The sequence below is a fragment of the Wolbachia endosymbiont (group A) of Acrocera orbiculus genome (assembly GCF_947250015.1).
Taxonomy (GTDB): Bacteria; Pseudomonadota; Alphaproteobacteria; order Rickettsiales; family Anaplasmataceae; genus Wolbachia; species Wolbachia pipientis.
Genome location: NZ_OX366272.1, coordinates 1,038,085 through 1,153,427 on the forward strand (window position 1 = coordinate 1,038,085; position 115,343 = coordinate 1,153,427).

Annotated in this window: 109 protein-coding genes, 2 tRNA genes and 10 pseudogenes (2 of these 121 only partly in view); 34 read left to right on the plus strand and 87 right to left on the minus strand. The window is 35.3% G+C overall.

Annotated features, from left to right (window positions below):
- The 5 genes and pseudogenes from OOL03_RS05130 to tsaD form a co-directional block, all read left to right on the plus strand.
- A protein-coding gene (locus tag OOL03_RS05130) for a hypothetical protein (RefSeq protein WP_264707188.1) crosses the window boundary here: on the plus strand, positions 1 to 1,131 show its 3' portion. 303 nt of this gene lie to the left of the window's left edge; 1,131 of the gene's 1,434 nt are visible here — the last part of the coding sequence; the start codon falls outside the window, past its left edge; its stop codon occupies positions 1,129 to 1,131.
- Between the two features lie 10 nt (positions 1,132 to 1,141).
- Positions 1,142 to 1,702: a hypothetical protein gene (locus tag OOL03_RS05135; RefSeq protein WP_019236467.1), complete on the plus strand. Its 561-nt coding sequence runs from the start codon at positions 1,142 to 1,144 to the stop codon at positions 1,700 to 1,702.
- A pseudogene (locus tag OOL03_RS05140) lies at positions 1,695 to 2,012 on the plus strand (phage tail protein); the annotation flags it as partial. The gene OOL03_RS05135 and the pseudogene OOL03_RS05140, both read left to right, overlap by 8 nt.
- A gap of 62 nt (positions 2,013 to 2,074) precedes the next feature.
- Positions 2,075 to 2,934, plus strand: a protein-coding gene (locus OOL03_RS05145; RefSeq protein WP_264707019.1) for an IS630 family transposase whose coding sequence is annotated in 2 segments (ribosomal slippage) — positions 2,075 to 2,399 and positions 2,399 to 2,934 — 861 coding nt in all. Because the reading frame shifts where the segments join, the coding sequence is not laid out codon by codon here.
- A gap of 378 nt (positions 2,935 to 3,312) precedes the next feature.
- Complete coding sequence (tsaD, locus tag OOL03_RS05150; protein WP_264707189.1) at positions 3,313 to 4,320, plus strand: tRNA (adenosine(37)-N6)-threonylcarbamoyltransferase complex transferase subunit TsaD; 1,008 nt, start codon at positions 3,313 to 3,315, stop codon at positions 4,318 to 4,320.
- A gap of 352 nt (positions 4,321 to 4,672) precedes the next feature.
- Here the strand turns inward: tsaD and OOL03_RS05155 are convergent, their stop codons facing one another.
- The 3 genes from OOL03_RS05155 to OOL03_RS05165 all read right to left on the minus strand — a co-directional run bounded on the left by OOL03_RS05155 (position 4,673) and on the right by OOL03_RS05165 (position 7,585).
- On the minus strand, positions 4,673 to 5,188 hold the full coding sequence (locus tag OOL03_RS05155; protein WP_264707190.1) for a transposase: 516 nt from the start codon (positions 5,186 to 5,188) through the stop codon (positions 4,673 to 4,675).
- Positions 5,178 to 5,441 carry a hypothetical protein gene (locus OOL03_RS05160; RefSeq protein WP_007552904.1) on the minus strand — a complete coding sequence of 88 codons (264 nt, stop codon included), beginning with the start codon at positions 5,439 to 5,441 and terminating at the stop codon, positions 5,178 to 5,180. Before OOL03_RS05160 ends, OOL03_RS05155 begins: the two co-directional genes overlap by 11 nt.
- 509 nt (positions 5,442 to 5,950) lie before the next feature.
- Entirely contained in the window at positions 5,951 to 7,585 is a 1,635-nt protein-coding gene (locus OOL03_RS05165; RefSeq protein ID WP_264707191.1) for a hypothetical protein, read from the minus strand.
- A gap of 94 nt (positions 7,586 to 7,679) precedes the next feature.
- Between OOL03_RS05165 and OOL03_RS05170 the strand changes: the two genes are divergently transcribed.
- Positions 7,680 to 9,068, plus strand: coding sequence for a phosphomannomutase/phosphoglucomutase (locus OOL03_RS05170; RefSeq protein WP_264707193.1), 1,389 nt, complete (start codon positions 7,680 to 7,682; stop codon positions 9,066 to 9,068).
- A 106-nt stretch (positions 9,069 to 9,174) separates the two neighbouring features.
- On the opposite strand, the gene OOL03_RS05175 is transcribed toward OOL03_RS05170, so the two are convergent.
- The 7 genes and pseudogenes from OOL03_RS05175 to OOL03_RS05205 form a co-directional block, all read right to left on the minus strand.
- Positions 9,175 to 9,903 carry an Rpn family recombination-promoting nuclease/putative transposase gene (locus OOL03_RS05175; protein WP_264707196.1) on the minus strand — a complete coding sequence of 243 codons (729 nt, stop codon included), beginning with the start codon at positions 9,901 to 9,903 and terminating at the stop codon, positions 9,175 to 9,177.
- On the minus strand, positions 9,900 to 11,198 hold the full coding sequence (gene ltrA / locus OOL03_RS05180) for a group II intron reverse transcriptase/maturase (RefSeq protein ID WP_319803729.1): 1,299 nt from the start codon (positions 11,196 to 11,198) through the stop codon (positions 9,900 to 9,902). The genes OOL03_RS05175 and ltrA (OOL03_RS05180) overlap by 4 nt, the downstream gene beginning before the upstream one ends.
- A gap of 8 nt (positions 11,199 to 11,206) precedes the next feature.
- The gene (locus tag OOL03_RS05185; RefSeq protein ID WP_319803715.1) at positions 11,207 to 11,401 is read right to left on the minus strand and encodes a reverse transcriptase N-terminal domain-containing protein; all 195 of its coding nucleotides are present in this window, start codon (positions 11,399 to 11,401) and stop codon (positions 11,207 to 11,209) included.
- 84 nt (positions 11,402 to 11,485) lie between these two features.
- On the minus strand, positions 11,486 to 11,629 hold the full coding sequence (locus tag OOL03_RS05190) for a hypothetical protein (RefSeq protein ID WP_173862902.1): 144 nt from the start codon (positions 11,627 to 11,629) through the stop codon (positions 11,486 to 11,488).
- Between the two features lie 454 nt (positions 11,630 to 12,083).
- Positions 12,084 to 12,323: pseudogene (locus tag OOL03_RS06855) on the minus strand (PD-(D/E)XK nuclease family transposase); the annotation flags it as partial.
- A 145-nt stretch (positions 12,324 to 12,468) separates the two neighbouring features.
- On the minus strand, positions 12,469 to 13,944 hold the full coding sequence (gene ltrA / locus OOL03_RS05200) for a group II intron reverse transcriptase/maturase (protein ID WP_264707109.1): 1,476 nt from the start codon (positions 13,942 to 13,944) through the stop codon (positions 12,469 to 12,471).
- A 316-nt stretch (positions 13,945 to 14,260) separates the two neighbouring features.
- The gene (locus OOL03_RS05205) at positions 14,261 to 14,434 is read right to left on the minus strand and encodes a hypothetical protein (protein ID WP_264707108.1); all 174 of its coding nucleotides are present in this window, start codon (positions 14,432 to 14,434) and stop codon (positions 14,261 to 14,263) included.
- 13 nt (positions 14,435 to 14,447) lie between these two features.
- Between OOL03_RS05205 and OOL03_RS05210 the strand changes: the two genes are divergently transcribed.
- Complete coding sequence (locus tag OOL03_RS05210) at positions 14,448 to 15,668, plus strand: peptide MFS transporter (RefSeq protein ID WP_264707202.1); 1,221 nt, start codon at positions 14,448 to 14,450, stop codon at positions 15,666 to 15,668.
- Positions 15,669 to 15,807: 139 nt separating this feature from the next.
- Here the strand turns inward: OOL03_RS05210 and miaB are convergent, their stop codons facing one another.
- The gene (miaB, locus tag OOL03_RS05215) at positions 15,808 to 17,127 is read right to left on the minus strand and encodes a tRNA (N6-isopentenyl adenosine(37)-C2)-methylthiotransferase MiaB (RefSeq protein WP_264705014.1); all 1,320 of its coding nucleotides are present in this window, start codon (positions 17,125 to 17,127) and stop codon (positions 15,808 to 15,810) included.
- A gap of 42 nt (positions 17,128 to 17,169) precedes the next feature.
- Here miaB and OOL03_RS05220 point away from each other — a divergent pair, with 42 nt between their 5' ends.
- From OOL03_RS05220 to ruvX, 3 genes are all read left to right on the plus strand, one after another.
- Positions 17,170 to 17,358: a hypothetical protein gene (locus tag OOL03_RS05220; protein WP_264707204.1), complete on the plus strand. Its 189-nt coding sequence runs from the start codon at positions 17,170 to 17,172 to the stop codon at positions 17,356 to 17,358.
- On the plus strand, positions 17,343 to 18,299 hold the full coding sequence (locus tag OOL03_RS05225) for an IS5 family transposase (RefSeq protein ID WP_253303014.1): 957 nt from the start codon (positions 17,343 to 17,345) through the stop codon (positions 18,297 to 18,299). Before OOL03_RS05220 ends, OOL03_RS05225 begins: the two co-directional genes overlap by 16 nt.
- 692 nt (positions 18,300 to 18,991) lie before the next feature.
- Entirely contained in the window at positions 18,992 to 19,459 is a 468-nt protein-coding gene (gene ruvX / locus OOL03_RS05230) for a Holliday junction resolvase RuvX (protein ID WP_010082183.1), read from the plus strand.
- Between the two features lie 44 nt (positions 19,460 to 19,503).
- Here the strand turns inward: ruvX and ruvC are convergent, their stop codons facing one another.
- Genes ruvC through OOL03_RS05250 form a run of 4 tightly spaced genes read right to left on the minus strand, consistent with a single transcriptional unit; the run spans position 19,504 to position 22,192 of the window.
- Positions 19,504 to 19,992, minus strand: a complete 489-nt coding sequence (ruvC, locus tag OOL03_RS05235) for a crossover junction endodeoxyribonuclease RuvC (RefSeq protein ID WP_264707207.1) — start codon at positions 19,990 to 19,992, stop codon at positions 19,504 to 19,506.
- Positions 19,993 to 20,820, minus strand: a complete 828-nt coding sequence (locus tag OOL03_RS05240) for a cytochrome c oxidase subunit 3 (RefSeq protein WP_264707209.1) — start codon at positions 20,818 to 20,820, stop codon at positions 19,993 to 19,995.
- A gap of 47 nt (positions 20,821 to 20,867) precedes the next feature.
- The gene (locus tag OOL03_RS05245) at positions 20,868 to 21,527 is read right to left on the minus strand and encodes a TenA family protein (RefSeq protein ID WP_264373885.1); all 660 of its coding nucleotides are present in this window, start codon (positions 21,525 to 21,527) and stop codon (positions 20,868 to 20,870) included.
- Positions 21,528 to 21,571: 44 nt separating this feature from the next.
- Positions 21,572 to 22,192: a TenA family protein gene (locus OOL03_RS05250; RefSeq protein WP_406721371.1), complete on the minus strand. Its 621-nt coding sequence runs from the start codon at positions 22,190 to 22,192 to the stop codon at positions 21,572 to 21,574.
- A gap of 21 nt (positions 22,193 to 22,213) precedes the next feature.
- Here OOL03_RS05250 and OOL03_RS05255 point away from each other — a divergent pair.
- Positions 22,214 to 23,073 (plus strand): IS630 family transposase gene (locus OOL03_RS05255; protein ID WP_264707019.1). Its coding sequence is split into 2 segments (ribosomal slippage): positions 22,214 to 22,538 and positions 22,538 to 23,073, totalling 861 coding nucleotides; the frame shifts between segments, so codons are not numbered across the junction.
- 222 nt (positions 23,074 to 23,295) lie between these two features.
- On the opposite strand, the gene OOL03_RS05260 is transcribed toward OOL03_RS05255, so the two are convergent.
- The gene (locus OOL03_RS05260) at positions 23,296 to 26,925 is read right to left on the minus strand and encodes a tetratricopeptide repeat protein (RefSeq protein ID WP_264707211.1); all 3,630 of its coding nucleotides are present in this window, start codon (positions 26,923 to 26,925) and stop codon (positions 23,296 to 23,298) included.
- 316 nt (positions 26,926 to 27,241) lie between these two features.
- Here OOL03_RS05260 and secA point away from each other — a divergent pair, with 316 nt between their 5' ends.
- Positions 27,242 to 29,824: a preprotein translocase subunit SecA gene (gene secA / locus OOL03_RS05265; RefSeq protein WP_264707686.1), complete on the plus strand. Its 2,583-nt coding sequence runs from the start codon at positions 27,242 to 27,244 to the stop codon at positions 29,822 to 29,824.
- A 3-nt stretch (positions 29,825 to 29,827) separates the two neighbouring features.
- On the opposite strand, the gene OOL03_RS05270 is transcribed toward secA, so the two are convergent.
- From OOL03_RS05270 to OOL03_RS05460, 39 genes and pseudogenes are all read right to left on the minus strand, one after another.
- Positions 29,828 to 30,025, minus strand: coding sequence for a hypothetical protein (locus OOL03_RS05270; protein ID WP_264707213.1), 198 nt, complete (start codon positions 30,023 to 30,025; stop codon positions 29,828 to 29,830).
- Positions 30,026 to 30,040: 15 nt separating this feature from the next.
- Positions 30,041 to 30,900, minus strand: a protein-coding gene (locus OOL03_RS05275; protein WP_264707034.1) for an IS630 family transposase whose coding sequence is annotated in 2 segments (ribosomal slippage) — positions 30,041 to 30,576 and positions 30,576 to 30,900 — 861 coding nt in all. Because the reading frame shifts where the segments join, the coding sequence is not laid out codon by codon here.
- Positions 30,901 to 30,961: 61 nt separating this feature from the next.
- Positions 30,962 to 31,942, minus strand: a pseudogene (locus OOL03_RS05280) (M48 family metalloprotease); the annotation flags it as partial.
- Positions 31,943 to 32,013: 71 nt separating this feature from the next.
- On the minus strand, positions 32,014 to 32,667 hold the full coding sequence (ribB, locus tag OOL03_RS05285; protein ID WP_264707214.1) for a 3,4-dihydroxy-2-butanone-4-phosphate synthase: 654 nt from the start codon (positions 32,665 to 32,667) through the stop codon (positions 32,014 to 32,016).
- A 6-nt stretch (positions 32,668 to 32,673) separates the two neighbouring features.
- Positions 32,674 to 33,168, minus strand: coding sequence for a transcription elongation factor GreA (gene greA, locus OOL03_RS05290; RefSeq protein WP_264704997.1), 495 nt, complete (start codon positions 33,166 to 33,168; stop codon positions 32,674 to 32,676).
- Between the two features lie 9 nt (positions 33,169 to 33,177).
- Positions 33,178 to 34,719, minus strand: a complete 1,542-nt coding sequence (gene atpA / locus OOL03_RS05295; RefSeq protein WP_264707215.1) for a F0F1 ATP synthase subunit alpha — start codon at positions 34,717 to 34,719, stop codon at positions 33,178 to 33,180.
- Entirely contained in the window at positions 34,716 to 35,276 is a 561-nt protein-coding gene (atpH, locus tag OOL03_RS05300) for an ATP synthase F1 subunit delta (RefSeq protein WP_264704995.1), read from the minus strand. Before atpH ends, atpA begins: the two co-directional genes overlap by 4 nt.
- A gap of 41 nt (positions 35,277 to 35,317) precedes the next feature.
- The gene (locus tag OOL03_RS05305) at positions 35,318 to 35,668 is read right to left on the minus strand and encodes a YraN family protein (RefSeq protein ID WP_264707216.1); all 351 of its coding nucleotides are present in this window, start codon (positions 35,666 to 35,668) and stop codon (positions 35,318 to 35,320) included.
- Between the two features lie 23 nt (positions 35,669 to 35,691).
- Positions 35,692 to 36,120, minus strand: coding sequence for a 50S ribosomal protein L17 (gene rplQ / locus OOL03_RS05310; protein ID WP_264704994.1), 429 nt, complete (start codon positions 36,118 to 36,120; stop codon positions 35,692 to 35,694).
- A 7-nt stretch (positions 36,121 to 36,127) separates the two neighbouring features.
- On the minus strand, positions 36,128 to 37,195 hold the full coding sequence (locus OOL03_RS05315; RefSeq protein WP_264707217.1) for a DNA-directed RNA polymerase subunit alpha: 1,068 nt from the start codon (positions 37,193 to 37,195) through the stop codon (positions 36,128 to 36,130).
- A gap of 21 nt (positions 37,196 to 37,216) precedes the next feature.
- Entirely contained in the window at positions 37,217 to 37,603 is a 387-nt protein-coding gene (gene rpsK / locus OOL03_RS05320) for a 30S ribosomal protein S11 (protein WP_065094543.1), read from the minus strand.
- Positions 37,604 to 37,627: 24 nt separating this feature from the next.
- Positions 37,628 to 37,996, minus strand: a complete 369-nt coding sequence (gene rpsM, locus OOL03_RS05325; RefSeq protein WP_010962745.1) for a 30S ribosomal protein S13 — start codon at positions 37,994 to 37,996, stop codon at positions 37,628 to 37,630.
- A gap of 59 nt (positions 37,997 to 38,055) precedes the next feature.
- Entirely contained in the window at positions 38,056 to 38,697 is a 642-nt protein-coding gene (locus OOL03_RS05330; RefSeq protein WP_182366930.1) for an adenylate kinase family protein, read from the minus strand.
- Positions 38,694 to 40,022, minus strand: coding sequence for a preprotein translocase subunit SecY (secY, locus tag OOL03_RS05335; protein WP_010962747.1), 1,329 nt, complete (start codon positions 40,020 to 40,022; stop codon positions 38,694 to 38,696). The genes OOL03_RS05330 and secY overlap by 4 nt, the downstream gene beginning before the upstream one ends.
- A 3-nt stretch (positions 40,023 to 40,025) precedes the next feature.
- Entirely contained in the window at positions 40,026 to 40,496 is a 471-nt protein-coding gene (gene rplO, locus OOL03_RS05340; protein ID WP_213862995.1) for a 50S ribosomal protein L15, read from the minus strand.
- Between the two features lie 3 nt (positions 40,497 to 40,499).
- Positions 40,500 to 41,012, minus strand: coding sequence for a 30S ribosomal protein S5 (gene rpsE / locus OOL03_RS05345; RefSeq protein WP_010962748.1), 513 nt, complete (start codon positions 41,010 to 41,012; stop codon positions 40,500 to 40,502).
- A 12-nt stretch (positions 41,013 to 41,024) separates the two neighbouring features.
- On the minus strand, positions 41,025 to 41,396 hold the full coding sequence (gene rplR, locus OOL03_RS05350; RefSeq protein WP_264707219.1) for a 50S ribosomal protein L18: 372 nt from the start codon (positions 41,394 to 41,396) through the stop codon (positions 41,025 to 41,027).
- 5 nt (positions 41,397 to 41,401) lie between these two features.
- Complete coding sequence (gene rplF, locus OOL03_RS05355) at positions 41,402 to 41,947, minus strand: 50S ribosomal protein L6 (protein WP_264707220.1); 546 nt, start codon at positions 41,945 to 41,947, stop codon at positions 41,402 to 41,404.
- A 16-nt stretch (positions 41,948 to 41,963) separates the two neighbouring features.
- Positions 41,964 to 42,359, minus strand: coding sequence for a 30S ribosomal protein S8 (gene rpsH, locus OOL03_RS05360; protein ID WP_007551150.1), 396 nt, complete (start codon positions 42,357 to 42,359; stop codon positions 41,964 to 41,966).
- A 21-nt stretch (positions 42,360 to 42,380) separates the two neighbouring features.
- Positions 42,381 to 42,689 (minus strand): 30S ribosomal protein S14, encoded by a 309-nt coding sequence (gene rpsN, locus OOL03_RS05365; protein ID WP_006279345.1) that lies wholly within the window; start codon positions 42,687 to 42,689, stop codon positions 42,381 to 42,383.
- 16 nt (positions 42,690 to 42,705) lie between these two features.
- The gene (rplE, locus tag OOL03_RS05370) at positions 42,706 to 43,239 is read right to left on the minus strand and encodes a 50S ribosomal protein L5 (RefSeq protein ID WP_010962750.1); all 534 of its coding nucleotides are present in this window, start codon (positions 43,237 to 43,239) and stop codon (positions 42,706 to 42,708) included.
- Between the two features lie 6 nt (positions 43,240 to 43,245).
- Positions 43,246 to 43,563: a 50S ribosomal protein L24 gene (rplX, locus tag OOL03_RS05375; protein ID WP_006279347.1), complete on the minus strand. Its 318-nt coding sequence runs from the start codon at positions 43,561 to 43,563 to the stop codon at positions 43,246 to 43,248.
- Positions 43,563 to 43,922 carry a 50S ribosomal protein L14 gene (gene rplN, locus OOL03_RS05380; protein ID WP_006279348.1) on the minus strand — a complete coding sequence of 120 codons (360 nt, stop codon included), beginning with the start codon at positions 43,920 to 43,922 and terminating at the stop codon, positions 43,563 to 43,565. Before rplN ends, rplX begins: the two co-directional genes overlap by 1 nt.
- Positions 43,923 to 43,935: 13 nt before the next feature.
- On the minus strand, positions 43,936 to 44,172 hold the full coding sequence (gene rpsQ, locus OOL03_RS05385; RefSeq protein WP_007549925.1) for a 30S ribosomal protein S17: 237 nt from the start codon (positions 44,170 to 44,172) through the stop codon (positions 43,936 to 43,938).
- Complete coding sequence (gene rpmC / locus OOL03_RS05390) at positions 44,165 to 44,368, minus strand: 50S ribosomal protein L29 (RefSeq protein ID WP_006279350.1); 204 nt, start codon at positions 44,366 to 44,368, stop codon at positions 44,165 to 44,167. Before rpmC ends, rpsQ begins: the two co-directional genes overlap by 8 nt.
- Positions 44,369 to 44,379: 11 nt before the next feature.
- Complete coding sequence (rplP, locus tag OOL03_RS05395; protein WP_010962752.1) at positions 44,380 to 44,793, minus strand: 50S ribosomal protein L16; 414 nt, start codon at positions 44,791 to 44,793, stop codon at positions 44,380 to 44,382.
- A gap of 14 nt (positions 44,794 to 44,807) precedes the next feature.
- The gene (rpsC, locus tag OOL03_RS05400; protein ID WP_010962753.1) at positions 44,808 to 45,422 is read right to left on the minus strand and encodes a 30S ribosomal protein S3; all 615 of its coding nucleotides are present in this window, start codon (positions 45,420 to 45,422) and stop codon (positions 44,808 to 44,810) included.
- A 39-nt stretch (positions 45,423 to 45,461) separates the two neighbouring features.
- The gene (gene rplV, locus OOL03_RS05405; protein WP_007549821.1) at positions 45,462 to 45,809 is read right to left on the minus strand and encodes a 50S ribosomal protein L22; all 348 of its coding nucleotides are present in this window, start codon (positions 45,807 to 45,809) and stop codon (positions 45,462 to 45,464) included.
- Between the two features lie 5 nt (positions 45,810 to 45,814).
- Positions 45,815 to 46,099: a 30S ribosomal protein S19 gene (rpsS, locus tag OOL03_RS05410; RefSeq protein WP_006279181.1), complete on the minus strand. Its 285-nt coding sequence runs from the start codon at positions 46,097 to 46,099 to the stop codon at positions 45,815 to 45,817.
- A gap of 3 nt (positions 46,100 to 46,102) precedes the next feature.
- Positions 46,103 to 46,927 carry a 50S ribosomal protein L2 gene (gene rplB / locus OOL03_RS05415; RefSeq protein WP_015589143.1) on the minus strand — a complete coding sequence of 275 codons (825 nt, stop codon included), beginning with the start codon at positions 46,925 to 46,927 and terminating at the stop codon, positions 46,103 to 46,105.
- A gap of 1 nt (position 46,928) precedes the next feature.
- Positions 46,929 to 47,216, minus strand: coding sequence for a 50S ribosomal protein L23 (locus OOL03_RS05420; protein WP_015589144.1), 288 nt, complete (start codon positions 47,214 to 47,216; stop codon positions 46,929 to 46,931).
- Positions 47,213 to 47,827: a 50S ribosomal protein L4 gene (gene rplD, locus OOL03_RS05425; protein WP_264707223.1), complete on the minus strand. Its 615-nt coding sequence runs from the start codon at positions 47,825 to 47,827 to the stop codon at positions 47,213 to 47,215. Before rplD ends, OOL03_RS05420 begins: the two co-directional genes overlap by 4 nt.
- 2 nt (positions 47,828 to 47,829) lie before the next feature.
- Positions 47,830 to 48,552, minus strand: coding sequence for a 50S ribosomal protein L3 (gene rplC, locus OOL03_RS05430; RefSeq protein ID WP_264707224.1), 723 nt, complete (start codon positions 48,550 to 48,552; stop codon positions 47,830 to 47,832).
- 9 nt (positions 48,553 to 48,561) lie between these two features.
- A complete protein-coding gene (gene rpsJ / locus OOL03_RS05435) occupies positions 48,562 to 48,882 on the minus strand; it encodes a 30S ribosomal protein S10 (protein ID WP_012673184.1) in 321 nt (106 codons plus the stop codon).
- Between the two features lie 14 nt (positions 48,883 to 48,896).
- Positions 48,897 to 50,069 carry an elongation factor Tu gene (tuf, locus tag OOL03_RS05440; RefSeq protein ID WP_253303378.1) on the minus strand — a complete coding sequence of 391 codons (1,173 nt, stop codon included), beginning with the start codon at positions 50,067 to 50,069 and terminating at the stop codon, positions 48,897 to 48,899.
- 11 nt (positions 50,070 to 50,080) lie between these two features.
- Positions 50,081 to 52,156, minus strand: a complete 2,076-nt coding sequence (gene fusA, locus OOL03_RS05445; protein ID WP_236514502.1) for an elongation factor G — start codon at positions 52,154 to 52,156, stop codon at positions 50,081 to 50,083.
- Between the two features lie 21 nt (positions 52,157 to 52,177).
- The gene (gene rpsG / locus OOL03_RS05450) at positions 52,178 to 52,657 is read right to left on the minus strand and encodes a 30S ribosomal protein S7 (RefSeq protein WP_264707225.1); all 480 of its coding nucleotides are present in this window, start codon (positions 52,655 to 52,657) and stop codon (positions 52,178 to 52,180) included.
- Between the two features lie 5 nt (positions 52,658 to 52,662).
- Positions 52,663 to 53,037, minus strand: a complete 375-nt coding sequence (gene rpsL, locus OOL03_RS05455; protein ID WP_264707226.1) for a 30S ribosomal protein S12 — start codon at positions 53,035 to 53,037, stop codon at positions 52,663 to 52,665.
- A gap of 525 nt (positions 53,038 to 53,562) precedes the next feature.
- Positions 53,563 to 53,715 carry a hypothetical protein gene (locus OOL03_RS05460; RefSeq protein WP_007549315.1) on the minus strand — a complete coding sequence of 51 codons (153 nt, stop codon included), beginning with the start codon at positions 53,713 to 53,715 and terminating at the stop codon, positions 53,563 to 53,565.
- A gap of 769 nt (positions 53,716 to 54,484) precedes the next feature.
- On the opposite strand from OOL03_RS05460, the gene prmC reads away from it, so the two are divergent.
- Positions 54,485 to 55,324: a peptide chain release factor N(5)-glutamine methyltransferase gene (prmC, locus tag OOL03_RS05465; protein WP_077188468.1), complete on the plus strand. Its 840-nt coding sequence runs from the start codon at positions 54,485 to 54,487 to the stop codon at positions 55,322 to 55,324.
- Between the two features lie 156 nt (positions 55,325 to 55,480).
- Here the strand turns inward: prmC and OOL03_RS05470 are convergent, their stop codons facing one another.
- From OOL03_RS05470 to OOL03_RS05505, 8 genes are all read right to left on the minus strand, one after another.
- Positions 55,481 to 56,347, minus strand: coding sequence for a P44/Msp2 family outer membrane protein (locus OOL03_RS05470; protein WP_264707227.1), 867 nt, complete (start codon positions 56,345 to 56,347; stop codon positions 55,481 to 55,483).
- A gap of 121 nt (positions 56,348 to 56,468) precedes the next feature.
- Positions 56,469 to 58,472: a type IV secretory system conjugative DNA transfer family protein gene (locus tag OOL03_RS05475; RefSeq protein ID WP_264707228.1), complete on the minus strand. Its 2,004-nt coding sequence runs from the start codon at positions 58,470 to 58,472 to the stop codon at positions 56,469 to 56,471.
- Between the two features lie 30 nt (positions 58,473 to 58,502).
- Complete coding sequence (gene virB11 / locus OOL03_RS05480; protein WP_065094644.1) at positions 58,503 to 59,495, minus strand: P-type DNA transfer ATPase VirB11; 993 nt, start codon at positions 59,493 to 59,495, stop codon at positions 58,503 to 58,505.
- A 1-nt stretch (position 59,496) separates the two neighbouring features.
- A complete protein-coding gene (locus tag OOL03_RS05485) occupies positions 59,497 to 60,939 on the minus strand; it encodes a TrbI/VirB10 family protein (RefSeq protein ID WP_264707229.1) in 1,443 nt (480 codons plus the stop codon).
- A gap of 16 nt (positions 60,940 to 60,955) precedes the next feature.
- Positions 60,956 to 61,756, minus strand: a complete 801-nt coding sequence (gene virB9, locus OOL03_RS05490) for a P-type conjugative transfer protein VirB9 (RefSeq protein ID WP_174525402.1) — start codon at positions 61,754 to 61,756, stop codon at positions 60,956 to 60,958.
- Positions 61,743 to 62,423 (minus strand): VirB8 family type IV secretion system protein, encoded by a 681-nt coding sequence (locus OOL03_RS05495; protein WP_151807683.1) that lies wholly within the window; start codon positions 62,421 to 62,423, stop codon positions 61,743 to 61,745. The genes virB9 and OOL03_RS05495 overlap by 14 nt, the downstream gene beginning before the upstream one ends.
- A gap of 72 nt (positions 62,424 to 62,495) precedes the next feature.
- On the minus strand, positions 62,496 to 63,578 hold the full coding sequence (locus OOL03_RS05500; protein ID WP_065094641.1) for a GTP cyclohydrolase II: 1,083 nt from the start codon (positions 63,576 to 63,578) through the stop codon (positions 62,496 to 62,498).
- Between the two features lie 29 nt (positions 63,579 to 63,607).
- Positions 63,608 to 63,695, minus strand: a tRNA-Leu gene (locus OOL03_RS05505).
- A 190-nt stretch (positions 63,696 to 63,885) separates the two neighbouring features.
- Here OOL03_RS05505 and OOL03_RS05510 point away from each other — a divergent pair.
- A complete protein-coding gene (locus OOL03_RS05510) occupies positions 63,886 to 65,151 on the plus strand; it encodes a metallophosphoesterase family protein (RefSeq protein ID WP_264705508.1) in 1,266 nt (421 codons plus the stop codon).
- Positions 65,152 to 65,178: 27 nt separating this feature from the next.
- Here the strand turns inward: OOL03_RS05510 and dnaA are convergent, their stop codons facing one another.
- The gene (gene dnaA / locus OOL03_RS05515) at positions 65,179 to 66,561 is read right to left on the minus strand and encodes a chromosomal replication initiator protein DnaA (protein WP_264707230.1); all 1,383 of its coding nucleotides are present in this window, start codon (positions 66,559 to 66,561) and stop codon (positions 65,179 to 65,181) included.
- 326 nt (positions 66,562 to 66,887) lie between these two features.
- Here dnaA and OOL03_RS05520 point away from each other — a divergent pair, with 326 nt between their 5' ends.
- Complete coding sequence (locus OOL03_RS05520; protein ID WP_264707231.1) at positions 66,888 to 67,625, plus strand: type I glutamate--ammonia ligase; 738 nt, start codon at positions 66,888 to 66,890, stop codon at positions 67,623 to 67,625.
- A 3-nt stretch (positions 67,626 to 67,628) separates the two neighbouring features.
- Here the strand turns inward: OOL03_RS05520 and OOL03_RS05525 are convergent, their stop codons facing one another.
- A complete protein-coding gene (locus tag OOL03_RS05525; protein WP_264707232.1) occupies positions 67,629 to 68,390 on the minus strand; it encodes a hypothetical protein in 762 nt (253 codons plus the stop codon).
- 175 nt (positions 68,391 to 68,565) lie between these two features.
- Between OOL03_RS05525 and OOL03_RS05530 the strand changes: the two genes are divergently transcribed.
- From OOL03_RS05530 to ubiA, 5 genes are all read left to right on the plus strand, one after another.
- On the plus strand, positions 68,566 to 71,631 hold the full coding sequence (locus OOL03_RS05530; RefSeq protein WP_264707233.1) for an efflux RND transporter permease subunit: 3,066 nt from the start codon (positions 68,566 to 68,568) through the stop codon (positions 71,629 to 71,631).
- A gap of 88 nt (positions 71,632 to 71,719) precedes the next feature.
- Complete coding sequence (gene nusA, locus OOL03_RS05535) at positions 71,720 to 73,282, plus strand: transcription termination factor NusA (RefSeq protein WP_264707234.1); 1,563 nt, start codon at positions 71,720 to 71,722, stop codon at positions 73,280 to 73,282.
- A gap of 9 nt (positions 73,283 to 73,291) precedes the next feature.
- Positions 73,292 to 75,616 (plus strand): translation initiation factor IF-2, encoded by a 2,325-nt coding sequence (infB, locus tag OOL03_RS05540; RefSeq protein WP_264707235.1) that lies wholly within the window; start codon positions 73,292 to 73,294, stop codon positions 75,614 to 75,616.
- A 9-nt stretch (positions 75,617 to 75,625) separates the two neighbouring features.
- Positions 75,626 to 76,024, plus strand: a complete 399-nt coding sequence (locus tag OOL03_RS05545) for a ribosome-binding factor A (RefSeq protein ID WP_038249615.1) — start codon at positions 75,626 to 75,628, stop codon at positions 76,022 to 76,024.
- Positions 76,025 to 76,027: 3 nt separating this feature from the next.
- Positions 76,028 to 76,885, plus strand: coding sequence for a 4-hydroxybenzoate octaprenyltransferase (gene ubiA / locus OOL03_RS05550; protein WP_264707244.1), 858 nt, complete (start codon positions 76,028 to 76,030; stop codon positions 76,883 to 76,885).
- Between the two features lie 474 nt (positions 76,886 to 77,359).
- Here the strand turns inward: ubiA and OOL03_RS05555 are convergent.
- The 3 genes and pseudogenes from OOL03_RS05555 to carB form a co-directional block, all read right to left on the minus strand.
- A protein-coding gene (locus OOL03_RS05555) for an IS630 family transposase (RefSeq protein ID WP_264707019.1) occupies positions 77,360 to 78,219 on the minus strand; the annotation gives its coding sequence in 2 pieces (ribosomal slippage) (positions 77,360 to 77,895 and positions 77,895 to 78,219; 861 coding nt in all).
- Between the two features lie 62 nt (positions 78,220 to 78,281).
- Positions 78,282 to 78,735: pseudogene (locus OOL03_RS07195) on the minus strand (IS110 family transposase); the annotation flags it as partial.
- Between the two features lie 376 nt (positions 78,736 to 79,111).
- Positions 79,112 to 82,486 carry a carbamoyl-phosphate synthase large subunit gene (gene carB / locus OOL03_RS05565; RefSeq protein WP_264707245.1) on the minus strand — a complete coding sequence of 1,125 codons (3,375 nt, stop codon included), beginning with the start codon at positions 82,484 to 82,486 and terminating at the stop codon, positions 79,112 to 79,114.
- A gap of 138 nt (positions 82,487 to 82,624) precedes the next feature.
- On the opposite strand from carB, the gene OOL03_RS05570 reads away from it, so the two are divergent.
- Positions 82,625 to 82,807, plus strand: coding sequence for a WPE palindromic element domain-containing protein (locus OOL03_RS05570; protein WP_264705490.1), 183 nt, complete (start codon positions 82,625 to 82,627; stop codon positions 82,805 to 82,807).
- A gap of 124 nt (positions 82,808 to 82,931) precedes the next feature.
- On the opposite strand, the gene OOL03_RS05575 is transcribed toward OOL03_RS05570, so the two are convergent.
- Positions 82,932 to 83,687 (minus strand): SDR family oxidoreductase, encoded by a 756-nt coding sequence (locus OOL03_RS05575; protein WP_264707246.1) that lies wholly within the window; start codon positions 83,685 to 83,687, stop codon positions 82,932 to 82,934.
- On the minus strand, positions 83,674 to 84,489 hold the full coding sequence (locus tag OOL03_RS05580; RefSeq protein ID WP_006279712.1) for a YihY/virulence factor BrkB family protein: 816 nt from the start codon (positions 84,487 to 84,489) through the stop codon (positions 83,674 to 83,676). Before OOL03_RS05580 ends, OOL03_RS05575 begins: the two co-directional genes overlap by 14 nt.
- A 135-nt stretch (positions 84,490 to 84,624) precedes the next feature.
- Between OOL03_RS05580 and OOL03_RS05585 the strand changes: the two genes are divergently transcribed.
- Together OOL03_RS05585 and OOL03_RS05590 are read left to right on the plus strand one after the other, a co-directional pair.
- Complete coding sequence (locus OOL03_RS05585) at positions 84,625 to 84,945, plus strand: TrbC/VirB2 family protein (protein WP_264707248.1); 321 nt, start codon at positions 84,625 to 84,627, stop codon at positions 84,943 to 84,945.
- Positions 84,946 to 85,241: 296 nt separating this feature from the next.
- A pseudogene (locus tag OOL03_RS05590) lies at positions 85,242 to 85,550 on the plus strand (IS630-like element ISWpi10 family transposase); the annotation flags it as partial.
- 29 nt (positions 85,551 to 85,579) lie between these two features.
- Here OOL03_RS05590 and OOL03_RS05595 read toward each other — a convergent pair.
- Positions 85,580 to 86,439 (minus strand): IS630 family transposase gene (locus OOL03_RS05595; RefSeq protein WP_264707034.1). Its coding sequence is split into 2 segments (ribosomal slippage): positions 85,580 to 86,115 and positions 86,115 to 86,439, totalling 861 coding nucleotides; the frame shifts between segments, so codons are not numbered across the junction.
- Between the two features lie 63 nt (positions 86,440 to 86,502).
- Here OOL03_RS05595 and OOL03_RS05600 point away from each other — a divergent pair.
- Positions 86,503 to 87,200, plus strand: a pseudogene (locus tag OOL03_RS05600) (IS630 family transposase); the annotation flags it as partial.
- Between the two features lie 611 nt (positions 87,201 to 87,811).
- Here the strand turns inward: OOL03_RS05600 and recF are convergent.
- From recF to OOL03_RS05615, 3 genes are all read right to left on the minus strand, one after another.
- A complete protein-coding gene (gene recF / locus OOL03_RS05605) occupies positions 87,812 to 88,891 on the minus strand; it encodes a DNA replication/repair protein RecF (protein WP_182319834.1) in 1,080 nt (359 codons plus the stop codon).
- 16 nt (positions 88,892 to 88,907) lie between these two features.
- Positions 88,908 to 89,375: a thioredoxin-dependent thiol peroxidase gene (gene bcp / locus OOL03_RS05610; RefSeq protein WP_213863331.1), complete on the minus strand. Its 468-nt coding sequence runs from the start codon at positions 89,373 to 89,375 to the stop codon at positions 88,908 to 88,910.
- Positions 89,376 to 89,564: 189 nt separating this feature from the next.
- Positions 89,565 to 90,992 carry a sensor histidine kinase gene (locus OOL03_RS05615; protein ID WP_209473279.1) on the minus strand — a complete coding sequence of 476 codons (1,428 nt, stop codon included), beginning with the start codon at positions 90,990 to 90,992 and terminating at the stop codon, positions 89,565 to 89,567.
- Positions 90,993 to 91,057: 65 nt separating this feature from the next.
- Between OOL03_RS05615 and OOL03_RS05620 the strand changes: the two genes are divergently transcribed.
- The 4 genes from OOL03_RS05620 to OOL03_RS05635 all read left to right on the plus strand — a co-directional run bounded on the left by OOL03_RS05620 (position 91,058) and on the right by OOL03_RS05635 (position 94,090).
- Positions 91,058 to 92,233: an aspartate aminotransferase family protein gene (locus OOL03_RS05620; RefSeq protein ID WP_155969393.1), complete on the plus strand. Its 1,176-nt coding sequence runs from the start codon at positions 91,058 to 91,060 to the stop codon at positions 92,231 to 92,233.
- Between the two features lie 14 nt (positions 92,234 to 92,247).
- Positions 92,248 to 92,754 (plus strand): ribosome maturation factor RimM, encoded by a 507-nt coding sequence (rimM, locus tag OOL03_RS05625; RefSeq protein ID WP_264707250.1) that lies wholly within the window; start codon positions 92,248 to 92,250, stop codon positions 92,752 to 92,754.
- Between the two features lie 62 nt (positions 92,755 to 92,816).
- Positions 92,817 to 93,383 carry an elongation factor P gene (gene efp, locus OOL03_RS05630; protein ID WP_006279719.1) on the plus strand — a complete coding sequence of 189 codons (567 nt, stop codon included), beginning with the start codon at positions 92,817 to 92,819 and terminating at the stop codon, positions 93,381 to 93,383.
- A gap of 8 nt (positions 93,384 to 93,391) precedes the next feature.
- Positions 93,392 to 94,090 (plus strand): inositol monophosphatase family protein, encoded by a 699-nt coding sequence (locus OOL03_RS05635; protein ID WP_264707251.1) that lies wholly within the window; start codon positions 93,392 to 93,394, stop codon positions 94,088 to 94,090.
- On the opposite strand, the gene hemA is transcribed toward OOL03_RS05635, so the two are convergent.
- From hemA to ispH, 5 genes are all read right to left on the minus strand, one after another.
- Positions 94,082 to 95,284: a 5-aminolevulinate synthase gene (gene hemA / locus OOL03_RS05640; RefSeq protein WP_264707252.1), complete on the minus strand. Its 1,203-nt coding sequence runs from the start codon at positions 95,282 to 95,284 to the stop codon at positions 94,082 to 94,084. The two genes, OOL03_RS05635 and hemA, sit on opposite strands and share 9 nt — an antisense overlap.
- A gap of 64 nt (positions 95,285 to 95,348) precedes the next feature.
- Entirely contained in the window at positions 95,349 to 99,482 is a 4,134-nt protein-coding gene (locus OOL03_RS05645; RefSeq protein WP_264707253.1) for a host RNA manipulator TomO, read from the minus strand.
- A gap of 38 nt (positions 99,483 to 99,520) precedes the next feature.
- Positions 99,521 to 101,416, minus strand: a complete 1,896-nt coding sequence (htpG, locus tag OOL03_RS05650) for a molecular chaperone HtpG (RefSeq protein ID WP_264707254.1) — start codon at positions 101,414 to 101,416, stop codon at positions 99,521 to 99,523.
- A 598-nt stretch (positions 101,417 to 102,014) separates the two neighbouring features.
- Positions 102,015 to 102,272: a hypothetical protein gene (locus tag OOL03_RS07090; RefSeq protein WP_065095159.1), complete on the minus strand. Its 258-nt coding sequence runs from the start codon at positions 102,270 to 102,272 to the stop codon at positions 102,015 to 102,017.
- Positions 102,273 to 102,908: 636 nt separating this feature from the next.
- Complete coding sequence (gene ispH / locus OOL03_RS05660; protein WP_264707687.1) at positions 102,909 to 103,838, minus strand: 4-hydroxy-3-methylbut-2-enyl diphosphate reductase; 930 nt, start codon at positions 103,836 to 103,838, stop codon at positions 102,909 to 102,911.
- Positions 103,839 to 103,858: 20 nt separating this feature from the next.
- Between ispH and OOL03_RS05665 the strand changes: the two genes are divergently transcribed.
- Positions 103,859 to 105,406 (plus strand): peptidoglycan D,D-transpeptidase FtsI family protein, encoded by a 1,548-nt coding sequence (locus tag OOL03_RS05665; protein ID WP_151807547.1) that lies wholly within the window; start codon positions 103,859 to 103,861, stop codon positions 105,404 to 105,406.
- Positions 105,407 to 105,408: 2 nt separating this feature from the next.
- On the opposite strand, the gene OOL03_RS06860 is transcribed toward OOL03_RS05665, so the two are convergent.
- Both OOL03_RS06860 and elbB read right to left on the minus strand, forming a co-directional pair.
- The gene (locus OOL03_RS06860) at positions 105,409 to 105,717 is read right to left on the minus strand and encodes a hypothetical protein (RefSeq protein WP_010081942.1); all 309 of its coding nucleotides are present in this window, start codon (positions 105,715 to 105,717) and stop codon (positions 105,409 to 105,411) included.
- A gap of 146 nt (positions 105,718 to 105,863) precedes the next feature.
- Positions 105,864 to 106,571 (minus strand): isoprenoid biosynthesis glyoxalase ElbB, encoded by a 708-nt coding sequence (gene elbB, locus OOL03_RS05675; RefSeq protein WP_264707255.1) that lies wholly within the window; start codon positions 106,569 to 106,571, stop codon positions 105,864 to 105,866.
- A 136-nt stretch (positions 106,572 to 106,707) separates the two neighbouring features.
- Here elbB and OOL03_RS05680 point away from each other — a divergent pair, with 136 nt between their 5' ends.
- Positions 106,708 to 107,742 (plus strand): hypothetical protein, encoded by a 1,035-nt coding sequence (locus OOL03_RS05680; RefSeq protein WP_264707257.1) that lies wholly within the window; start codon positions 106,708 to 106,710, stop codon positions 107,740 to 107,742.
- A 36-nt stretch (positions 107,743 to 107,778) separates the two neighbouring features.
- On the opposite strand, the gene OOL03_RS05685 is transcribed toward OOL03_RS05680, so the two are convergent.
- The 4 genes from OOL03_RS05685 to OOL03_RS05700 form a co-directional block, all read right to left on the minus strand.
- Positions 107,779 to 108,330 carry a 5-formyltetrahydrofolate cyclo-ligase gene (locus tag OOL03_RS05685; protein ID WP_264707258.1) on the minus strand — a complete coding sequence of 184 codons (552 nt, stop codon included), beginning with the start codon at positions 108,328 to 108,330 and terminating at the stop codon, positions 107,779 to 107,781.
- The gene (locus OOL03_RS05690; protein ID WP_006279429.1) at positions 108,314 to 108,934 is read right to left on the minus strand and encodes a ferredoxin reductase domain-containing protein; all 621 of its coding nucleotides are present in this window, start codon (positions 108,932 to 108,934) and stop codon (positions 108,314 to 108,316) included. The genes OOL03_RS05685 and OOL03_RS05690 overlap by 17 nt, the downstream gene beginning before the upstream one ends.
- A gap of 97 nt (positions 108,935 to 109,031) precedes the next feature.
- Positions 109,032 to 110,177, minus strand: a complete 1,146-nt coding sequence (locus tag OOL03_RS05695) for a SurA N-terminal domain-containing protein (RefSeq protein ID WP_182309700.1) — start codon at positions 110,175 to 110,177, stop codon at positions 109,032 to 109,034.
- A gap of 184 nt (positions 110,178 to 110,361) precedes the next feature.
- Positions 110,362 to 110,452, minus strand: a tRNA-Ser gene (locus tag OOL03_RS05700).
- Between the two features lie 328 nt (positions 110,453 to 110,780).
- Between OOL03_RS05700 and OOL03_RS05705 the strand changes: the two genes are divergently transcribed.
- Positions 110,781 to 111,737 carry an IS5 family transposase gene (locus tag OOL03_RS05705; protein WP_253303449.1) on the plus strand — a complete coding sequence of 319 codons (957 nt, stop codon included), beginning with the start codon at positions 110,781 to 110,783 and terminating at the stop codon, positions 111,735 to 111,737.
- A 47-nt stretch (positions 111,738 to 111,784) separates the two neighbouring features.
- On the opposite strand, the pseudogene OOL03_RS05710 reads toward OOL03_RS05705, so the two are convergent.
- Positions 111,785 to 112,009: pseudogene (locus tag OOL03_RS05710) on the minus strand (tRNA pseudouridine(55) synthase TruB); the annotation flags it as partial.
- Positions 112,010 to 112,090: 81 nt separating this feature from the next.
- Here OOL03_RS05710 and OOL03_RS05715 point away from each other — a divergent pair.
- Positions 112,091 to 113,073 (plus strand): annotated as a pseudogene (locus OOL03_RS05715) (IS4 family transposase); the annotation flags it as partial.
- A 193-nt stretch (positions 113,074 to 113,266) separates the two neighbouring features.
- Here the strand turns inward: OOL03_RS05715 and OOL03_RS05720 are convergent.
- Positions 113,267 to 114,205 (minus strand): annotated as a pseudogene (locus OOL03_RS05720) (IS110 family RNA-guided transposase).
- Between the two features lie 216 nt (positions 114,206 to 114,421).
- Here OOL03_RS05720 and OOL03_RS05725 point away from each other — a divergent pair.
- Positions 114,422 to 114,829 (plus strand): annotated as a pseudogene (locus OOL03_RS05725) (IS4 family transposase); the annotation flags it as partial.
- Positions 114,830 to 114,986: 157 nt separating this feature from the next.
- A protein-coding gene (locus OOL03_RS05730; RefSeq protein ID WP_264707260.1) for a hypothetical protein crosses the window boundary here: on the plus strand, positions 114,987 to 115,343 show its 5' end (the start). 1,257 nt of this gene lie beyond the right edge of the window; 357 of the gene's 1,614 nt are visible here — the first part of the coding sequence; its start codon is at positions 114,987 to 114,989; the stop codon falls past the right edge of the window.

Here is a 115,343-nt window from a genome sequence, read left to right on the forward strand (position 1 = left end):
CTTCTTGATAGTGCAAAAAAACACTTAACTGATCTGGATAATAAAAAAGCTAGTTCTTTAGCAGTGATCTCTGAATCAGAGAAGCAGTTATTAAAGAGAATTGATGAAAAAGGAACAACAAATTTATCGCTACTTGATACGAGAAAGAATGCCAATATTGCAGCAATAAATAGCATTAGTAATAGTCATAAAGATGGTCTTAAAGGTTTAGTAGAAGATTTTCGTGCTGTTACCACTGGCTCATCAATTATTAGGGAAATAGAAACTCGTGATAACCAATTAAAAACATCCCTGATAAATGAGGTAAAAACTCGGGATGAACAGTTAAAAGCGTCTCTTATAAATGAAATAAGGAAGCGCAACATGGTTGAACCAGGGTCATTACCTTTCTTATTTAGTGTACTTGGCAGAAAAAATAATTATTTTGGCCACGGAACTTTTACGACAGAGCTTGGAAAGTGGAGTAGTGATATAACAAAAACTGACTATATGTTACAACTACTAGCAGGTAGCCATACGTACAATACAGATTACGTTAGTTTTTATCAGCCAAGACAACTCAGTTTTATAGAGGGAAGTAAAGGAACATTTATTTACGGAGAGTTATGCACAAAAAGTTTTTCGGGTAGTTATGATGAGATATACTATTACCCGTATGCTGCACTTGGAGTAGTATTTGTAAAAAATACAACCAATGTGAACATAAATAAGACAATGGAATTTGTTGGATCATCGTATTCGAGTACGGAGTATGGGGGAGCAGGATTATTTGTGGGAACTCCTGATAACACTAATTCTAATAAATCAAGTATTTCAAAAATAGTATGGAAAAATGTTTACCAATACACGAGTTCTGATAGCAAGTTAGCCGGATCTGGTAATGTGGAGATTCCAGCAGGAAAAACAGTTGCAATATTACTTTACACATCATCTTATCTGTATTCCAGAACACAAGTTAGTCAAGGTATGCTTGCATCAAATTATGTACACAACTATGGTCAATTTATTCAGTGGGGGATTTATAACATACGTAGCAATTTTCTCACCACAGGGCTTGAGGTAGATGTGGAAAGGACGCTCAGGGCTTGGCAATGTCCAGGGTTAGAACGAACTGATCAAATATGGCAATGAGGAGGAATTTGTGACTATTTATATACGTTTTGAAAACCACAAGCAGATTGAAACAACAACACTTGAAAACAAGCCAACTGGAAATGATTGGTATGAAGCACCAAAGAATTTTGACTGGCAAAAAAGTTATTGTTTAACAGAAGGAGAGAAAATTGTTGAAAGGAATAAGGAAGATATTGAGCTGGAATTATTGGAAAATGCGAAACTTTCTGCACTTGATAGTGTGCGTTTTTATTTTAATAACTATACTAACGAATACGCTGGAAATTCTCACCAAAAAGCTAAATCGTATCAAATACAAGAAAAAGCCGCAAAAAGCATTCTAGCAGCACCAGAGTCTATAAGTAAAAAGGATACAGAAATTATAGAACCATTAGCAAAAGTCCGTGGTATTACAGTTATTGAAATGGCAAGAATAATTGAAGAAAAAGCAAAAAAAGCAGTAAAAGAAATAATTAAATGTGAAGAGTTGGAAGACATTACCAAGAAGAAAATTGCAGAAGCCAAAAGTAAAAATGAGCTAGAGAACTTACTAAACGATTTTAAACAAAAGATACAAAGAAATGGCTGAAGAATTTTTACACGGAGTAAATGTTATTGAGGTAACCTCAGGAGCAAAGACAGTACGTACAGCTAAATCATCAGTGATAGGTGTAATTGGTACTGCACCTGAAGCTGATGAGCAAAAGTTTCCGCTAAATAAACCAGTGTTAATTGCAGGAAGCTTAAAAGAAGCAGCAAGACTTGGAAAGAGTGGCAGTTTACCTTCTGCAATAAACGGAATATTTTCCCAGATTGGTGCAACAGTAGTAGTTATTCGAGTTAAAGAAAGTGAAAACAGCGATTCAAAGCTCAAAGAAAGTGAAACTATCCAAAATATATAGCTCTTTCGATAAAAGTCCGGATGTGATAGGATAAGGATAGATGATGATAAGGAGGTTGAATGCCAGCAGCATATAGTTATGATTTAAGAAAAAAAGCAATGGAAGCGCTAGACGAAGGAGAAAGCAGAGAAACAGTGGCAGCAAGATTTAAGATTGGACGAACTACTTTATGGGAGTGGCAGCAAAGAAGAAAAGAAACAGGAGACTTTCAATCAAAAAAACTTGGAAATGGGGGTTACAATCACAAAATTACCGACTGGGATACCTTTGCCAAATTTGCCAGAGAACACGGAGGAAAGACTCTATCGGAAATGGCTAAACTTTGGAACAACGTTAGTATCCAAACGATCTATCGAGCCCTTAAAAAAATTGGATTTACGCGCAAAAAAAGACATATGGATACAAGGAAAGAAACGAAGAAAAACGTGCTGAATTTTTGAAAATTATAGCGACAAAAGAACCTAAAAACTTAGTGTATATAGATGAGTCTGGCATTGATAACACCGAAGACTACCCCTACGGATATTGCCAGAAAGGACGGCGGTTTTATGCCTTAAAATCTGGAAAGAAAACTCAACGAATCAGTATGGTTGCAGCCTTAAGTGGAAGAAAGATAGTTGTTCCGTTAACCTTTGAAGGCCACTGTAATATGGATGTTTTTAATGGATGGTTTGAGCAATTTTTGACACCGATCTTGGAACCTGGACAGACTGTCATTCTTGACAATGCTACTTTTCATAAGTCTGATAAGATTATCGAGCTTGCTAAAGGGGTTGGTGCAGAAATTTTGTATCTGCCGCCTTATTCTCCAGATTTCAACAAAATTGAGCATCATTGGTTTGCTATAAAAAACAGAGCCAGGAAAAACATTCCTCTATTCGAATCCTTTCTTCGTGCTGTTGATTCTGCCTTCCTATGACCTGTTTGGACTATTATGAGAAATGCTATAATTTGAGTAGTAGATGGTGTCATTCCAGTGCTTGACACTGGAATCCAGGAATTTGGATTGGGCACTAAGTTGGTGAGCATAAAAGTGGCTGATCTTATGTTAAAACACAACGTTCTTGATGAGATTACGGCAAGGCTGGATTCCAGTGTCAAGCACTGGAATGACACCATTTGCTGTGCAGTTTACCTTTAAGAATGAATGTTCGTACAGTTGTGCGCGGTATCTCATCAGCTAACACGTAGCGGAATGACGGTTGTCGGTAAATCTTTTAGCTATAGAAGTTAACTTTGCAGTTAACTTCTACAGCGTTTCAAAGTATAGTTTTGGTAATACAGTAACTAAATATACATGAAAACCATTTTAGCTGTTGAAACAAGCTGCGACGAAACTGCAGTAGCGATTGTAAATAGTGACAAGCAAGTCATTGCTCACGAAATTCTCTCCCAAGCAGAACACAAAAAACGTGGTGGGGTGATCCCTGAAATAGCTTCACGTGCTCATATGAAGCATTTAAGTGGTCTAATAAAAAGCGCCGTGGAAAAATCTAACCTTAACTTTTGTGACCTCAATGCAATTGCAGCAACATCAGGACCAGGACTCATAGGTGGATTAATAGTTGGTACAATGATGGCTAAAGCAATTGCGCATGTAGCACAAAAACCGTTCATTGCAGTGAATCACTTAGAAGCGCATGCATTGGTTATTAGGTTACTGCATGAGGTAAAATTTCCATTTTTAGTCCTACTAATATCAGGTGGTCACTGTCAATTTTTAATTGCACAGGATGTAGGTAAATACATTAAACTTGGAGAAACGCTCGATGATTCACTAGGAGAAGCATTTGATAAAGTTGCTAAGATGCTGGGTTTAAGCTATCCCGGAGGGCCATTAATTGAAAAGTTAGCTAAAAAAGGCAATGGTGCAAGATTTAAATTGCCAAGGGCAATGATAAAACGTTCTGGATGTAACTTTTCGTTTTCTGGAATTAAAACAGCAGTAAAAAACTTAGTGCAAGAACTTAAAATGAGCGAGCAAGATGTGTGTGATGTATGTGCTTCGTTTCAAGAGTGTATTAATGACATACTGCTGGACAGGGTTAGTAATGCGATTATTATGGCCGAATCTTTAAATATCAAAATCAATGACTTTGTGATTACCGGCGGAGTTGCAGCAAATAATTTCTTGAGAGAAAAATTAAAACAACACATAAACTTAAACATATTTTTTCCTCCCAACAACCTATGTACAGATAATGCAATAATGGTTGGATGGGCAGGAATTGAAATGTTACAGAAAAGCTATATAGATTCTCTCAATTTTGCACCAAGACCTAAGTGGGAGTTAGAGAGTTATTAAAAGCTCTCAATTCTGAATTATAGCTAAAGTGACTTAGGTTCTCTAATTGCACATAAGTCAACAATAATTTTCACACAAATCAAAACAGCATATCTTCTCCATAATCCTTGGTAATTTTACATAAGTTAAAAGTAGCATATGGTTCTCTCCGCGGTCTGAGATGACAATAAATTTGTCAAGCCGCATTATACTTGTTAGGCGGAAGTGGACGGCAACATATTTACCACGAAGTCTAACTAAGTTCTTGCTTGTCCCTTCCATCGGCATTGCTATCTTTATTTTCAATAAAATTATTGTCCTATGCTCTTTTGATGTTTATTGATAATAAAATTCTGTTTTATCAACCAACATCCTATACATAATTACAGCTAATTTTCTTGCTACTGCTACAATTGCTTTTTTCATTCCTTTTTTCTTCGCAATCCCAGTTTTTTAATTTAAATGTCCTCTTGGTAACTGTAAGCATTGTTTGTGCAGCTTCATATAACATACTTCTACATTCCGCTGGTCCCATCTTTGATATGCTGCCATGCCGATCAACTTCTCCAGAAGAATATTGCCTTGGTGTCAACCCTATATATGCTCCAACTGTATCAGATTTCTCAAACCTATGTGGGTTATCAATTGCAGCTTTATACGTCATTGCTACTATAATCCCCACTCCTGGAACAGTAGTTAACAATTTACAATCATCGTCTTTTTCACCTTGTTCTGAAAGCATTTTGTCAAGCTTTCTTAATGACTTTTCTATTGCTTCCAAACTACAAACTAACGCTTCAATTGAACTCCTACTGATTTCATCCAAATTATTTATTGCCTCTTGTATTCTTAAAGCGAAAGTTTCAAATTTTGATCCTTTATCGACCATGTATCTTCAACAACCCTCTTATTGTTCCAATAACCTGCTGTTTGCTACACATTAGCTGTCTTCTGCTTCCAAGCGCTATTTTAATTTGACAACTGATTTTACTAACACTTCTCATCATCTGCGCTATACCCCTCGCATCGTTTTTATCATTCTTATTGATTCTTGCAGACAACGCTGCTGCCATATGCCTTGCATCTACACAAATTACTGGTAATCCAAAACTCCTTAACTCTTTGCACATTGATATTGACAACTATCCACTTTCTATTCCTATGGGTTCGTATTTTTTGCCTTGGCTAATCTGCTATTGCCTTACTTTCGCTTGCAACAACTTCTTCCTTAACAACTTTTCCTTTCTCATCAACGATACTTATAAAAGTTTCTTTTAATGAGATCGCTATAATATTTCATGACCTACTGTAAAAGTTTAAATTATTTTTGAAGAACCAATTCATTGAATTTGTTACTTCGTGCTAAAATAATGGAGTATGTCTCTCCATCATTCAATAGCAATTACAGTATGTTTAGCTATAATTTGAAAAACAAAAATTCGTCATTCCGCTACTAGTTAGCGGGATCTAGAGATACCGCGGCGGCATGACGTAGGATTGCTGTCATCCCGCTGCTTGTTAGTGGCTAAGAGATACTGTGAATAAATCACGGTATGACGGTTAAGTATCCCGCTACGTGTTAGCGGCTGAGATAACGCGAATAAATCGCGGGATGACGTGTTGCTTGGGTCAGCTATAGAAGCAAAACTCATCATTTTGAAAGAGGAGGAGATTTTTCCGGACCCTCAGCGGAGATTGATTTTGGATCTGATAATTCTGTATTTACCTTGATTGGCTCTAATGGAGTTTTCTGCTCTTCCGGTTTATCATCTGGAATTGGAACAGGCCAATCCATAATGTTTTGCGGTATAACTTCTGTTTCTTTAGCTTCTTTTTGACCTGTTGAAGATGATGCATCAATTCCTGCATTTTTAGTAACTTCTTGTTTGAGTTGTTTATTTTCTTCTTGTAATTGCTTTAAATTTTTCTTTAACTCGTCAATCTCTCTTATTTTTTGTTTTAATTGTTCAGATATAGTTAGTTTGTCTCTAGTCAATTTTTTGTTTTCTTGTCTTAACCCACTAGCTATTCTGCTTGAGTTGTTGTTTACAGCTTGTATACCTTGGTCTTGCTGCTGCATGCTTGTTCCTCTACTTTCATATTCAACTTCAGTTTGAGTTGCCTGACCTTTTTCCTGCTGTAATATGTTCTGCAGTTGCTCTAGACTTTCTTTGACAGACTTCAACTCTTCTTGTAACATGTCTTCCTTTTCTTTATAACTCTCTTCGAGTTCCGCAAGTGTGGATTTTAAGGAGTCACGTTCTAAGCTTAGATTGTCACGCTGCTCTGCAAGTTTGTTAATTTCATTTATAGCCTCATCTACACCTTTTAATCTTTCTTGTTCATACTTTTTCTCATAATCTTTGTGTATTTCTTGTTCATCGTAGTCATCGTCAATGTATTCATCAGTGATTTCGGACTCTTCATCATCAATCTTGCTTTCAACAGAAAAAGAACTTCTACGAGAAGAAGGTGTGCTAGGAGAGAAATACCCACTGCTGCTCGGTGTAGGTGACTGTGGTGATATATGTGGATCTTTTGTAAATATTTCCTCTGCTGGTACTTGCTGATCATCTACACTCCTGGACATGCCAGTAAAAGCTTGATACAGAGTTTTTCCGTTGATAAAAACTTCTTTATTTTGTCCGACTAACTTTAATACTTCTTCTGAACTCGTTATTCCTCCAAATTTTGGCTCACCAATAACACTCTGTATACCACCAGAATCCAATTTTACGGTCATGCTACAGTCTATGCTGTTACCTTCAGAATCCTTAGCCTGCCAATTAATGGTCATTTCACATGAGCTTGAACCAGTAAAATCATAGTGCCTTTCGCTGCCTTTTTTGGTTGCAGTTATTTGACTATCTTTCCCTAAAGATATGTTATAAACCTTACCTTCACTGCTGGCCCTTAAAATATTGCTAATTTCTATTGGTTTTTCTTCATTTTCAAATCTAATTTTGAAGTCATTATCTTTTGTTGAATACGCTAAGAAATTTTGACCAGGCAGAGACGACTTAAGTTCTTTATGCGTTGCGTCTATTGATTGCTCAAATTTTTGGAACTCCTTTTCCCACTTTAAATTTATCTGTCCTGTAATGTTCTCATCTTTGCGTAAAGGACCAATAAAGTACCAGATGAGATTTTCTTCCTTTAGTTTTTTTATAAAATCCTGAAGATCGTTGCAAGATTCAATGACACTTAAAATATCATTTTTCTTCTGTTCATCTACATCTAAACTTTGACTTTCAGCTATAAATACATTTTCGTTTTCCTGTGGCATAATTTTACATTTTAAAAAATATACTATAATATTAACAGATTTCTTTAAAAAGTCAACTAATTGTTGGATAAATAAACTTGAGCATTTGGCTAAAATGTTATATAGTAGTCACTTCAAGAAGTACAGTATGGACAATACCATTATAAGAAAATACGATATTAGAGGTATAATAGGCAAAGATTTGCAGATTAATGATGGGTACGAAATAGGCAGAAAGTTTGGCCAAACCGTAGCTAATGTTTGTGTCGGCTACGATAGTAGAATAGATTCACCAGGTATAGAAAGAGAATTAATTAGGGGCTTAACTTTATCCGGTGCAAATGTTATACGCGTTGGACTATGCTCTTCACCTATGCTTTACGCTGCAACACAAATCACACAGGCGGATCTTGGTATCATAATAACTGCCTCTCATAACCCCAGCGAATATAATGGCTTTAAATTTTTTAGTAATAAAAAAGTCTTCTCAGATCAAGAGATAAAGGAAATTATAAGCAGTCCAATTAAAAACAGCACAAGAATTGGAAGCTTAATTAACATAAATATATATAGTGAGTACATTAGCATATTGAAAAGTGCGGTAAAGAACAATAATACACAAAAGTTAAAAATAGCCTGGGATTGTGGAAATAGTCCAGCAAGTGGAATCATAAGGTATATTGAAAAGATCTTGCCCGGTCATACGCACATCGTAACCAATAACTCTATAGATGGGGCATTTCCACTGCATGATCCAGACCCCATAGAGGAAAAGAACCTCGCTCAATTAATTGACATTGTGAAGGAATATGAATGTGATCTTGGCATTGCGCTAGATGGCGATAGCGATAGGGTGCGCTTAATTGATAATAAAGGCAGTATTGTTTCCAATGACCATTTATTTATAATTTTTGCACGTGAAGTGTTGGAGGAATATCCAGAAAGCAAAGTTATTGCTAACGTAAAAATGAGTATGAAAGTGCATGATTTTGTTAGCAAGTTAGGAGGGCAAGTTATCACCTGTGCTACTGGACATTCACTAGTTAAGAAGAAGATGGTAGAGGAAGAGGCAAAGTTTGCTGGTGAATTAAGCGGGCACTTCTTCTTTTCTGAGCTAAGTTTTGATGATGGGATATATTCTGCTGTTAAAGCAGTTGACATTTTGCTTAAGAAAAACCAAAGCCTATCTCAGGTGATTGAGGATTTACCGAAGTTATATATCACTCATGAAGTGAAGATTGTAGTGAAAGATGAGAAAAAGTTTCAAATAATTGAGTCAATAAAGAAAACACTGGAGCAGCAAAATATTGTATTTTCAGATCTTGATGGTGTTAAGGTAACCGATAATAAAGGTTGGTGGCTTCTTAGGGTATCAAATACGCAAAACTGCATTACAGCAAGATGCGAAGGAGAGACTTTAGAGGGTTTTGAACTTACTAAAAAGGTTTTGTTCCATTACATTGATGAAGCAAGGTCTTTAAATTGTAGCTACTCACAGAAATAAATTTGATTTATAAAATTGACATGAAAGTATAAAGATAAATAGGCTAAATGTACTTATCACCTGGTCAGGCTGCAGCATTATTTCGTGTAACCGTTTGCGGGTCCACTTAATTCTGCAATTCTTTGATCTCACTCATGGAGAGGCCAGTAAACTTAACAATAGTGGTGACATCAACATTATTAGCCAGCATTGTTTTTGCAACTTCAATTTTTCCTTCCTTTTTAGCATCATCAAGTTTTTGTTCAAGAACAGCCCGTTCATCACGAATACGTTTTATTTCCTGTTCGTAGGCAATAAATTCTTTTTCTGACCAGTTGAATCTATTTAGTTCTTCATATGCCTTTTTAATTATTACATCACTACCTATTATCTTTTCCAATTCTTCTTCGCTAGTTTCATCTGCATATTTAAAATAATAGATCCATTTTTCAACTATACTCTCCAATTGGTCTTCTTTAGTTTTAGGAAATTTTGGTAACTCAATAAATGTAAAATAAAAATCTTTTAAATCATGTTCATAGCTATCTTTGTCTAACATTACATGATCTGACTTATACTCAGATTTATTAGGAAAGAGAATACAATCAGCAATAGCTATAAAAATGATTTCTTTAAGATCCTGATATTGATCACCTTTATCAGCTTGCCTTGAATAAGCTTTAGCAGCGTAATATTGAGCACGTTTTTCAAAGCCTTTAGTTTTGGCAACTTGGTCAGGTAAGGAAGCAGTATTACTACTACTCCCTCCCTTAGAAACGCAGCATGCAGGTTTCCCCACACTACGCTTGAGCCCCTTATCTAAGTTCTTCTTTTCTCGAACCGGCTTGTCTTTCATAAATCCTCAGAATACATCAACTTTAGTGGTGACACTAACAGTAGAGAACCTTCTCTTGAAAAGGAGCTTGCTAACATTCTTGTTCGTTTCACTCTCTCATCAAAATACTTTTTCCATTTTAAGTCAAGTGGATTTGCATCCGCCCTGATTTTAACATGACGTCTAATAGGAATGTCGCTTAGTTTGAGTAAGCTCATAAACCTTATTTCCTTTGGTTTGTTCTTGCATACAGAAGTAGCAAAGACCCATTGACGATGATTCATTACTTTAAAGTAACGATTTTTTATCCAACGTAATCCTTTACGGGGATGTCTTGTCTTTGCCCATTTCCATAAACTATGCCAAATTTCATTGTCTATCTTGCTGAACGCTTTTTTAGCACACACATGACGGTAGTAGTTTCCCCATCCTCTTAATAAAGGGTTGAGTGATTTAATTACTACAGCTTGTGAACTGCCTATATTTGCTTTTATTAATGCACGCACTTTTTTAAGAAATCTCTTAATACTTTCCTTCGAAGGCGTAATAAATAATTTCTTACTATATCTACGCACATTACAGCCAAGAAAGTCGAACCCTTTTGTAATAAATGTAATCTTTGTCTTTTCTTCTGACAGAGCTAGACCTCTTTCACGAAGAAAGGATGATACCATAGGCTTGACTTCATCTTCCAGTAACTCATGTGTGAAACCTGAAATAATAAAGTCGTCTGCGTACCTGATTAAATTTACTCCACTTCTGATTTTGTCTCTTCTTTTGCTACCTAATTTACCAAAGCGACTTTCTAATAACCGTTCAAGACCATCTAAGGTAAAATTAGCTAGTATTGGAGAAATTATACCTCCTTGCGGAGTGCCAGCAGTTGTGGGATACAAGGTTTTTGACTCTAGGAAACCAGCCTTTAACCAACTGTGGAGAATTTTTTTCTCCATAGGAATATGCTTCATAAGCCATTCATGGTTAATGTTGTCAAAGCACCCTTTGATATCGCCTTCTAATATCCATTGTGGTCGATTGCGCCTTGCCAATAATAAGTGACAAGCCTTAATAGCATCTGCGCAGGATCTTTTGGGCCTAAAGCCGTAGGAGTGACGATCACTGATTGTTTCAGATATCGGTTCCAGAGCAAACAAATACAATGCTTGCATAGCTCTATCTTTTATCGTGGGTATTCCAAGAGGTCTTCTTTTGCCATTAGATTTATTGATATAAATTCGTTTTAGCGGGGAAGGTTTATATCCTCTTTGCTTTAACTGCTTTATTCCTTGAATTTTAGCATTGCAAGTTAACCACAGTTGACGATCTACACCTGCCGTGTTTTTCCGTGGTTTTCAGTTACTCTTTTAACAGCTAAAGCTTTGCTACTAAAGGAGCGTGTGAGAAGATGTTGTAAAGCTTTCACCTTACCCCATCTTCCTTGTTGGACAGCCTTAACAATACGTCTTTGTAGCCTCATAACAACTTTTTGGCATTTCTCTTCCGGAGTAACTGGTTCCATGCTTCGGAGTTGTTGGTAGGTGCACTTACAGTTGTACTTGTAATCATCTGCTTTCCTACCTTAAGTGGTTAACAAAGTTTCTTGTCATGAGGGACCAAATGGAAGTCTGCTCGTTTTCACGCGAATTAATGTTACAAATTCTATCCATTTCGTTACAAAATGGCATTCGCTTTCTCCATTATCCTTTACCTGCACATCCATCAGCATTCCTTGCGGGTTGCCTGCCATATAGGCGAAAATACAGGCTTACCCTGTTCCTTCTATCATACAACAGTGGGTTAGGTGGCTTCTCTATACCGGTGGAATTATTATTTGCGTACATCCAGAAATGAAAAATGTAACTCATCCACATTACCTTTTGGTCGGAGCTTATCAGCATCTTTAGCTCTTTAATCGTTACGATACTTATGAAGCTTCACTTACGTTCACCATACCACTAAGCCTAGCGCTCCAACCACATGATGCTTGTAGTTTATGCTTTCTCTCACGATTGAGCATCTTCTTTATCAAGAGGAGGTTCATTGTCCGCATCGCTCGGCACCAACCGGTTACCCGATTCGCACTGATGCGTAGACTCAGATGGCAAAACATCTGGTTTAATAAGTTTTAGGATTCTTTCAGTTTCTTTCTGAAGGAATTCCTCTCCTTTTAAACAATATGACCGAAGACTTTCAGGTCGCACCATTTCGACTATTACTTGCACCCCATTTTCATCCCTGCAAAGAACATCAACGATACTTTGTTTTTTAGAGGCAATTTCAGCATCTTGAATAGTGCTGAGGAATTCTATTTCTTTTATTTCATCTTTGCCAGTGAACCCCAAAATATCATTGAGAAAGTGAATGAGGATGTCTTTATTTTTTTCAGTACCAAATATTCTTTTGAAAGAGTAAGAGTTCAATGGACTAAGATATTTACCCATCGAACCCTCCTCTAGGAACCGTACGTGAAAGTTTCCCTTCATACGGCTCGAGCCACCTTAAGTCCTTTTCTTTAGAACCGGCAACAGTTTTTATCGAATATTTGGACATATCAAATTCCTTCTTAGAACTAACATTAATCATACCTTACCATTTTTGCAAAGAGAAGAGTTTTTTTGATTGACGTTCTTTAAAGTAAGCATACCACTCTTTATCATAGGGGTTAGCTACTGCTCTAATTTTCTTATGGCGGCGAATTGGTACACTTGTCGCTTGGAAGAGTTCTTTCCATTCAATTATGTTTTTATTCTTAGCCAGTACTGCAAAACACCATTTTCGAGACTCCTTGACTTTAAAGTATTTACCTTTAATCCAACGTAATCCTTTATTAGGATGTCTGCGTTTTGACCAGTGCCATAAGGCTTTGAAGATCTCATGGTCCACTTTTTCGTAAGCTTTTCTCGCACATATTCCTCGATGGTAGTTGGCCCATCCTCGAATTTGAGGTGTAAGCATATCAATTACTTTTTCTTGGGTTTCTGCGTTCTTCTTGCGAATTAGGTACCGGATGCGCTTCAGAAGTCTGTTTACACTTTTTTCTGAAGGTTTGATGATTAGTTTTGTTTTGTACTTGCGTACTGTCTGACCGAGAAAATCGAATCCCTGTTCTATGTGTGTGATCTTTGTCTTTCCTGCCGATAAAGATAGCCCTCTTTGGCTCAGGAAATCCTCTACAAGCCGTTTGACTTTAGTCTCTAGAATTTCTTTCGATTTTCCAGTTACTATAAAATCATCCGCATAGCGGATCATGTGTACACCATATTTCTTGCGTTTTTTGGTTCCCTTTTTTCCGAAATGTTTATTGAAAACATCATCAAGACCGTCGAGAGTTAAATTAGCAAGTACAGGAGATATAATTCCACCTTGTGGAGTTCCTGCTATTGTGGGATGTAGCATTCGTCTTTCTACGAATCCAGACCTTAACCATTTATTTAGGATACTCTTTTCCATTGGAATTGAGTTTTTCAACCAGTGGTGGTCTATTTCATCGAAACACTTCTTAATATCCCCCTCTAAAATCCATTGCGGAGCATCACGTCTTGCCAATGTTATGAAAATTTGACTTACTGCATCTGCTGCTGAACGATGCACCCTGAATCCATATGAGTGAGTGTCTCCTATTGTTTCTGCAACAGGGTCCAAGCCCATAAGGTATAAGGCTTGTATCGCACGATCTTTTATAGTTGGAATACTAATCGGCCGCTTGCCGCCCTCAGGCTTGATTAGATAAATGCGTCTCATAGGTTGAGAGCGATATCCACGTCGCTTTAGGCTAGCAATTCCTTGAGATTTAGCTGAAGGACTTTGCCACAACTGATTATCAACACCAGCCGTGTATTTTCCTTTGTTCGAAGTTACGCGTTTCACTGCTAATGCTTTAGCACTAAAACTACGTGTGAGAAGATGTTGTAAAGTTTTCACTTTATTCCATCTCCCATCTTTTGTTGCCTGAACAATACGAGCTTGTAGCTTCCTGGTTTTTTTCTTACATTGAGACCAATTAATTTGGTTCCAGTGCTCGGCAGTACCGAAAGGTGCACTTACAATTTTACCTGTAACCATCTGCTTTCCTCTCTTTAAAAGTTTTACAAACAATCTTGTCCAAGATGACCATTGTGGACGTCAGTTCTCTTTCGAGCCAGGTAACGTTAAACCTGTATCACATCCATTACAGATGAGCGTTCACTTTTTCCACACTCCCAATCCCACATACCCATAAGCCTTTCTCACGATCGACCTTACTGAATATCCAATATTGGTACCCAGAGATATATGGGGTTTCCGTGTTCCACCTATTAAACAACAACGGGTTAGGATTGATCTCTACACCGGTGACCTTGATGTTTGCGTATCAAATGCGTTCAGTTTGATAACCAGTCTACTTACCTTTTGGTTCAAGCCTATCAGTGTCTTTGGCTTGTTCGACGTAACGATGCTTAGGATCATTTGCTTGCGCTATCCATACCATTAACCCTAGCCCCCGTGCCAACTCGACACTTATAGCATTGTTCTTTCTTCGCAGACCGAACTTCTCCTTTTCAGGCGGGTTCATTGTCCTAAACGCTTTGCACAAAGCATTACTGCTTTTGTACAGTCTAGTAGGGTACGAGCGGCAAAACACTCGGTTTAGTCAGGGTGACCTGCTAAACAATTTAATAAGCGACTTTTCACGTCGCACAAACGCAACTAACTTACTTGGTTCATGCTATGGCAAAGACGATCCTGAACGTAGCAGAGGCTTTACTTTATTTTACGTAAGCGTGAATATTGGAGCAATATTGGCTTCTATTTCATGTGGTTATGTAGCCCACTTGTTTGGCTGGCACTACGGCTTTGGTTTAGCTGGTATTGGGATGTCTATAGGGCTAATCTTTTTTCTCAAATTTCAGAATCTTTTAGGAGATAGCGGCCTTTCTCCTTATCCAGAGCTTATGAATAAGCGCATATTAGGGATTAAAATTTTTAGTATAGTATTGATAGGAAGCTTTCTGTCATCATCAATAATTGCTAAAATGCTTATACATAGTGAATTTTTTACTAATATGCTCATATTTGTTGGAATAACAGCTCTGGGCATATTTATTTATATAATATCTAAATTATCAGCAGAACAAAGACGAAAATTAGTGGTATTATCTATTCTTGTGGTATTTTTCTTGTGTTTTTTTGCTTTAGAAATGCAGCTTGGCTCTTTGGTTAACTTATTCACCGAAAGAAACGTTATTAACAATGTATTAGGTATAACAATTCCAGCTTCAGTTTCTCAAGCCATAAATCCTTTGTCAATTATAATATTTGGCTTTCTTTTTGGAACATACATGAAGTTTAAGCAAAAATATGCAACTTCCATGTTTACCCTTGGCCTTCTGACAATGGCTATGTGTTTTTTCACACTGTACATAGGATGTTTAAACTCTAACATTGAAGGTAAAGTAGAATACTTATATTTAATAATTGCTATCTCCTTTATGGGACTGGGAGAATTATGTATTGCTCCATTAGTCCAAGAACAAGCAACTACACTAGCCCCCAAAAACCTTAGAGGAGTAGTGATGGGTATAGTAATGCTATCATTAGCGTTTTCTAACCTAGCCGGAGTTGCAATATCAAAATTTATGTCAGTTCCTTCAGTAAATGGTAAAATAAATTATTTAGAATCTTTAGAAATATATAAAGAGGGTTTTTTAAAGGTGGGAATATTTAATTTAATGCTCGTTATTGTATTTTTATTCTTCTTCAATTTTATACATAAAGTTGTTACTAACTCATCTTGTACAAAAAATTGATATAGGTAAGCTCAAATTTGTAGGTTTAAGGTACCCGTTCAGCAGAGGTAGCAATTAAACTTTGTAACTTTTGAAAAAGATTATGATTGCATTTTTTCAATACTCTTTGCTTAAGATTTATATTTAACGCTGCTTAAAATCAGTGAAATGCACACCCCAGCAAACTACTCTGCCGAGCTTCCAACACTTTCACATTTACTATTTTGTCCCTGTATTTATCTTCAGAATCATCAATGCACACTGATTGCATATATGGGCTTTTACCAATAATTTGGTTTTGGTGTTTACCTTTTTTATCGCTAAATAGAACAGGTATAGTTTTACCTACCATACTCTGGTTAAACTCAAGTTGTTGCTTACTAATTAATTTCTGTAAACGAAGAAGGCGCTCTGTTTTAACCTCTTCTGGTACTTGATCTTTTCTTTCCGCTCCCGGTGTGCCTGGTCTTGGGCTGTATTTAAAACTATAAGCCTGAGCATATCTAACTTTTTCTACTAATTTCATAGTTTCTTCAAAATCTTTTTCGGTTTCTCCAGGAAAACCAACAATAAAATCAGAAGAAAATTCGATTTCAGGTTTCAATTTGCGAAATCTGTCTATTATTTCCAAATACTCCTCTGCAGTGTGTTTCCTGTTCATCGCGTGCAATATTTTATTCGAACCAGACTGCACAGGCAGGTGAACAAACGGCATGAGCTTTGGCTCTTCCGCATGTGCCAAGTAGAGAGATTCATGCATATCTCTTGGATGAGAAGTTGTATAACGAATCCTCTCTAGCTTTTCAATTTTAGCAATATGACTAATTAATTTTCCTAAATCCCACACTTCCCCTTCGCACTCCCCATGGTAAGCATTGACGTTCTGACCAAGCAAATTGATCTCATTTGCCCCATTTGCAACTAATTTCAATGCTTCACGAAATATTTCATTCATTGGCCGTGAATACTCAGCTCCACGAGTATAGGGCACTACACAAAACGTACAAAATTTATCACAACCCTCTTGTATGGCAAGAAACGCAGAAGACCCCTGGCTATTGCCATAGCATTCATCTGGCAATTTATCAAACTTTGCAACTTCAGGAAAATCAGTGTTTATTACATGACCTTTACTTCTGCTTGCTTTGACTATCAGCTCCGGTAAGGTAGCGATACTCTGCGAACCAACAACAATATCAACAAAAGGAGCCCTTCTGAACACTTCTTCTCCCTCTGCTTGCGCTACACACCCAGCCACCACTATAGTCATTTCTTTTCGTAACGAATGAATCTTCCCAAGCTCTGAGTAAAGTTTTTCTGCTGCCTTCTCTCTAATGTGACAAGTATTCAGTATCACTAAATCGGCTTTCCCTGCATCACTAACAACGTTGAACCCCAAAGGTTTAATTACATTTTCCATTAAAACGGAGTCATAAACGTTCATCTGACAGCCGTAAGTTTTAATATATAGGCCTTTCATATTTGGTATGTCTTTTTCAAAATTTCTTCACCCTACACGTAAATGTCTAACAGACCAGCGCGTGACGCTAGTGAACTTGCTAGCACAATAGATTTTGACAAAATTATACGAAAAACTGGATTCCAGTGGGCTTTGTTGCATCGCTCAAGTGAAAAGAACTGGCAGTTACTGACAAAATTCATTATAAATAGCCATTTAACTGTTGAAGAAAAAATATGCCACAAAAAATGAGAGTCAGTAACTGCCATGAATATAACAAATTTCTCCAAGAAAGAGGAAGCATTTTTTGTTATATCAATGACGCCATAGAAAATTGGTACGAGAATTGTCCAAAAATGCAGGGCGGCAACTATATTTATAGTGATAAAGTTGTGATTTTGGTGCATATAATCGTCAGTTTCTTTAGAATTGGTTTAAGACAAACAGTCGGGTTTATAAAAGGGTATTTGCAACAAATAGGAAGAGATTTGGCAGTTATCAGCTATTCACAAGCATCAAGAAGGTTTAAGAAACTTAATATTAAGATAAATGATTGCAGAATTGATAAAAATAATATGGAAGATATCGAAATTGCTATAGACAGTACAGGAATTAGTATATACAACAACACTCCTGGTCACAGCAAGGAAAATAGCACTGACAGAAAATATCGTGGCTATGAGCAAACGAGAAAATTGCACGTAATGTTGAATATAAACAACAAAAAAGCCATAGCTGTAAAATACAGTAACGGTGTCTACTCTGATCACTATGGAGCTTGTGATTTGCTAAAAGAAGTTGATTTTCAGCATGCCATAAAAGCACTATATGCAGATAGAGCATGTGATAGGCACAAGTTTTATAAGTTGTGTAACAAATATGATATAAAGACAAAAATTCCACCAATAAACAATGCGGCAGAACATCCAGAAATAGATTATATGTCTGACAGGAATGCTGCTATTAGGTTAATAAAATTATACGGTGAAGATGGCATGAAAGAATGGAAAAAAGAAGTAAATTATGGGAAAAGATCTTATATTGAAGGGTTTTTCTCAAGATTAAAGCAAATATTCGGATTTAGTTTTAGGAATAAATCTGAGATAAATCGAGAAAAAGAACTGCTAATCAAATGCTATTTGCTTAATAAATTCACTGATATTGGTATGGCTAAATTTGAGATAGTTACATGAATTTACCATAAATCACCATCTCATAAAGTGTGATGCAACAAAGCCCGCTGGAATCCAGTTGAGCTATTTCAACAAAAATACTACATTTTGAGATGAACGTTCCAGACTTATTTACAAGTATAACAATTGAAGTCTGGATTCCAGTGGGCTTTGTTGCATCGCTAGCTATGATGGATTAAAGATAAAAAAGATGGAGAATATCAGTAGCTTATTATTCTGGTATTTATAACAAGAACGGTCAGTGAATACCTAAATTTGAGTAAAAGAAATTTCACTACCACTCACTAATCCGGCTAAAATTCAAGAATTTCAATGCTTTAGCTATTTTCAATAGAATTAAATTTATTAATATAAATAATAAATTACTATTCTTAAATTTGATCAGATTGATTGCAAAAAAACAAGATTTTCAATAGGTTACTTATAATCCTAACTATAGTTAGCCTTTCATAAGTAGCGATGCAACAAAGCCATTCCAGTGTCAAGCACTGGAATGACATCATAGGGGCACTGCCCTTTTGGATGGAAACCAGTGTCAGCTACTTAGATGATACCTTTTTTCTACTTAGTTTGGGTTATGCAAGAAGTCTATTGCATTCCTGAGCAATTTGATTCATTATTCTTTTTGTAAAAAATTTTCTTAACTTTCTCTCCACTTTTTTGGTAAGGTCACTTTAAAGGAAGTCTAATAGATGCTACATAGAAATCCAGATGAGTTTCTAAAGTCTATTCCAAAAGATAAGCGCATAATGTGCCTTGACATGGGAGAAAAGCAAATAGGCATAGCATTTAGCGATAAAACACAGCTCATAGCCACAGCTCATAGCATATATCACAGAAAAAATATGAGCAAAGATTTAGGTTATCTGCATAGAATATTCAAAGAAAATGAATCTGGATCAATGGTAATAGGACTACCATTAAAAATGGACGAGCAAGAAACTAAATGGTGTAAAACTATAATCCAATTCGCAAATAAAATAATAAAAAAATATAAAGTAAATATATACTTACAAGACGAAAGCTTCTCAACATCTATCGCAACTCATACACTAAAAATTACTGGAATATCAATCACAAAATCGAAAAAAATAGATGATAAAATCTCCGCATGTATTATTTTGCAACGAACGTTAGACAAGATAAATACAATCAAATAGTTTTTCCAGATCTGGAAATCTTCAAACTGAATCCCATATAAAAGTTACTCAACAAAACAAGAACCTTTCGTATAAGCATGACAAATTGCTACAGCAAGAGCGTCAGCAGCATGGTGGCATTTTATACTCAAATTTCTAACTATTTGCTTCACCATAAATATAATCTGATCCTTATCAGCATGGCCATTTCCGGTAATGCTTTTTTTTACATAGTTTGCATCATATTCATTCATAGTTAGCTTTGTTATTTTTAACGCTAAAATTACAACCCCTCTTGCATATCCTAAAGTTAGTGAAGATTTAGGATTTTTATTAACAAAAATTTTCTCCACCGCAGCTTCATTCGGAGAGTATAGGGAAATTACTTTCTTTAATTGTTCAAAAATTATATGTAGGCGTTCACCTGTACCCAATTTACCATCAGTTGATATGGTACCGCCGCCCAAAAATTCAATATTATTTTTTTCGTTCAGGCTGATAATGGCCCACCCAGTCTTGCTTATTCCTGGATCTAGACCTATTATTTTAACCACTTAATAAACGCTTAACCAATAGACAAACAAAAATAAAAATATCCAGACTACATCTACAAAGTGCCAATACCAGGAGGCAAACTCAAAGCACAAATGGTCCTGAAGTGTAAATTGGCCTTTCCGTGCTCTAAATAAACACACTGATAAAAATATTATTCCTATTATAACGTGTGCGCAGTGAAAACCGGTAATCATATAAAAATTGGATGTATAAATAAGCTTTTCTCCTGTTTCTTGTAGAGAAAAACTCGCTTCATTATACTCTATTGCTTGCACTATTATAAAAAAAACTCCAAGCAATATAGTTATGGACAGCATTTTAATCATGCTCTTTTTATCATTTTTAAGTAAAGAGTGATTTGCCCAAGTAATTGTTGTACCAGAAAGCAATAATATTAATGTATTCATGAATGGTAGTGACCACGGATCAGGTGGCAAAATTCCCTCAGGGGGCCATTCAACTTTTTTTGCAGGAGAAAACGCCTCAAATAAAAAAACTGGATCAAGCCAGGCTTTAAAGAATGAACAAAAGAACACTATAAAAAATACGACCTCCGAGAGAATAAACAAGTACATTGCAAATTTGAGTCCATGTTTTACAATGGCAGTGTGACATTTGTCATAAATGGCCTCCCTTATTACATCTCTCCACCAATAAAACAGCACCCCTGATACTGCGGAGATTCCCAAAACTAAACAAAACATTCCGACAATTTGTTTATGAAGCGCGCCAACTAATCCAAGTGCAAGAATAAGAATTGCTGCTGATACAGCAATTGGCCAAGGGCTTGGATCCACTAAATGAAAATCATGTTCTTTACTTTTCATAGCATTTTAAAAAATACTTATTAAGGATACAAATTAGCTTAAAATTGTCAATGTTCCTTAGGAAATTGATTGAATCTTGAAAAATTATATGCACCGTTCAAAAAATCTAACACAAATTGTGCAGTTATTCTAAACAACTCAAGCATTCTGCTCTTTTCGTTTTCTCTTGCTCTGCTGCAATATCCATCAACAATATTTTCCAAAATAATGCATCCAGACTTTACTGAATCACTGTAACAAAAATTAAACCAATCCCTATATCTATTATTTTTCTTGAATCTATTTTTCATGCTATCAACGACAGTCTCGTATATAAACATGCAAGAATACAAAACCGTCATAGCCTCATAGGTATTACTATGCGAGATGGATAAAAGAAAATTAGTGAAATTAAAACACTCAAGAGATTTCTTTTCGCGACTTATACCGTACATAGTAAAGTAGTAGTCATATAGCATTCTATTAACAGTCACTACTCTTTGGGCTACTTCAGCAAGCGAGATAATACTACTATAATCTTCCATTCTGGATGCAGTAATTAAGGTGGTACGAATATAATCACCTAAGAACAACGTCTTTTGTTGAGCATAGAACTTGAAGTTCTCTATATTTAGGGTGTTATTCGCTAACTCAACATTAAAAGGGTGCTCAATTATATCCTTTAAAAGATTTGACCCGTAACAGCTCCTAATTATGCCACTGAACACTGTAGTTACCGATAAAAGATCAAGTTAACGTAAATAATCCGCTGCTAATATTCTTTGCTAGATATATTAGAGTAATATGCCTCATCCCAAAACATTATTTCTAATTCCAGCCCTTTCTTAAAAAACTCATACATCCTCTTTTTTTCACAGTCACTAGCTTTTTTATATAGCTTATTTGTAATATCAGTAACCTCATCAATTACAGCATTTACTGTTTCGCTACTATAAATGTTGATCCACTCTTTGTATTTGTTATTTTTAACCCCTTTAGTTGTTATCTCATTTACCATATGGCGTATAACGATTTGGTATATGTTAAAGCAAGAATAAGATGCTACTAAAGCTTCATTAACAGAATTGTGATATGCGGCACTCATGAAAAAGTCAGTAAAGGCAGAACAAGCTCTTGACTTTTTGTGATCATCAGATAGATCACAATCTTCAAAATATTTTTTATACTGTTCTCGAACATAAAATGCTCCTTGTGCCAAATTGATTAAACTACTCATCATTTCAATATCATCAACTCTAGCTGTAACAATTAAAAAAGCACGAGCGCAATCTATACAATACAGAAAATCCTGCTGAAGGTAGAATTTGAATTTTTCATAATCTAATGTATTATAGCTCTTTCGATAAAAGTCCGGATGTGATAGGATAAGGATAGATGATGATAAGGAGGTTGAATGCCAGCAGCATATAGTTATGATTTAAGAAAAAAAGCAATGGAAGCGCTAGACGAAGGAGAAAGCAGAGAAACAGTGGCAGCAAGATTTAAGATTGGACGAACTACTTTATGGGAGTGGCAGCAAAGAAGAAAAGAAACAGGAGACTTTCAATCAAAAAAACTTGGAAATGGGGGTTACAATCACAAAATTACCGACTGGGATACCTTTGCCAAATTTGCCAGAGAACACGGAGGAAAGACTCTATCGGAAATGGCTAAACTTTGGAACAACGTTAGTATCCAAACGATCTATCGAGCCCTTAAAAAAATTGGATTTACGCGCAAAAAAAGACATATGGATACAAGGAAAGAAACGAAGAAAAACGTGCTGAATTTTTGAAAATTATAGCGACAAAAGAACCTAAAAACTTAGTGTATATAGATGAGTCTGGCATTGATAACACCGAAGACTACCCCTACGGATATTGCCAGAAAGGACGGCGGTTTTATGCCTTAAAATCTGGAAAGAAAACTCAACGAATCAGTATGGTTGCAGCCTTAAGTGGAAGAAAGATAGTTGTTCCGTTAACCTTTGAAGGCCACTGTAATATGGATGTTTTTAATGGATGGTTTGAGCAATTTTTGACACCGATCTTGGAACCTGGACAGACTGTCATTCTTGACAATGCTACTTTTCATAAGTCTGATAAGATTATCGAGCTTGCTAAAGGGGTTGGTGCAGAAATTTTGTATCTGCCGCCTTATTCTCCAGATTTCAACAAAATTGAGCATCATTGGTTTGCTATAAAAAACAGAGCCAGGAAAAACATTCCTCTATTCGAATCCTTTCTTCGTGCTGTTGATTCTGCCTTCCTATGACCTGTTTGGACTATTATGAGAAATGCTATAAAATGATCACGGCCATAATATTTCTCAAAAACAGGCAAAGCTTGCTCAAGAAATTTTTGTGCCTTCTGGGGACTGCCTGAAGCCCCATAAGCGGGGCCTAGAATTTCCCATAGTTCAACAACTTTAGAAGTAATCATGGACATGATGCTTCTCAAGAATAAATGAGGCCTGCTCAAGCAACTCCTTTGCTTTCTAAGGGTTACCTAAATCCCCATAGGTAATACTTAGGTTTGCCAATAGTTTAGCAACTTCAAGATGATCAGGACCGTAATGTTTCTCAAAAATAGGTAAAGCCCGTTCAAACAACTCTTTAGCTTTTTGAGAATCACCTAAGTCTCCATAAGTTCCGCCTAGGTTTTTTAGTATTATAGCAACTGTAAAATGGTTAGGCTCATAATGTTTCTCTTGAATTGCTAAAGCCCGTTCAAGCAACTCTTTTGCTTTCCGAGAATTACCTAAATTTCCATAGGCATCACCTAGATTGGCCAATGCAATGGCAACCTGAAAATGATCAGAACCATAGTATTCTTCAAGAATAGGTAAAGCCTGTTCAAACAACTCTTTAGCTTTTTGAGAATCACCTAAGTCTCCATAAGTTCCGCCTAGGTTTTTTAGTATTATAGCAACTGTAAAATGGTTAGGCTCATAATGTTTCTCTTGAATTGCCAAAGCCCGTTCAAGCAACTCTTTTGCTTTCCGAGAATTACCTAAATTTCCATAGGCATCACCTAGATTGGCCAATGCAATGGCAACCTGAAAATGATCAGAACCATAGTATTCTTCAAGAATAGGTAAAGCCTGTTCAAGCAACTCCTTTTGCCTACTAGGATTACCTGAATCCCCATAAGCATTACCTAGATTTGTCAGTGCAATGGCAACTTGAAAATGATCAGAGCCATAGTGTTTCTCAAGAATAGGTAAAGCCTGTTCAAGCAACTCCCTTTGCTTCTGAGGATCACCTGAGATACCGTAAACGATACCGAGGTTTATCAGTGTAATAGCAACTTGAAAATGATCAGAACCATAATGTTCCTCTTGAATTGTAAAAGCCCGTCTAAGCAACTCTTTTGCTTTCTGAGGATCACCTAAAGTCCTATAAGCGGTACCGAGACTTATTAGTGTGCTAGCAACTTGGAAATGATCAGGCCCATAATGTTTCTCTTGAATTACTAAAGCCCGTTCAAGCAACTCCTTTTTTTCCTCATGGTTACCTAAATCCCCATAAACAATACCGAGGTTTGTCAGTATAATAGCAACTTGAGAATGATCAGGTTCATAACGTTTTTCTTGAATTGCTAAAGCCCGTTTGAGCAACTCCTTTTGTTTCTGAGGATCGCCTAAGCTCCCATAAGCGTTACCTAGGTTTATCAGTATAATAGCAACTTGAGAATGATCATGTCCATAATGTTTCTCAAGAATAGGTAAAGCATGCTCAAGTAACTTCTTTTCTTTCTTATGATCACCTAAATCCCCATAAGCGTTACCTAGGTTTGCCCGTGCTATAGCAACTTGAAAGTGATAAGGCCCATAATGTTTCTCTTGAACTACTAAAGCCCGTTCAAACAGCTCCTTTTGTCTTCTGGAATTACCCAAGTCACGGTATCCATCACCCATCCATATTAATAAATCTCCTAGATAATCCTTCTCTATTGTTTGTTTTTTCAAAGGGTTTTCTTTTAGCCAATTATCTATATGTGATAAGAACGCTTCTAAATGTGGTAATAATTGTCGTTTCTTAGCATAATCTTCTAATTTGTCACTGTCATAAGGAAAGCTTTCTTTCAGTAATTCAAAAGTCTTTTTCACAACTTTTTCTTTGCCTTGCTTTTCTAACTCTATTCTTGTTACTTGCTGCACTAACCTGTGAACGTTGACTGAACTTTGCTCTTCTCCTGAGTTGATCATTGAATATTGTTTAAGTAGTTGGATAGCATCACCTAACTTTTCTTCATTGCGTTCTACCCCTAAAAACATTTTTGCAGGAATGTTGTCAGGAGCAATATAGGCAATGATATCCAAAATTTCTTTGGCTTGCTGACCATACTCTGGGTTATCTTTGATTTTATCAATAGTAATTCTCCAGGTTATAAAAGTTGTCTTGGTGTAGCTATTGTCGCTGTCTTTAGGAAACTTAAAATCAAGTAATTTTTCTGCTTCCTCTTTGTATCTCTTTAAATAATCACTAATTTCAAACTTCAAGCCTACATTCTTTAATGCTATATCCCTTTCTTTTATGTATGCAACTGCCTGCTGCAAAGCTAAAGGAAAATGCTGTAATGTTTCTGCCAAATTCTTTATTTCATTTTCTTGTGACCCATCTTTTATACCTAATGCTTTTCTAATAAAGTCTATTGATTCTGGTTCAGTAAATGCACCCAATGTTAATGATTTTATATCTCCCCATTTCTGATTACGAGAGGTAATCAAAACACTAGGTTTATTATCATCAGATGATAAAAAGTGGGACGGTAAGAATTGACTAATACCAGCATCTTGACCTTCACTTCTATATTCTTCTGCATTATCGAAAACAAAGAGACTTTTTCTCTTGGCGAAAAAAGCGTATATGTCTCTTACAATAGATTCAATATCCCTATCTTCTGTAGGAATGCCTAAAGGATCTCTAGCTAACCTGAGAAAAGACTGCACCATGGTTTCATGGGTTTCAGCTTTTATCCATATAATATTGTTGTCATAATCTTTACTGTGTTCTTCAATATATTTTTTGGCCAGCTCAGTCTTACCTATGCCTCCCAACCCACTAATAGAAACCAGTTGCGATATTACTGTGGCTACACCTTGACTCTCTTGTATTGACTCATGCAGTTTTTCTAGCTCTGTTTTTCTTCCAGTAAACGATCCTACTGGGTTTCTTACCTCAAATCGAAAGCCTCCTAAGATTTCTTCTTTCATCTTGCGAAAGAATTCTCTTCCGTCTTCATGTGTAAGAAAACGTCTCCCTTTTTCTTTCAGCCAATCTAGCATTTTTTCTTGGAAGCGAGCGTAAACATTTTTTCTGTCAATATCATTAAATTGCTCACCTAGCTCACTTTTGATAATATCCGCTAGTTTTATTTCATTAGGCTGATTTACTGCAAATACTAATTTGTCAAAAAATTCTTTTATATTGTCTTCCAACCTACCTTCATTCATCATTCGTCCAAATTCACGTTGCCACGTCTGATTTCTTTCCAATTTCCTTTTTGAGTCCTGATCTGGTTTACTTTGAAGTTTTTCTATCTCCTCTTCTAATTCTTTTATCGTCTCTTCCACAGCACCCTTAAATGTCGGTTGCATTATTGAAATCATGTTATCGTGAGTACAAGAGAACTTATATCTAGTGCCGCCGTCTTTAAAAAAGACATCACTAGTGTCGATTACTTCAACTAAAATTTCTATTTTCTCGTTTGGTCCTGAAGTTTTTACCTTCAATTTCCTCACTGTGTTTTGTGCTGTACTTTGATCCAGATCAAAATCGATATTAGTACAGATAATAAAATCTTTCAGGTTACCATCTGCAAAATCTTGATTATTTTTAATCTTTAGATAAGAGATGAAATACTTTGCTAACCTAAACTCATCTCTATTTTTATCTTTTGTAAGTAAGTCCCTTACTTCAATTTTTCTATTATCTTCATCTTGTGTATGTTTAGCCTGCAAAAAGCGGTATGCTTTCTTACTACCCTGGGTATATTCAAACACTAAGTCATCAAACTTTCTGGCTTCTTCTATTTCTGTACCTAAGCGAAAAGAATGCTGATAAAGTACTCCGCGATGCAAAAACAGCATCAATACCTTTAACTGATAGATATTACCGTGCATAATTCGCCACTCTACTGAAGACTACCAATAACTTTCTTCGATAAAAGTTATCAAATGCCTGAAATAATGCAGCAGAATTTTTGTGTGTCAATAAAAAAGTCTGCAAGAACAGGGTTGGAAGTGTTCCTTTGTTTATTACCTTAGTATATGAATAAAGATTTCCCGAATCTAATATGTAATTGCTGTAGGCTGCATTTAGTAATATAATCTCATATTAAATAAGACTTTACTTAAGTTTATGCTAGATTCTCCACTAATTTTGACAGCCATTCTTATATTTTTCATTTTTACGTCGTCATTCTTTTTTATAAGAAAGATGTTTGGGTCAACAAATAAGAAGATAATAAAATCCTTCAGAAAAATTGCTCAGCAAATTAATGCACTAGAGGCGGAAATGCAGAGCTTATCTGATGAGGAGCTTGCTGGTAAAACTGAAGAATTCAAACGAGAATTGAAAAATGGGAAAACGTTAAATGATCTTCTCGTACCTGCATTTGCGGTTGTGCGCGAAGCCTCCCGAAGGTTTCTTAACATGAGACACTTTGATGTTCAGCTAATTGGTGGAATGGTACTCCACAGTGGCATGATATCAGAAATGAAAACAGGAGAGGGAAAGACACTCGTTGCAACTTTAGCAGCATATCTAAATTCCTTAGAAGGGAAAGGCGTGCACGTCGTAACTGTTAACGACTACCTTGCGAAACGAGACACGGAGTGGATGAGCAAATTATATAACTCTCTTGGGGTTTCTGTTGCATTCATTACGAATAATTTGACGGATGAGGAGAGAAAAGAGGCTTACAGTGCAGATATCGTGTATTCTACAAATAACGAACTTGCCTTTGATTACCTGCGAGATAATATGAAATTTTCTCAAGAAGACATGGTTCAGAGAGGCTTTCACTACGGAATAGTTGATGAAGTGGACTCAATACTCATTGATGAAGCTCGCACTCCGCTTATTATTTCTGGCCCTGTTGAGGAAAACAATCAGATATATAAGCATATCAATAAAATAGTAACCAAATTAGTTGACTATGATTATGAAGTAGATGAAAAAGGTAGAACGGTATTCTTGACTGAAGATGGTATTTCACGAGTGGAGGAACTACTGAGGTCATACAATCTCATTCCTGAAAATTCCTCGCTCTATGATACTGACAGCATGATAATGACTCATTATATAGACCAAGCATTACGTGCACATAAGCTGTTTACTGCTGATAAAGATTATATAGTAAAGGATGGCAAGGTAGTGATTATTGATGAATTTACTGGGCGTATGATGGAGGGCAGGAGATATTCCGATGGTCTTCATCAGGCACTTGAAGCGAAGGAGAATCTTGAAATTCAGCATGAAAACCAAACTTTAGCATCGGTTACATTTCAGAATTACTTTCGTATGTACAATAAACTCTCCGGAATGACTGGAACAGCAGCAACAGAGGCAGAAGAGTTTCGTGATATATACAGATTAAATGTAGTAAAAATTCCAACCAATGTACCTGTAAAAAGAGTTGATATTGATGATGAAATTTACGGTACAGAAAAGGAAAAATTTAATGCTGTGTTGAAGTTTATAGAAGAATGCCACAAACGCCTTCAACCGGTCCTTGTTGGCACGGTGAGCATCGAAAACTCTGAGAAGCTTTCTGCGCTTTTGCAAAGCCATTCTCTTAAGCATTCAGTATTGAATGCTCGTTATCATGAACAAGAGGCGTACATAATAGCGCAAGCTGGGGTGCCAGGTAGTGTCACTATAGCAACTAACATGGCAGGGCGTGGAACTGATATTCAGCTTGGTGGAAATGCTGAAATGATCGCAAAGGTAGAGCTCAAGAAAATAAAAAATGCTGATGAAAGAGAAAAAAAATATCAAGAAATAATTGAAAGAGTAAAAAAAGATAAGGAAATTGCTATAAAAGCTGGTGGTTTATGTGTGGTTGGAACCGAAAGACATGAAAGCAGGAGAATAGATGATCAATTACGCGGCCGTTCTGGTCGTCAGGGGGATCCTGGACTTTCTAAGTTCTTTTTATCGCTCGAAGATGACCTAATGAGAATATTTGGTTCTGATAGAATGAGAAGCTTTTTACAAAAAGTAGGGTTAAAGAATAACGAAGCTATTCATCATCCATGGATCAATAAGGCACTCGAGAAAGCGCAAAAGAAAGTTGAAGCTAGAAACTATGACGTGCGGAAATCTCTACTTAAGTTTGATGACGTAATCAATAACCAACGTAAAGTTATTTTTAAGCAGAGAAACAATATCTTAGGCAACGAAATTAATGATTTGTTTGAAGTGTATAGCGAAGTAAATGAGAGCGTAGTAGAAGGTATAATCCAAAGTGGCTATTATGAGGATTATATTGAAGATATAGTCAAAGAATTCCATACAAGGTATGGAATAACGCTTGATAAAGAAGACTTGGCAAAGTTTTTGAATAAACAAGAAGCTTTGAATTATGTAAATGATAAGATACAAGAATTTTTTACTGAGAAAGAAAAATATTTCAACAGTCAGCACACTACAGATTTGTGGAATACGATCGTGAAGCAAATGATGATAATGACACTTGATCATTTATGGAGGGAACACCTTTCAGTTCTAGAGAGCCTAAGACAAAGCATAAGCTTACGTGCTATGGGGCAGAAAGATCCACTGAATGAATTTAAACGCGAAGCTTTCTTGATGTTTGAGTCGATGCTTGAAAAATGGAAGGAACTCACCATTCATCGCCTAGCGCACTTTAAGTTGGCAGACAACCAAGAGATAGGCAATAGATTACATTCTGCTAGAAATAGCAGACTTCCCAAAGTCTCAAGAAACGACAAGTGCCCTTGTAATTCTGGAAAGAAGTACAAACACTGCCACGGCGCGGTTACTGTGGTGAATTAATAATTATGGTTGTACAGTTTGTTTATTTCCATCAACATTACTGCAGCTAACCTCACTTAGCTTACTGTTTAATGAATACTCTGATGACTTATATGTAACTCCATAGGTAATACTACCAACTATCAGTGCAGATGCTACAGTAATTCCAATTATTGCTAGTGCAGGTAATGCAGTGGCATAGGCAAGTATAGCATTTCTCATAATAGTCCAAACAGGTCATAGGAAGGCAGAATCAACAGCACGAAGAAAGGATTCGAATAGAGGAATGTTTTTCCTGGCTCTGTTTTTTATAGCAAACCAATGATGCTCAATTTTGTTGAAATCTGGAGAATAAGGCGGCAGATACAAAATTTCTGCACCAACCCCTTTAGCAAGCTCGATAATCTTATCAGACTTATGAAAAGTAGCATTGTCAAGAATGACAGTCTGTCCAGGTTCCAAGATCGGTGTCAAAAATTGCTCAAACCATCCATTAAAAACATCCATATTACAGTGGCCTTCAAAGGTTAACGGAACAACTATCTTTCTTCCACTTAAGGCTGCAACCATACTGATTCGTTGAGTTTTCTTTCCAGATTTTAAGGCATAAAACCGCTGTCCTTTCTGGCAATATCCGTAGGGGTAGTCTTCGGTGTTATCAATGCCAGACTCATCTATATACACTAAGTTTTTAGGTTCTTTTGTCGCTATAATTTTCAAAAATTCAGCACGTTTTTCTTCGTTTCTTTCCTTGTATCCATATGTCTTTTTTTGCGCGTAAATCCAATTTTTTTAAGGGCTCGATAGATCGTTTGGATACTAACGTTGTTCCAAAGTTTAGCCATTTCCGATAGAGTCTTTCCTCCGTGTTCTCTGGCAAATTTGGCAAAGGTATCCCAGTCGGTAATTTTGTGATTGTAACCCCCATTTCCAAGTTTTTTTGATTGAAAGTCTCCTGTTTCTTTTCTTCTTTGCTGCCACTCCCATAAAGTAGTTCGTCCAATCTTAAATCTTGCTGCCACTGTTTCTCTGCTTTCTCCTTCGTCTAGCGCTTCCATTGCTTTTTTTCTTAAATCATAACTATATGCTGCTGGCATTCAACCTCCTTATCATCATCTATCCTTATCCTATCACATCCGGACTTTTATCGAAAGAGCTATAACTGTTTTTCTCAGATAAATACCTAAGCGATTCTTCATACATTTTTATTGCTTCACTTAAGTTTCCAGCTTTGTATAGCATTTCTGCTTTTAATTCATATAGGTATGGGTCATTGCGTGACTCTTGAATCAATGAATTCATTTTAGCAATAGCCTCTTCTATCTTTCCTTGCCTATAGCAAACTATAGCATTTACATACTCAGAATTATTTTCATATTTATTAGATAACACATGAATAGGAGCAAAGAAAGAGTCTAGCTTTGCAACCACACGCTCAAACTTTAGTAACTTATCCGCAAAAATTGGTTTTACGTTGTTTTTGACCTTATAATTCTGTACAGCAAATATACGTTTCTCACTAAGTGGGTGAGTGCGGAAATATTCCTCGGTGTTTTCATGCTCAATACTTTTAAAATAATCAAAAATCTCTTTCATACCTGAATTATCATAGCTAGATTCATCAAGGTACCTTAAAGCATAGCTATCTGCTACACTTTCTTGCTCTTGAGAATAGTTAGAAAATAGCCTTGAACTGAATGCTACACCACTAAGCAAAATTGCACCAGCAACCTGAGGGTTAATGATAATACTAGAAACTAATCCTACCATATAACTAATCATTGCTATCGATTGAAAATAACCCATAGCACTACTCATTTGCAATATATGACCAGCAGATATGTGAGCAATCTCATGTGCTAATATACCAAGCAGGACATAAGGTTTAGCCGAATATCGTAAAAGCCCTAAATGAATGAAGATACTGTTATTGTTAATTACAAAAGCATTAATCGAATTGTCATTAATTATAAAAACTTTTATTCGGTCACTACCAATGTTTGCAGCGAAAAATAAAGGTTGCGCTAGCTCTTTCACTATTGCTTCCACTTCACTATCTCTAATAATGTTAATAGAGTAAGCATTATTATAATATGCAAAAAAGAACAATAAGGTCAAAAACTTAGCAATTCTAAACATGAAAATTCTGTGCTTGTATAATTCATAGGAATTCTATATTTTAACACTTAAATTATACAAATTTATAAACGCTAGTTTAATTTTTTAACGTAACTGATAAGTTTGTCGATGGTAGTTAACTTAATTTTATGTTGTTCAGCAAATTTAAGCAACTGAGGTAAGCGCATCATAGAGCCATCATCATTCACTAATTCACACCCTACAGCTGCATGATTAAGACCAACCAACTTTGCTATTTCAACACTTGCTTCAGTGTGACCATTACGTGCTAAAACCCCGCCTTCATTTGCAATAATAGGGAAAACATGCCCTGGAGTAATAATATCGTCCTTAGTACTCTTTTCATCAATGGCGGTAAGTATCGTATGTGTTCTATCATAAGCAGAAACACCTGTTGTGATACCATAACGTGCATCAATTGATGTAGTAAATGCAGTATGAGGAGCAACCTTTTCGTCTACATTACTTCTCTCCATAAACTCAAGATCTAGTTTACTCATATGAAGCTCTGTCATGGCTAAAAATACAATACCAGTACCGTATCTAACCATAAAAGCCATATGTTCCGGCTTTATTTTCTCAGCTAAGACAATCAAATCACCTTCATTCTCTCTACTTTCATCATCAACTAAAATGAATAATTTACCGGAACGAGCATCCTCTAATACATCTTCCACAGAAGAAACACCGGGTAGACTCATTGAAGCATAAGTGGCCTGTACCATAATAATTTACTTAAATTCAATCTTAACTATTTTATACAATTTCTCTCCATTTGGCACTGTCACTTCCACATACTCACCGACTTTTTTGCCGATTAAGGCACTCCCGAGTGGTGAACTAGTAGATATTAACTGCTTTGAAACATCAGCTTCATATTCGCCTACAACCTTATAAACATATTCCACTTCACCGTTATTATCACTTAACATGCTTAATGTCACAGTTGCACCAAATATTACTGAATCACCAGACAAATTTTTTACTTCTATTACTTCCGCATGTGAGAGCTTACTTTCTATCTCCATTATACGGCCTTCAATAAAACCTAACCTTTCCCGTGCAGCATGATACTCTGCGTTTTCAGACAAATCACCTTGATCACGAGCATCAGAAATAGCCTGTATCACAGAAGGTTTTTCTTCCTTTAATTTTTCAAGTTCGGCTTGCATATTCTCAAAACCTTCCCTCGTCATAGGAAATTTATTAATAATGGATGAAGCCATAATTACCACCTAAACGCAATTAAATTGAGTAACAAAATTACTCACAATATTAAAAATATCATCTTTTATATCACCATTCATGTCATTTGACAACTTTTTTAAAACCCCACGGTGTACAGTACGAAAATAATTAATAAGATCATGTTCAAATTTATTAACGTTACTTATTTGTATTTTACTTAACTGATTATATAGACTAGAAAAAATATACATCAGCACTACTTGCTCTTCTATTGGCATAGGTAAATGTTGTTTTTGCTTTAATAACTCAACAAGATATTTACCCTTATTCAAGGATAATTGAACACTAGCATCAAGATCAGAACCAAATTTTGCAAAATCTTCTAATTCTCTATACTGAGCTAAGCTTAGCTTTATAGAACCAGCAACTTTTTTCACAGACTTTAATTGTGCAGCAGAACCAACCCGTGAAACTGACAAACCTATATTTACTGCAGGTCGAAATCCTTTATAAAATAATTCAGACTCAAGAAAGATCTGCCCATCGGTAATTGAAATAACATTTGTTGGCACATATGCAGATACATCACCAGCTTGAGTTTCGACAATTGGCAAAGCAGTTAAAGACCCCTGCCCTTTTTTATCAGACATTTTAGCAGCTCTTTCAAGCAAGCGAGAATGTACATAGAATATATCTCCAGGGTAAGCTTCACGACCAGGAGGACGTCTGAGCAATAAAGACATCTGCCTATATGCTACAGCATGCTTAGATAAATCATCATATACAATCAAACAATGCATTCCATTGTCACGAAAAAATTCCCCAATAGTGCAACCAGCATAAGGTGCTAAAAATTGCATAGGCGCGCAGTCAGATGCACTAGCCACAACTACAGTTGTATACTCTAATGCTCCACTTTCTTTTAGCTTATTTACCACTTTTGCTACTGTTGAAATTTTTTGTCCAATAGCAACATAAACACAGTAAACTTTTTGATTTTCATCTACTTCATCATTAATCTTCTTCTGATTTATAATAGTATCAAGCGCAATAGTAGTTTTACCAATTTGTCTATCGCCAATAATTAATTCACGTTGCCCTCTACCTATTGGAATTAGCAAATCTATAATTTTAATTCCTGTTTGCAACGGTTCATGCACAGATTTACGATCAATAATACCTGGCGCTTTGGATTCTATATCCATCCTATTTTTAGTTCTAATTTCTCCGCAACCATCTATAGGCTGACCTAATGCATTTACAACTCTTCCTAATAATTCATGCCCTACAGGCACCTGCACAACATTACCACTACATTTTACAACGTCCCCTTCTTTCACATCACGGTCATTACCAAGCACAACTATTCCAGCCGTATCATGATCTAAATCAAGAACTATTCCTTCTACACCGCTTGCAAAAAATACCTTTTCACCGAATTTTGCTTTTTCCAGTCCATAAACCAATGCAATACCATCTGTTACTGAAATTACTTCACCTATATTTTCCCGCTTTATAGGATTATCAAACGTCTCAACTTTTTCCCTTATTACACTTGCTATCTCAGAAACATTCATACTGTTCTTCATACAAAATTCCTTACTTTCAATATTTCCATTTTACTTAAGTCAACTAACCTATCCAAGTAACTTTTTAGCGAAGCATCGATCAAATTAAAACCATACCTAACTACGAAGCCACCTAGTATAGAAGGGTCAACCACATTGCTTACTTTTATTATTTTACCAAGAAAGCTCAAAGATTCAGTAATTATTTTTATATCAGATTCCTTTAAAGTTTCTGCTGACTTTATAGTAATCTCGAATTCATTTTCATTTTTTCTTGCAAGACTTAAGAATTTTTCTAATATAAAGATCAATAAACTAGAGCGTTTATTTGCAAATATAACCATAATAAATTTTACTAAATTCTCACTCAAGTGCTCATTTATAGAAAGTATCACTTTTTTTTTGTGTGCAAAAGAAATCATAGGATGGGATAGGTACACAAAAACGTCACGTTGATCCTTAAAAAAAGCCAACAAAAATTCTACTTCTTTCCTTATAATACCTAACCTGCTTCCTGAGACATGAAACAGCACTCTAGCGTAAGATGAAACTAAATTATTGTATTGGGTCTTTTTCATATTAAATCCAGTAAATCTAAATTAATTCAGCTATAAATCTTTCATTCTTCAATCCAAGCATTTTTTATATAAACAGGTCTTCTCTTTAAGGAAAGAAAATATAAATCATATCTGACTGAATAATTTAAAAAACTAAGGTTTTTACTTAAGAAATACTTAGAAGAATTTATAATAGACTGACATTGAAGATGAGATATCGGTATTTCTTTTCCAAGTAAACTTGTTTTAACTTCTATAAAAATCAGCTCCTTTTTTTTAGATACAATTAAGTCAATTTCACCGAACTTACAACGGTAACGGCGTTTTATAACATTATACCATTTCAGCCTTAAATACGCTAAAATTAACAATTCGCCAAAGTAACCTATAAAGTAGCGTAACCTACTTACCATAAGAAGAACAATTATGATAATAATTAACTTTGTATAACTACTTTGCCTCCTTCTCTATTTTTACTATAAACCTTACCTCTTGCTGCAACATCCCTATCAACCAGTTCTATCACTGCCATTGAAGCACAATCACCCTTTCGAGTGCTAAATTTTATTATTCTAGAATACCCACCTTTACGATCTTGATAACGGCTGGCTAAGACGTTTAATAACTTATCAACTGCTAACTTACTATTATGAAGGCGTGAAAGCAAAAGTCTTCTACCATGTAAAGTATTCTTATTCTTAGCAATTGTAATAAACTTTTCGACATATGGACGAAGTTCCTTAGCTTTTGGTAAAGTAGTTACAATCTGCTCATGGTTAATTAATGAGATAGACAGATTCTTTAACATCGATAATCTATGTTCAGTACAAAGAGATAGTTTACGTTTTTTTATTCCATGTTTCATATATCACCTAATCTTCATCAGTATGTTGTTTAGCCAACTCATCTATATCTTTAGGCGGCCAGTTTAGCACATTCATACCCAAAGACAAGCCAAAATTAACCAAAACTGCCTTAATCTCATTCAAAGACTTTCTGCCAAAATTAGCAGTTCTTAACATTTCACCTTCTGTCTTCTGCACAAGATCACCTATATAAGTGATGTTTTCGTTTTTCAGACAGTTATGAGACCTGACAGATAATTCCATTTCATCTACCTTACGCAATAAGACAGGGTCATAACCCAAGTCTTTAGCACCACTAGATGAAGAAACTTGCGATTTTTTATAACTCACATCAGAACTAATAAAGGGCTGAAGTTGCTCCTGTAATATTCTTGCAGCAAAGTCAACAGCTTGACTCGGAGAGATTGTACCATCAGTTTCAATTGACAATATCAGCTTATCCTTATCAGTAACTTGGCCAACACGACTGTTCTCTACCTTGTACGAAACCCTGTTGACAGGGCTATACAAAGCATTAACTGGAATAAAACCTATTAAATCCTGTTCGCTCATAAGCTTCACAAGTTCATTTTCTTTATATTTAGTTACAGGAAGATAACCTTTTCCGCTAGCCACATATATGGTCATGTTAAGCTCCACATTTTGCCCCAGCGTACATATTAACAAATCTTTATTAACAATAGAGCATTGATCATCAGTTTCTATCATCCCAGCTAATACCTGGCAAGGCCCTTTAGCGTTTAAATTTAAGCATTTATTAGAAGCACCATTTAATTTACACCTCAACATACCCATATTTAATACTATATCAGTTACGTCTTCTCTCACCCCTTGAATTGAAGTGAACTCATGAGTTACATCTTCAATTTTTATTCCATAAACAGCACTACCTTTAAGAGAAGATAACATTACACGTCTTAATGCATTACCTAATGTTAAAGCAAAACCACTTTCCAACGGTTCTAGCACTATATCACTTTTTTCACTTGAATCATCTGATATTACCTTAACTGAACTAGGTTTAATCAATTTATCTAAATTGCTACAGAGAGAAACATCATTATTATAATACATAAAACAACCTTTTCAAATATCCTATACTCTTCTTTTTTTTCTTAACCTGCACCCATTATGAGGAATTGCGGTTTTATCTGCAATTGAAGTCACAGTCAACCCACAGCTCTGAAGTGCTTTAACCGCAGCTTCGGTACCAAAGCCAGGACCGCGAATTATTACAGAGACAACCTTCATACCAAATCTCTCCATTGCGTTCTTCGCAGCAGACTCCGCAGCCTTACCTGCAGCATAAGGTGTGGATTTTCTCGAACCTGAAAAACCACATGCACCCACAGAAGTTTGACATAGCGTATTACCATGAACATCAGTTACATTTACAAAAGTATTATTAAAAGTTGCACGAATATGGACAACACCAGTAATAAACTCCTTCTTACTCTTACCAACCGTTTTGACTTTTTTCATTAAAACTCACAATAATAATAAATTTTATTTTTTCCCAGCAATAGGCAACCGAGATCTACCTTTACGAGTCTTAGCATTAGTATGAGTCCTTTGCCCTCTCACAGGTAAACCTTTTCTATGCCTCACCCCTCTATAGCATCCCATTTCCACTAAAGATTTTATGTTCATAGCCACTTCTTTTCTGAGCTCACCTTCTATAACATAATTTTGTCTAATGAAACCGCTGATCTTTTCTATATCTTCATCTCGTAATTCTGAAACACGTTTGCGCTTATCAACTTCGCAAGCGTGACAAATTACATTCGCAGTAGCAATACCTATACCATATATATAAGTTAATGCAAAAGGAACACATTTCCTCACTGGAATATTTATGCCTGCAATACGTGCCACTGGTACCTCGATACTTTATTAATAACAACTCTTAATTTATACCATAAAACAACTCAGAGTCAAACCAAATTACAAGAAATTTTACTTTCAATCTCTTGCGTTACCTCATCAACACTCAAATTAGCGTCAATTGTTAATAATTTGCCTTTATAATACTCGCGTAAACCTTTCATTTGAAGGTGATATTCACTTATTCTCTTATTAATTGCAGACATATCAGCATCATCAATTCTTTTCTCTAACCTCGTACTTTTACATTTAGCACAAGTAGTACTCTTAAAAGAAGATACACTATATATGCTTTTACAGTCCAAACACGCGAGACGATTTTTTAACCTATCGATTGCAATATTATCGTCAAGCTGCAGCTCAACTACAATGTCAACATCCCTATTATATTTTTCTTGCAAAACTTGAGTCAAAAAATGAGCCTGGTTTAAATTTCTCGGAAAACCATCTAATAAGCAATTATCATCCACTAATGCAAGCTGGTCACGTAATAATCCACATATAATTTCATCTTGAATTAAATTACCAGATTCCACGGTACCCTTTATTTTTTTACCTAACTCATTACTGCTAGATATAATATTCCTTAATAAATCCCCTACTGAAATTAATTTTAAATTATATTTTGCTATTAACAAGCTTGACTGAGTACCTTTACCAGAACCTGGAGGACCAAAAATCGTAATGATCATCTTACTTTCCTCGTTTTAGACTCATATTTCTTTATCCAGTTGTCGTACCTATTTGAAAAAATATAAGATTGTATTTGCATAATAGTATCAGTAATAACGTTCACTATAATCAGTAAGCTCGTCCCACCAAAAATAAATGGTATATCATAATAATATCTCATAACTTCAGGTACAGTACATATGACTACCAAATACGCAGAGCCAATGAATGTCAACTTAAAAACTATATCTTGAAGGTAATCAGAAGTATGTTTCCCAGGCCTTCTACCAGGTATAAAACCACCATTTTTTTTAAGAAAATCTGCGTTTTCCTCTGGATTAAATATAAAATTGGTATAGAAAAAATTAAAAAATACTATCAGCACCAAATAGGCTACAATATATACTACTTTATTTGCCATAAAGTAATTCAAAATAAAATCAGAAAAAGCGTGCCCCTTATAGAAATTTGCAATTGAAATAGGTGTCAATAAAATTGCATTAGCAAAAATGGTTGGTACTACACCAGATAAATTAATCTTCAATGGAATATAAGTAAAATCGTCATTATGTAATCTTTTAAATTGCTTTTTAGGATGTTGAACAATAACCTTTCTATAAGAAGACTCTACAAAAATAACTAAGAGTAGCAGCAAAAAAAACAATACCAAAACAAAAAGGATAATAAATAACGATACGCTACCGTTTTTATTTAACGTTAACAAAGATGACAAAGCGCTGTGTAACTCTGATATTATACCCGTGAAAATGATTAATGAGATACCATTGCCTATACCGCTAGCGCTGATTCGTTCACCAAGCCATATTAAAAGCATAGTTCCACCTAAAAGGCTGAAAACACCTATTGTACGAAACATAACACCAGGTTCGATTACAACCAATACCCCTTCCCTATTCATCCCTTCCAATCCAACCAAAATTGGAATTGATTGAAATACACAAATTACTATGGTCAGATAGCGTATATAAGAATTCATCTTTCTACGGCCTGACTCTCCATCATTCTTAACTTCCTTCATTCCTTTAATCGCAGAAGAAAGTAACTGAATAATGATAGAAGCCATTATATATGGCATAACGTTCAATGCTAGAATTGTCATTCTAGCCAATGCACCACCAGAAAATAAATTAAATACTCCAAAAACGCCTGAGCCATCTTTGGGAAATATATCATTAATTACATCAAGATTAATTCCAGGAATAGGCACATAAGTACCCAAGCGATAGCAAATTAAAGCTATTAGCGTAAAAAATATACGCTTTAATAAATCGCCTTTATATAACAACGTAGGATCCAAGCTATTAAATGCTGATTTATTGCCCATGACTTACGATAGTATTTCCACACTACCACCAACTGAAGCTACAGATTTTTTTGCAGCTTCTGACGCAAAATCAACATGAAACACAAATTTTTCGCTCAACTTACCTTTATTAAGAAGTTTAATTTTACCCTTAATAGACTTTATAAAACCTAATTTATACAGCCTCTCCTTATCTATAACAGAGTCTTTCACTATTTTTTTAGCTTCCATTAAGCGCTGTATATCGCCAACATTAATTATAGAGTATATGCTCCTACGTATAGGCTTAAAACCTCTTTTAGGCAAACGAGTATATATAGACTGTTGTCCACCCTCAAAACCATTTATAGAAACTCCACTTCTAGCCTTCTGCCCTTTATGCCCTCTACCGGATGTTTTACCTTTACCACAACCGATACCTCTACCCAGCAACTTAGGCTTCTTTTTCTTAGATAATTTAGTAAATATAGAGTTTAATTTTACAGCATTATTCATACTTTACCTGTTTCCAACTATCTCGCTAATCTTTTTGCCTCTTTTGCTTGCTACCTGACGAGGAGATAACATACTATCAAAAGCCTTAAACACCGCACATATAACGTTATGAGGATTATTTGATCTAGTGGATTTAGCTACCACATCCTTTATACCTAACACCTCAAAAACTGATCTAATCGCTCCACCAGCAATAATACCTGTTCCGGCTCTTGCGGTTCTTAAAACTATCTCACCAGAACAAAATTTAGCTTTAATATCATGATGCAAAGTTCTACCTTCACGCAAGTACACTCTAATCATTGATTTCTTTGCAGCATTTACAGCTTTGACTCTTGCTTCAGCAACTTCTGCGTGCTTACCTATTCCACACCCTACCCTACCCTTCTCATCGCCAACAACAACCAAAATTGAAAATGAAAATCTTCTACCACCTTTGGTAACCGTTGTCACTCTTCGTACCGAAACTAAAAGCTCTGATAAATCATTATTATTTTGTAAATTCTTTATAGCCATATTCAAAACCTTCTAAAATTCAAATCCAGAACTTCTTAAAGCCTCAGCAAATTGAGAAACTAATCCTGTGTATTTATACGCTCCACGATCAAACGTAAGCTGCTGCTCTAATTTCATGCCAGACAGACGCTCAACCATTAAAGAAGAAACCTGTTTTACAGTTTCAGCGTTGACTTTCCCTTTACATACATCCTTAATTTTAGCATCCAAAGTAGAAGCTGAAGTGAGAGTTATTCCTTTTACATCATTAATTAACTGGACATAAAAATGCCTATTAGATTTAAATATGGATATACGTAAACGTTCAGCGCTCTTGTCAAGCTTCGCTCTATTACGTAACTTCCTTTTTTCAGAATTACTTAAAAAATTATACGATCTTTTCATTTTTATTACTTCTTTTTACTTACAACCTTACGCAGCATAAATTTGCCTTTTATTACAACACCCTTACCTTTATAAGGATCATATTTTCTAATTTTGCATATATCAGACGCCACCATATAGACCTTCTGCTTATCCATACCACTAACTACTAAGTGAGTTGGCTTTATGCACTTAATCTCAACATCTTTAGGCACTTTATATTTAACATTATGGCTATAACCAAGATACAAAGTCAAATACTTACCATCACACTCTGCCTTATATCCCACACCGTTAATCTCAAGATTAACAGAAAAATCATCAACCATGCCGTTAATGATATTATTAATATTACTCCTATAAGTGCCCCACATAGGCTTTATTTTATCATAATTATCTTTATCTTGATCAACAGAAAGCAATAGCTGATTATCAATAATCTGACACACAACATCCCTGATCAAGCTAACTTCCTTTTCAGCCTTAGCACTCTTTATTAACATACTACCATTATTATATTCAACTGAAACACCAGCAGGAATATTGATAGGAGCAGCACCTATACGAGACATGAATTTCTCCTATTATTTAAAACACACGACACAAAACTTCTCCACCAACCTTTAACTTATGTGCATTATAATCAGTCATCACTCCTTTGGGTGTCGATATAATAAAAATACCAAGACCATTATATGCTTTAGAAATGTCCTTATACTTAGAATAACGACGACAACCAGGCTTTGACACCCTAACTATGTCACTAATTACAGGTGACTTTTCATAATACTTCAATTTTACAATGAAAGAAGGTAAATTATCTACAACTTGCTTTTCATAATCAAGGATATACCCTTCCTCTTTTAAAATCTCCAATATAGAAGAATTCATCTTAGAAAATAGTACCCTTGTTGCCCTATGCATTGCCAATTGAGCATTACGTATCCTTGTTAAAAAATCACCAATACTATCAGATAACGCCACAATATACTCCTTATATTATATTTACCAACTAGACTTTGTAACTCCTGGAATTTGCCCAAAAGAACATAAATCACGCAAAACAATTCTACATAAACCAAATTTTCTATATACTCCTCTTGGTCTCCCAGTTAAAGCACACCTATTTCTAATTTTGGTTTTAGAAGAATTTCTAGGCAATTTTTTAATTAATTTATTTTGAGCTGTAAACCTTTCTACAATAGACAAATTCTTATTATTTATTATAGATTTCAATTTTTCTCTTTTTTCTTTATATTGATCGCACAACTTTATTCTGCGAAGATTTCTTTCTATCATAGATTTTTTTGCCATATATTTCTCCTCTCAATTAATCAAAAAAAGGAAATTTAAGAGCCAGTAATAATTCCTTTGCTTCCTTATCACTAACTGCACTTGTTATAATATTAATATCCATACCTCTAATTTTACTTATTTTATCATAGTCTATTTCTAAAAACGAGATATGTTCCTTTATACCAAAGGAAAAATTACCATTACCGTCAAATTGCTTCACACTAAATCCTCTAAAATCTTTTTCCCTTGGCAAAGCAATATATATCAATCTTTCTAAAAACTCATACATTTTATCTCTACGCAAAGTTACTTTGCAACCTACTGTAGCACCTTTTCTGATCTTGAAGCCAGAAATAGATTTTTTTGCAAAAGTTGATAAAGGCTTCTGCCCAGCAATCAAATATAGGCTATCAAGTGGTTCATTTATTGCTTTACTATCTGTAGCAGCATCTCCAACGCCCATATTGATACACACCTTGACAAGTTTAGGCACTTGCATTATATTGCCATAATTAAACTTATCCTTCAAGGACTTTACTATGCTATCTTTATACAATTCTTTAAACATATCAACCTAATCTATCACTTCTCCAGAAACTTTTGCAAAACGCACTTTTCTACCGTCTATAACCTTAAACCCCACTCTAGTTGGAGTTTTATATTTAGGGTCCAATGTTGCAACGTTGGATATATCAATAGCTAACTCTTTATTTAATATACCACCACTACTACCAGCTTTTGGTTTAGTATGTCTCTTATGCACATTCACTCCAGAAACAATTACTTTCTTTTTAGCATCACGTGCTATAACTTTGATTACCTTACCAATTTTTCCCTTATCTTTACCAGTTAAAACTATAACGTCGTCACCACTTTTTATTTTAGCACTCATTATAAAACCTCAACAGCTAATGACATTATCTTCATAAAAGAACCAGATGATAACTTTTTTACCGGACCAAACACCCGAGTGCCAAGTGGTTCACCTTGATCGTTAATCAAAACTACAGCATTGCTAGAAAAACGAATTACAGAACCATCAGATTTTCTAATAGGGCTTTTCACCCTCACCACAACTGCTCTATATACTTTTCCCTTCTCAACTTTCCCTCTTGGAGTAATAGATTTAGTAGATACAATAACTGTGTCACCTATAGATGCAGACTTTCTACCACCCAATAAACCAATACAAAGCACTGCACGCGCGCCAGAATTATCAGCTACTTCCAACAATGTATTTTTTTGAATCATATAAATATCCTATTCAATGTGAGCTATTAACAATAACCCATTTTTTAGTAGTAGAAATAGGCTTGTGTTCTTGTATTAAAACCTTGTCCCCTTCTTTACAACTATTATTCTCATCATGTGCTGTATACTTCTTGTATTTTTTTATAACCTTTTTATACAGCTCATCCTTATACACTTGTAATACCGAAACCTTTACAGTCTTATCACACTTAGCCTTAGTTACAGTACCACAAAAAACCTTTTTAGGCATTCTTTTCCTCTCTTCTTCTTTTATTTAATGTAGTTAAAATACGAGCTATGCTCTTTCTTATTAAGCTAAAACGCGAAATATTGTTGCACTGGCCCAGCTTCTTTTGAAAAACCAAATTAACAAACTCTTTTCTCAAATTCACAAGAATTTCATGCAATTCTTGCGAGGACCTCGATTCAATGTCAGCTATATCCATTGCAACTCCATTTAATTATGATTAGATACAAATTTACACTTCATAGGAAGCTTAGCAGTTGCCTTTTCAAGCGCCAATCTTGCTAAATGCATGGGAACATCACTGCTAATTTCAAACAACATTCTACCGGGCTTAGCTTTAAATACCCAAAACTCAACACTACCTTTCCCTTTACCCATACGCACATCCGCCGGCTTTTTACTAACAGGGGTATCAGGAAAAATTCTTATCCACACTTTACCAGAGCGTTTTAATGTTCTAGATATTACACGCCTTGCAGTTTCAATATGCTTAGATTGAATCCTACCTGCTTCCATAGCCTTTAGACCATAATCTCCAAAAGATAATGTGCTACCACCTTTCGTGTTACCCTTAATTCGTCCTTTAAATACTTTTTTATATTTACTTTTTTTAGGAATAAACATTTCAATATACCTAATTAGTTACCAATATAAACCCAGACCTTAACTCCTATGATGCCATATATAGTTTTTGCTTCAGCAAAAGCATAATCTATATTAGCACGTAAAGTATGCAAAGGCAAACGGCCTTCTTTATACCACTCAGTACGAGCTATCTCAGCTCCGCCAAGGCGCCCAGAACAACTTACTTTAATACCTCTAGCACCCATCCTCAAACAACTTTGAATAGCTTTTTTCATCGCTCTTCTAAATGAAACCCTTTTTTCTAACTGCTGTGCAATGCTGTTTGATATTAAAACTGCATCTATTTCAGACCTTTTAACCCCTACTACATTCACTTCCACATTATTTTTTACTTTTTCAGCTATCTTTTGCTTTATCTTCTCAATATCCGAGCCTTTCTTACCTATTATCACTCCAGGTCTAGAAGAATGTATTATTACAGATACCAAATCGATCGTACGCTCTATAATTACTTTAGAAACACCAGCATGCTTAAAAGATTCATTTATATAACTGCGAATAGATAAATCTTGATGCAACCCTTGTTTATAACCCTTCTCAGCATACCAAATAGATGACCAAGTATTAATTATTTTTAACCTAAATCCTTTAGGATTAACGTTTCCCATATTTTTGCACTTTCCTTATTAATTTTCTATTTTTATGAATCATATAATTTCCCCCAATTTTACAGTTATATTACTATAACGTTTACTAACTCTATTAGCTCTACCCATAGCTTTTGGACATACCCTACGCAAAGTAAGAGACTTACCTATTAAAATTTCTTTTATATATAAATTATCGATATCCAATCCATAATTTTGAGCATTAGCAATCGCAGAATTTAATACCTTCCTTATAAGACCTGCAGCTTTCTTTTCACAAAATCTTAATTGCACAGTGGCAAAAGAAACTTTTTTATTACGTACTAAACCAGCAACCAAATTCAATTTACGAGGAGTTGATTTTAAAACCCTAGAACCAGCTTTAACTATTACATCTCTGTTTTTCATATCAATTACCTTCTTGTCGCCTTTTTATCACCACTATGCCCAGTAAATTTACGAGTGGGTGAAAACTCACCAAACTTATGACCTATCATATTCTGATCATTAACATTCACAGGAATGTAATCCTTACCATTATAAACAGCAAACTTTAAACCTAAACAATTAGGAAGAATTACAGAAGCCCTGGAATGAACTTTTATAGCCATGTTAACAAACCCCTTGTTTAAAGCATTATTCACCGACTTTAATATAGAAGGATGACAAAAAGGAGGCTTCCATGCAGATCTACTCATAAACTAACCTTTCAATTGTTTTATATACTTATCACTAGATTTATTTCTCCTTCGAGTTTTCTTTCCTTTTGTTGCAACACCCCAAGGAGTAACAGGATGACGACCACCAGAGGTTTTTCCTTCCCCGCCTCCATGAGGATGGTCAACCGGATTCATTGCAACTCCACGTACAGTAGGTCTAATCCCAAGCCACCTACTTCTCCCAGCTTTACCCAACTTTCTATTCTTATGGTCAGGGTTAGATACTACACCAATAGTAGCCTTGCAAGAAGATAAAATCAACCTAATTTGACCAGACCTGAGTCGTAATAAAACATATTGGCCATCACGACCAACGATTTGTGCATAACAACCAGCAGCTCTAGCAATCGCAGCACCATTACCTGGCTTCAGCTCAACATTATGAACGAAAGAACCAACAGGTATATGCTTGAGTAGTAAACAATTCCCTGGCAAAATATCAGCATCATTCCCAGCTGTAACAACATCACCTGGCTTCATACCTTGAGGAGCTAATATATAAGACTTAATATCATCTTCCTTATATGATATTAACGCCAAAAACCCACTTCTATTTGGGTCATACTCTATTTTTTCAACTATACCTTGACCACTTCTATTACGCTTAAAATCTATCACTCTATACTTCTTTTTGTGACCACCACCCCTATGACGAGTTGTAATTCTACCATGATTATTTCTTCCACCACTGGACTTTTTACCGGATGTAAGAGACTTTTCTGGCTCATCTTTTGATAAACCAACTTTACTTACTAACACAGTCCCACGAGAAGACGGAGTAACAGGATTAAAAAATTTCATACCCATACTAAACGCTCATTATATCTAATTTTTGACCATCCATCAAAGAAAAATAAACTTTCTTTTTCTGTTTTTCACAACCAATCACACCCCTAAAACGCCTATATTTAGGCTTAATTCTAACAACATTTATAGAAGAAATTTTAACATCAAATAGAGACTCTATTGCCAACTTTATTTGACGCTTATTTACATTTACAAAAACATACAAAGAATATTTATTAAACTTCTCCCTCAAAAAAGAGGCCTTTTCTGTAATTATAGGAGATTTTATTATATTATTATATTTGATCATAACAATCTACCTTCAAGATGCTTTAAAGTATCCTTTGTCAACATCACGCATTCGTGATTCAATATATCAAAAACATTTAACCCAATAGGTTTGATTAAGTCTACATAGTGCAAGTTTTTAGCCGCACGCAACAAATCATCTCCATAATCACCAACTATCAAAAAGGAAGAAAATTTAAAATTTTTAATACATTTACACATTTCAGACGTTTTCTTCACATCAATATTTAAATTATCCAGAATAATTACTTGATTATTTAAATACTTTAGAGATAAAGCAATTTTTAAACCAAATTTGCGTACCTTCTTATTAAGAAAATAAGTATGACTCCTCACAACAGGGCCGAAAATAATCCCACCACCTCTAAATTGAGGAGATCGCAAGCTCCCTTGTCTTGCCCTACCGGTACGTTTTTGACCATAAGGTTTAGCTGTTGTACCAGAGACATCACTAATACCTTTTGTTTTATGAGTACCAGCTCTTCTCTTCGCTAATTGCCATCTCACTATATCATGCAAAATACTCAATTTTTGCTTAGCAGAAAATATCAAAGGATTGAGCTGAGCAGTACCTACATTATCATTAGATAGATTAACTAAATTACATTCCATAACTAACTTACCAAATTACTAGCATCATCATTTACATCTAACAGTAAACCTACCGGAAAAGGAACATCTTTATGTAAAGATTTTTTAACTGCATCTCTTACAAAAACATAGGAATTTTTAAACCCAGGAACATTATTACCCTTCACAGCAATTATACTATTTTCATGATCAATGGATAATATCTTCATATTTTGTGCAGTTATCCTGCTGTTACCTAAATGACCAGCCATTTTCTTTCCTTTGAATACTCTACCAGGATCCTGACATTGGCCAGTGGAACCTTGTGATCTGTGAGCAATAGAAACACCATGAGATGCCCTAAGCCCACTGAAATTATGTCGCTTCATCACACCAGCAAATCCTTTACCTATAGAATAACCCGTAATATCAAGATATTGACCAACCACAAAATGATTGATTCCCACTTTTTTACCACATTCTATTTCCGACAGGTCATTTAATCTACTTTCGTATAACTTACATTTATTATTTATACCCTTTTTCTTTAAATATTCCAACTGAGGTTTTGCTATATTTTTAAAATCTCCTGTGCCTAAAATGACTGAATTATAGCCACATTTATCTTGTCCTTTTATATCAATAATATAAGTTTCGCTGAGATGCAATAAAGTTACAGCCATGCGACTATTGTCAGAATACATAGCAGTATGACCAATATTCATCATTAGTAAACCAATTCTCCTCAGCGAATTTATTCTCTTCATTTCCTTCTCCTAAACCTTAACTTCCTTGACTTTTAAATCCACTTCTACGCCAGCAGAAAAAGATAAACCTGTAAGCATCTGCATCATAGTAGGAGTAAGATCATGTAAAACAATCAAACGCCTAGAAGTTCTCATTTCAAACTGTTCACGAGATTTTTTATCAACGTGAGGAGATCTATTAACAATAAATTTAGAATCTTTCCTTGGCAACGCAATCGGACCAGATAATTTTGCACTGGACCGCTTTAATTCATCAACAAATTTTCGAACACACTCCTCCAATAAAGAACAATCGAAAGCCTTAATGTTAATATATATATCTTGCTTCATCTTAGTTACTACACTCACTCCAAAATTTCAGAAACAACACCAGAACCAACAGTTCTACCGCCTTCTCTTATCGCAAAACGCAATCCCTTATCCATTGCTATCGGTACTTGCAATTCTACTTCTACACTCACATTATCTCCTGGCATTACCATCTCCTTCCCATCTAGCAATTTTATGCTCCCAGTTACATCCGTTGTCCTTAAATAAAACTGTGGCTGGTAATTCGCAAAAAATGGTGTATGCCTTCCTCCTTCCTCTTTCTTTAATATATAAACCTCCGCCTTAAACTTTCTATGCGGTGTTATCGTCCCCGGTTTCGCTAATACTTGCCCTCTCTCCACTTCTTCTCTTTTTGTTCCTCTTAACAATATTCCTACATTGAGTCCTGCACTTCCCTTATCCAGCAACTTCTTAAACATCTCAACACCTGTGCATATCGTCTTTTGCGTCGCTTGCAGACCTATTATCTCTATCTCTTCTCCCGTCTTTATCTCTCCCTTCTCTATTCTTCCTGTTACCACTGTTCCTCGCCCCGATATCGAAAATACATCTTCGATTGGCAATAAAAATGGTAAATCCACAGGCCTTGGTGGAACCGCTACATATTCATCTAACTTTTCCATCAATTTGTCTATTGATTTCTTTCCATATTCGCTGCTGTCATCCTCCAGCGCCTTGAGTGCTGAACCAACCACCACAGGCACTTCATCCCCTGGAAATCCGTATTTACTCAGTAATTCCCTCACTTCCATTTCTACTAAATCTATCATATCAGCATCAGCAACATCAGCTTTATTTATATACACCACGATATATCCAACACCTACCTGCTTCGCCAGCAATATATGCTCTCTCGTTTGTGGCATTGGCCCATCAACCCCCGACACTACCAATATCGCCGCATCCATCTGTGCTGCACCTACTATCATGTTCTTTACATAGTCAGCGTGTCCAGGACAATCAACGTGTGCATAATGCCTTTTTTCCGTCTGATACTCAACATGCGCTGTTGCTATCGTTATCCCCCTCTTCCTTTCTTCTGGCGCTTTATCTATCTGATCGTACGCTACAAAATTTCCATAATGCTTCGTTATCGCCGCTGTTAACGTCGTCTTCCCATGATCCACATGTCCTATTGTTCCCACATTTACATGCGGCTTTCCAAATGCTTCCACTACTGCTGTCATAATTATTACCCTTAATTATACTCTAACTTTAACTCATCAACCACATATTGTGGCACTTGCTCATAACAAGAAAAATGCATACTATACTGCGCCCTTCCCTGAGACATAGAACGCAAAACGTTGATATAACCAAACATATTTGCAAGAGGTACCGAAGCAGTAATTATTTTACTATTATTACCTAAATCGAGCATATCAGCAACATTTCCTCTTCTACTATTTATATCACCCATAACATCACCCATATATTCTTCAGGAGTAATGATTTCAACTTTCATTATAGGCTCCAGCATTTTTGGACCAGCTTTATTTGCCATCTCTTTAAAAGCACCTTTAGCAGCAAGTTCAAAAGCTAAAGGACTAGAATCAACCTCATGAAAAGCACCATCAAGAAGGGTAGCCTTAAAATCAATCAACGGAAATCCCGAAATTATACCACCTTCTTTTATCAACTCCAAGCCATTTTCTACCCCAGGAATATACTCTTTTGGAATAGCACCACCTACAATTTTACTTTCAAATTGAAACCCAGAACCAGGCTCAAGAGGTTCAAATTTTATTTTAACCTTAGCAAACTGACCAGCTCCACCAGATTGTTTTTTATGAGTGTAATCAATTTCAACAGATTTAGTGATAGTTTCACGATATGCAACCTGAGGAGCACCGACGTTAGCCTCAACGTTAAATTCGCGCTTCATTCTATCAACAATAATCTCAAGATGGAGCTCACCCATGCCTTTCAATATAGTCTGGCCACTTTCCGCATTTACTGACATTCTCAAAGAAGGATCTTCTGCAACCAACCTATTTAGAGCAATACCTAATTTTTCCTGATCTGAAGTGGTTTTAGGTTCCACAGCAATTTCAATAACAGGCTCAGGAAATTCCATACGCTCCAATAATATAGGAAAATCAACAGAACATAAAGTATCTCCGGTGGTTGTTTTCTTTAGCCCAACTAAAGCAACTATATCTCCAGCCCTAGCCTCAGTTATATCTTCTCGGTTATTTGCATGCATAAGTAACATTCTGCCAATCCCTTCAGTTTCGTTTTTTAACGCATTTGAAGCGGTAGATTTAGACTTTAATTTACCAGAATAAATACGGATAAACGTCAAGCTGCCTACAAATTTATCCGTCATCACTTTAAATGCAAGAGCAACAAATTTCTCTTTTTCTGAAGGTTTGACCTCAATTTTCTTTTCTGAATCTTTAGGATCAATTCCAACAATTACATCAACATCAATAGGAGAAGGTAAAAAGTCAACCACACCATCTAAAAGTGGTTGTACGCCTTTATTTTTAAAAGCTGATCCACACAACACAGGAACAAATTTTCCTTTAATGGTCCCATTTCTCACGCATTTTTTCAGTAAATCCACTGGCAGATCATTAGACTCAAAGTAAGTATTCATCGCTTCATCATCCATCTCAGCTGCAGCATCTAATAAAAGATTTCGATATTCTTGAGCCTTATCAAGCAAATCAGAAGGAATATCTTCATAAGAAAATTTAGCGCCCAACGTTTCTTCTTGCCATATAATGGCTTTCATAGAAATAAGGTCAATTATACCTTTGAAATCTTTCTCACTCCCTATTGGTAAATGAATAACTAAAGGTGCTGCACCAAGCTTCGTCTTTATCATATCAACACATCGATAAAAATTTGCCCCTATTCTATCCATCTTATTAACAAAGCAGATACGAGGAACGCTATATTTATCAGCTTGACGCCACACTGTCTCAGATTGAGGTTCAACTCCAGCAACTCCATCAAATACAGCAACTGCACCATCCAAAACCCTTAAAGATCTCTCAACTTCAATAGTGAAATCAACGTGACCAGGAGTGTCTATTATATTGACCCTATGATCATTCCAAAAACATGTTGTTGCAGCAGATGTGATTGTAATACCACGCTCTTTTTCCTGCTCCATCCAATCCATAGAAGCTGCACCATCGTGCACTTCACCAATTCTATTTTGCTTACCAGTATAAAATAAAATACGCTCTGTTGTGGTAGTCTTACCAGCATCTATGTGAGCCATTATCCCTATATTTCTGTATTTAGATATTCCAATTTCCATATCACAATTAATTAGCTAACATTAAAAACGAAGATGAGAAAATGCCTTATTAGATTCAGCCATTTTATATTTTTCTTCGCACATCTTAAACGCACCACCGCGTTTATTATAAGCATCCAGTATTTCAGATTGCAAACAATCAACAGTGGTTTTTCCACTCTTTTTTCGAGCAGCAGAAGTTGCTTTAGCAATCCACCTTAACGCTAAAGAAACCGCTCTATCTTGTCGAACTTCAACAGGTACTTGATAAGTTGCACCACCAATGCGTCGAGAACGCACTTCTATAGAAGGAGTAACATTTCCTACTGCTGTCTCAAAAATTGATAACCCACCTTCGCCTATTTTCTTTTCAGCTAAAGACAAAGCGTCATAGATAATCTTTTCTGCAGTAGATTTTTTACCACATTTCATGATTGTATTAATGAAACGCATCAGCAAAACACTGCCGTAACGCGAATCAGGACTTATTTCTCTTTTTTTTGCTTTATTCCGACGAGCCATAAACTTTAACCAGATTTCTTTACACCATATTTTGAACGAGCTTTCTTTCGATTTTGCACACCACACAGATCAAGGGCACCTCTTATTATGTGATAACGCACACCTGGCAAATCTTTAACCCGCCCACCACGTATCAAAACAACAGAGTGTTCTTGTAAATTATGACCTTCACCAGGTATATAAGCCGTCACTTCACCATACCCACTAATTTTTACTCTGGCTACTTTACGGAGTGCTGAGTTAGGCTTTCTAGGAGTTGTAGTATACACCTTAGTGCAAACACCTCTCCTTTGAGGGTTGCTTTCTCCCAAAGCTGGTACCTTTTTCTTATGGGTCAATCCTAATCTACCCTTACGTATTAATTGATTTATCGTAGGCATATGTTATAAACTCAAGCTCATTAAAATAACTAAGTTTTTAGTTATAAAATAATAAACCTCAATAGTCAATATAAAAATAAACATTACTACTCTAATAATTAAGCTCAACTGCCTTGAAAGCCATCAGTAGACTTCTTGCACTACCTCCCAAGCCACAACTGTCATTCAGTAGAAACGAAAAAACTTACTTGACACCCTTCGCCAGCCCCATTATCATGGTACTGAAGGTATTCATTTATCTTCAATCTGTGCAGATTAAATGACAACAGTATTACGTAATTGGCGTCTTATTTTTAATTTTTTGCACTATGCACACTTTACTTCTTCACAACATTTCTGGGTTTTTACCTATATAAGCTGAAACGCGCTTATAAAGCGTTTAAGACAGTATAGTACGCCAATTTGCAGGATTAGAGAGTGACAACTAGCTAATACGGGATATCTTTTGCCTTTTTTTTGCTTAGTAAATTTCTTAAACATTTAAACTAAGGTGAGTTGCATTTAAAAGCAGCTAAATTGCAGTGTTTAAGACTTAAAAAACGCCAATACTGAAAATAGACAATGACTAGGGCTTCTTTTGCCTTTTTTTTGCTTGGTAAATTTCTTAATATTTATGGCAACATGAACTGGGCAGGAAGGTGTCATTCCAGTGCTTGACACTGGAATCCAGTTTTCCATATAACCTCATCGAAAATGTTGTAACCACTTTCTGTGCTAGTTTGCTTGCTTACAAGCAAACTTTTCTGGATCCCAGTGGGCTTTGTTGCATCGCTACTTATGAAAGGCTAACTATAGTTAGGATTATAAGTAACCTATTGAAAATCTTGTTTTTTTGCAATCAATCTGATCAAATTTAAGAATAGTAATTTATTATTTATATTAATAAATTTAATTCTATTGAAAATAGCTAAAGCATTGAAATTCTTGAATTTTAGCCGGATTAGTGAGTGGTAGTGAAATTTCTTTTACTCAAATTTAGGTATTCACTGACCGTTCTTGTTATAAATACCAGAATAATAAGCTACTGATATTCTCCATCTTTTTTATCTTTAATCCATCATAGCTAGCGATGCAACAAAGCCATCCCAGTGTCTGGGCACTGGGATGACAGGGGAGGGAGGCTACTTGGATGACACCATTCTTTTTCCTGGATCCAAGTAGTCAGGGCACTGGGATGACAGGAGAAGGTACTAGGATGACACCCTGACCTCGTCGTCCCGCTACGTGTTAGCGGAATCTAGAGATACCGTGACGGTATGACGTAAAGCTCGCATTAGCTATACTTTTATGCTCACCAACTTAGCTGGATCCAAGTAGTCAAGCTACTTGGATCTGCAAATTGCAATGTTCGTACAGCTGCGTGCTTGACACTGGGATTTAGTACGGCTACCCTAAACTGGAAGCTCATCTTGCTATTCTTGGCTGAAAGGAACATATTTTTAGAATAATGAAAACAATCAGCACTTTAATTCAAGAAGGATCGGAGTTATTATCGTCACATAAAGTTGAATCACCACATTTAGATTGTGAAATCATCATGCAGCACGTACTTGGAGTGGAAAGATCATTCATAATTATGAACCATGCTGATCAAGTGCCGATGGAGAAAGAACTTTTATTTTGGAAATTAACAAAAAAAAGAGCGGAAAGATATCCAATATCGCAAATAATAGGTAATCGTGAATTCTGGAGTAAAAATTTTATAGTTAACCAGCATGTTTTGGATCCAAGACCAGATAGTGAAACATTAATCTCAACAGTGTTAAAATATTACCCAAATAAAAAGCAGAGACTAAAAATTGCAGATTTTGGTACAGGCACAGGTTGTTTATTGATATCCGTACTTAGTGAGTATGAATATGCCGTTGGTATCGGTTTTGAAAAAAGCTTGGAAGCATACAAAGTTGCCTATCAGAACACAAAGAAACATGATCTTCTCAGCAGAGCCAAAATATTTCCAAGCTCATGGACAGAGTGCAGAGGTTCATTTGATCTGATAATTAGCAATCCTCCATATATTAAAAGAAGCAAATTAAAAGACTTACAAGCCGAAGTGCAAAAAGAGCCAAGAATTGCTCTTGATGGTGGAATTGATGGTTTAAACTGTTACTTGAGTATTTTTCCAATATTGAAAAAGTGCCTTAAAAAAAATGGGTTTGCAATATTGGAGATAGGTGAAGATCAAAATGATATTGACAAAATAATACCCTCATACAAATTAGCTTTTCAGGAATATGTACATGATTTGGCAGGAATGAAGAGGTGCATTGTTATGCAAAAAACATAGCTAATGTTTTCTTCCTTCATCCCATATTATCCTATGTCATCCCAGTACCCTCTAGCTAGTCATCCAAGTAGCGTGACTACTTGGATCTATATTTACTATGGTCAAGGCATAGGATGACAGGAACGGTTTTATGCATTTTTTAAAAGGGCAACATGTTTAAGCTTTGCTGGCAAAGTGGAAAGTAAGGCCAGCCTCTATACCGTGTGTGTAAAACAATGTATTACCTATATTTATATCTTCTTTTGCTGCATTTGCTGGTTTACTCTGATCATCAAGCTTCTTTTTACCCCTGTTATTAGGATCATCTATAATTTCTCCAAGCGCATCCGTTGTAAGTTTAAGACCATCACCAATAACACCACCAATAGCACCAAAACCTCTATATCCGATATGCATATTTACATCTTCGTTTATGTGATAATCAAGGCCAGCTTTTAATTGACCTGCGGGTCTTATTGACGATTTTTCAAACATTGTCATTCTTGTTGCACCGACTCCAACCCCAACATAAGGAGAAAAAGAGAAACGGTCACTCTTCCAATGATGATAAACATTTGCCATTAGAGACATGTTTTCAATTTGGTCATGATTAACTGTAGCACTATAGATATAAGTTTTTTTACCAGCATCCTTACCAATGTCCTTTAGGTATGAAACAGTTATTTGACTACTTGCTAAACCAATATTATCCACTTTTACAGAAGAATACATTCCTTCTAATTCAGCCCTATAGCTGTTGTTACCCAATTCTCCTGTGTAACCAAGTGCTACATTTGCAGCAAAAGGTGGATTGTAATCTCCTTTATACTCACTTAGTGACTGACCTTTTGTGTTCTGAGCATCCCTGTCATTTATAGACAAATTTTTGATATCTGTAGTGCTTGTTTTTAGTTCACCCATGCCATTAAAAAATTGACCATAATACCCACTACCAAAGTAAAACCCTTCTGTTTCACTCGCAAAAGATTGTTGTGACAACAATAAAGCAAGTGCTGTAACCGCTAATGTTTTTTTACTAATCATTACTACTCCCCTAGTTAAAATAGCTAATCTAATACTAATTAATTAAAAATGGCTTAATATGAAAAACCTAATTATTTGCATAACTTGCACTTTTCTGAGCTAAAAATAGGCAAAGTTAACCTTACTTCTCGTCATTTTTTAATTTATCCTCATCTTCAAATTCATCCTCCTCTTCTTCGTCATCAAACCCATCATCGCTCCTATCCTCATCTTCCTCGTCATCATCTTCAAACTTATCGTCGATATCTTCATCATCAATATCTTCGTCTGCAAATTCATCTGATTCATCATATACTGCATCTTCGGTTTTAGTTTCAGCAGGATAATCAACTGAATTAGGTCCCTCAAGAACATTATTCCCCTCGTTATTAACCTTATCTTTGCTCGCAGCGGCAGAAAGAACTTTGTTTGGGTCATATGGTTCTTGTGTAGGCACACGAGTTTGTTTGAGCAGCCTTCTTGTGAAGGTGGTATCACTGTAGTACAAAATTTTCTTTGATTTAATTGGGTAAGTCGACTCTATTAAAATTATCTGATCGTCACGTGGCAACATAATAACTTCTTGAGGCAATAGCAATGCTCTCTGTATTTCAGAGATATGTAATGACCTTGAAGCAGGATTTAAATCTAAAAATTTAGGCTTATTCAACGATTCTTGTTGTACAGTTTTGTTTCCTATAAGTTGCGATATTAAATTAGCTGTTTCAATATTATTGGCTGCAAAAGTTATTCTGTAAGTCGAGTTTGACAAAAAGGAGTTCATCCCTGCTTCTTCGTATATTCCTTTGAGCTGCTCAGTATCTTGAACAATTAAGAATAACCTAACTCGATAACCACGAAAATATGCAATACCTGTTTGAAATTGCTCCATTTTTCCAAGTGTAGGAAACTCATCCATTAAAAACAATACGCCATAAGGCTCGTCATCCGATGGCAATTTTCTACATAAAAACTCAGTTGCCTGTTGGTAAAAAACCTGCATTAAAGGCCTGAGCCTAGTCAAGTTGTCAGGAGTTAAACCAACATAAACTGTAGTTTTCTTCTTTTTAAAATCTAAAATATTAAAATCACTTGACGCAGTTGCAGTATCAATCAATGGGTTTGCCCACAATTCAAGTGATGAGTTCATGGTTGATACAACACCCGACCTTTCTTTATCAGCTTTTTGTAAAAAAGCTGCAATGTTCATATATGCTACAGGGTGTAGTATTTTACCCATTGTATCAAGAGCAACAGCAAGATTATAGACTACATCATCACTACGCATCGTACGCACAACTTCACCAAAAGATTTGACTTTCTCTGGTGCAGCAAGTAAGTATAATACCACTCCAACAAATAAACTTCTTGCTTCATTTTGCCAAAAGTCTTGTTCAGGCATAATTAGGTTGGCTATTTTCTGCACATCGTCAACCATCTGTCCAGGTTTTTCACTAATCCATTGTAATGGATTGTAACAGTGACTTATTCCATCTGGCTGCGCTGGATTCCATACGTATACTTTTTGTCCTTGTCGTTCTCGCCAACCACTTGTTATTTCATAGTTTTCTAACTTTATGTCGTGTACAATTACCGAGTCAGTCCAAAATAATAAATTAGGAATTACAAAACCAACACCTTTACCAGAACCTGTAGGTGCAAATAATAATGCATGCTGAAACCCATCAGCAATAAAGTAGCCTCTTTTATCTTTACCAAGCAGTAATCCCTTTTTGCTTCTTAATCCTGCTTTTCGTATGTCTTTCTCTGATGCCCACTGCGAATCTCCATGCAGTGATTCTTTCTTTTTAAATGGTCGCCACTCAATTATCCTTTCTCTTAAATTCCATAAGATAATCATTAAAACAATGATAGGCAGTGCAGAAGATATAATTAATGTGATTTTGAGCTCAAGGCTATATAACTCTGGATGATGCCAACAATATTGTATATGATCAAAAATCGTTGGCCAAAGAGCTTGAGGGAAAGGCGTCAAACTAGGATTAATTGCCTTAAAATCCACAGCATCCGGACCATCAGCAAACAGAACAAACAATATACCAGATAGATAGAAGCAAAACTCAAGTACGCTAAAAGCTACTACACCTCCTATGAGAATATTACGTAGGTGATTTCCATTACTCATAAACTACTCTTCCTTAACTTATGTATAAATTTAAGCATTTTCGCTCGCAGATCTAGTAAATAATATCTCAGAAATGCTTCTTTTGCCCCCACCGGTTCTTTTTAGCTGAATAACAATATCAATCACATTTCTAATGTATGGTATAATTTGGTCTGGAGGAATGCCAAGATTTGCCTGCATAACCATCAATTTTATTTGCTCAAGGGCCATTGTTGGACTATCTGCATGAAGGGTTGATATTGATCCAGGGTGACCAGTATTTATCGCCCTGAGAAAACTAAAAGCTTCCGCTCCACGGAGCTCACCAACTATTATTCTGTCTGGCCTTAAACGTAAGCACGCTTCTATCAAATCTTGAGTGGTTACTTTTGCTCTGCCCTGCCCTCCTTTAGAGGCAATTAGATGGACTTTATTGGGATGATCGTTCAAAACGATTTCCCTTGCATCCTCAACAGTAATAATTCTTTCCTCAGCTGGAATAGCACGCAAAGTAGCATTAGTAAAAGTAGTCTTACCAGTGGAAGTTCCACCACTAATTATAATATTTTTCTTACTTATTACAGCGTATTCTAAAAACTCTTTTATTTTTTTTTGCCTTAACAATAAATCCAAATGACGGTCAACTGGATTATCAGTTGCTTCTGTAACAGTTTCAGAAAAAGCCCCCATTTTTTCGTAATCATCGAGTGCTAACTGCATGCTAGAAGGCTTACGAATCGACATGACTACTTTATCAGGTTCACATGCTGGCGGAAATACTATCTGTATACGATAACCATTTGGTAATGTTGCCGAAAGTAACGGCGCTTCTTCGCTAAGTTTTTGTTCTGTAGCTTGAGCAATCAGTCTGCCAAGAGATTTCAAATGGTTAAGATCGAATACTTCTAATTTTTCACACCTTATTTCACCGCGATTTTCAATCCATACTTCCTTTGGCTTATTTATTGATATTTCATTTACGCCTTCTTCTTGAAATATGCCTTGTAATGGCTCCAAATATGTATCAAGTGCAGCATAGTTCATTTCATTGATTTAATATTGCCTGTGGAGGAAATACTATATCTTGGTTAACAAATACTTTCAATGCAGTGCCTTGATCAACATAAATAGTTGGTTTTTTATCTGTATATCTGCCCACTACATCCCGCATATCTTTAGAAAAATCCTCGATTGATTTCCCGATTGCTTCATCATAAACAGACTTGCTTTTTCTTTGAATTTGTTCTAACAGTTGATTTACAATTTCCAGGCTTATATTTACCTCGTCTTCTTCAATTCCTAGTGCTTTTGCTATTTCCTCTTTCATTATTTTTAGTAAATCTTGTCTGCTTTTGGCACTCCGAATTCTTCCGATAGCCCCAAGGCCTAATTTCCATTTGTCACTAGATATCTTCTTTTCTGGGTCAATAATGAGTTGGAGAGAAGAAAAATCTATTTCGGTTGCAGTGATAGACTTTACTGCATCTCTGATAGTTAGCGTATTAACAAGATTAGAAGCCTTTTGCCCTATAACAGCAGAACCAATCGAAACACCAGCAAGTGTCACTGAAGAGAATAACGCACTTACTATTTTGTTATCAACTATTCCTGCTATTCCTGCTCTACCAAGCTCGTCAGTACTAAGTGATGAGATTGCAATATCTATTCCATGTGGCAGAATCACTCTATTCCAGTTTATATTTACACGAGATTTAGCAACATTCGAGTCAAATGAATAACTGCCTATCAATCTTGAGCCTTTAGGTATTAAAACTGTATCACCAGTTTCTGCATAAACATCTCTACTCACCATAGCACGCAGCATTCCTTGCAGATCAGAGTTTATTGCAGTTTCAAGAACAGCATCAATAATTTTACCTTGAGTAATCATTAAACCAAGCTTTCCTACCCTGGTAGCTTTGCTCGATTGTGCTGAAGTGTCGGATAAAATAGCATCAGCAGCCTTGTTCTCTCCACTACCACCTGAAATTGTTAACATTTGTGCACTACGTCTGTCTCTAGGATAACCGCCACCCCCTATTGTAGGAAATGAGGTAGGTAAATTGCCCATAACATTACTAGAAGGAAAATTTTGCTTTGGCAAAATAGGTATATTTGACGCAGAAGTTTCTTTTGGTTTCTCTTCTTCTTTTTTAATTTGTTTTATTTCTGGTACGATTTGTGGTGTAGGAAGAGGAGGTAAGGGTGGTAAGGAATCGGTTATTATTCTTTCAGGAACCATTACATTATCTGGAACTTGTTCCAACTTTCCTTTCAACTCTTGAACGTTTTGCTTTGTTTCCTCTTTTTTAATAACTTCTGAACCCTCTTTATGAGAAGGACTAAAATAGAGATAATACACTCCACCAACCAGAAGTACTAAAATAATGACCATCAATGCCCTATGACCTTGATTAGAGCCAACTGTTACTACCTTATTCTCTATTTCTGATTCATCTTCTGAATTGTTACGCCTTTCTTTATTCATATTGCATGTACCACAGCTAAAGTGACCTATTTATAATTTCAACTTCACCATCTTCATAACGCATAAATAGCTTTTTATGTACTCCTTTTATTATAACATAATCATCAAATAACAGCCTTTTACAAGGTTTATCCTCCCCTTCTACAAAAACCTGAGGTATTTTATTATTATTTCTAAATTTTAAATAGGTTAAATAACCATCATCAAATAACTCGATCGGAACTATATCCGCATTACCACCTTCATCAATATATGTATAATTGTACTTCGTATCATTTTCTTGTATTATTTTTTCTAGCTTGTCTGTAGTATATTGCATTTGAGTAGGTAAAGAAACCTCATCTAAATCAACATCAAATTCACCTTCTTCTTGAGGATAATAAAAACGTACTACGTAAGATATATCCTTTTCAGCAGAATAATCGTGATCCACTTTCTTAGCATCAGTATCCGGGTATTTATCGTAGTTTGGCCTTGAGATTAAATCAAAAATGTAATTTCTTTTTTTAGTTGTCGTAATAATCATGTTAGTGCGACTACTAACTTCAAATGGCATGATAAGCAATTTATTGTCATAAGGATTAATTTTCCAACTTGATGCATCACCAACAGCGATATTTTTAACTTTTTCTCCTTCCGCAAATTCAATATAAGAATAGTAACCCTGACTAAAAACCACCGTAAATACTTCATTAGGGCTATACACAAAAGTCTTTATTCTACTATCTACAGAAATAGGCTCATTATAATTAATGGATGCGTTTAAATTGCCACTGACAAGTAAAGCTAAAACTAATAATATCCTATACATATTCATCATCTACTCTATATGAAATAACTTGAAATCCTAATGGGTTAATATATCTTTGCTGATCATCCATTTCAAGCGATGCATATCTATATGACATAATAACTATCTTATTTTTTCTCGTAGAACTTCCATCTTTCCGTGTAAATTCCACAAAAAATCTCACCTGAAGAGCATCGTTACCCAACTTTTGAATTGAGCGAATTTTAAATTCACTTTTGGTATCTGAATATAAATTAAAAAGATCATCCATATTCTGCGATCCTACATAATTTCTAAATTCATTATACACATTAGGTGAGGAAAACAACCTCACCTTTGTATAATAGTTATAATTATAATGATATGGATCAAAAACCTCCCTTGCTTTTATATACTCTGAAATAAAATAATCGTTTAGCGCTTCATCTGCAGAATACTGTTTTACTGTGACAGGATCAACCAATTGCACTATTCCTGATTTCTTGTCAATTTCTATAACAAATGGCTCAATAGTGCTACTTGTGCTAATTTTAAATATGACTAATATGCTGATAGAGATCGTTGCTAATAATATTAATGCAAATAAAAGTAGAATATTCCTTTGAGCAATAACTGTGCTGTAGCGGTTTGAATTCCAATTTATATCCTTATCTAAGGATTCAGTATTTTTTTCTCGCTTAAAAAATCTTAGCATTTTAGTATTCCTAAAAATCTTAACTTATGTTAATAAACATAGCAAATTAACAAAGTAGTTACAGCAAAAAAGCTAAAAAACTCTTAATCTATGGCCTAATTTACCAAACTTTGTCTCCATATATGAATCGTTATATTTATTACGTTCCACAATAAGTGGTAGACACTTTGTAACTCCTATACCACTACTTTCCAATTCTGACAATTTCCTATCATTGTTTGTAAGTAATTGGATTTTGTTAATGTTCAATTTCTTAAGCATTTTAGCTGCAACAGCAAAACTCCTTTCATCATCTTCAAAACCCAATGTTCTATTTGCATCAACAGTATCAAGATTATGTCCTCTTTGCATACTGTACGCTCTTAACTTATTAGTTAAACCAATGCCCCTTCCATCTTGCATCAAATACAATATAATACCACTTCCAGAGTCAGCTATCATTTGAATTGCTTGATGTAACTGACTTCTGCAATCGCATGACAAGCTATCTAACAAGTCACCCGTATAACACGAAGAATGAATTCTTACTAATGGTTCGCCATCTTTATCTGGATTGCCAATGATAATTGCATGATGTTCTCTTCCACCACTTTCGGTTCTATAAGATATGATATTTACTTCTTGAGTCTGTTTTAAAAATAATGATGTTTTGCACACTTCATATACATCCTGATTTTCTTGAAAATTATTTATGAATGACGTGTCCAGTGCAATAACGTCATTTTTCTCGCACCAATTTCGCATTTCATGATTATTCTCAAAAGTCATATCAGCCACTAACGCGTATGGCAATAATTCTGAGAACTTAAGCAAGGCAATAGCACATTCATCTATTGTCTTTGAGCATTGCAACTCTTTTATGCAATCTTCCTTTGAACAGTTTATTAAATGGAGCAGTTCATCAAAATTATTCACCAACAGACGTTTGCTGTTATGTTCTTTATTCTGAGATATGTATTTTACCTTACTTGAAGTTAAAGTAACATATACATTGCTTGATATAAGCTTGTATTGATTAAATAAATCTCTTTCTAAAGCCTCAGCAGCAGCAAACAATAGGTAATTACTTTCATCATATATTACAATTGGCCGACCGCGCCTGATTTCGCTGATAGCTCTTTCTACCTTATTGCTACTCTGATTTCCTATAAACATTTTTACCCATATTAAACAGCGATAAAAACTGGTGCGGCCGAGAAGACTTGAACTTCCAAGGCCTTATGAGCCACAGCGACCTCAACGCTGCGTGTCTACCAATTCCACCACGGCCGCACTATATTCTAGTTTTTATATAATTATTTTAAATTACTTAATCATTTTAGAATTTTTCATCTAGAGTGTCAATCTGATACTAGAATAATTTAGAAATTGTTTGTATAATTTGATTATGAATTTTGTGATTATAAATTTTAATCATTTAAGATAACCTTACTACTAATTTTTAACTTAGGTTTTTATACAAATGAATATAGCTAATATCTTTATTTTTTTAGCTCTCTCTCTTATAACTAGCTTTCATTTCGTCCATGCACAAATATTATACACATGGTCTCAAGTTATCCCAGAAAATAAACTAAGCATACGCGCAATTACGGACAATGACATGTGTCCCATTGTTTATGTTGATGGCAAGGAAACAGAAATGCTGAATCGCAGCTCAATTAACAATGGTGATCATAACGAAACAGTTTGTGAACTGACAGTACAAACAAGTGCCAAAGACGTTAGTATTGAGGATCTACGGGTTCCTATATTACCAAAAAAGGTTAATAAAATTGCTTTCATTGGTGACACGGGCTGTAGAATAAATATGTTATTTCAGCAGGAATGTAATTCGGTAGATAGCTGGCCTTTAAAAAAAAATTTAGACTCAATTGCCCTTCATAAACCAGATTTAATTATCCATGTTGGTGATTATCATTATAGGCAAACAAGATGTAGAAATACAAAAAAGTGTGGCGATATTTATGGATATAATAAAGAAGCTTGGTACGCTGATTGGTTTGAGCCTGCAAAGGATATTTTATCACAATCCCCTTTCCTTTTTGTTCGTGGAAACCATGAGAGTTGTGATAGAGCTTATGAAGGATGGTTCAGGTATTTAGATTCATACCCCTTTTCGTCTGAAAAATGTGGAAACTTCGTTTCTAGTTGGTCCTTAGATGCTGGACCGATGAAATTTTTTATCTTCGACTCTTCATCCGGTGAGGATATTTTTACAACCCAAAGCACAATTGATGCTTTTGAAAGGCAATTTGATAAATTGATACAAGATAAGCCCACGTGGTTTTTAACTCATAAACCACTTTGGAGATCTCCAAAAAAAGAATTTTTGACATTAAAAAGCCATGGCAATCTTACACAAATTGAAGCTTTTGGGGATAGATTTCTAAGCAATGTTACTACCATAGTTTCCGGCCATATTCATATAGCCCAGATTTTATTAATGGATAATGTTCCAGACCAGATTATAGTTGGAAATGGCGGTTCATTACTACACGCTCAAGATCAAGAACCTGTTTATCAAAATGTAGAATTTGACTATTCAAATGGTAGAAACTACTTAGCACACGAAGTTAGAAACTTTTTCGGCTTTGGCTTTGCAATACTAAACTTAGATGATCACAAATTTACCTTCTATAACCAAGATAATAAGGAAATGTATTCTGCGAAGCTAACAGAAGATTTTAAACTTAAACGGATTAAAACTATAGTCGATTCATTTTAGGATTTGTTATTAGCTATTTTAAAAACGCTACTTAAACATTTTTTTTAATCGATTGATTTCATCAGCAAATTTTGAGTCGGTCTTTATAAAATTTTCTACTTGTTTTACTGCATGTATAACAGTAGCATGGTCTCTGCCACCAAAGTTTCTCCCAATATCTGGTAGGCTTTTTTGCGTAAATTTTTTGGCAAAATACATAGCTATTTGTCTTGGCCTTGCAAGACTGCGAAGCCTTCTATTGGATTGCATATCTGCAACCTTTATATTGAAAAATTCAGCTACTTTCTTTTGTATTTCTTCTATTGTGACTGACCTATGATTTGACCTAAGAAGATCGATTAGGGTTTCACTAGCTGATTCTACCGTCATACTTCTTCCAATTAATGAGGTATGGGTAACCTTATTTAATGCTCCTTCTAATTCTCTTATATTAGATTTTATGTTCCTTGCTAAAAACTCTAGGACATCTTTCGGAACATACATATTCATCTGCTCCACTTTTGCCTGCAATATACCAAGCCTCAATTCAAAAGTTGTTTCATTAATATCTGCCACCAACCCCCAACCGAGTCGTGATTTTATTCTTTCTTCCACTCCATCAAGATCACTAGGAGACCTATCAGCTGATATAACCAATTGTTTATTTTGGTCTATCAATGCATTGAAAGTGTGAAAAAATTCTTCTTGTGTACTATCTTTACCACTGATAAATTGCACATCATCTACCATCAATACATCTACTGATCTAAATTGCTCTTTAAATAACATAATATCTTTGCTTCGCAGCGCTGTAATATATTGGTACATGAATTTCTCTGCTGATAAATACACCACTTTTCTTTTTGCTGATGGGGAATTGACTATGTGCCAAGCTATAGCATGCATTAGATGTGTTTTACCAAGTCCCACTCCACCATATAGAAACAAAGGATTACTGCCTAATATTGGATCTATAGATTCTGCCACACGCTTTGCCGCCGTAAATGCTAATTCATTTGGCTTTCCCACTACAAAATTATCAAAGGTGAACCTTGGATCCAGCGGCGAACCAAGATTATGATTACTTTCCTCTCTGTTTTTTAGTATAACATTAAAATTTGAATTCCTCTCCTCAATTACTTGAATATCAATAGAACGTATACTTTTATCTTCGCTTTGCCATAATGATAATATTTTTTTCATGTAATGAACTGTAATCCACTCTTTTATAAACCTTGTTGACACGGATAAAAGAACTTCCCCATTTCTGTTACTGACAAATTTTAGTGAACTCAGCCAGCTATTATATGTTGCTTCTCCATAAAGATTATAAAGACAATTTTGGATTTTTTCCCAAGTAACATTGTGATCCGTTACTGTAATAATCTGATCAAAAAACATAGTAGAAACCTTAGGGCTAGTTAAGTTCATATACCACACCAAGAAAAAAGCAATAATTAGAAAAATACAAGATAATCAATAGCTTACTGCAAAATGAAAAGCTAATACTACTTAATACATACTAAAAATTATGGTGATTTTTTGATGGGTTGTAAAGGGTATAAAAACATTAAAATTGATCATTTTTATTTCAAAAAAATGAAAAATTTGTAAATGTCGCTTGTATCGAGGATTAGAAGCATGCTATTAAAAACAGTAATACATTATGTATAAATAAGATGTTAAATTTACTGGCAAATAAGTAAAGTATTCATATAAATATAGCTAACCTAATATAGATTTACTGAAGCAAATTTATGATTATACTAAGTAATTTGAGTTGTTATGCTGTATTCGGTATTGAACTAGAGTTTTACATTGAAGGAATAGAAAAAGAATACTTATTTCTGAATAGCATCAAAAATAAAATAGCATCTCTTGAATTTTCTTGCGAGAAGGAGAATTCTACACATCAGTATGAGATAAAAAGTGGTTGTTACACGAACTTCGACAATTTAATTAAGCATTTTGAGTTAGCAAAACAATTACTTACTGAAACAGCACAAAAACTAGGTGGAAACGTTTCTTTTAAAGCAAAGCCCTATTTGGATAGAGCAGGCAGTGCATTAAATGTGCATGTTAATCTCGTGAATTCAAATAACGATAACTTATTTTATATCAATGAGCAAAAGTATAGTGATTATTTGATTCATAGTATTGGTGGATTATGCACAATGATGAAAAAACATATGTTGTTTTTTGCTCCAAATGATGATTCATATTTAAGATTTCAGTACCCGGATATCCACACTCCAACTACGATTAGTTGGGGAGTAAATAACAGAACTGCTGCGATCAGAATTCCCTATTTTGGCAACGATTTCAAAAGATGCCGCCTGGAGCACCGCGTTCCCGGAGCAGACTGTAATCTTGAAAAAGTACTTACAGCAATAATTGAAGGTATAGTTTTTGGTATAGAGAACAAAATTGCTCCGCCAAATAGAGTGTATGGCATTGCATCTGATTCTCAATATAAGGTGGAGAGTTTGATATAGCAACTACCCCTCAAACCCTAACCCGTTAAACGGCCGTTGAATAATTGGCTGTTTTAGCACTTTCGTCACATTATCATTTACATTCCCGTACTGTAATAGCAAGTCTGCAGCAGATAGTTTTTGCGTACTTTTAGACTTAGGCCCTATATTGGGAAGGTTGCTTGGTGGCTGCTCAGGAAGTGGATTACCAGATACATCCATGTGTTCAGGAAGAGATTTCATCTGATTCTTTATAGAGCTAGAGCTATTTTGTGTAAGAGTTTTATCATCTGGCATGCCAAGAATAATTTTCTCAGGCACTACCATAGTTTTTGTATAATCAACAGGATTACTATTTTCAGCATCTATAGTCACATGAATTGGTTCGCCAAACGCATTTATAGGGCCACCAAGTGATCCTTTCTCCATGCGTTCTTGTGCTCTTTTCCTTATTGTTTCTTCTTCGAACTCAGTTTCAGTTCTTTCTGGTTCTTTTGCGGATATTTCTGTATCTTTTTCTTCACCTTCATCAACACTGCTATACCCTTCATCTTCTGAAACTTTATCTCCTGAAACACCAGTAATTTCAGCAGGCTGTTCTTTTTTAGTTCTTATTTTATGAATCAATGAAAGTAATGTGTAAGTAACTACAGCAGCAGCAACGATAATGGCTATCTTTGCAGCAATGTGAATTGCTGTTAAAAATATTAAAGCTGATAAAGCTCCAGCTAACCCAGATGTAATAACTTTATTCTTGCCTTTTGTTACATTTAAAATTGCCACCATAATAACCTCTCAAATACTGTTCTAGAATTATTATACAGGAATTTTCTTATACTTGCAATTTTGCGAAAATTTTAATTATTTGCATAAAGTTTTAAAGCTACACAAGGATTAATTAATATGCAATGTATCTCGACTATAATATTGTACAAACACACATATTCAGCTAACATTCAACATGCAGAGCTTACTCATAGAGCGAAACAGGGCGGTGGTATTATTACTTATAGTAATTTTTATCTTCGGTTCATACGTTTATGTAAAAATGCCAAGGGAAAGCAATCCTGATATACAGATTCCTATAATCAGCGTGTTTGTTGGACTTCCTGGGATTTCTGCTCAAGATAGTGAAAAGCTATTAGTGCTTCCTATAGAAAATGAACTAAGATCCATCGAAGGTGTAAGAGAATTGAGAGCTTTTGCAACTAATGATGGTGCTCACATGATACTCGAATTTGGAACAGAGTATGATAATAAAGAAGTGCTCGATAATGTCCGTTCAAAGCTTTCAAACATAAAATCGAAGTTACCTGTTGAAGCGGAATCTCCAATAATAAATGAAATAAACTTGAGTCTATTTCCCATATTAAATGTTGGCTTAATTGGTAATCTGCCAGAAAGAGCCTTAACTGAAATAGCACGCAAGTTAAAGAAAGAAATAGAATCTCTGCCAAATGTTCTCAAAGTTGAAGTGGCAGGTATTCGTAAAGAAACAGTGGAAGTTATAATTGAGCCCACAGTTCTAACAAAATATAACATTCAATCAAACGAAATATTCCAAGCTATATCAAGCAATAATAGACTAGTGGGAGCTGGGTCACTGGCCGGTAAATATTCGATTAAAATATCAGGGTTATTAAAAGATATAGAAGATATTATGAATATTCCTATTAGATCTCAAGGCGATGCAGTTTTGAGAATCAAAGATATAGCAAAAGTATACCCTAGGTTTGAGGATCACCAAGGATTTGCTCGCATTAATGGATTACCTAGTGTCATGCTAGAAATTTCAAAACGTAACGGAAAAAACATAATAGACACAGTAAATCAAGTAAAATACTTAATGGATAAGGCAAAAGATCAATTACCTGAAAATTTAAAAGTGGTGTACTTAAACGACCAGTCAAAAAACGTCCGCGATGTGCTTGATGACTTGGAAAACGGCATAATATTTGCTGTGTTGTTAATATTGATCATAATGATGCTTTCTATGGGAACAAGGATTGCTATTCTTGTGGCACTCTCGATACCCGGTTCCTTTCTCATTGGGATAATAGCTCTTTACTTTATGGGTATAACCTTAAATATCGTTGTGCTCTTCAGTTTAATTATGGCTGTTGGCATGCTGGTTGATGATGCAATTGTGATCAGCGAATATGCCGATAGAAAGATGATCTGCGGAATGGATAAAGTAGAAGCTTTTTACACTTCAGTTCGTGATATGTTTTATCCGGTTCTATCATCAACGTTAACTAAATTAGCAGTGTTTTTTCCTCTATTATTCTGGCCTGATACTGTTGGTAAATTCATGCAGTACATACCAATTACAATAATTCTAACTTTGACTGGATCGCTCATTATGGCTTTGGTTTTTATACCAACACTTGGTGCAATATTTGGTAAGCCTTCGATAACTTCAAAAAAAGAAATAAAAAAAATGAGTGCTATAGAAAGTGGTGAAATAAAAAATGCTGGGCCTATAATAAGAGCTTACGTACGCATGCTAGAGAAGGTTTTGGATCATCCTAAAAAATTCGTATGTGCTACTGTATTCGTTTTGTTTTCATTTAGTGTGCTGTACTTTACTTTTGGTCCTGGAGTAAAGTTTTTTCCGAAAGTGGATTCAGATAATATTTTAATCAGTGTTAAAGCAAAAGAAAGCTTATCAGCCAAAGAACGAGATCTGATACTCAAAGAAGTGGAAGAACGCATTTTGAGCATTGAAAAAGAAATTCATGTTTCTTATGCTAGATCAGGAGCATTTTCAGACAACGTTATCGCCAGAATACAACTAGAACTTATGGATTGGCGCTTCAGGCGCAAAGCTAAGCACATACTAAATGATATAAGGAGCAGTGTGCAAGACATGAAAGGAATAATAATTAATGTTCAAGAGGAAAAGCCAGGACCGTCGGCTGACAAGCCAATACAAATTAACCTCAGCGGGAGTGTATCCAGTTTGAATTTAGCAGCAGAGAAAATTCTAGAAATTATGAACCAACCTTCATCCGGGTTTATAAATATTCAAGATAGCAGATCAGCACCTGAAATAGAGTGGAATATGAGTGTTGATAAGAGTAAGGCTACAAGCTCTGAAGTAAGTGTTGCAACCATTGGCGATTTTATAAAGATGGTTACAAATGGAGTGTTGATTGGAAAATATAGACCAAATAACACGGATGAAGAAATCGATATTGTACTCCGTTTCCCTGGAAAGGATCGCAACATGAAGACTATAGACAATCTTTTTATCAATACAGTTAATGGCCCGTATCCTATGAGCAATATAGTAAAATATGCTCCCGAAAAAAAGGTAAACAAACTAAACAGGATTGATGGATTACGCATAGTGACAATCTCTGCTGACGTTGATACTGGCTATCTTGTTGATGAAAGAGTAAAGTTCATTCAGAATTCTATTGCCCAGGATTGGGGCAAGGGAGTAAAAATTGATTTTAAAGGCGACAAAGAAGATCAACAAAAATCAGGAGCATTTTTGTTAAAGGCTTTTATATTAGCGATTACACTAATGATATTGGTATTAGTGACACAGTTTAATAATGTATACCATACATTTATCGTAATGACAGCAGTGTTTTTATCCACAACATGTGTGTTTTTTGTTTTCTTTCTTATCCAACAAGTTTTCGTAGTTGTTATGTGTGGAGTGGGGATAATTGCTTTGGCGGGAATTATAGTGAATAATAACATACTATTACTTGATGCCTTTCATCACCAAATTAAGGTACACAAAAATGACATCAAGCGATGTGTAATAAACGCTGCAATTTCTCGCGTTAGGCCAATATTGCTTACCGTTGCAACCACAGTTCTTGGTTTAATACCGATGATTACCAGGTTAAATATCAATTTTTTTACGCTACAAATCACATATGATGCTCCATCAAGCCAGTGGTGGGTTGACATTTCAACAACCATAGCAAGTGGAATATTGGTTGCAACGGTTTTAACTTTATTCTTTACTCCTGCGTTGCTTGTTATACAAAGACATGAAAAAACTTGACTTAAATTAGCAATCATTTAACATTTAAGATAGTGTTCTTTGCCCGTTGGAGCTATAATTATAACTAATTACATTGGATTTATTTATTATGATTGCTAATCGTAAAAGCAGTGTTAAGCAGAAAAGTAACAAGAATAACATAGTTGGAAGCCTTGATGTAATAAAAACAGCAGGAGAGCTTTCACTTCAAAAAGGTTTAGATTTTGATGTTGTAATAAAGGCACTAGAAAGTGCTATAGAAGCAGTGGCTTATCAAAAATATGGTAGCAAAAGTAAAATTGTAGTTAATATAGATAGAAACACAGGCAAAGTTACTTCATATAGAAAACTAAAAGTTATTGATGATGAATCAAATGAAAAAGAGAATACTGAGTGTGAATCAATTACGCTTACACAAGCTAAATTAATAAAAGGAGATGCAAAAGTTGGAGATACTGTTAGTGAATTGCTCTCTCTTAACACTGATCTTGCTTCAGCAAGAATTGCCCAGCAAAAGATTGCTCAAGTAATTAAAGATGAAGAGTCAAAAAAGCAATATGAGGAGTTTAAAGATAAAGTGGGAGAAATAAGGTATGGTATTGTTAAACAAGTAGAATATTCAGATCTTATTATAGACATAAATGGCACTAGGGCATATCTTCCATTGCGAAATTTAACTGGTGGTGAATCATTTCGTGAAGGCGATAAGGTTAAAGCTTACATACAGACTGTTAAGCGCTCTGATGATGGACGTCAAATTATTCTTTCTAGGACTCATGAAGGCTTTTTGGAGGCATTATTAAATCAAGAAATACCAGAAATTGCTGACGGATTAGTGAAAATTAAAGGTATAGCTAGAGATGCTGGTTCAAGGTCTAAGGTTGCCGTTTTCTCTCCCGACAAGAACATTGATCCAGTAGGTGCTTGTGTTGGAGTTAAGGGAGATAGAATAAAAACTATTATACACGAATTAAATGGTGAAAAAATTGACGTTATAAATTACTTCTCAGATTTGGGTCAATTTGTTATTAAAGCCATTACTCCTGCAGAAGTATCGAAGGTTATTATTGATGAAAATGAAAATTGCATAGAGTTAATAGTTGCTGAAGATCAATTGAGTTTAGCGATAGGAAAAAAGGGCCAGAATGTAAGATTAGCTTCAGAGCTTGTTGGATGGAAAATTGAGATATTAAGCACTCAGCAAGAATCAGAAAGGCGAAGTAAAGAACTTAGTCAATGTTCAGCTTTATTTGCTGAAGCTTTAAACTTAGAAGAGATTATGGGTCAGCTATTGGTAACAGAAGGTTTTTCAAGTGTAGAAGACATATCTAGCGCTTCAATTAAAGAGCTTGCTTCAATAGAGGGCTTTAATGAAGATATTGCAAACGAACTTCACAATAGAGCAAATAAGTACCTGAAAGCAGAAAATGATAGAAAAATAGAAGAGCTAAAAAGTCTAGGTATGGAAGATGATGTAATCAATTTAACTTTATCAATAGACAATAAAATTGCTCTTAGTAAACATGATATTAAGACTTTAGAGGACATAGCAGATTTATCAAGTTATGAGTTTTGCAGCATACTCTCTTCCTCATCCGATAGCAAAGAAGATCTAAAAGATACAGTAGATTCAATAATCATAGAAGCACGCAAAAAGCTTGGATTAATATAATAAAATAATATGAATAATGAAGATATCAGTGATAAAAAATTAACGCTCCAAGGTTTAAGCAAGCTTAAATTAGACCTCAATTTAAACTCTTCAACTAGCCCAAGTACTGGAGCTACAATAGTAAAAAAAAGAAGAAAAAAATCTCATGATGCAGAAGAACATAATTTATTTGACGAGAGTAAATTAGGTTCTTTAACAGAGAAAGAACAAATTTTCCGCATTAATGCTGTGCAGAATGCTGCTTTGCTGAAAGAAAAAAATCAGAGAGAAGAAAAAGAGAAAACAGCAAAAGAAGACAGCAATAAAGAGATTGACGAGAAAAATGAAGCGGACACTTTATCTAAAGAAATAAATAAGCAAGTTTTAAGTGATACTCACTTAGTTGAACTAAAAGAAGATAATATTGACTATGAGGGCGACGATAAAAAGTTTTCTAAAGTCAACAAAGATATATATTCTAAGCATTCTAAACTGGTAATTGCACAGGCAATAGATGAAAAAACTGAACAACCCCCTGTATTTAAGCAAAGGTTTGGTATAAGAGGTAGAAAGTCAAAGTTTACTAAGGGTAAAAATATATCAAGAGAAGTTATTATACCAGACAAAATAACTATCAGGGAGTTATCTATTCGCATGGCAGAAGATAGCAAGAGTGTGCTAAAAATGTTCAAAGAAGAAGTCGGTGAGAGTTATAGAGTAGATGATCTGGTGGATCCAGATATAGCATGTGAAATAGTGGAAAAATTTAATCATATGGCTAAACGAGTGAGCGATACCAACAGAGAAAAAGATTTATTTTTTATAGAAGGCAGAGAAAGCCTGCCTAAAAAACCTAAACCACCAATCGTCACTTTTATGGGACACGTCGATCATGGTAAAACCTCATTGCTCGATGCATTTCGTGAATCTAATGTTGCAGAAAGAGAGTCAGGTGGCATAACTCAACACATAGGTGCTTATCAAATAACGACAAAAGATAAGCAAAAAATTACCTTTATTGATACACCAGGACATGAAGCGTTCACTGCGATGCGTGCACGTGGTGCCAATATTACTAATATAGTTGTAATAGTAGTTGCAGCTGACGATGGAATCATGAAACAAACAGTTGAAGCAATAAATCATGCAAAAGCAGCAAATGTTTCCATTATAGTTGCTATTAATAAAATTGATAAATCTGAGCCTGGTGATGTAGAAAAAATAATTAATAGTTTGCCTCAATATGATCTCATCCCTGAAGGGCTTGGTGGTGATGTTATGATTGTGCCAGTATCAGCAAAAAAGAAAACTAATTTAGATAAACTAGAAGAGACGATTTTGTTAATCGCTGAATTAATGAAGCTAGAAGCAATAGAAGATTGTCGAGCACTTGGATGGGTAATAGAATCCAAAATAGATAAAGCGAAAGGAATATCAGCCACATTGATAGTTGAGGAAGGAACGTTAAAGGTTGGTGATATATTGGTAGTTGGTACAACATACAGCAAAGTACGTAGTATGGTTAATCACCTCGGTCAAAGAGAAAAAGCAGCACTACCCTCCGCTCCAATTGAAATTACTGGTCTAAATGGTGTGCCAAATGCTGGAGATAAATTTGTTGTTATAAATTCTGAAAAGCAGGCGCGTGAAATTGTTGAATACAGGCTAGAGTTAATCAAGAAAAAGAAAGAAGATTTGGGCGACAATAATTTAGATATATTCAGTCGTAATAACAGCGAAACAGAAGAACTATCTGTAGTTTTAAAGTGCGATGTAACTGGTTCTATTGAAGCAATATCAAGTTCAATTGATAAACTCGGTAAAGACCAAGTGAAATTAAATATCCTACACAAAGCAGTAGGAGGGATAACAGATTCAGATGTGCTGCTTGCAGAAGCATCAAGTGCAGTAATTTTAGCTTTTAATGTAAAAGTGGATTCAAAAATAAGGGACTTGGCAAAACAAAAAGGTGTAGAAATACATACTTATAACATAATATACGAGCTCATTGACGACATGAGAATGTATTTAACTAAAATGTTAAAGCCTGTTACACGAGAGGTTCGTGTTGGCTTTGCATCTGTGAGGCAAATATTTAATGTATCTAAAGCTGGTAATATCATTGGATGTTATGTAAGTGATGGAGTCATAAAAAAAGATTCTTTAATTAAGGTAGTGCGTGGTGGCAAATTGGTGCATGAAGGAAAGTTAAAAGCACTACGTAGATTTAAAGATGATGTTAAAGAAGTAGGTGTAAACTTTGAATGCGGAGTATCACTAGAGGGTAATGTCGATATTAAAGTTGGAGATATTTTGGAAGCTTATCAATTAGTGCAAGAAGAAAGGGTGTTATAGTAGCTGGATATGAAAAAGGAAATTAGAAACCTAAAGATAGCATCGGTATTGCATAGAGCAATATCAAGAATTCTAATGGAAGGTAAGGTGTTCAATAAAAATGTAGCGGTATCTGACGTAAAATTAAGTAAAGATTTGAAAAAAGCAGATGTATATATTGTGTTATCTTCATTGAATATTCAAGTAGCTGACTACTTAGATCCAGAAAAAAGACGCACTGGAGATCCTTCTGAGAATAATTGTGATATTAATACTGTTGTTAATGAAATGAACCAATCTGCATGGTCAATACGTAAATCTATATTGTGTTATGTTGATTTGCGATTTATACCTGAACTAGTTTTCAAGCCTGACTTAGCGTTCGATAATTTTGTTAATGTAAGCAAAATATTACATAATCACACTTAATTAATGCATTTCAATCGTTACTTTTCATTAATGAGGTTGCACAGTTTAACGGGTTTGTGGCTTGTGCTATTTCCCAGTTTGAGCGGTATTCTTTTAGCCTCAACTTCTCTATCGTATCAGGTTCTTTTTCTCCTTGTTTTGTTTACTATAGGTGCATTTTTAATGAGACCCGCAGGGTGCATAATCAATGATATCTTCGATAGAAAAATAGATGCGCACGTTGAACGAACAAAATATAGGCCACTTGCAAGTAGTGCATTAAACATAAAGCAGGCTTTAGCTTTACTTTCACTGCTACTGTCTATTGCCCTGGTAATCTTATTATTAACTAATAAAACTACACTTATACTTGGAATAATCTCAATGTGTATGATAGCTACTTACCCTTTATTAAAGCGGTATGTTTGGTGGCCACAATTGTTCTTAGGGTTTACCTTCAATATGGGATCGCTCATGGGCTCAGCAGCAATAACAAACCAGATCAGTATAGAATCCTTGCTGTTTTATATAGGATGCGTCTTTTGGACACTTAGCTATGACACCATATACGCCCATCAAGATAAAAAAGATGATGAAAAACTCGGGATGAAATCTACCGCATTATATTTTGGTGATACAACAAAATCTTGGTTGAAAAGATTTTATTTAATATCTCTTATGACGTGGCTATATGCTGGTATCTTATCATCATTAAATAACATTTTTTATATTGCTCTACTTGCTGTAGGGTTCATATTTCACCGCCAATACAAAAATTTCAATCCTGACGATCCCAGTCAATGCATGCCCATATTTAAAAATAATTCCTACGTAGGGTTGCTGCTCTTTTTCGGCATTCTTTTAGATAGAATTATCACCTAGGTCTCAAGAGTTTCGGCTCTAATGAAATCAATAGACTCAGGTAGCCCGCAGAAACAAAAAAACTTGCTTGACAAACTCCGCCAGTCCTCTTATCATGATAGTGAAGCTATTTATTTATCTTCTCTGTACAGATTAAATGACAAAAAAACTCACGTATCTGGCGTATCATGTTTAATTTTTTGCACTATGTGCACCTTATGTCTTATAAAATTTCTACCTACATAAGCTGAAACGCGCTTATAAAGCGTTTAAAACATAAAAAAACGCCAACTTAAAAAATGGATAGTGAATAACTAGCTACCCTAGGGTTTCTTTTGCCTTTTTTTCTGTTTAGTAAATTTCTTAACGTTTATAATTTAGATTAGTTGCGGTTTAAAAGTAGCTGAATCGCGGTTATTAAGTGTTTAGAATAAAAAAACGCCATACTTGAAAGTATAATGTAAGTATAGCATTTCTCATAATAGTCCAAACAGGTCATAGGAAGGCAGAATCAACAGCACGAAGAAAGGATTCGAATAGAGGAATGTTTTTCCTGGCTCTGTTTTTTATAGCAAACCAATGATGCTCAATTTTGTTGAAATCTGGAGAATAAGGCGGCAGATACAAAATTTCTGCACCAACCCCTTTAGCAAGCTCGATAATCTTATCAGACTTATGAAAAGTAGCATTGTCAAGAATGACAGTCTGTCCAGGTTCCAAGATCGGTGTCAAAAATTGCTCAAACCATCCATTAAAAACATCCATATTACAGTGGCCTTCAAAGGTTAACGGAACAACTATCTTTCTTCCACTTAAGGCTGCAACCATACTGATTCGTTGAGTTTTCTTTCCAGATTTTAAGGCATAAAACCGCCGTCCTTTCTGGCAATATCCGTAGGGGTAGTCTTCGGTGTTATCAATGCCAGACTCATCTATATACACTAAGTTTTTAGGTTCTTTTGTCGCTATAATTTTCAAAAATTCAGCACGTTTTTCTTCGTTTCTTTCCTTGTATCCATATGTCTTTTTTTGCGCGTAAATCCAATTTTTTTAAGGGCTCGATAGATCGTTTGGATACTAACGTTGTTCCAAAGTTTAGCCATTTCCGATAGAGTCTTTCCTCCGTGTTCTCTGGCAAATTTGGCAAAGGTATCCCAGTCGGTAATTTTGTGATTGTAACCCCCATTTCCAAGTTTTTTTGATTGAAAGTCTCCTGTTTCTTTTCTTCTTTGCTGCCACTCCCATAAAGTAGTTCGTCCAATCTTAAATCTTGCTGCCACTGTTTCTCTGCTTTCTCCTTCGTCTAGCGCTTCCATTGCTTTTTTTCTTAAATCATAACTATATGCTGCTGGCATTCAACCTCCTTATCATCATCTATCCTTATCCTATCACATCCGGACTTTTATCGAAAGAGCTATAACTGTTGGATTTGGGTTTTTTGTATTTTTGCTATTTCTACAAGTTGGTTTCTACGAGATAATTTTTGTTTCAAGCAATCAATATTACCATTACTAACTGTTAAAGGAGTAACACGCATATCTGTATTATTAATATAACGTGAGATGATACTGCAGTCTATTTTATCAGTTTTTGTAGTAATACCAAGGCTTTTAGCATAGTCTCTCCCACCTTGGTTGAATGACGTACACCTCAAAACCATTGCTTAGTAAAGTATAGGCACATAATTTTTCGTATCCACCAGTTGCCTCAAGACCAATTTTGGTTACATTATGCAAACGTAAAAAGTCCAGCATTTCACCAATGGATTGTACATTGTTTTCAAATATTTTATAATGCTCAAGTGGGTGAATGTGGAGATCTAATTTACTTTTGCTAACATCAATGCCAGCAATAATGTTTGATGAATTCATAATTCCTCCGTAATAATAACATATACTGCATTTTCCAGCCTTATATACGAGCCTAAAAGCTCAATCAGTTGTTCGGAACTTTCAGTATAATAAACCAGAGAAGAGAACCTTGCTGAACAACGATTCTTATAATCAAGGGGCGTGACGATTCCTCTTCTCTGTGTGTCTTTAATCTCACTACTTTGATATTTATAAAGACTTGTTCTTAACATATAAGGGAAGTGTCCTCTAGGTGAGATTGTGGAGCATTCGTTGCAGCATTTGGCTGTTCAATTACGCTAGTTGATTCTTTAGGTATACTATTTCCTTCAAAATTTCCATCTTTTTATTATGTTCTCTTTAGCATTTTGAGAGTGAATTATTCTAGTTTTGATATTTAAACGTTTTGTATCTGCTGTAATGATTTCACTTCCAGTTTGCTATTCTTTACATATTGAATTGCAAGCACTAACGCTTTACTTCCGGAAGCTGTGGTGCTGTAAGCTATATTTTGCAAAATAGCAGTTCTCCTGATATCTTTGCTGTCTGAGACTGACTTTACACCTTTTGAAGTATTAATCACTAGATTTATTTTTCCATCTTTGAGCATATCAACTATGTGGGGTCTGCCTTCTCTTACTTTATTTACAGCTTGTGCAGCAATGCCGTTATTGTTCAGATACGAAGCTGTGCCTTTGGTGGCATATATTTCAAAACTCAGTTCTTTCAACATTCGTGCAACTGGCAATATATACTTTTTATCATCATCTTTTACTGAAACCAGAGCTGTTCCTTCTGTTGGTAACTTGTATCCTGCAGCCATGTGCGTTTTTGCAAGTGCAGCTTCAAATGATGAGTCAATTCCCATCACTTCTCCTGTTGATTTCATTTCAGGACCAAGTAAAGTATCAACTCCTGCAAAGCGGGTAAATGGAAAAACAGCAGCTTTAACTGCAAAATGATTGAAAGGCTTGTTTTCCTGATTCAATTTTTTACCCAAAACAACCTGAGTGGCAAGCTTTGCAATAGGAATATTGATTACCTTGGAAATAAAAGGAACGGTTCGACTAGCCCTTAAATTCACTTCAAGTATGTATACATCACTAGACCTCTTGCATAACTCGATTTCTGAAGGCAATTTTGTCGTCAAAGCTTGTCTGCGCTCCTCAAATACATTCGAGTATTCTGTGGTGCTCATCTGCACTTTTCCTAAAGATTTCTCATCACAAACAGGTTCTGCAAGAGGTCTATTCTCTTGAACAGCAAACTGAATGTTTATCAGACCTTTCACTTTTAATGCTAATGCTATTCTCTCAGTTTGGAGCTCGATCTCTTTTATTACTTCGTCACTCAATGTATTTGTCGGTATTGAGCATGTTGAATCGCCAGAATGAATACCAGCTTCTTCAATGTGCTCCATGACCGCTGCAATGAAAACTTTTTCCCCATCACATATAGCATCAACGTCAACCTCAACTGCATTGACTAAAAATTTATCAAGAAGCAGCGAACCATGCTCAAAGATTTTAGTTTGATCTAAGACGTACTCTTTAAAGCTCTGAGTATCGTGTCTAATCGACATGGATTGACCACCGAGGACATATGATGGCCTGACTACTAGTGGAAACCCCACCTTTTCTGCATTGGTTAACGCTTCTTCTACTGAATGGCAGATAGAACTTTCAGGTTGTTTTAAATTAAGTTGCAAAGCAAGATTTTTAAACCTCATGCGATCTTCTGCAAGGTCAATAGAATCAAACGAAGTTCCCAGAATTTTGAAACCTCTCTCGTTAAGCACTTTGGCTAACTTTAAAGGTGTTTGACCACCTATTTGAACTATTACACCAACCAGTGTGCCATTTTCTTGCTCTTTGCTTAGTATTTCAAGCACATCCTCTGCAATCAGTGGGGCAAAATATAAACGATCAGCGGTATCGTAGTCAGTTGAAACAGTTTCTGGATTACAGTTGATCATTATTGTTTCATACCCCATTTCTTTGGCGGCAGAAGCTGCATGTACGCATGCATAATCAAATTCAATACCTTGACCAATGCGGTTTGGACCACTTCCTAAAATGACAACCTTTTTTCGGTCAGAAATGTCCGCTTCGCATTCTGTCCTATTTGTAATGTTTCCCTCATAACAGCCATACATATAAGCAGTGCTCGATTCAAATTCAGCTGCACAGGTGTCTACACGCTTATAAACTTGTTTGATGCCAAATTTTTTTCTTGTTTCTTCGATTTGCTCTACTTTCTTATTGCTTAATTTCGCCAATCTTGCATCTGAAAATCCCATTTTTTTCAGCTCTAACATTTCATATGCAGTTCCAGGGAGGCCGTTTTCCTTGATTTTTTGTTCAGCCAAGATGATTTGCTGTATATTCTGCAAAAACCATAAGTCATAACCTGTAATTGAATTTATTTCTTCTATGCTAATTCCATGACGCATTGCATCAGCAGCAATCAGCAATCTGTTTGGTAGCAATTTTGCTAATTGAGATCTGATGTGATCAATATCAGTATTTTCAGAAAACACTTCATCAAGTCCCGTGAGCCCAGTTTCAAGCGAGCGAAAAGCTTTCTGCAGCGACTCATTAAAAGTGCGGCCTATAGACATTACTTCTCCCACCGATTTCATGGAGGTTGATAATTCACAATTCGTCCCCTTAAATTTCTCAAATTCAAAACGAGGAATTTTAGTGACGATATAATCAATCACTGGTTCAAATGCAGCAGGTATAACTGGAGCGCAGTCATTACGTATTTCATCGAGCGAATAGCCAATAGCAAGTTTAGTTACAACTTTTGCAATAGGATAGCCTGTTGCTTTCGAAGCAAGTGCAGAGGAGCGAGAAACCCTTGGATTCATTTCAATTACAACGAGGCTTCCATCTTCTTTAGGGTTCACTGCAAACTGAACATTTGCACCACCGGCACTAACGTCAATTTCCCTCAGCACTGCTATAGATGCATTTCTCATTTGTTGATATTCAGCATCACGCAGAGTCAAAGCAGGAGCAACCGTAATACTATCTCCGGTGTGCACTCCCATTGGATCAACATTTTCTATCGAACAGACTATTATGCAGTTATCTTTACAATCGCGGATAACTTCCATTTCATACTCTTTCCAGCCGATAATTGATTCATCTATCTGAACTTCATTTATTGGCGAAATTTTGAGAGCACTTTCTGCGATATTGAAAAACTCCTCTTTATTATATGCTATGCCACTACCTGCGCCACCAAGAGTGAATGATGAACGGATGATTGCTGGTAATCCAATGTAATCCAAAGCCTTTCTTATTTGTTCTTGATTTTTTATAATGATACTTTTGGGATATTTCAGTCCTATTCTATCCATGGACTGACGGAATAACTCTCTATCCTCTGCTTTTTTTATTGCTTCTCTATTTACCCCTATTAATTCTACGTTGTATTTGTCTAACACTCCATCATCTGCAAGTTTTATTGCGCAATTGAGTGCTGTTTGCCCGCCCATTGTTGGCAATATTGCGTCTGGCCTCTCCTTAATTATAATTTTCTCTATGATTTCAGGCAGTACCGGCTCAATATAAGTTGCATCAGAGAATTCAGGATCTGTCATTATAGTTGCGGGGTTGGAGTTAACCAAAATGACTTTATAACCTTCACTTTTTAATACTTTACAGCTTTGCGTTCCAGAATAATCAAACTCGCATGCCTGACCTATAACTATTGGGCCTGCTCCTATTACTAATATAGATTCTATATCTGTGCGTTTCGGCATAATTACAATAACGGTCTCTATTCAAGTAATGTTACCAATCTTTCCTGTATATGTGAATTTTTATTAAACCTATTAGCTAATTACTTTTAGGCTTGACGCATAACTGTACGAACATTGCAATTTGCGTGGCAGATTCCAGTGCTTGACACACAGCTGTACAAACATTCATTTTTGAAGGTAAATTGCACAGCAAATGATGTCATTCAAGTAGCTGACACTGGTTCCTTTATGACGGCAGTGCCCAGAGGTGTCATCCCAGTGCCCAGACACTGGGATCCAGAAAACTTAACTTTAAATAAGTGGCTGCATAATAAAGACTAGATTCCAGACTGGAATGACACCATAGAGGCACTGGGATGACATCCTTCCTAGTGGAGATTACTCTCAAATCACAATGTTCATACAGTTGTGGGCTTAACGGTATCTTTGCAGATACTATGGTAATTTATTCGGGAGATTTGCTGAGCGGTAAGATTTGTCCTGATGCGCTGCAATCTTCAGAAGCTAACTCCACAAATTTGTCTGTTAGGTCATCAGGTGACACCAATTCAGATCCAGGAAATGCCTGCTCACTACCCACAGGTCCTTCCGTGTATACAGCATTTACACATAATTTTGTATGCTTTGTTTCAGATGCATATATTTGCACCATTATTTCTAGTGCAACTTTACTTGCAGCATACGGCATCCAATATGGATAAGAGGAAGGAGAAAGTGTCACTTCTGAGGTCATGAATATCGCTCTTCCAGCATTAGACTTTTTTAGCATTGGATCTAAGTTTTTTAGTAAGTACCAATTGGCAGTAAAATTTGTATTCATTACGTTCTGTAGCTCTTCAATCTCACAGTCATGAATGGGGTTCAGTTTGCCTAAAATTCCAGCACACGCAACTAATATATCAAGTGCTCCAGATTCTGATAATTTCAGGCTTTCTATCATGTTTGTCAGTATCTTTACATTCTCAAAGTCTAAAAGATCAAGCTGAATTAGTTTCACAGAGCCTTCTTTAAATTCTTCAAGCTCTTCAATTTCATTATATAGTGGCTTGAGATTATCAAGAGATCTTGAAATCAGAATCACACATGCACCTTCTCTTATAAACCTTTTTGCAACAGCAGAGCCTATTCCACCTGAAGCTCCGGTGATTAAAGCTACTTTACCTTCTAACTTACCCATTTCTTTCTCCTTAGCGAGATCCATTGAAATATTTTAGCTGAAAATTGAATTTTGCTCCATATATAAAAATCAAACTTAGCATATAAAAAAATAGTAATGACACTACTACACCACCTAAACTTCCATATATCAAATCCAGTTGGTCAAAGGAAGCTTTTAAGTATTGCTTAAAAGCTGAAGCAGAAATCGTCCAAAGAATAACAGCTACACAAGATCCAGGAAATACGTCTGATAAATTTTGTTTTATGTTTGGTAACATAAAATATAGCCAAGAGACTACTGTGAAAAGTACAAATTCAATAAGTAAATACCTAGTATAACTTAGCCCCTGATAGGAAAAATCAATTAGCATTGGTACTAGTGTAGAAAACACTATAGTTAGAGTTATAATAAGCGTGATTACTAAAAATTGTAATATACTTAGTACTCTTCTTAATATATAAGGCGGCGAAACCGGAACTTTATAGGCCTTATTGAGTATTGTTCTAAGCCCTTCAATTGTCGATGAAGCGGTCCAAACAGCACCTACAATTGCTAAAGTTAGTAAGCTTTGCGGCGGGCCTGATATTATCTCCCTAATACGCGGCATCAAAGATGATAAAATATCCTGTGGCATGTTATCAATGATAAATACCCAGCCAATGTTGTACTGGTCTAAAAAATTTGCGAATGTTGACGCCACAGCCATTAAAACGATGAGAAAAGGAAATATTGATAACAGAATTAAAAATGATAAATACCCTGCATGCTCCACTCCATCATTATGAATTGTGTCAATCAAAGCACGATAAAGGCAATAAACGATGCTGTAAAATTTCTGTAGCACTGTAATATAGACGAACCAAGAAAAGTATTCTAAATGAAATAAAGGATACTTTTAAGCAAAAAATCCTCACCATTTACTTAAATTTAATCAAAGTGAAGGATAATCCAGCATTAAATAGAAATTATCGGAGGCGTAATGAAAAATTTTCTTCTACTTGTGGCTTTAATTCTCTCCTTTGCATTTGATGCAAATGCTGCAAATACTTTTGTTGATAAAAATGATACAACATCATCGGTGATATGCAAGATAATAGGCTATACTCACGGCATAGGTGGACCGATGATCACAATAGTGATAATTGGTGCAGCTTTGCTTGCGATATTCGGCAGAATGCCATGGCCAGCGCTTTTTGCACTCGGTGCGTTCACTGCTGTGTTTTTTGGCGCTCCTGTAGTCGTTTCAAAAATAACACCAGGAGGTGTGATTTGTAAAGACGGTGCAGTAGCGAATAAGTAATAGAAATTATTGGAGGCACAAACGTAGTTTTCTTTACTTGAAAGTGGTCAAGCTGACCACTTTCAGTGTCTATGAATACCTAATAAATTCTCTTTCTGTAATCATATCAGTTAAAGTTTAGATTCCAGCGTCACGCGCTGGAATGACAAGGCTTATCGTCATGCCGCCGCATACCGTCATACCGCGATTCATTCGCGGTATCTCATCAGCTAATACCAATTCCCGCTATACAAAGAACAGATAGAGAATAATGGGAAAAAAAGTCATACTAAAGTAAGTGAAATAGCGAGGTATGAATGGCATTAAGGTCAAAACTATTAGACGAAAGAGTTGTAAATTTAGCGAAAGAAATGTTAAAAAAGGTAAGAAATAACGCATATGTTTCAAAAAAGTTACAAGCGGTGATAGCAGGAAAAGAAAGTAGTATAAGCGCTGTGGCAAGAATATGTAAAATTTCAAGGACTGCTTTGACTGAATGGATAAAGCATCTAAAATTTGGTAGAGTAGAAAAATTATTTGCCCCGTTTCAGCGGCGAAGAAAAAGCAAATTAAACAAAAATCAACGTGAGCAAATTGAAATATGGGTAGAAAGAAATCCAAATATTATAGCATTTCTCATAATAGTCCAAACAGGTCATAGGAAGGCAGAATCAACAGCACGAAGAAAGGATTCGAATAGAGGAATGTTTTTCCTGGCTCTGTTTTTTATAGCAAACCAATGATGCTCAATTTTGTTGAAATCTGGAGAATAAGGCGGCAGATACAAAATTTCTGCACCAACCCCTTTAGCAAGCTCGATAATCTTATCAGACTTATGAAAAGTAGCATTGTCAAGAATGACAGTCTGTCCAGGTTCCAAGATCGGTGTCAAAAATTGCTCAAACCATCCATTAAAAACATCCATATTACAGTGGCCTTCAAAGGTTAACGGAACAACTATCTTTCTTCCACTTAAGGCTGCAACCATACTGATTCGTTGAGTTTTCTTTCCAGATTTTAAGGCATAAAACCGCTGTCCTTTCTGGCAATATCCGTAGGGGTAGTCTTCGGTGTTATCAATGCCAGACTCATCTATATACACTAAGTTTTTAGGTTCTTTTGTCGCTATAATTTTCAAAAATTCAGCACGTTTTTCTTCGTTTCTTTCCTTGTATCCATATGTCTTTTTTTGCGCGTAAATCCAATTTTTTTAAGGGCTCGATAGATCGTTTGGATACTAACGTTGTTCCAAAGTTTAGCCATTTCCGATAGAGTCTTTCCTCCGTGTTCTCTGGCAAATTTGGCAAAGGTATCCCAGTCGGTAATTTTGTGATTGTAACCCCCATTTCCAAGTTTTTTTGATTGAAAGTCTCCTGTTTCTTTTCTTCTTTGCTGCCACTCCCATAAAGTAGTTCGTCCAATCTTAAATCTTGCTGCCACTGTTTCTCTGCTTTCTCCTTCGTCTAGCGCTTCCATTGCTTTTTTTCTTAAATCATAACTATATGCTGCTGGCATTCAACCTCCTTATCATCATCTATCCTTATCCTATCACATCCGGACTTTTATCGAAAGAGCTATACTATTAAGGAAGTACAAATAAAAATCTCAGAGGAATTTGGCCTAAACATCAGCAAATCAACAGTGCACCGTGAGATACAAAGGATGAAATTTTCTTACATAACACCGAGGCCAATGCACCATAAACAAGATAAAAACAAGCAAGAAGAGTTTAAAAGATACTTCAATAAAATAGTCAATTTCCACCCTAAAAGGGAGGTGTTTTTTTTGATGAATCACGATTTGGGACTCATTCAAAAATCGGACACGGATGGTTTAAAAAAGGGGTCAGAACGCAGGTTAAAATGAAAATTGGTAGACAGAATTTCTATATCTACAGTGCGGTAAATCCAAGAAGTGGTAGGAAAATTAGCCTACTTGCTCCATATGTAAACACTGATTGTATGAATATATTTCTGGAGCAGATGTCGAAAGATTTAGGCACGAAAGAAGCCTTTCTTGTAATGGATTGTGCAAGTTGGCATAGATCAAAAAGTTTGAAAATTCAGGAAAACATTACCATCATATACTTGCCTCCTTATTCACCGGAACTGAATCCTGTTGAAAGGTTGTGGCAATATATCAAATACAATACTTTACGCAATAGTATCTACGATACTATTGGTTTACTTGAAGATGTTTTGTGTAATTTTATTGTCAATATTTCCAGCACTACTATTAAACGAGTTTGTAATGTTTCTTATTTGTTCGGTCAGTAATGGATTTTGGTATAACAAGCAGCGGAATAACGGTTGTCGTTTAGCTATGAATATTAAGAAATTTACCAAATGAAAAAAAAGGCAAAAGAAGCCCCGTGGTTGGCTAATTACTTACATTATACTTTCAAGTATGGCGTTTTTTTATTCTAAACGCTTAATAACCGCGATTCAGCTGCTTTTAAGCCGCAACTAATCTAAATTATAAACATTAAGAAATTTACTGAGCGAAAAAAAAGGTAAAGAAACCCTAGGGTGGCTAGCATTCAAATTCTCCCTTGTCAATTTGACGTTTTTTGCTGTCTTAAACGCTTTGTAAGCGCGTTTCAGCTTATATAGGTAGAAACCTAGAAGTTTTATAAAGACATGAGGTGCACATAGTGCAAAAATTAAGCATGATTTACGCCAAATACATTAAGTTTTTTGTCATTAATCCACTGCAGAGATTGCGAAGATAAATAAATAGCTTCAGTTTCATGATAAGGGGACTGGCGAAGTTTGTAAAGTAACTTTTGCATTTAATTTAAAGTAAAAAAAACAGAAATGTTTTGGTTTGAGGTTTAATTGCCGGAATTTACAATTGGGAGTTGCCTGTATGAGCTTTGAAAGAGGTACTATTCATTTGATAATTCAAAAAACTTGAAAGAATAAAGATAGCTATTGAAATTATCTTGATTTACATCAGTTATCCAAGTTTGACATTGAATACTTAACACTTCCTCCATTAACGCCTTTCTGTAATGTTTATCCAGATGAGACATTATATCATCAAGTAGAAGAAGTGGTGCCTTATTGTAATGAATACACCTTGCTTTTACACTGGATAAAATAATAGAAAGCAGTAATAACTTTTGTTCTCCAGTGGAGCACAGATTTATTGGTACGTTTCTTTTTTGACAAAAAACCCGAAAATTATCGTTATGCACACCAAAGGTTACTCTACCAGTCAATGAATCTTTTTCTCTGTTTTCCTTTAGACGATTCTGAAAATATTCTGCAGTATCGTCCAAAGTTAGCTGGCTGCTGAATTTCAAACTTGCCTTCGGAAAAAACTCACTGGAATGGTTATCAATTGTGTCTTGTAGTGTCTTTAAAACAGACGATCGCATACGTAAAATACTAACTGCATTAACGGCCATTATGTTTTCAAGACTAGAGAGCCAATTTTCGTCCAAGGTGTTCTCTCTTAACAGTTTACTTCGCTCACGTTTAGCTTTTCTGTGTTTCATGTAGCAGCAAGTGTAATTTTCCTCAAACAGTGAGACTATACGGTCTAAAAATTTTAATCTGTCACTTGGAGAATTAAGAAGAACATAGTCCATTTGTGGAATCAGCCATATTACATTGGATATCTTATACAAAGATGAATAACTCGATTGCGTTTTTCCATCAATTTGTATTAGTTTCTTATCAAAACTCTTTGCGATACCAATTGAATTAAAATCCATTCCATTAAAAAAATCATAGTGCACTACCCAATCTTCATTACTGAATCTATTTTGTATCTCACTGGCTTTTGCTTTTTTCATTCCATTGCTTTTAGCAAGCAACGAGATTGCTTCAAGTATATTAGTTTTACCAATACCGTTTTTGCCAGTTATTACAACTGAGCTATCATCTGAATCCAGTTCAAAGTTTGAGTGGCTACGAAAATTATGTAATTTCAGCTTTTTTATGTAGCAATGGGTAGCCATTAACCTATTCTTTAGTTTATATTCTCTTTACTTCTTCCAGAACCTCATCAACATGTCCACTAACTTTTACATTTTTCCAGATCTTCACTATTTTACCTTTTTTATCTATTAAAAAAGTAGTGCGTTCTATTCCCATATACTTTTTGCCAAACATACTTTTCTCTACCCAAACACCATATTTTCCCAACATTTCAGCATTCTCATCAGAAACTAAAGAAAACGGCAGAGAATATTTTGCTTTGAAGTTAGTGTGACATCTAACACTATCTTTTGATATACCAATTATCACTGTGTCAAGGAAAGAAAAATCATCTATTTTATCTCTAAAGCCTTTTGCCTCCATTGTACAACCCGGAGTATCGTCTTTAGGATAAAAATAAAGAACTACATTTTTTTTATCAAAAAATTCACTCAGTGATAAATTTTCACCAGAATCTGCTGGCAAGCTAAAATCGGGTGCATTGTTTCCTACTGCTAATTCCATACCTTGCTCCATTAATAACACTTCCATCTATAGTAGTATATTGTAGTCAGAGTATCAAATTTTATATATAGCTAACAGATAAGATTCTTGATGGGGGCTTATTGATGAATTTCTGCCTACCTTCTCGGCTTGCCGCTTTTGATAAAGTGTGGTTTTCGTCTGATGTAAGGCCATATCAAATAGATCCTATTAAAAATCAATCGAATCTTCACATGTTTGTTCTTCATAAAAGAAGTTCAATGTTATCGTAGTACCAAGTTTTGCTTCACTTTTAATGTCAAAAGTTCCACCCATTAACTCTACTAATTTCTTGCTTAGCGGCAATCCGATGCCCGTACCTTCGTTTCTATACCCCGAATCTGCTTGGCCAAAAACAGACATAACTTTATATATGTCCTGCTGCATTATTCCTATTCCATTGTCATGAAACTCAATAGTTAATAAGTTTTTTTCTATATTTTCTTTTATCACCATTCTTATTAAACCATCTTTGGGAGTAAACTTGATTGAGTTTGATAATAAATTTATTATAACTTGTTTCATTCTCTTGGGATCTGCAATGACTAATAATTGTTTATTAGTCATCTCTTTTTTTAAATTAATCCCGGCTTCTTTTAATTTAGGTAATAGCATATTTACGCATGAATCCATTATTTTGTTCAGGTTAAACTTCACTTTTTCTACTGTTAAACTACTTGATTCAGCTTTAGAAAAATCGAGCACATCATTAATTAAGGTAAGTAAGTGTGTTCCTGCATTATATATATCGTCTGCATACTCCTTGTATTGAGAATTATCCATTGAACCTAAAGTTTTATTTTTGATCAACTCCGCAAATCCAATAATAGCATTAAGAGGTGTGCGTAATTCATGTGTAACGCTTGCAAAAAACTTTAGCTTGTTTGCATTTTCTTGCTCTAATGTCTCTTTTATCTGCTGTAATTCAATGTTAGTTTTATGTTGCTTGGCTAGCATTTGGGTATTAGAAAAGTGCAAATAGAACATTATTAATATTAAGATTATTAATAATAGGCCCAAAAATGTTAAAAACAGGCCATATGCTATAACATAAGAATTATTGTAGTTTCGAAGAATCTTCAAAAAAAACGACGGTTTAACGCTATTTTCATGGAATATAGGGAAAATAGAAGTTAATGTATTTCCTGTAGTATAAAATATTTCTTGGTTACTTAATAGTTTATCAATTTCATCGTTTGTAAGTAACTGTTCATAATCATAATCTTGAGTGTTAAAATTACTGAATATTATTCTGCCGTTTTGATCATACAGTATTAAGCTGAAATCCTTTACTTTGCTCACTGATTGTAATAATTCAGCACGTAGTTTTACTAGTTGGTTTATGTAGTCAAAATTTTTGTATTTAATGTGATGCTTTTCTATTAGTAAATAATGGTATTTTTTTATTATGCCATTTTCCAGTACGCTTTTTAAGTTTACACTTGAATCACGGTAAGAAGAAAGGAAATTACTTCTTAGTAAATGATTACAATATATCACACTGAATAAAATCATAAAGATCGATGAGAGTAATACAATAACTTTTGTGTATTTGTTTTTCTTCAACGCAGAAAACATCAATTTACCTAGCTTATACATATCCTTCTTATTGTGAAACAACGGTTTTTATGTTATTAATAATAAAATTTAGCATATAATATTTTATGACAATTTCTCCTATTTTGCCAGTTTATTCTCCTGTTAATATAAATTTTTCTCATGGCAAAGGTATCTACCTATATGATGTTGATGGTGAGCGCTACGTAGATTTTCACTCCGGAATAGCCGTTAGTAGCTTAGGTCACACTAATTCGCGATTAATTAGTGCTCTTAAATTGCAAGGAGAAAAATTATGGCATATATCAAATACCTATAATATACCTGCTGCCAATAATTTTGCAGAAAAATTAATAAACAACAGTTTCGCTGACACTGTATTTTTCTCAAATTCTGGATCAGAGGCAGTAGAATGTGGGCTTAAGATTGCTAGGATCTATCAAAATGGAAAAGGCAATAAAAATCGTCACAGAATTTTAACATTCCATGGTGCATTTCATGGAAGAACCTTTTTAACTTGTGCTACAAACGATAAACAGAAATTTTCTGAATTACTAAATCCCTACATTGATTGGTGTGATAACATCGAGCCCAATATTGAGAGCGTAAAGAAAGCAATTTCAAGTGGTATAGGCGTTATATTAATAGAACCAATACAAGGGCAAGGTGGTATCAAAGTAATGAATGAAGTCTTTATGAAAGAACTAAGAAAGCTGTGTGATGAAAATGACATATTGTTATTTTTTGATTGCGTGCAATGCGGTGCTGGCAGGACAGGAAAATTATTTGCATACGAACATATAGGAGTGGAACCTGATATATGTGCTCTTGCAAAGGGAATAGGCGGCGGGTTTCCGCTAGGGGCTTGTCTTGCGACTGAAAATGCTGCTAAATATATGGCGGTCGGTATGCACGGTTCCACTTTTGGTGGCAATCCGCTTGCAACCTCAGTAGGTAATGCTGTGCTCGAAGAATTGCTCAGCCCCGGCTTTTTGAAAAATGTTGAAATTAGAGGTAAATACTTAAAAAATAAACTAGAAGACTTAGCAAGTAAATTTCCAATAATAGAGGAAGTAAGAGGGAAAGGGTTAATGCTTGGAATAAAAGTGAAAGCAGACAATCAAAAGTTTGCAGAAGAGTTAAGTCATCGCGGCTTGCTTACTGTTGGGGTAACATCAGATAACGTTGTGAGAATTTTACCTCCACTCATTATCACTGAAAAAGAGATTGATGAAGGCATCGAGATTTTGACTCAATATTTATCTGAGAAATCTTCTGATTAGATACTTGCATTAATATGAACGACAATCTGGTATGCTTAGGAATTATTACCTCTCCTCACGGAATTAAAGGAGCTGTTAAAGTAAAAACCTTTACTGAAAAGCCTGAAAATATCTTCTTATATGGTAAGCTAATAAGTGGTGATGAGAATTATAAAATAGACTCAGTATCCGTCATAGGTGATAATTTAGTAATAGCTACAATAAGCGGAGTAAATTCCCGTAATGAAGCAGAGCTTTTAAGGAATAAGAAGCTATATATAGAAAGAAGCAAGTTACCAGAGCTAAATGATGAGGATGAATTTTACCAAAGTGACCTTGTAGATATGGAAGTAAGGCTGAAAAGTAATGAATTATATGGCTATGTAAAATCTGTGTATAATTTCGGCTCAGGGGATATATTAGAAATTTTAGTTATCAGCACAAAAAAACGTATTATGCTGTCTTTCAATAAAGAGATATTTCCACATATAAATATAAAGGGGAGGTATATAGTATTAAATATACCAGAATTTATTGACTAATAAAGACTTTGATATTTATATAAAGCTATTTATAATTGTAAGATCAAACTGAAAATGTAATTATGGCAGAAAGAGCTAACGATATTAGACCAGGTCAGGTGTTGGAACATAACGGCGGATTATTTTTGGTTGTAGGTATTATGCATACTCAACCTGGTAAAGGTGGTGCATACATACAAGCTGAAATGAAAAATATCAAGACCGGAGCAAAACACTATGAAAGATTTCGTTCTGATGCAACAATCAGAAGGGCAATTTTAGATGAAGAGGAATATGTTTACCTTTTCACTGAAGGAAACATTGTAAATCTTATGCATCCAAGTAATTACGAGCAAATCACTATAAATTTGGACTTATTGGGAGAAAAAAAAATTTATTTACAGGATAACATGAAAATTAAAGTTGTAGCTTATCAAGACAAAATAATTTCTGCGCATGTGCCTGATTATGTTACACTTGCTGTGAAAGAAACAGAGTCTGTTATTAAAGGACAAACTGCTACTGCTTCTTATAAGCCTGCAATTTTGGAAAACGGAATGCGCGTTAACGTGCCTCAATTTATAAAAGAAGAGGATAAAATTGTAGTATATACTCCAGGTGACAGCTATTATGAAAGAGTGAAAGAGTAAAAGGAAGAATGTCCATCTCATCACCACGAATTAATGTGATGCTTGATTCTGTGCATAGTGCTTCCAGGCAGCTTATGCGCGATTTTAATGAATTGCAAATTTCTAATGTTAAATCAGCAGACTTCATTAATAAAACTTATTCAAAATCCAAGCAAACCATATACGATTGCTTGCACGACTACAAACGAGACTATGGGTTTATTTCCGAAGATGATACTGACCAAGAAATAAAAGATAACGGTTATACTTGGTTTATTATGCCTATAGAGGGCAGGGAGAACTTTTCTAGTTGCATGGTTTATTTTGCAGTATCAGTCTGTCTCATTCATAAAAATAAAGTTGTGGCAGCTGTAATTGATGCTCCGGCTCTTAGAGAAACTTTTTGGGCAGAAGAAAAGAAAGGTGCTTTTCTTGAGGACTTTAGATCTCGTCATATAAAAATGCGGGTGAAAAGCCGTGAAGGGGGTCTAATAGATGTAAGTGGTAATTTATTAAATAAATTGCTGCCTGGCAATAGTAATGTACGCTCCATCGGTTCAACAATTTTAGGCTTTGCGTACCTTGCAGCAGGAAGGCACAGAGGAGCAGTTTACTCTGGAGTTAACAAATATAAAGCCTTGCTCGGTAGACTTTTTCTGCAAGAAAGCGGTGGAAGGCTAACGGAAGACAACGGATTGATTATTGCTGGCGATATTAAATTAGGATAAACAGGCTACAGAGATAGACAACTTTTCGAAAACTTTTACAAGAGATTCTGTTAAATGTTCTATCATTTCATCAGTATGATAAGGTGTAGGGGTAATACGGAAACGCTCAGTTCCTCTTGGCACTGTTGGATAATTTATATGTTGAACGTATATTCCATGCTCATCAAATAATAATTTTGATGCTCCTTTGGATAACTCTGGGTCGCCAATTATTATTGGAATTATATGAGTTTCTGTTGGAATGAAGTTAATTCCTGCATTTCTCAGTGAGTTTTTTACTTTTTCAACGACTTGCTTTTGCTTTTCCCTTTCAATGTTGCTCGATTTTAGGTGTTCAACGCTTGCCTTTGCTGCCGCTGCTAAAACAGGCGACATAGCAGTGGTGAAAATAAATCCTGGAGCGGAACTTCTTATTACATCTACCAAGCTCTTTGAAGACGCTATATACCCACCCATCACTCCAAAAGCCTTCGATAGTGTACCTTGAATGACGGTTATTCTATCCATCAGGCCTTCTCTTTCTGCAATTCCGCCACCATGTAAACCATACATGCCAACTGCATGCACCTCATCCAAATAGGTGATTGCATTATGTTGATCTGCAAGATCGCATATCGTTTCAAGCGGCGCTACATCGCCATCCATTGAATATACAGATTCAAGTGCTATTATCTTTGGTGTTTTTGTGTCTACGGATTTTAACAACTGCTCTAAGTGATCAACATCATTGTGTTTAAATATATGTTTTGGTCTTTTTCCTGATTTTATGCCTTCTATCATTGAAGAATGGTTCTTCTCGTCTGAAAAAATTACTACATTTGGGATAATAGACGATAAAGTGCTAAGTGTAGTCTGGTTAGCAAGGTAGCCACAAGCAAAAGTTAAAGCAGCCTCTTTTTTATGCAAACAAGCTAAGGATTTTTCAAGCTCGACAACCTCTTTTGTTGTACCAGATATATTTCTTGTTCCCCCCGCACCAATTGATGAATTTTGAATGGCGGCAATAACTTTCTCGTTTTGTGACATTCCTAAGTAGTTATTACTGCACCAGACGATTACTTCCCTATTTCTTTCATAGTCCATAATGTGGGGGAGCCTACCTGGCAATGACGCAAAGTGCGTAAATTCACGGTAGCGCCCCTCATCTTTTATATCTTTTATTTTATTCAAGAATATTTCTTCGTAGTTTACCAAGTCCTTATTTACCGATAATTAACATAATTATAATAAATTATTAAATGGTAAACTACTATATTTATTATACATGTACGGCAGTAGGTACTTTCCCCGTGTTGAAAGATTTTTCAACCTCGTTGTTTTCAACTTGGCTTTTAGGTGTACAGTAGTATATAATTGCAGCGGCAACCAGACAACAAGCTCCAACTGCTATCCCCACTGCTAACATTTCTAAGTAAACAAAGATAGCTATCGAAGCTACTGCAGCCACGACTAGTGTTGAAACAACTATAGTAGACAATGTGCTTTTTTTGATATTCTGTGGAGAATCATTATCTTCTTCACTTGGATCATTATCATTTTCTATATCTTTCATGAGAGGCTTGTGATCATCCAGAGTTATAGTGGAAGCACTATTAGATTGACTTATCACCATACCTATAAACTGCACAGATACACTACTATCATCCACCCCTTTGCTATTCTGCTCTAGATTATCGGCAGGTAGTTGATCACTACCATTCTTTGACACTACACCTACACTACTATCACCTGCACTTTGCAAATTAGTATTACCTTTTTCACTTGAATCATAACTCTGTACCATAGGTTGAGCTTCCAGCAAAAGTACACCATTTTGATTACTTGCAACTTCATCAGTATCTTCACTAGTAGTTTCAACCAGACAACTCACATCCCCTGAAACCTGCGCATCAACATGAATAACATGCTCTCTATCCACAAAGGATAATACTGTGCTATTGTCCACATAGCCGCTGCTTTGTAAACTCACACCACTTTTTTCCACTTTATTGTTTTCAGTATCACTACTCACAGGAGTTACCTGATCACTTATAGTAGCGCTAACATCTTGTATATCTTTATTGTTTTGATTATCAGACTGTCTACCATTACTTTGAACATTATTCACCTGCTCAGATTTGTTGTTAGCTACTGAAGGTATTAGTGTTGGCTTCAGTGCCGGTGTTGGTTGTGGTGTTGGCGCCGGCGTAGGTATTGGAATTGGATTCGGTGTTGGTGTTAGGTTCGGCGTTGGCACTGGCGTAGGTGTTAGAGTTGGATCTTTCTCTGAAAATAGCCTATAATCGTCAATATCATCATGTGTCTCAATAGCATTGCGAGTTCTATCATTAAGTGCACCATTCTCATACGAATCTGTAAGTACTTTTACTATATTTTGCAATCCTTCTGAACCTGCTTTGTTGATCGTATTCAAATTAAGGGTAATGTAACCATTAGAGGTAGGAAGTTGGATTTTTGATATTCCATTGCGAAGAAACTCCTGTACCACAAGCTTAAGCGAAGTAAAACCCTCTCTACCATGCTTGTTGAAAATTTCAATGACATTGCGGAAAGCAAGCTGTTGACTACTTAAAACTGCAGATTGCAAATTCTGTGTATTTCCCATTTCGGTAATAGGGTTAAGACTTCCACTTGGAAGCACATGACCGTTCTGCATATAAGGATAAAAAGGAAACACTTCTTGCTGCCTGGTGCTAGTTTGAGTACCATCTTTTTGTTCAGAGATTTTATTCTCACTTGAAGAAGCATTAGGTGTTTCAGGTGTAGTTGGTTGAACAGGTGGTACAGTATTGCTTGGATTAGTAGACTGCTTGCCATTGATTTGAACATTATCCGCTTGTCCAGAGCTTTTATTAGTTACTGGAGGCACTGATGTTGGCACTTGGTCTGGTATTGATGTTAATATCGGATTCGGCGTTGGCACTGGCGCTGCATTAGCAGAGGCTTTTGTACCTTCAACATTACCACTCGCAGAACTCTGTGGTGAAAGTGGTGGTGAATCTTGTTGATCACCTTGTTGCTCTTGAGTATTAGAAGGCTGTGCCTTAAGTTTTGCACTTTCTTCTGGTACATGTTCAGCAGGTTGGACAGGAGCTTGTTTCCTCTTACTACTATCAACTTCAGTGATTACCTTCGAGCCATCATTTTTACCAACATATAGTTCTCTAAATTGCACTTCTTTTTCTTGTTCATTTTTCTTTTTTTCTTCTTTAGATCGTTTTATGCTCTCTTTACGTTTTTTAGCACTATTTTTACCCATTTCACCCTCCTCATAATTATTACCTATAGCTTCCTCTATTGAAGCCTCTTCATTGTTCATAATATTTTTTCCTCTGTCCACAATATTTTTTTCTGTCTGCTTACTGCCAGCACTTTCAAGTCCTGGATTTTCTGATAGAATGTCACTTGTTATAACTGGAATTTCTAATTCATCTGCAACGTTATTACTTCTTTTTCGTATTATAAAAGTTCCAGGAGTTTGGCACATTTCATCCCACAAATCTTGACGTTCATGGCAGGAATATTTTTGCACATCAATAGAAAATTGCAGAATATTTCTAATTTGCATTAAACTGAATATTAGATCAATATTCTTTTGACGTTTATTGTCTTTTGGATCTTTAGTGTATTCATCATACACTATGCAAGCAGTCTGAACTAATCCATTTACAATACCTGGAAGACGGCTGTTATATTCACGTAAAGCTTCAGATTGCAATAATTTGTTTTCCTTTTCCAGATCTTCTATGCGCTTTTCTATGCTAGATTTAAAAATCTTACACTCCTCTTGAAAAATTACGTTAATTGCACCCTCTTCTGTGTATAAGTAACATACTTCCTTGACTAAGGAGTAATCTTCTTGGCCTATTGAGTAGTGTGTTGCATTTTTCAGTATATTCTGTATGACCGGCCTAATCACTTGCTCATTATGTGATACGTTTTGATGGATTTCTTTAGTGTAAAAAAGCACCTCGACTATAACGTCTGTGTTTGTGTATTCAACATTAGACAATGCAATGAGGATTGATTCGTGTATGTTATCAAATTCGTTATTTTTAAATTTTTGATTGAGATAGCCGATAACATCATTGCTGCATTTAGCACATTTTTCACACAAGTGCTCGATAAATGCAATATTACCAGCATCCAATGCAGTTTTCAGAATTAAATTATAAATTTCTTTTCTGCCACGAGCTCCTATGTTTTTCAGGATTTGTTGCCCTAGTATTGTAATAACTTTATCATCCGCAAATGCTTGTTCATATACATCGTAAATGGCATGATCTGCACTATTAGTGTATCGTTTGCACAGGTATTCAATGACAGATGTGTGTTCCTGGCTTATCGCAGTTTCTAATAAAGTAACAAAACTCTTTTTTAATAACTCTTCTGTTGAGGCTTTTTTAGTTAGCTTATTAATATATCTTTCAAATGCACCCAGCACTATCGTGATGAATTCTTCATTTTTGATCAGAGACGCTGTTTCAAGCACACCATACAAAGAATCAGGATTACTTGTTTTTAACACCTGTCCAAAATCTCTTAAAACGTATTCGACAAAAACTGCATTTAATAATTCTTGCTCTTTTCTTAATGCTATAACTGAGAAAAAACCAATCTTATTAGGTTCGACAAGTTGTATAGTTTGATCTTTTAATCTTCCATAAACTCCATCGGTACCATGGAATTTTTCTATAAAAGCTTCAATATATTTTTGACCACCAACAAGGAGAGGTAAAAGACTTAAATTTCCTTCAGCAAAAAGAAAATCCTGATATTGCTCTACTAGCTTGTCATTAGCTGCAATTGCCAATAGTACCAATTCTTTTACTGAATAATCATACTTGAAACCCTCTTGATCAAATTTATATTGTGATAGTACATTTGAATATATATGTTGATGGTTGCTTCCGTTTTGTAACTCCAAATTAAGTTGATTTGAACAGAAATCTTTGAGATTTTCATTATCCAGCGTAATAGACCTGCCTTCATAATCTTCAATATTTTGTACAACCTTGTCTAATTCTTCACAATTATCTTCTTGTATAGCTTGATTTAAGATATTTATAATCTCAGCAAAAGTTAAGTTTTTAGGAATGATACCATATGAATCTTCATCTTTTAACTCTACAGTAAACGACCTATCACAACCATCAGGAAAGTTTGTAAGTATTGCATTCTCTAAACTTAGATCTTCAGGGGGTGTGCTAGATGGAGTAGCTGGTATCTCTTGACTTTCGCTATCTAAAACTTCAAACTCTTCTTCAATACCTGAATCTTCAGAATCTGGTTTTTCAAAACCATGCCAACTTTTGATTAATCTTTCAGAATTTGATTGGCCCTGTGAAGTTGTATCTTGTGATACAAAGTCTCTAAAATTGGAACCAAACATGTTTTACCTCTTAACTAGCAGCTAAGCTAAGTATAGCATTAAACAGAAATCTTGCCAAGCAAATTATTCAGTCTCTTAGCAAAGCTGCTCGCGTCATCCATCTCTTCGCCTTCCACGATGCAAGCTTGGTAAAACAATAAGTGAACCATGTCCTCCAATGTTGGGTTTTCACCACTTTCAGCATAAGATTTCATTATACTCTTTATTACAGGATGCTTAGTGTTAATTTCAAGCACCTTTGGCGTGCGGTAATTTAGCTGCTTTTGTTCACGCAAAAAACGCTCCATGCGAAGATCCATAGCACCTTCATCAACCGCTAGGCATACGGGACTATCAGTCAATTTTTTGGAAATTTTTACGCTTTTTACTGAATCTCCAAGCACTGTGGTAAAATATTGCAATATAGTTTCCTCAGTTTTTTCTTCATTCGATTTGTTTTCTTCATTTTTCTTATCTTCTTCTGAAGAGAATTGTTCCAAATCAACATCAGCGCGAGTCACAGACTTAAACTTTTGATCTTTATATTCATGAATTACACTAGTCCAGAAATCATCCACTGGATCAACGAACAGAAGAACCTCCAGCCCTTTACTGACGAACCCCTCAAGTTGTGGACTGTTTTTCACTGAATCGAGGCTATTTCCGGTGAGATAATAGATATGTTCCTGCTCAGGCTTCATTCTGCTTATATAGTCATCAATGCTGACTAATTTCTCATCAACAGTACTATGAAATCTGCAAATTGAGAGTAGTGCTTCTCTCTCATCAGTTGGCATAGCTTCACAAAGACCTTCCTTTAAAACTGCACCAAAATTGGTCCAGAATTTTGTATATTCCTCTAAATTCTCTTTTGCTTTTTTACCTAGCTCTGATATCACACGCTTAGTGAGAGATTTTCTGATCTGCTCAACAACACGATTATTCTGCAGCGTTTCTCTGCTGATATTAAGAGGCAAGTCCGGTGAATCAACCACGCCTTTCAGAAAACGCAAGTATTGTGGTATAATCTGTACGTTATCTTCAGTGATAAATACTTTATTTACATATAACTTCACAGAGCAACGTCTATCTGGATGGAATAAATCAAAAGGTTTTATAGAAGGAACATAAAGCAAATTTGTATATTCTATTGCACCTTCATTTTTATTATGCAATATCATCCAGGGCTCCCCGCCAACGTGAGCAACACTGCGGAAAAAATCGTTGTGCTCCTCTTGAGTAACGTCATTTTTTGGCTTAGTCCAAATTGCAGCCTTACTGTTTAACTTTTCACTTTTTCCTTCTTCGTCTATAAATTCAACAGGAAAATTTATGTGATCAGAGTAAGTAGTGACAATATTTTCAACACGAAATTTATCTAAAAACTCGTTTTCTTCAGGATGCATAATGAGCGTAATTTTGGTTCCGCGAGGGACTTGATTATCTGACTTGCTGATTGAATATTCCCCATCTCCTTTGGATTGCCAGATCCAAGACTCCTCTTCTCCAGCTTTTCTCGATTCTACTATTACTTCTGATGCAACCATAAAGCTTGAGTAAAAACCAACACCAAACTTCCCAATCAGCTCCACAGTTTGGCTTGAATCCTTGCTATTCTTAATCGCATCCAAGAACTTTTGCGTACCAGAGCTTGCAATTGTACCAAGATTGTCTATTAAATCCTGTCTATTCATTCCAATGCCATTATCAGTGATATATAGCTCGTTCTTATCTTTATTGGAGCTGATAGTGATTTTTAATTCGTCACTCAAATCTAGCAAATTAGGGTTTAGTTGAGATTCATAGCGCAACTTATCACATGCATCTGATGCATTTGATATTAATTCACGCAGAAAAATGTCTTTATTGGTGTAAAGTGAATGAATCACTATATTCAGTACTTTCCCTACCTCAGCGTCAAATTTTAAATTTTCAGTTTCTTGTACATTATGCATTTTGAGCTCCATTATTTGCCTACTACCCTAATAATTTAAGTATTGAATCACGATCTTTCAAGGTCACGTACACCAAAATTAATGTGGGTGTAGTTATTATGACACCCAATTTATGGGATCTCTTGCATAACAAACTTTTGGCAGCGCATTGGATGAAACGAAAAACTTCCTTGACACCCTTCGCCAGCCCCTTTATCATGAAACTGAAGCTATTTATTTATCTTCGCAATCTCTGCAGTGGATTAATGACAAAAAAACTTAATGTATTTGGCGTAAATCATGCTTAATTTTTTGCACTATGTGCACCTCATGTCTTTATCAAATTTCTAGCTACACAAGCTGAAATACGCTATTTAAAACATCAAAAAACGCCAACTTAAAAAATGGATAGTGAATAATTAGCTACCCTAGGGTTTCTTTGCCTTTTTTTTCGTTTAGTAAATTTCTTAACGTTTATAATTTAGATTAGTTGCGGCTTAAAAGCGGCTGAGTCACGGTTATTAAGCGTTTAGAATAAAAAAACGCCATACTTGAAAGTATAATGTAAGTAACTAGCCAACCATCGGGCTTTTTTTTCGCTTGGTAAATTTTTTAATACTTAGATTAGTTGCAATTTAAGAGACCAGAAATGGTCAGTGCTTGGCACTGGAATAACGTCCTCCTTTGTTATCCCAGTGCCCAGACACTGGGATCCAGGAAACTTAATTGCAAGTAATGCATTGGATTTGGTGAGTATGGGTTTTATGTTATAGAATGAAACACTTTTGGTGAATTTGTAAAGAAAACTGGATCCCAGTGTTTGGGCACTGGGATGACACCATTCTTTTTCCTGGATTCCAGACTGGAATGACACCATTTGTTGTGTTTAACAAAGTTCGTACTTAGCTTCATATTAGCCGTAAATATTTAAGAAATTTACCAAACGAAAAAAAAGGCAAAAGAAGCCCTGGGGTTATTATCCGCTTTAAAATATTGGCGTTTTTTATGTTTTAAACGCTTGACAAGCGAAATTCAGCTGCTTTTAATTGCAACTAACTTACGCTGCAAATGTTTAAGAAATTTACTAAGCAGAAAAAAAGACAAAGAATCCCCGAGTTAGCTAGTCTTTTACTATCTCTGTCGAGTATTGGCATTTTTTGATGTCTTGTAACGCTTTATAAGCGCGTTCAGCTTATTTAGATAAAAATCTAGATGTAGATGAAGTTTTGTAAAGACATACAGTATCTATATACTGCAAAAAATTGAACATAAGACGCCGATACATTAAGTAATCCTTACCTTTTAATCTGCAGATTGGCGAAAGCAAATACAATAGCTTCACTATCATGATAAGGGCGCTGGCGAAGGGTGTCAAGTAAGTTTTTTCGTTTCTATTCCCAATAAAAGTTTGTTATATGGTTATGCAAGAAGTCTAATGAATCGCGGTGTGACGTCTTAGCTATAGATGCTGGTTTGTGTGATTTCAAGAGAAGCTTAGTAGATAAGTTGTGTTTTAAACCAGATTCGGTATTTTAAACTGAACACTTTCAATAATACCACCTGGCATAACTGAAATTTTTACACTCAGGTTTACTTTTAGGTAGTCCATTAATTCATCAACCAATATGTCAGGAGCGGAAGCACCTGCAGTGATTCCTATCTTTTCTACGCCCTGAAACCAGCTTTTATTCACACAGCTGTAATTATCAATCAAGTAGGCTCTTTTTCCTCTGGCAGTGCACAGATCTAATAAGCGGTTTGAATTTGAGCTATTTTTACTTCCTACAACTAATACCATGTCTACAATTTCAGCTAGCTTTTTAACAGCATTTTGTCTGTTTTGCGTTGCATAGCATATGTCCTTTAAATCTGAACCTGTTATGCCTGGAAACCTTGATTTCAAGGCAGCAATAATGTCACGGGTATCGTCGATGCTTAACGTAGTTTGTGTAACATAAGACAAATTATCTGGATCTTTAACCTTTAAATCATATACATCCTGCAAAGTTTGCACTAAAGTGATAGGATTGTTTACTCTTCCCCTAATTCCCTTAACTTCTGGATGGTTTTCATGCCCAATGAGAATTAATTCTTTACCACTGTTTTCATACCTTTTTGCTTCTTTATGCACTTTGTTGACTAAAGGACATGTTGCATCAATCACTTGAATACCCTTTCTTTTTGCCTCATCTTCTATATTTTTTGATACTCCGTGCGCGCTGAAGATCAGTATTCCTTCATTATCTTCAATTTCCTCGATACTGCTTACAAAAACCACTCCTTGTTTCTTAAAGTCCTCTACTATATATTTATTGTGAACAATTTCGTGTAGCACATAAACTTGGCGCTCGTTTTTGTATTTTTCTAAAGTAATAGCTAATATGTCCACAGCTCTTTTTACCCCGGCACAAAAACCTCGTGGTTCAGCTAAGATGATTTCCATTTTTGTCAAATCAAGTAAATATGCAAGCATTACTTAAAAATAAGCTCCGCTCACTGTGTTTTATAGTACCATTATTTATATTTTATATAATAATTATTTTTCGCATATTCTCTTTAACATTTGATCAACTTACTACTTCAGAAAATTTTAGAAAAGATAATATAGTACATAAACAACCCGATATTTTAGATAGAAATGGAGTGGTAATAGCAACGAATGTGCCCACAACATCACTATATATAGATGCAACCAAAGTAAAGAATCCGGAAAGTATAGCAGCACAACTGTGTTCTACTTTGCATGACCTCGAATACAAGAACTTATATAGAGTACTTACTTCAGAAAAGAAATTTGCTTGGATAAAGCGGCACTTGACTCCAAAAGAATTACTAGCGATCAAAAACGCTGGTGTACCAGGAGTAAATTTTTATGACGACATAAAGCGTATATATCCTCACAGTAATTTATTTTCACACGTGCTTGGTTACACTGACATAGATGGCAACGGTATTGCAGGAGTTGAGGCATATATAAGTAAAAATAATGAGCAAGAAAAGCCCATAATACTATCCTTAGATACACGAGTGCAAAGCATAGTGCATGAAGAGCTAACTAAAGCTGTAAGCAGATATCAGGCACTTGGCGGAGTAGGAATTGTTTTAAATGTGAGAAATAGTGAAGTTATCTCGATGGTCAGCCTACCTGATTTTAATCCCAACTTACAGAATAAGGCAGAAGACGTACAAAAGTTTAATCGCGCCAGTCTTGGGGTATATGAGATGGGGTCGGTATTAAAATACTTTACAATAGCCGCAGCGCTTGATGCGAACGCTACAAAAACTAGCGATTTATATGACGTATCAACACCAATCACCATTGGAAAGTATAAAATTCAGGATTTTCATAAATCTAAAATTCCAAAAATTACTGTGCAAGATATATTTGTAAAATCATCCAACATTGGTGCAGCAAAAATTGCAGTCAAACTAGGTATTGAAAAACAGGTAGAATACTTTAAAGCTATGAAGCTATTTTCTCCTTTGAAAATAGAAATACCAGAAAAATCCACACCGATAATCCCGGATAAATGGAGTGAAAACACTTTAATAACAGCATCTTATGGTTATGGCATAGCTGTAACTCCTATACATCTTGCACAAACTGCAGCAGCATTAATCAACAATGGGATATTTCATAACGCAACCTTGATGTTGAATAAAAGAAGTATAGGAGAGCAAATTATCTCAAGAAGAACTTCCAGGGAAATGAGAAAATTATTACGTGCAGCAGTAACAGATGGCACTGGCAGAAAAGCAAAAATAAAGGCATATTCAATAGGAGGAAAAACTGGATCGGCGGAAAAAGTTGTAGATGGTAAATATAGCAAAGATGCAAACATAGCATCATTTATAGGAGTGCTAACTATGCTTGACCCAAGGTACATAGTGCTAATTGCTATTGATGAGCCTCAAGGGATGCACCATACCGGGGGAATAATTGCTGCGCCTATAGTAAAGAACATTATAAATAGAATAGCGCCTATACTAAATGTTACACCTGAGATGTAAAATTATGATTGCTTTACTACAACTTCAAATTTATCATCACCAAAATCCTTATTAATATACCAAGAACCATCATCTTTAGTTACAAATTCAAGACCTTTAAGGTCTTTTTTTATTGTCTTTCCATTTTGACCATCAATAGCGATATTAATATCGAATGTAATAATGTCTAGATTTATCATAGCTTCTTTCCCGCTGCACGAATTTAGACTGAACTTGCCTAACATGACATCATTAAAACTCACTTCCCCTGTATAGACATCACACTGACCGTCCACACAACACGTAGTTTCAATATAGAAAAGGTCTGACATATAAAACACCTTACGTTTATAAAAAAAGAGCTAAAGCCCTACGCCATACCGTTATAGTCAGTAAACCTAGAGCACTTTAGCTATAATACAGCTAAGAATGTAAAATTCAACAGTTAATTGTGTAAGGAAGTCTAAATTACTATATCTTAGAGGAATGGCTGTTTAGTTTTTTTGTTAATCTTTTTTACCATGCTGTCAATCATATGCTTTATCCCTTGATATACAGAGTATGTACTTTCGTCGCTACGCATATAAGCAGAACAGGAAAATACATTATGTTCTTCGTCTTCTATTGATAACTCTGTATCGCATTTTATGTGCTCGCCGCCAAGCCTTTCTATCAACTGTTCTCTGTCATCTCCTATAGTTACCTTAACCTTACTTTCTTCTTTACCTATCTTGTTACTTAAAATTGAAACAATGATGGCTGGAGATATGCATATCGCTCCTATTGGCTTTTTTGTAACAAAAAATTCTGAAACTAATCTTTCAAATTCAGGCATTACTGTCACCATGTCTTTACTTTCAGCTAAGTCAGATAAATTTTTCGCAACCCCGTATCCACCAGGTACAACTAGCATGTCAAAATTTTCAGCTTTGGCTTCTTTTAAGTCATATATTTCGCCTCTTGCGATTCTTGCTGCTTCCACAAGTACATTCCTTTTTTCTTTTGTTGCCTCTTTTGTTCTATGATTCATAACTTGTGTGATATTGATATCAGGTGCAAAGCATTTAACATCCACTTCCTGCTGATCAAGCACAAGCAAACTTAAAACCGCTTCTCTTACCTCTGCACCGTCAAGGTGACCACACCCTGATAAAACCACAGCAGCTTTTAATTTTTTTTCACCCATAAAGTACCTTGATTTCATACAATCTAGATATTTTAATACAAATTCTATATTTGGAAAGGGGTATGTTATATCAATTATAATATAATTAATGATTAGTATGTATAATTAGGCATATTTATAATCAACGAAGCTGAATATGGAATCTAGCAATAGTATGTTTTTTGACACTGACTATCCAGAACTAAGAAAAGCTATTTCAGATATAATAGAAAGTATTGCACAATCCTCACAAGAGGGGAAAAAAGAGTTATTTACAACCCTATCAGAACAAGTTAAAGGGATGAACCTCAAAGATTTAGGTTTAGCGATTAATGACCAAGGCTTGCAAAAGGAGGTTAACAAAGAATTATTTATAAAATTCATTGAAAAAGCACTTGAAAATTCAAAGTCTGAAGATATCGAGCCAAAGATAATAGAAGAAGCACTACAATCTGTTAATCAGCAAGCAATAAGTAATGTTATAAATAATAATAAAGGTCCGCTGGATAATCTAGTCAATTATTTTAAATCAGCATCTGCAAATGAAAAAATAGGAATAGCTTCTGCTGGAATGGTATTAGGAGTAGCATTTTCTCCGCTTATTGTGCTTGCTACATTAATAGCGCTTGTAGCTATTGGAGCACGTTATGTAGGAATAGGTATAGGAAAGGCAGGGGAAAAAATAAAAGAAGGTGCGATTGATGCAGGAAAAGCAGTGAAAAGTTTATCTAAAAATTTAGGGGATAAATTGCCTGAGGTTGGGCCAAAAAAAGATAACTTTAGTAAATTATACAACAGTTTGGCTCTAGAGATTATAGGCTATAATATGTCCGAAGAAGGTGAAAAAATAAAAAACGCCCAGAGTAAAGCAAAGGTCATAGGCATGCTTCAAAATGAAGGGCAGCGATCTGCTATACAAGAGTTAGTAAAGAATGGAACTATTCAAAATTTTTCAGAAGATGATATGAAAAAGCTTAGAGAAAAAGGTACTAGTACTTATGAAAGTGATAAGGAAGCACTTGAGGAACTTATGGAGAAATTTCAATCTAAAATTATGGCCATTGGTGAGGGTAAAATAGAGGAGGTAGAAAAAATGGTTAATGATAAAGTTAACCAAATGAAGTCACCAGTTCCTCAATTAGATAGTCCAAGTTCTGAACAAGCGAGTACAGGAGAAACCAAAACCCTCTGATGGCTTGGAGAGGGAGGGAATAGGAAAGGTAGAGATCTATTCTTTTTTATCCACTTTTTTGAGCAATCCACTTCTACACCTAACACACATTTCAGTGATTATAATATCCAATTTTTGATCATGTTTTTCTACAGGTAAATCTTTACAATATTGTTTCTCATATGCTACACCTATAAATATTTTTCCAAGTGGCCGCAGTTTTTCTATCATTGTATCATACCAACCACCGCCAAAACCTAATCTATTAAAATGATCATCAAAAGCAATAACAGGAGTAATGATTGTGTCGGGAATTACATCTTCATTTGTTTCGTTCCATTCCTCAAATTTTAGTAACTTATTTTTATTAGGAATTGCTACTTTATAATCTAAATCGAGTAAACTATGCATCAAAGGCACAACATCTATTTCCTCATCCATTGGAATGTAAGCTGCTATTGTTTTGCCTTTAACGTAGCTTAAGTTCTGATTAAAGAGATTAATAAGGGAATTTGCCGCATAACTGGAATAACTTTCATCAATATCTTTTCTTATAGCTCTATATTGCTCTCTTATTTCCTTTTTGTGCTGTTTAATATCTTTGAACATGATCTATCCATTTTGCAGTAAGTTTTTCTTGTAAACTATTTTGCTTCAAGCGCTCACTTAAAAAGTCAAAGTCAACACACCCCATATCCTGGTCTTGATTACTGCAACTATAAACAAAACTCCTTTCTCCTGTTTTCGCATTTATATGTTGCTGCACACACTGAGCGCAGATTTCTTTCATCATACACTGCATAGGAGAATTAACTGATGATATCGCTATGTGGCCTGATTTCAGATATGGCTTTAAAATTGTTTTTCTAGCTTCATTCACAGCTTTCATCATTTTGTCAGAACCAATAGTGATAATTTTATCTATAACGTTCAAATTAATACCTAATCTTCCTTGTTGATAAGAGACTATTGCATCAACTATATTACCATGAAAGGATTTATCTTGATCTCTGCTTGTTTCTATCAATCCTTCTTCACATGCCCAAACTACTGCATTTGATGCACGCTCTATCAGTGCTCGTTTAAATACATCACTTAACTTCTTATAGCCAGCAAAGTACAAAACCTTGTTATTATTTTCAAGACATGCCTTCCCTATCGAAAATAACACTGCATTTCCAACTCCACCACCAATTAGCATTATATTCTTCATGTGCTATTTTAACTGCATTTGTTCAAATTTTTTGAAATTTTATAGAACAAAGTAATTTATATAGTTCTATACACAAAGACAAGAACACTCTCTGACTTCAACTATACCGATAACTGATAGCTGCATTTTTACGCATATCATCTAATAACAAGTTGCTTTGTATCATAATCTTTTGTTGGTACATTTTCTGTTTTATTGCTTCTATACCCGCTACATTACTCTTGATATCACACAACATCATCAACTTTGCAGTGCCATTTTCTCTCAATTCTACTATTTCATTCACACTTGTTTTACTAAATAAAATCTGTAAATCAGGATTTAAATCTCGCATTTTTATTTCAAATTCTTTTGCGTTTGGCAGCTTAAAATTATCTGCCAATTTATCAAAATTTAAACAACTGACCTTTTGCTCCTTGAGATTATCTAATAAACTTTCTGAACCTTCAACCACAATCTGTTTTAATTTTAAAGTGCTTTCCAGCAGTGCATGATTAAGTTGTACTTTATCTATTACTTTTATAACGGAGTAACCTTCACTGAAACTGAATGGACCTGCTATGTCGCTGGTTTCTAATCCTTCTAAAACGCTCTTGAGTTTTCCTTTTAGCTGACTTAAATTAACTGTTGCTTTACGCATCTTTATTGGAGATTCTGGGTTATTACTGTTGCGTAATTTTTTTACTAAATCTTCAGCTATACCATAAACGTCCTTGTCTTTTTGATCAGGAATTATAAACTCTTGGAACGTGATAAGATAATCCGGCTTTTCTGTTTGCCTTTTTACATCATCTACTTCTTTATCGCTTATATTAATAAATGGCACAATTCTTACTTCAATAATTTTGCTCCACAGTAACTGACATTTTATTTGTTTTCTTAAAATACCAAGATCTATATTATGCTTCTCTATGTATTGATCAACTTCATTAGCCTTAAGTTTAAAACTTTGGGTTAAAAATAACATAATAGCATTATCTAACTCCTCGTTGCTCAATTTTATATTCAGCCTCTGTGCTTCATTGATAATGATAATTTCGTCTATTAGCTCCCTAAGCACTTGAGGCTTTGCTTCTTTTTGATTAACACTTTGAGTGCCAAACAATGAATTTATAAAGTTGATGCGTTTTTCGATATCTAAATTTGAAATTGGTTCACCATTTACATCTGCAACAATTTCAATCTCGGTTGCAAGCAACCTAAGTGGCAACACTATCAACAGTAAAATTAGTATTTTATACATACAAGTAAAGTTGTTTAGTTAATAACCAATTCTATAATAAATACTGAGTCAATGCTAGCCAACTTTTTAATAGTGATCTCAGTGACAATGGAAATAAAAACCATTGCAACAAAATCAGGTACGCTGGTAAATAGGCTAAAAACATGCTAATATAGCGAATTTAAACCGTGCTAAAAACAGTATACGGAAGGAGAGGGATTCGAACCCTCGATACGACTTTTGGGTCGTATAACGGTTTAGCAAACCGCCGCCTTCAGCCGCTCGGCCACCCTTCCAAATTTAGAACCTAAAGATTATATAATACCAAGACCTCTACCACCTGTCTAATGCTTTTAATTGCAATATTTGTATCTGTTCAGATGCATGGCTAATGCTGAAACAAAAATTCCAGTGCTCCCTTTCTTGTCATCTCAGTGCCCAGACACTGGGATCCAGGATTTTGATTAGCACTAAGTTGGTGAGCATATAAGTGTTATGTTAAAATATAACGTTTTTACGGAAAGTCTGGATCCCAGTGGGCTTTGTTGCATAGCAACTGAAAAAATCTGGTGGCTACTGACAAAATTCATTATAAAATAGCCATTTAACCTTGAAAGAAAAAATATGCCACAAAAAATGAGGGTCAGTAACCATAGCGAATATAACAAATTTCTAGAAAAAAGAGGAAATATTTTTCATTATATCAACGAAGCCATAGAAAAGTGGTACGAGAATGGTCCAAAAATACCAGGTGGCAACAATATTTATAGCGATAAAGTTGTAATTTTGGTGCACATAATAACTTGTTTATTTAGAATAGGCCTGAGGCAAACAGTTGGGTTTATAGCAGGATACCTTGAGCAAATTGGGAAAAATTTGCAAGTTATCAGCTATTCACAATCATCAAGAAGGTTTAAGAAACTCAATATTAAGATCAATGATTGCAGAATTGATAAAAATAATATGGAAGATATCGAAATTACTATAGACAGTACAGGAATTAGTATATACAACAACACTCCTGGTCATAGCAAAGAAAATAGCGAAGATAGAAAGTATCGCAGCTATGAACAGACAAGAAAATTGCATGTAATGTTGAATACAAACAGCAAAAAAGCCATAGCTGTAAAATACAGTAACGGTGTCTACTCTGATCACTATGGAGCTTGTGATTTGCTAAAAGAAGTCGATTTTCAGTATGTCATAAAAGTACTATATGCAGATAGGGCATATGACAGAGAAAAGCTCTATAAGCTGTGTAATCAATATGGTATAAAAACGAAAATTCCTCCGAAAAACAACGCAGCAGAGCATCCAAAATTGGATTATATGCTTGATAGAAATGCCGCTATTCAGTTAATGAAATTACATGGTGAGAATGGTATAAAAAGATGGAAAGAAGAAGTAAATTACGGAAAAAGATCGTATATTGAAGGATTTTTCTCAAGGTTGAAGCGAATATTTGGGTTTAGTTTTAGGAGCAAATCTGAGATTAATCGTGAGAAGGAACTGCTACTCAAGTGTTATTTGCTTAACAAATTTACTGAAATAGGCATGGCTAAGTTTGAGATAGCTTCATGAATTTATTGTACGTTACCTACTATCCGAAGAGCGATGCAACAAAGCCATTCCAGTGTCACGCACTGGGATGACATCGGAGAGTAAGTTGTTGTGTTTTTTTTAGTAAGTTGCTCAATTGTCACTGATTCATTTTCTCTAAAGTCACCTACCATAGTTCTTCTTAATTTTGTAATGTGTCCAAAACAATTTAATGCAATTCCAAGATCACGAGCAATTGATCTTACATATACACCACTACCGCATATCATAGAAAAATTTGCACTATTATTTATCTTACTATTACCCACAAATATAAATGTACTTATAAATAAAGTATTACAATATTAGAGTTTGCAAATATTGAGGGTATAAAAATGGCAAACGAGAGTAATGAATGGGCTAAAAATGAATTTGGAGATAAAAGGTTAACTGAGCGATTAGTAAAGATTGCTGATATGTTTGACAAAATTACCTGAAAGTTAGATTAATCAAGCATGTGAAAGTTGGTCAGAAGCAAAAGCAGCATATCGTTTTTTTTAAAATGAGAACGTAAAAGAAGTCGATATTCTAGCTTCACACATTGATAAAACAGTTGAGAGAACAAAAGCTCACAAGAGGGTTCTTGTCATTCAAGATACCAGTTACATTGTATATAATAACCATAAAAAAACAAGCGGATTAGCAAATTTGTCCAGTTATGATACTGCAAAAGGTATTATAATGCATACAGCTCTTGCCGTTAGTATAGAAGGTTTGGTACTAGGGATACTAGATCAAAAAGTTTATTCAAGACCTGAAGAAACTGAGAACCTTAAAAAAAAGAGCGATCGCATTGAAGATAAAGAAAGCGTAAAGTGGTTGGAAACTTTAAGAAAAACAAATAATATTATTGATCCAACTCAAACTGAGACTATAACTGTATGCGATAGAGAAGCAGATATATATGACTTTTTTGAGCTTGCACATAGTCTTAATTCGGCAGTGCTAGTTAGAGCATGCAGAGATAGAGCAGTAAATAGAAAATCTCGATATCCTGAAAAAGGTGAGCAGAAGTTATGGGCATTTATTAAATCCTCTCATTGTGCAGGTACGGTAGAAGTTGAAGTTCCTGTAAAAGATAATAAGCCAAAAAGAACAGCACGTTTGGAAGTTAGATTTGGAAAGTTTATGATGAATCCATCTAAGAATAATATTAGGCATAAGACGGAAGAACTACCTAAATTACCACTTTATGCAGTTTATGTTGTTGAGAAAACTCCCCTTCCCTTAAAAAAAACCGCTAGAATGGATGCTATTAACGAATCTTTCAGTTAATACTTTCGATGAAGCTGTTGAAAAAATTAGTTGGTATCAACTATGTTTTTTAAAAATTTTTTTATTTGTGTAATTTTGCAAATTATATGGGCAATAAAAACCCGTTTGTCATAGAAATAGAATTTTATATCAAACAGCTACCACAGCAATTTCTGCTTAAGCTAATGAATATGTGCTTTAAGTCTGTGTGGACGCACATATTCATTAGCCAATTTCAGTTACCGTTGTGAAGATTTTTAAGTATGCAAATTAATTGCTTCTTTAAGTCTTGTATTAGCAATTACTATAATTTTACGCATTAGGGCTGTTATAGCCACCATCTTCTTCTTACCACTTTCAACAAGCTTAGAATAAAAGGCGCCAAGTATAGATTTTGACCTTGTAGCAGCCATAGCGGCTGTAAAGAGCTTTGAACGAACGTTACTTCTACCACCTGTAATCCTTCGGTAACCAACAGCTTTACCACTTTCTTTTGGATGCGGTGCAACTCCGGCAAGACTTGCTACTTCTTTTCTATTTAAGTAACCAAGCTCTGGCATTAAACACAAAAAATCTTGTGATAACTTTTTACCTATTCCAGGAACTGTTTTAAGAATTTTTTGGCGTTGTTGTAATTCGCGGCTTTCATCAATAATCTTTTGTATAGTATCATTGAGTTCGTTTATTTGACTATCGAAAAACTCAATGGTCTTTTGACAGCTTTCTTTTATATGATCATTTTCCGGTGCTTCAAGTCTGCATTTTTCTTGAGTTCTCATTTGCGTAATATCATCACGACGTTGACAAAGTGCAGCCAAAGTTGATTGTTCTGTAGAGGTAGGTACAAATAGAGAGATAGTTCTATGGCATTCAAATCCATATTGAGCAAGAGCTCTTGCATCTAGACTTTGCTAAAGTTCCGTGAGATAAAATAAAGCTTTTTACTTTACGAGTATTAGCTCGATGCACGGCAATATTTTTGTCGGTAAGAAAATGTGATAAGCCAAGCTCATATTTCCCTGTATTTTCTAAAGTCACTAAAGCATTAGGTAGAATATCTGAAAACTCTTGAAATAATTGTTGCCAACCAGAAGCATTATTATCAAATTCGACAGCATTCTTCTGTTTGTGAATTGCAACGACATTTTTAAATTTTCCATGTCAATGCCAATAAAATTTTGATAAGATGTAACCATAATAAACCTCGATAGTTTTAGTTAATTTAAGATTGTAAACGGGTGCATATATATGTCCCAAGCAACTATTCAAACGTATCGAGGGATAGGGCTAGCGTACCTTGATACCAACGGTTGTAATACCAATTTCCTTTCGGTCGCGCACGCCCGCTATTCCTAGTGAGCAGGGTTATCTTTCTCTCTTATCTCTTTTATATCACGTTTTTAACTTACAATTGCCTTAGATGGAAAATAGAGATATTACATAAAATTTTAAATCCGGTCTCAAAGTTGAAGAATGTAGGCTTGGAATAGCAGAAAGATTAATGAGGTATTTAACAGTCATGAGCATTATTGCTTGGAGAATTTTCTTTATTACATCAATTGCAAGAACTAACCCAACATTACCATGTACTGCCTTATTAGCTGAGGAAGAATGGAAAGTTTTATATGTTAAAATACACAGGAAACCATGTCCAAATATAGCCCCTACTATAAAAGAAGCCGTTTCGTGAACTTGGAGGTCATTTAGCAAGAAAAAATGACCCAAAACCAGGACCAATTACTCTTTGGAAAGGATATAAACGTCTCTTTGATTTAGCAGAAGGATGGCGACTTGCTCACAAACCTCATATTTGTGGGTAATAGTAAGTTGTTAGCGGGATCTGGAGATACCGCGGCGGTATGACGTAGGGAAATCTTACTTATTATAGCTATAGTTCTACATGAATTACAAAAGTAACATTTACTAGATCTTAATATTTTAGATCTATATTTTAATAAATAATGAGCTGTAATTAGTATGAATAATCCATTTAAAAGTGAGAACTATAAAAAAAATCTCGATTCTCTGATCAAAGCTGTAAAGCTAGGAAATGCAGAGAAACAATATAACAAAACGTTAAGGGATTTATCTCATGCATTAGAAGGTTTTACAGGTGAGGCAAAAGGTATAGCTGAGTTTGTTATATATACTGACTTGAACAATTATGTAGAACAGCCATTAGGTCTTTTTAAAACATTAATGAATAGAATTTTGGGAAAAAATTTTCCAACCAAGAACAGTAGTATAAGTAATTTTGTAAATGATGAGTTGTCAAGTTTCACTTTAGAAACAGCAGCTAAGTATACAAGAATTTTAAAAAAAATTGATCTCTTG

Bases quoted from the DNA above. Each gene is read 5' to 3' on its own strand.
- ruvX (WP_010082183.1), top strand. From the start codon at position 18,992: ATGCTACATAGAAATCCAGATGAGTTTCTAAAGTCTATTCCAAAAGAT.
- OOL03_RS05240 (WP_264707209.1), bottom strand. From the start codon at position 20,820: ATGAAAAGTAAAGAACATGATTTTCATTTAGTGGATCCAAGCCCTTGG.
- OOL03_RS05685 (WP_264707258.1), bottom strand. From the start codon at position 108,330: ATGTTCAAAGATATTAAACAGCACAAAAAGGAAATAAGAGAGCAATAT.
- OOL03_RS05615 (WP_209473279.1), bottom strand. From the start codon at position 90,992: ATGTATAAGCTAGGTAAATTGATGTTTTCTGCGTTGAAGAAAAACAAA.
- rplB (WP_015589143.1), bottom strand. From the start codon at position 46,927: ATGGGTATGAAATTTTTTAATCCTGTTACTCCGTCTTCTCGTGGGACT.
- OOL03_RS05475 (WP_264707228.1), bottom strand. From the start codon at position 58,472: ATGAGTAATGGAAATCACCTACGTAATATTCTCATAGGAGGTGTAGTA.
- efp (WP_006279719.1), top strand. From the start codon at position 92,817: ATGGCAGAAAGAGCTAACGATATTAGACCAGGTCAGGTGTTGGAACAT.
- OOL03_RS05175 (WP_264707196.1), bottom strand. From the start codon at position 9,903: ATGAAAGACAAGCCGGTTCGAGAAAAGAAGAACTTAGATAAGGGGCTC.
- rpsC (WP_010962753.1), bottom strand. From the start codon at position 45,422: ATGGGAAACGTTAATCCTAAAGGATTTAGGTTAAAAATAATTAATACT.
- OOL03_RS05645 (WP_264707253.1), bottom strand. From the start codon at position 99,482: ATGTTTGGTTCCAATTTTAGAGACTTTGTATCACAAGATACAACTTCA.
- rplN (WP_006279348.1), bottom strand. From the start codon at position 43,922: ATGATTCAAAAAAATACATTGTTGGAAGTAGCTGATAATTCTGGCGCG.
- rplD (WP_264707223.1), bottom strand. From the start codon at position 47,827: ATGGAATGTAATTTAGTTAATCTATCTAATGATAATGTAGGTACTGCT.
- OOL03_RS05220 (WP_264707204.1), top strand. From the start codon at position 17,170: ATGTCTAACAGACCAGCGCGTGACGCTAGTGAACTTGCTAGCACAATA.
- secA (WP_264707686.1), top strand. From the start codon at position 27,242: ATGTTTGGGTCAACAAATAAGAAGATAATAAAATCCTTCAGAAAAATT.
- rplX (WP_006279347.1), bottom strand. From the start codon at position 43,563: ATGAGTGCTAAAATAAAAAGTGGTGACGACGTTATAGTTTTAACTGGT.
- rpsK (WP_065094543.1), bottom strand. From the start codon at position 37,603: ATGAAAAAAGTCAAAACGGTTGGTAAGAGTAAGAAGGAGTTTATTACT.
- OOL03_RS05270 (WP_264707213.1), bottom strand. From the start codon at position 30,025: ATGAGAAATGCTATACTTGCCTATGCCACTGCATTACCTGCACTAGCA.
- OOL03_RS06860 (WP_010081942.1), bottom strand. From the start codon at position 105,717: ATGTCAGACCTTTTCTATATTGAAACTACGTGTTGTGTGGACGGTCAG.
- miaB (WP_264705014.1), bottom strand. From the start codon at position 17,127: ATGAAAGGCCTATATATTAAAACTTACGGCTGTCAGATGAACGTTTAT.
- OOL03_RS05305 (WP_264707216.1), bottom strand. From the start codon at position 35,668: ATGGTAAGTAGGTTACGCTACTTTATAGGTTACTTTGGCGAATTGTTA.
- OOL03_RS05575 (WP_264707246.1), bottom strand. From the start codon at position 83,687: ATGGATCTCGCTAAGGAGAAAGAAATGGGTAAGTTAGAAGGTAAAGTA.
- rplV (WP_007549821.1), bottom strand. From the start codon at position 45,809: ATGAAAAACAGAGATGTAATAGTTAAAGCTGGTTCTAGGGTTTTAAAA.
- OOL03_RS05495 (WP_151807683.1), bottom strand. From the start codon at position 62,423: ATGCTAAGATTTTTTAAGCGAGAAAAAAATACTGAATCCTTAGATAAG.
- OOL03_RS05690 (WP_006279429.1), bottom strand. From the start codon at position 108,934: ATGAAGAATATAATGCTAATTGGTGGTGGAGTTGGAAATGCAGTGTTA.
- OOL03_RS05155 (WP_264707190.1), bottom strand. From the start codon at position 5,188: ATGGTCGATAAAGGATCAAAATTTGAAACTTTCGCTTTAAGAATACAA.
- OOL03_RS05525 (WP_264707232.1), bottom strand. From the start codon at position 68,390: ATGGTGGCAATTTTAAATGTAACAAAAGGCAAGAATAAAGTTATTACA.
- OOL03_RS05545 (WP_038249615.1), top strand. From the start codon at position 75,626: ATGAAAAAGGAAATTAGAAACCTAAAGATAGCATCGGTATTGCATAGA.
- OOL03_RS05585 (WP_264707248.1), top strand. From the start codon at position 84,625: ATGAAAAATTTTCTTCTACTTGTGGCTTTAATTCTCTCCTTTGCATTT.
- rpsJ (WP_012673184.1), bottom strand. From the start codon at position 48,882: ATGAAGCAAGATATATATATTAACATTAAGGCTTTCGATTGTTCTTTA.
- elbB (WP_264707255.1), bottom strand. From the start codon at position 106,571: ATGGGTGAAAAAAAATTAAAAGCTGCTGTGGTTTTATCAGGGTGTGGT.
- carB (WP_264707245.1), bottom strand. From the start codon at position 82,486: ATGCCGAAACGCACAGATATAGAATCTATATTAGTAATAGGAGCAGGC.
- OOL03_RS05485 (WP_264707229.1), bottom strand. From the start codon at position 60,939: ATGAATAAAGAAAGGCGTAACAATTCAGAAGATGAATCAGAAATAGAG.
- OOL03_RS05530 (WP_264707233.1), top strand. From the start codon at position 68,566: ATGCAGAGCTTACTCATAGAGCGAAACAGGGCGGTGGTATTATTACTT.
- rpsL (WP_264707226.1), bottom strand. From the start codon at position 53,037: ATGCCTACGATAAATCAATTAATACGTAAGGGTAGATTAGGATTGACC.
- OOL03_RS07090 (WP_065095159.1), bottom strand. From the start codon at position 102,272: ATGGTGTCATTCCAGTCTGGAATCCAGGAAAAAGAATGGTGTCATCCC.
- ribB (WP_264707214.1), bottom strand. From the start codon at position 32,667: ATGGTACAGGCCACTTATGCTTCAATGAGTCTACCCGGTGTTTCTTCT.
- OOL03_RS05185 (WP_319803715.1), bottom strand. From the start codon at position 11,401: ATGGAACCAGTTACTCCGGAAGAGAAATGCCAAAAAGTTGTTATGAGG.
- rplF (WP_264707220.1), bottom strand. From the start codon at position 41,947: ATGTCTCGTATAGGTGCTGCTCCTATCAATATTCCTGCTGGTGTTTCA.
- rplC (WP_264707224.1), bottom strand. From the start codon at position 48,552: ATGAAGAGAATAAATTCGCTGAGGAGAATTGGTTTACTAATGATGAAT.
- OOL03_RS05170 (WP_264707193.1), top strand. From the start codon at position 7,680: ATGTTATATAGTAGTCACTTCAAGAAGTACAGTATGGACAATACCATT.
- OOL03_RS05620 (WP_155969393.1), top strand. From the start codon at position 91,058: ATGACAATTTCTCCTATTTTGCCAGTTTATTCTCCTGTTAATATAAAT.
- OOL03_RS05470 (WP_264707227.1), bottom strand. From the start codon at position 56,347: ATGATTAGTAAAAAAACATTAGCGGTTACAGCACTTGCTTTATTGTTG.
- rplO (WP_213862995.1), bottom strand. From the start codon at position 40,496: ATGAATAATGCTGTAAAATTAAACTCTATATTTACTAAATTATCTAAG.
- rpsE (WP_010962748.1), bottom strand. From the start codon at position 41,012: ATGGCTATAAAGAATTTACAAAATAATAATGATTTATCAGAGCTTTTA.
- recF (WP_182319834.1), bottom strand. From the start codon at position 88,891: ATGGCTACCCATTGCTACATAAAAAAGCTGAAATTACATAATTTTCGT.
- rplP (WP_010962752.1), bottom strand. From the start codon at position 44,793: ATGTTTATTCCTAAAAAAAGTAAATATAAAAAAGTATTTAAAGGACGA.
- OOL03_RS05705 (WP_253303449.1), top strand. From the start codon at position 110,781: ATGCCACAAAAAATGAGGGTCAGTAACCATAGCGAATATAACAAATTT.
- secY (WP_010962747.1), bottom strand. From the start codon at position 40,022: ATGGGCAATAAATCAGCATTTAATAGCTTGGATCCTACGTTGTTATAT.
- ubiA (WP_264707244.1), top strand. From the start codon at position 76,028: ATGCATTTCAATCGTTACTTTTCATTAATGAGGTTGCACAGTTTAACG.
- rpsG (WP_264707225.1), bottom strand. From the start codon at position 52,657: ATGGCTCGTCGGAATAAAGCAAAAAAAAGAGAAATAAGTCCTGATTCG.
- OOL03_RS05205 (WP_264707108.1), bottom strand. From the start codon at position 14,434: ATGAACCCGCCTGAAAAGGAGAAGTTCGGTCTGCGAAGAAAGAACAAT.
- bcp (WP_213863331.1), bottom strand. From the start codon at position 89,375: ATGGAATTAGCAGTAGGAAACAATGCACCCGATTTTAGCTTGCCAGCA.
- ltrA (WP_264707109.1), bottom strand. From the start codon at position 13,944: ATGGTTACAGGTAAAATTGTAAGTGCACCTTTCGGTACTGCCGAGCAC.
- OOL03_RS05695 (WP_182309700.1), bottom strand. From the start codon at position 110,177: ATGTATAAAATACTAATTTTACTGTTGATAGTGTTGCCACTTAGGTTG.
- atpA (WP_264707215.1), bottom strand. From the start codon at position 34,719: ATGAAGAACAGTATGAATGTTTCTGAGATAGCAAGTGTAATAAGGGAA.
- nusA (WP_264707234.1), top strand. From the start codon at position 71,720: ATGATTGCTAATCGTAAAAGCAGTGTTAAGCAGAAAAGTAACAAGAAT.
- rplQ (WP_264704994.1), bottom strand. From the start codon at position 36,120: ATGAAACATGGAATAAAAAAACGTAAACTATCTCTTTGTACTGAACAT.
- greA (WP_264704997.1), bottom strand. From the start codon at position 33,168: ATGGCTTCATCCATTATTAATAAATTTCCTATGACGAGGGAAGGTTTT.
- OOL03_RS05165 (WP_264707191.1), bottom strand. From the start codon at position 7,585: ATGCCACAGGAAAACGAAAATGTATTTATAGCTGAAAGTCAAAGTTTA.
- OOL03_RS05420 (WP_015589144.1), bottom strand. From the start codon at position 47,216: ATGATCAAATATAATAATATAATAAAATCTCCTATAATTACAGAAAAG.
- rplR (WP_264707219.1), bottom strand. From the start codon at position 41,396: ATGAAAAGATCGTATAATTTTTTAAGTAATTCTGAAAAAAGGAAGTTA.
- virB9 (WP_174525402.1), bottom strand. From the start codon at position 61,756: ATGAATATGTATAGGATATTATTAGTTTTAGCTTTACTTGTCAGTGGC.
- rpmC (WP_006279350.1), bottom strand. From the start codon at position 44,368: ATGGATATAGCTGACATTGAATCGAGGTCCTCGCAAGAATTGCATGAA.
- OOL03_RS05330 (WP_182366930.1), bottom strand. From the start codon at position 38,697: ATGATCATTACGATTTTTGGTCCTCCAGGTTCTGGTAAAGGTACTCAG.
- rplE (WP_010962750.1), bottom strand. From the start codon at position 43,239: ATGTTTAAAGAATTGTATAAAGATAGCATAGTAAAGTCCTTGAAGGAT.
- infB (WP_264707235.1), top strand. From the start codon at position 73,292: ATGAATAATGAAGATATCAGTGATAAAAAATTAACGCTCCAAGGTTTA.
- htpG (WP_264707254.1), bottom strand. From the start codon at position 101,416: ATGCATAATGTACAAGAAACTGAAAATTTAAAATTTGACGCTGAGGTA.
- OOL03_RS05260 (WP_264707211.1), bottom strand. From the start codon at position 26,925: ATGCACGGTAATATCTATCAGTTAAAGGTATTGATGCTGTTTTTGCAT.
- dnaA (WP_264707230.1), bottom strand. From the start codon at position 66,561: ATGAACTTAACTAGCCCTAAGGTTTCTACTATGTTTTTTGATCAGATT.
- OOL03_RS05680 (WP_264707257.1), top strand. From the start codon at position 106,708: ATGGAATCTAGCAATAGTATGTTTTTTGACACTGACTATCCAGAACTA.
- OOL03_RS05665 (WP_151807547.1), top strand. From the start codon at position 103,859: ATGCAAGCATTACTTAAAAATAAGCTCCGCTCACTGTGTTTTATAGTA.
- OOL03_RS05225 (WP_253303014.1), top strand. From the start codon at position 17,343: ATGCCACAAAAAATGAGAGTCAGTAACTGCCATGAATATAACAAATTT.
- rpsN (WP_006279345.1), bottom strand. From the start codon at position 42,689: ATGGCAAAAAAATCTATGATAGAAAGAAATCTTCGCAGAATAAAGTTG.
- OOL03_RS05500 (WP_065094641.1), bottom strand. From the start codon at position 63,578: ATGTTTATAGGAAATCAGAGTAGCAATAAGGTAGAAAGAGCTATCAGC.
- tsaD (WP_264707189.1), top strand. From the start codon at position 3,313: ATGAAAACCATTTTAGCTGTTGAAACAAGCTGCGACGAAACTGCAGTA.
- OOL03_RS05460 (WP_007549315.1), bottom strand. From the start codon at position 53,715: ATGGAAAACTGGATTCCAGTGTCAAGCACTGGAATGACACCTTCCTGC.
- rpsS (WP_006279181.1), bottom strand. From the start codon at position 46,099: ATGAGTAGATCTGCATGGAAGCCTCCTTTTTGTCATCCTTCTATATTA.
- OOL03_RS05635 (WP_264707251.1), top strand. From the start codon at position 93,392: ATGTCCATCTCATCACCACGAATTAATGTGATGCTTGATTCTGTGCAT.
- virB11 (WP_065094644.1), bottom strand. From the start codon at position 59,495: ATGAACTATGCTGCACTTGATACATATTTGGAGCCATTACAAGGCATA.
- OOL03_RS05510 (WP_264705508.1), top strand. From the start codon at position 63,886: ATGAATATAGCTAATATCTTTATTTTTTTAGCTCTCTCTCTTATAACT.
- fusA (WP_236514502.1), bottom strand. From the start codon at position 52,156: ATGGAAATTGGAATATCTAAATACAGAAATATAGGGATAATGGCTCAC.
- ispH (WP_264707687.1), bottom strand. From the start codon at position 103,838: ATGGAAATCATCTTAGCTGAACCACGAGGTTTTTGTGCCGGGGTAAAA.
- atpH (WP_264704995.1), bottom strand. From the start codon at position 35,276: ATGAAAAAGACCCAATACAATAATTTAGTTTCATCTTACGCTAGAGTG.
- rpsQ (WP_007549925.1), bottom strand. From the start codon at position 44,172: ATGCCTAAAAAGGTTTTTTGTGGTACTGTAACTAAGGCTAAGTGTGAT.
- OOL03_RS05190 (WP_173862902.1), bottom strand. From the start codon at position 11,629: ATGGCAGGCAACCCGCAAGGAATGCTGATGGATGTGCAGGTAAAGGAT.
- OOL03_RS05520 (WP_264707231.1), top strand. From the start codon at position 66,888: ATGATTATACTAAGTAATTTGAGTTGTTATGCTGTATTCGGTATTGAA.
- OOL03_RS05315 (WP_264707217.1), bottom strand. From the start codon at position 37,195: ATGTATTATAATAATGATGTTTCTCTCTGTAGCAATTTAGATAAATTG.
- prmC (WP_077188468.1), top strand. From the start codon at position 54,485: ATGAAAACAATCAGCACTTTAATTCAAGAAGGATCGGAGTTATTATCG.
- rimM (WP_264707250.1), top strand. From the start codon at position 92,248: ATGAACGACAATCTGGTATGCTTAGGAATTATTACCTCTCCTCACGGA.
- tuf (WP_253303378.1), bottom strand. From the start codon at position 50,069: ATGACAGCAGTAGTGGAAGCATTTGGAAAGCCGCATGTAAATGTGGGA.